The sequence below is a fragment of the Nonomuraea sp. NPDC050536 genome (genome assembly GCF_044457685.1).
Classification (GTDB): Bacteria; Actinomycetota; Actinomycetes; order Streptosporangiales; family Streptosporangiaceae; genus Nonomuraea.
The window spans coordinates 57337-172679 of record NZ_JBITHD010000008.1; the positions used below are offsets into that span (position 1 = coordinate 57337).

General features: G+C 69.2%; 100 protein-coding genes, 1 tRNA gene and 3 pseudogenes (1 of these 104 running past the window's edge). 47 read left to right on the forward strand and 57 right to left on the reverse strand.

Annotated features, from left to right (window positions below):
- The first annotated feature begins 318 nt into the window (after positions 1-318).
- A complete protein-coding gene (locus ACIBHX_RS23310) occupies positions 319-453 on the forward strand; it encodes a hypothetical protein (RefSeq protein WP_397069582.1) in 135 nt (44 codons plus the stop codon).
- Positions 454-499: 46 nt separating this feature from the next.
- Here ACIBHX_RS23310 and ACIBHX_RS23315 read toward each other — a convergent pair.
- The 4 genes and pseudogenes from ACIBHX_RS23315 to ACIBHX_RS23330 all read right to left on the reverse strand — a co-directional run.
- Positions 500-583, reverse strand: a pseudogene (locus ACIBHX_RS23315) (hypothetical protein); the annotation flags it as partial.
- Positions 584-655: 72 nt separating this feature from the next.
- Positions 656-1057 carry a hypothetical protein gene (locus ACIBHX_RS23320; RefSeq protein WP_397069297.1) on the reverse strand — a complete coding sequence of 134 codons (402 nt, stop codon included), beginning with the start codon at positions 1055-1057 and terminating at the stop codon, positions 656-658.
- A 26-nt stretch (positions 1058-1083) separates the two neighbouring features.
- Positions 1084-1362: a hypothetical protein gene (locus ACIBHX_RS23325; protein ID WP_397069298.1), complete on the reverse strand. Its 279-nt coding sequence runs from the start codon at positions 1360-1362 to the stop codon at positions 1084-1086.
- Complete coding sequence (locus ACIBHX_RS23330; RefSeq protein WP_397069299.1) at positions 1359-1910, reverse strand: TetR family transcriptional regulator; 552 nt, start codon at positions 1908-1910, stop codon at positions 1359-1361. Before ACIBHX_RS23330 ends, ACIBHX_RS23325 begins: the two co-directional genes overlap by 4 nt.
- 91 nt (positions 1911-2001) lie before the next feature.
- Between ACIBHX_RS23330 and ACIBHX_RS23335 the strand changes: the two genes are divergently transcribed.
- Positions 2002-3150 (forward strand): FAD-dependent oxidoreductase, encoded by a 1149-nt coding sequence (locus tag ACIBHX_RS23335; protein WP_397069300.1) that lies wholly within the window; start codon positions 2002-2004, stop codon positions 3148-3150.
- Positions 3147-4007 carry an alpha/beta fold hydrolase gene (locus tag ACIBHX_RS23340; protein WP_397069301.1) on the forward strand — a complete coding sequence of 287 codons (861 nt, stop codon included), beginning with the start codon at positions 3147-3149 and terminating at the stop codon, positions 4005-4007. Before ACIBHX_RS23335 ends, ACIBHX_RS23340 begins: the two co-directional genes overlap by 4 nt.
- Before the next feature lie 272 nt (positions 4008-4279).
- Here ACIBHX_RS23340 and ACIBHX_RS23345 read toward each other — a convergent pair whose 3' ends face one another.
- Positions 4280-4564: a hypothetical protein gene (locus tag ACIBHX_RS23345; RefSeq protein WP_397069302.1), complete on the reverse strand. Its 285-nt coding sequence runs from the start codon at positions 4562-4564 to the stop codon at positions 4280-4282.
- 100 nt (positions 4565-4664) lie between these two features.
- The gene (locus ACIBHX_RS23350) at positions 4665-5753 is read right to left on the reverse strand and encodes an acyl-CoA dehydrogenase family protein (protein ID WP_397069303.1); all 1089 of its coding nucleotides are present in this window, start codon (positions 5751-5753) and stop codon (positions 4665-4667) included.
- 46 nt (positions 5754-5799) lie between these two features.
- Between ACIBHX_RS23350 and ACIBHX_RS23355 the strand changes: the two genes are divergently transcribed.
- Positions 5800-6999 (forward strand): CaiB/BaiF CoA transferase family protein, encoded by a 1200-nt coding sequence (locus ACIBHX_RS23355; protein WP_397069304.1) that lies wholly within the window; start codon positions 5800-5802, stop codon positions 6997-6999.
- Here ACIBHX_RS23355 and ACIBHX_RS23360 read toward each other — a convergent pair.
- The 5 genes from ACIBHX_RS23360 to ACIBHX_RS23380 form a co-directional block, all read right to left on the reverse strand.
- Positions 6953-7354, reverse strand: a complete 402-nt coding sequence (locus ACIBHX_RS23360) for an alpha/beta fold hydrolase (protein WP_397069305.1) — start codon at positions 7352-7354, stop codon at positions 6953-6955. The two genes, ACIBHX_RS23355 and ACIBHX_RS23360, sit on opposite strands and share 47 nt — an antisense overlap.
- Before the next feature lie 58 nt (positions 7355-7412).
- Positions 7413-8630, reverse strand: coding sequence for an acyl-CoA dehydrogenase family protein (locus ACIBHX_RS23365; RefSeq protein ID WP_397069306.1), 1218 nt, complete (start codon positions 8628-8630; stop codon positions 7413-7415).
- Positions 8627-9265 (reverse strand): TetR/AcrR family transcriptional regulator, encoded by a 639-nt coding sequence (locus tag ACIBHX_RS23370; protein ID WP_397069307.1) that lies wholly within the window; start codon positions 9263-9265, stop codon positions 8627-8629. Before ACIBHX_RS23370 ends, ACIBHX_RS23365 begins: the two co-directional genes overlap by 4 nt.
- A gap of 26 nt (positions 9266-9291) precedes the next feature.
- Positions 9292-10038, reverse strand: coding sequence for an enoyl-CoA hydratase/isomerase family protein (locus tag ACIBHX_RS23375; RefSeq protein WP_397069308.1), 747 nt, complete (start codon positions 10036-10038; stop codon positions 9292-9294).
- A 222-nt stretch (positions 10039-10260) separates the two neighbouring features.
- Positions 10261-11709, reverse strand: coding sequence for an MFS transporter (locus ACIBHX_RS23380; RefSeq protein WP_397069309.1), 1449 nt, complete (start codon positions 11707-11709; stop codon positions 10261-10263).
- A gap of 54 nt (positions 11710-11763) precedes the next feature.
- On the opposite strand from ACIBHX_RS23380, the gene ACIBHX_RS23385 reads away from it, so the two are divergent.
- The 6 genes from ACIBHX_RS23385 (at position 11764) to ACIBHX_RS23410 (ending at position 18563) form a co-directional block, all read left to right on the forward strand.
- Positions 11764-12531: a TetR/AcrR family transcriptional regulator gene (locus ACIBHX_RS23385; RefSeq protein ID WP_397069310.1), complete on the forward strand. Its 768-nt coding sequence runs from the start codon at positions 11764-11766 to the stop codon at positions 12529-12531.
- A gap of 669 nt (positions 12532-13200) precedes the next feature.
- A complete protein-coding gene (locus tag ACIBHX_RS23390; RefSeq protein ID WP_397069311.1) occupies positions 13201-14031 on the forward strand; it encodes an SDR family oxidoreductase in 831 nt (276 codons plus the stop codon).
- A 107-nt stretch (positions 14032-14138) separates the two neighbouring features.
- Positions 14139-15863, forward strand: a complete 1725-nt coding sequence (locus ACIBHX_RS23395) for an amidohydrolase family protein (protein ID WP_397069312.1) — start codon at positions 14139-14141, stop codon at positions 15861-15863.
- The gene (locus tag ACIBHX_RS23400) at positions 15860-16006 is read left to right on the forward strand and encodes a hypothetical protein (protein ID WP_397069313.1); all 147 of its coding nucleotides are present in this window, start codon (positions 15860-15862) and stop codon (positions 16004-16006) included. Before ACIBHX_RS23395 ends, ACIBHX_RS23400 begins: the two co-directional genes overlap by 4 nt.
- Positions 16003-17481, forward strand: coding sequence for an AMP-binding protein (locus tag ACIBHX_RS23405; RefSeq protein WP_397069314.1), 1479 nt, complete (start codon positions 16003-16005; stop codon positions 17479-17481). Before ACIBHX_RS23400 ends, ACIBHX_RS23405 begins: the two co-directional genes overlap by 4 nt.
- A gap of 80 nt (positions 17482-17561) precedes the next feature.
- Positions 17562-18563 (forward strand): MFS transporter, encoded by a 1002-nt coding sequence (locus tag ACIBHX_RS23410; RefSeq protein WP_397069315.1) that lies wholly within the window; start codon positions 17562-17564, stop codon positions 18561-18563.
- Between the two features lie 89 nt (positions 18564-18652).
- Here ACIBHX_RS23410 and ACIBHX_RS23415 read toward each other — a convergent pair whose 3' ends face one another.
- Positions 18653-19702 (reverse strand): LacI family DNA-binding transcriptional regulator, encoded by a 1050-nt coding sequence (locus ACIBHX_RS23415; RefSeq protein WP_397069316.1) that lies wholly within the window; start codon positions 19700-19702, stop codon positions 18653-18655.
- Positions 19703-19951: 249 nt separating this feature from the next.
- Here ACIBHX_RS23415 and ACIBHX_RS23420 point away from each other — a divergent pair.
- The 3 genes and pseudogenes from ACIBHX_RS23420 to ACIBHX_RS23430 form a co-directional block, all read left to right on the forward strand.
- Positions 19952-20110, forward strand: a pseudogene (locus ACIBHX_RS23420) (sugar phosphate isomerase/epimerase); the annotation flags it as partial.
- Positions 20111-20272: 162 nt separating this feature from the next.
- Positions 20273-20866, forward strand: coding sequence for a ThuA domain-containing protein (locus ACIBHX_RS23425; protein ID WP_397069574.1), 594 nt, complete (start codon positions 20273-20275; stop codon positions 20864-20866).
- Positions 20851-21972 carry a Gfo/Idh/MocA family protein gene (locus ACIBHX_RS23430; RefSeq protein ID WP_397069317.1) on the forward strand — a complete coding sequence of 374 codons (1122 nt, stop codon included), beginning with the start codon at positions 20851-20853 and terminating at the stop codon, positions 21970-21972. Before ACIBHX_RS23425 ends, ACIBHX_RS23430 begins: the two co-directional genes overlap by 16 nt.
- A gap of 82 nt (positions 21973-22054) precedes the next feature.
- Here the strand turns inward: ACIBHX_RS23430 and ACIBHX_RS23435 are convergent, their stop codons facing one another.
- Positions 22055-22702, reverse strand: a complete 648-nt coding sequence (locus tag ACIBHX_RS23435; protein ID WP_397069575.1) for an SDR family NAD(P)-dependent oxidoreductase — start codon at positions 22700-22702, stop codon at positions 22055-22057.
- A gap of 118 nt (positions 22703-22820) precedes the next feature.
- Here ACIBHX_RS23435 and ACIBHX_RS23440 point away from each other — a divergent pair, with 118 nt between their 5' ends.
- A complete protein-coding gene (locus ACIBHX_RS23440) occupies positions 22821-23690 on the forward strand; it encodes an AraC family transcriptional regulator (RefSeq protein WP_397069318.1) in 870 nt (289 codons plus the stop codon).
- Between the two features lie 3 nt (positions 23691-23693).
- On the opposite strand, the gene ACIBHX_RS23445 is transcribed toward ACIBHX_RS23440, so the two are convergent.
- The 3 genes from ACIBHX_RS23445 to ACIBHX_RS23455 all read right to left on the reverse strand — a co-directional run bounded on the left by ACIBHX_RS23445 (position 23694) and on the right by ACIBHX_RS23455 (position 26764).
- Positions 23694-24518, reverse strand: coding sequence for a carbohydrate ABC transporter permease (locus ACIBHX_RS23445; RefSeq protein ID WP_397069319.1), 825 nt, complete (start codon positions 24516-24518; stop codon positions 23694-23696).
- Complete coding sequence (locus ACIBHX_RS23450; RefSeq protein WP_397069320.1) at positions 24515-25327, reverse strand: carbohydrate ABC transporter permease; 813 nt, start codon at positions 25325-25327, stop codon at positions 24515-24517. The genes ACIBHX_RS23445 and ACIBHX_RS23450 overlap by 4 nt, the downstream gene beginning before the upstream one ends.
- Positions 25328-25453: 126 nt before the next feature.
- Positions 25454-26764, reverse strand: coding sequence for an ABC transporter substrate-binding protein (locus ACIBHX_RS23455; protein WP_397069321.1), 1311 nt, complete (start codon positions 26762-26764; stop codon positions 25454-25456).
- Between the two features lie 111 nt (positions 26765-26875).
- On the opposite strand from ACIBHX_RS23455, the gene ACIBHX_RS23460 reads away from it, so the two are divergent.
- Positions 26876-27148, forward strand: a complete 273-nt coding sequence (locus ACIBHX_RS23460; protein ID WP_397069322.1) for a hypothetical protein — start codon at positions 26876-26878, stop codon at positions 27146-27148.
- A 227-nt stretch (positions 27149-27375) separates the two neighbouring features.
- On the opposite strand, the gene ACIBHX_RS23465 is transcribed toward ACIBHX_RS23460, so the two are convergent.
- The gene (locus tag ACIBHX_RS23465) at positions 27376-28296 is read right to left on the reverse strand and encodes an alpha/beta fold hydrolase (protein ID WP_397069323.1); all 921 of its coding nucleotides are present in this window, start codon (positions 28294-28296) and stop codon (positions 27376-27378) included.
- A gap of 47 nt (positions 28297-28343) precedes the next feature.
- On the opposite strand from ACIBHX_RS23465, the gene ACIBHX_RS23470 reads away from it, so the two are divergent.
- Entirely contained in the window at positions 28344-28919 is a 576-nt protein-coding gene (locus ACIBHX_RS23470) for a TetR/AcrR family transcriptional regulator (RefSeq protein WP_397069324.1), read from the forward strand.
- Between the two features lie 79 nt (positions 28920-28998).
- Here the strand turns inward: ACIBHX_RS23470 and ACIBHX_RS23475 are convergent, their stop codons facing one another.
- The 7 genes from ACIBHX_RS23475 to ACIBHX_RS23505 are packed head-to-tail and all read right to left on the reverse strand — an operon-like array spanning position 28999 to position 37021.
- Positions 28999-30591, reverse strand: a complete 1593-nt coding sequence (locus tag ACIBHX_RS23475; RefSeq protein ID WP_397069325.1) for an AMP-binding protein — start codon at positions 30589-30591, stop codon at positions 28999-29001.
- Between the two features lies 1 nt (position 30592).
- Complete coding sequence (locus ACIBHX_RS23480; protein ID WP_397069326.1) at positions 30593-31930, reverse strand: carboxylesterase/lipase family protein; 1338 nt, start codon at positions 31928-31930, stop codon at positions 30593-30595.
- The gene (locus ACIBHX_RS23485; protein ID WP_397069327.1) at positions 31924-33219 is read right to left on the reverse strand and encodes a M28 family peptidase; all 1296 of its coding nucleotides are present in this window, start codon (positions 33217-33219) and stop codon (positions 31924-31926) included. The genes ACIBHX_RS23480 and ACIBHX_RS23485 overlap by 7 nt, the downstream gene beginning before the upstream one ends.
- Positions 33216-34025 carry a carbohydrate ABC transporter permease gene (locus tag ACIBHX_RS23490; protein ID WP_397069328.1) on the reverse strand — a complete coding sequence of 270 codons (810 nt, stop codon included), beginning with the start codon at positions 34023-34025 and terminating at the stop codon, positions 33216-33218. The genes ACIBHX_RS23485 and ACIBHX_RS23490 overlap by 4 nt, the downstream gene beginning before the upstream one ends.
- Positions 34022-34903, reverse strand: a complete 882-nt coding sequence (locus tag ACIBHX_RS23495) for a carbohydrate ABC transporter permease (protein ID WP_397069329.1) — start codon at positions 34901-34903, stop codon at positions 34022-34024. The genes ACIBHX_RS23490 and ACIBHX_RS23495 overlap by 4 nt, the downstream gene beginning before the upstream one ends.
- Positions 34900-36153: an ABC transporter substrate-binding protein gene (locus tag ACIBHX_RS23500; RefSeq protein ID WP_397069330.1), complete on the reverse strand. Its 1254-nt coding sequence runs from the start codon at positions 36151-36153 to the stop codon at positions 34900-34902. The genes ACIBHX_RS23495 and ACIBHX_RS23500 overlap by 4 nt, the downstream gene beginning before the upstream one ends.
- Positions 36154-36163: 10 nt before the next feature.
- On the reverse strand, positions 36164-37021 hold the full coding sequence (locus ACIBHX_RS23505; RefSeq protein WP_397069331.1) for an alpha/beta hydrolase: 858 nt from the start codon (positions 37019-37021) through the stop codon (positions 36164-36166).
- A gap of 180 nt (positions 37022-37201) precedes the next feature.
- Between ACIBHX_RS23505 and ACIBHX_RS23510 the strand changes: the two genes are divergently transcribed.
- On the forward strand, positions 37202-37774 hold the full coding sequence (locus tag ACIBHX_RS23510; protein WP_397069332.1) for a TetR/AcrR family transcriptional regulator: 573 nt from the start codon (positions 37202-37204) through the stop codon (positions 37772-37774).
- Here ACIBHX_RS23510 and ACIBHX_RS23515 read toward each other — a convergent pair.
- The 3 genes from ACIBHX_RS23515 to ACIBHX_RS23525 form a co-directional block, all read right to left on the reverse strand.
- The gene (locus ACIBHX_RS23515; RefSeq protein ID WP_397069333.1) at positions 37744-39618 is read right to left on the reverse strand and encodes a hypothetical protein; all 1875 of its coding nucleotides are present in this window, start codon (positions 39616-39618) and stop codon (positions 37744-37746) included. The two genes, ACIBHX_RS23510 and ACIBHX_RS23515, sit on opposite strands and share 31 nt — an antisense overlap.
- Positions 39619-39638: 20 nt before the next feature.
- Positions 39639-41219, reverse strand: coding sequence for a hypothetical protein (locus tag ACIBHX_RS23520; protein ID WP_397069334.1), 1581 nt, complete (start codon positions 41217-41219; stop codon positions 39639-39641).
- Positions 41220-41290: 71 nt separating this feature from the next.
- Positions 41291-42301, reverse strand: a complete 1011-nt coding sequence (locus ACIBHX_RS23525; RefSeq protein WP_397069335.1) for a LacI family DNA-binding transcriptional regulator — start codon at positions 42299-42301, stop codon at positions 41291-41293.
- A gap of 154 nt (positions 42302-42455) precedes the next feature.
- On the opposite strand from ACIBHX_RS23525, the gene ACIBHX_RS23530 reads away from it, so the two are divergent.
- The 6 genes and pseudogenes from ACIBHX_RS23530 to ACIBHX_RS23555 form a co-directional block, all read left to right on the forward strand.
- Positions 42456-43733: an ABC transporter substrate-binding protein gene (locus tag ACIBHX_RS23530; protein WP_397069336.1), complete on the forward strand. Its 1278-nt coding sequence runs from the start codon at positions 42456-42458 to the stop codon at positions 43731-43733.
- Positions 43733-44581, forward strand: a complete 849-nt coding sequence (locus tag ACIBHX_RS23535) for a carbohydrate ABC transporter permease (protein WP_397069337.1) — start codon at positions 43733-43735, stop codon at positions 44579-44581. Before ACIBHX_RS23530 ends, ACIBHX_RS23535 begins: the two co-directional genes overlap by 1 nt.
- Entirely contained in the window at positions 44578-45396 is an 819-nt protein-coding gene (locus ACIBHX_RS23540; RefSeq protein ID WP_397069338.1) for a carbohydrate ABC transporter permease, read from the forward strand. The genes ACIBHX_RS23535 and ACIBHX_RS23540 overlap by 4 nt, the downstream gene beginning before the upstream one ends.
- Positions 45393-46382, forward strand: coding sequence for a serine hydrolase domain-containing protein (locus ACIBHX_RS23545; RefSeq protein WP_397069339.1), 990 nt, complete (start codon positions 45393-45395; stop codon positions 46380-46382). The genes ACIBHX_RS23540 and ACIBHX_RS23545 overlap by 4 nt, the downstream gene beginning before the upstream one ends.
- Complete coding sequence (locus ACIBHX_RS23550) at positions 46379-48982, forward strand: family 78 glycoside hydrolase catalytic domain (protein WP_397069340.1); 2604 nt, start codon at positions 46379-46381, stop codon at positions 48980-48982. Before ACIBHX_RS23545 ends, ACIBHX_RS23550 begins: the two co-directional genes overlap by 4 nt.
- A 50-nt stretch (positions 48983-49032) precedes the next feature.
- Positions 49033-49119, forward strand: a pseudogene (locus ACIBHX_RS23555) (hypothetical protein); the annotation flags it as partial.
- Between the two features lie 55 nt (positions 49120-49174).
- Here ACIBHX_RS23555 and ACIBHX_RS23560 read toward each other — a convergent pair.
- From ACIBHX_RS23560 to ACIBHX_RS23570, 3 genes are all read right to left on the reverse strand, one after another.
- The gene (locus tag ACIBHX_RS23560) at positions 49175-50437 is read right to left on the reverse strand and encodes an alpha/beta hydrolase (RefSeq protein ID WP_397069341.1); all 1263 of its coding nucleotides are present in this window, start codon (positions 50435-50437) and stop codon (positions 49175-49177) included.
- Between the two features lie 79 nt (positions 50438-50516).
- Positions 50517-51170 (reverse strand): response regulator, encoded by a 654-nt coding sequence (locus ACIBHX_RS23565; protein ID WP_397069342.1) that lies wholly within the window; start codon positions 51168-51170, stop codon positions 50517-50519.
- Positions 51167-53056: an ATP-binding protein gene (locus ACIBHX_RS23570; RefSeq protein ID WP_397069343.1), complete on the reverse strand. Its 1890-nt coding sequence runs from the start codon at positions 53054-53056 to the stop codon at positions 51167-51169. Before ACIBHX_RS23570 ends, ACIBHX_RS23565 begins: the two co-directional genes overlap by 4 nt.
- A gap of 45 nt (positions 53057-53101) precedes the next feature.
- On the opposite strand from ACIBHX_RS23570, the gene ACIBHX_RS23575 reads away from it, so the two are divergent.
- On the forward strand, positions 53102-53680 hold the full coding sequence (locus ACIBHX_RS23575) for a S41 family peptidase (protein ID WP_397069344.1): 579 nt from the start codon (positions 53102-53104) through the stop codon (positions 53678-53680).
- Between the two features lie 118 nt (positions 53681-53798).
- Positions 53799-54836: an amidohydrolase family protein gene (locus ACIBHX_RS23580; RefSeq protein WP_397069345.1), complete on the forward strand. Its 1038-nt coding sequence runs from the start codon at positions 53799-53801 to the stop codon at positions 54834-54836.
- Positions 54837-54892: 56 nt separating this feature from the next.
- On the opposite strand, the gene ACIBHX_RS23585 is transcribed toward ACIBHX_RS23580, so the two are convergent.
- Both ACIBHX_RS23585 and ACIBHX_RS23590 read right to left on the reverse strand, forming a co-directional pair.
- Complete coding sequence (locus ACIBHX_RS23585; RefSeq protein WP_397069346.1) at positions 54893-55345, reverse strand: VOC family protein; 453 nt, start codon at positions 55343-55345, stop codon at positions 54893-54895.
- Positions 55342-56754, reverse strand: a complete 1413-nt coding sequence (locus ACIBHX_RS23590) for a diaminopimelate decarboxylase family protein (protein ID WP_397069347.1) — start codon at positions 56752-56754, stop codon at positions 55342-55344. The genes ACIBHX_RS23585 and ACIBHX_RS23590 overlap by 4 nt, the downstream gene beginning before the upstream one ends.
- Positions 56755-56893: 139 nt before the next feature.
- On the opposite strand from ACIBHX_RS23590, the gene ACIBHX_RS23595 reads away from it, so the two are divergent.
- On the forward strand, positions 56894-57928 hold the full coding sequence (locus ACIBHX_RS23595) for an Lrp/AsnC family transcriptional regulator (RefSeq protein WP_397069348.1): 1035 nt from the start codon (positions 56894-56896) through the stop codon (positions 57926-57928).
- Here the strand turns inward: ACIBHX_RS23595 and ACIBHX_RS23600 are convergent.
- The 3 genes from ACIBHX_RS23600 to ACIBHX_RS23610 are packed head-to-tail and all read right to left on the reverse strand — an operon-like array spanning position 57919 to position 60970.
- Entirely contained in the window at positions 57919-58941 is a 1023-nt protein-coding gene (locus ACIBHX_RS23600) for a MaoC family dehydratase (RefSeq protein ID WP_397069349.1), read from the reverse strand. The two genes, ACIBHX_RS23595 and ACIBHX_RS23600, sit on opposite strands and share 10 nt — an antisense overlap.
- Positions 58938-59771 (reverse strand): HpcH/HpaI aldolase/citrate lyase family protein, encoded by an 834-nt coding sequence (locus ACIBHX_RS23605; protein WP_397069350.1) that lies wholly within the window; start codon positions 59769-59771, stop codon positions 58938-58940. The genes ACIBHX_RS23600 and ACIBHX_RS23605 overlap by 4 nt, the downstream gene beginning before the upstream one ends.
- Entirely contained in the window at positions 59768-60970 is a 1203-nt protein-coding gene (locus tag ACIBHX_RS23610; RefSeq protein ID WP_397069351.1) for a CaiB/BaiF CoA transferase family protein, read from the reverse strand. Before ACIBHX_RS23610 ends, ACIBHX_RS23605 begins: the two co-directional genes overlap by 4 nt.
- 102 nt (positions 60971-61072) lie before the next feature.
- On the opposite strand from ACIBHX_RS23610, the gene ACIBHX_RS23615 reads away from it, so the two are divergent.
- Both ACIBHX_RS23615 and ACIBHX_RS23620 read left to right on the forward strand, forming a co-directional pair.
- Entirely contained in the window at positions 61073-62233 is a 1161-nt protein-coding gene (locus tag ACIBHX_RS23615; protein WP_397069352.1) for an acyl-CoA dehydrogenase family protein, read from the forward strand.
- 436 nt (positions 62234-62669) lie between these two features.
- Positions 62670-63578: an NADP-dependent oxidoreductase gene (locus tag ACIBHX_RS23620; protein WP_397069353.1), complete on the forward strand. Its 909-nt coding sequence runs from the start codon at positions 62670-62672 to the stop codon at positions 63576-63578.
- A 198-nt stretch (positions 63579-63776) separates the two neighbouring features.
- Here ACIBHX_RS23620 and ACIBHX_RS23625 read toward each other — a convergent pair whose 3' ends face one another.
- On the reverse strand, positions 63777-64442 hold the full coding sequence (locus tag ACIBHX_RS23625; protein WP_397069354.1) for a DUF4097 family beta strand repeat-containing protein: 666 nt from the start codon (positions 64440-64442) through the stop codon (positions 63777-63779).
- A gap of 396 nt (positions 64443-64838) precedes the next feature.
- Here ACIBHX_RS23625 and ACIBHX_RS23630 point away from each other — a divergent pair, with 396 nt between their 5' ends.
- The 5 genes from ACIBHX_RS23630 (at position 64839) to ACIBHX_RS23650 (ending at position 69901) form a co-directional block, all read left to right on the forward strand.
- A complete protein-coding gene (locus ACIBHX_RS23630) occupies positions 64839-65342 on the forward strand; it encodes a hypothetical protein (RefSeq protein WP_397069355.1) in 504 nt (167 codons plus the stop codon).
- 277 nt (positions 65343-65619) lie between these two features.
- A complete protein-coding gene (ligA, locus tag ACIBHX_RS23635) occupies positions 65620-67677 on the forward strand; it encodes an NAD-dependent DNA ligase LigA (protein WP_397069356.1) in 2058 nt (685 codons plus the stop codon).
- Between the two features lie 231 nt (positions 67678-67908).
- Positions 67909-68445, forward strand: coding sequence for a transposase (locus tag ACIBHX_RS23640; protein ID WP_397069576.1), 537 nt, complete (start codon positions 67909-67911; stop codon positions 68443-68445).
- 249 nt (positions 68446-68694) lie between these two features.
- Positions 68695-69303 carry a PepSY domain-containing protein gene (locus ACIBHX_RS23645; RefSeq protein WP_397069357.1) on the forward strand — a complete coding sequence of 203 codons (609 nt, stop codon included), beginning with the start codon at positions 68695-68697 and terminating at the stop codon, positions 69301-69303.
- A gap of 232 nt (positions 69304-69535) precedes the next feature.
- Positions 69536-69901 carry a DUF2809 domain-containing protein gene (locus ACIBHX_RS23650; protein WP_184759231.1) on the forward strand — a complete coding sequence of 122 codons (366 nt, stop codon included), beginning with the start codon at positions 69536-69538 and terminating at the stop codon, positions 69899-69901.
- Here ACIBHX_RS23650 and ACIBHX_RS23655 read toward each other — a convergent pair.
- The 11 genes from ACIBHX_RS23655 to ACIBHX_RS23705 form a co-directional block, all read right to left on the reverse strand.
- Complete coding sequence (locus ACIBHX_RS23655; RefSeq protein WP_397069358.1) at positions 69889-70164, reverse strand: hypothetical protein; 276 nt, start codon at positions 70162-70164, stop codon at positions 69889-69891. The genes ACIBHX_RS23650 and ACIBHX_RS23655 overlap by 13 nt on opposite strands.
- Before the next feature lie 490 nt (positions 70165-70654).
- Positions 70655-70728: transfer RNA gene (locus tag ACIBHX_RS23660), tRNA-Met, on the reverse strand.
- Between the two features lie 324 nt (positions 70729-71052).
- Entirely contained in the window at positions 71053-72072 is a 1020-nt protein-coding gene (locus ACIBHX_RS23665; RefSeq protein WP_397069359.1) for an N-acetylglucosamine kinase, read from the reverse strand.
- Entirely contained in the window at positions 72057-73319 is a 1263-nt protein-coding gene (locus ACIBHX_RS23670) for a 6-phospho-beta-glucosidase (RefSeq protein ID WP_397069360.1), read from the reverse strand. The genes ACIBHX_RS23665 and ACIBHX_RS23670 overlap by 16 nt, the downstream gene beginning before the upstream one ends.
- Complete coding sequence (locus ACIBHX_RS23675; protein WP_397069361.1) at positions 73316-74212, reverse strand: carbohydrate ABC transporter permease; 897 nt, start codon at positions 74210-74212, stop codon at positions 73316-73318. Before ACIBHX_RS23675 ends, ACIBHX_RS23670 begins: the two co-directional genes overlap by 4 nt.
- A complete protein-coding gene (locus tag ACIBHX_RS23680) occupies positions 74212-75186 on the reverse strand; it encodes a carbohydrate ABC transporter permease (protein ID WP_397069362.1) in 975 nt (324 codons plus the stop codon). Before ACIBHX_RS23680 ends, ACIBHX_RS23675 begins: the two co-directional genes overlap by 1 nt.
- A gap of 6 nt (positions 75187-75192) precedes the next feature.
- Positions 75193-76386: an extracellular solute-binding protein gene (locus ACIBHX_RS23685; protein WP_397069363.1), complete on the reverse strand. Its 1194-nt coding sequence runs from the start codon at positions 76384-76386 to the stop codon at positions 75193-75195.
- 197 nt (positions 76387-76583) lie between these two features.
- On the reverse strand, positions 76584-77741 hold the full coding sequence (locus ACIBHX_RS23690) for an ROK family protein (RefSeq protein WP_397069364.1): 1158 nt from the start codon (positions 77739-77741) through the stop codon (positions 76584-76586).
- A 323-nt stretch (positions 77742-78064) separates the two neighbouring features.
- Entirely contained in the window at positions 78065-78211 is a 147-nt protein-coding gene (locus ACIBHX_RS23695) for a hypothetical protein (RefSeq protein WP_397069365.1), read from the reverse strand.
- A gap of 240 nt (positions 78212-78451) precedes the next feature.
- Positions 78452-79669 (reverse strand): MFS transporter, encoded by a 1218-nt coding sequence (locus ACIBHX_RS23700; protein ID WP_397069366.1) that lies wholly within the window; start codon positions 79667-79669, stop codon positions 78452-78454.
- A gap of 596 nt (positions 79670-80265) precedes the next feature.
- Positions 80266-81225 carry a winged helix-turn-helix domain-containing protein gene (locus tag ACIBHX_RS23705; RefSeq protein WP_397069367.1) on the reverse strand — a complete coding sequence of 320 codons (960 nt, stop codon included), beginning with the start codon at positions 81223-81225 and terminating at the stop codon, positions 80266-80268.
- A gap of 444 nt (positions 81226-81669) precedes the next feature.
- Here ACIBHX_RS23705 and ACIBHX_RS23710 point away from each other — a divergent pair, with 444 nt between their 5' ends.
- Positions 81670-82428 carry an ABC transporter ATP-binding protein gene (locus tag ACIBHX_RS23710; protein ID WP_397069368.1) on the forward strand — a complete coding sequence of 253 codons (759 nt, stop codon included), beginning with the start codon at positions 81670-81672 and terminating at the stop codon, positions 82426-82428.
- Positions 82380-83267 carry an FtsX-like permease family protein gene (locus tag ACIBHX_RS23715; RefSeq protein WP_397069369.1) on the forward strand — a complete coding sequence of 296 codons (888 nt, stop codon included), beginning with the start codon at positions 82380-82382 and terminating at the stop codon, positions 83265-83267. Before ACIBHX_RS23710 ends, ACIBHX_RS23715 begins: the two co-directional genes overlap by 49 nt.
- Before the next feature lie 73 nt (positions 83268-83340).
- On the opposite strand, the gene ACIBHX_RS23720 is transcribed toward ACIBHX_RS23715, so the two are convergent.
- Positions 83341-83664: a putative quinol monooxygenase gene (locus tag ACIBHX_RS23720; RefSeq protein WP_397069370.1), complete on the reverse strand. Its 324-nt coding sequence runs from the start codon at positions 83662-83664 to the stop codon at positions 83341-83343.
- Between the two features lie 320 nt (positions 83665-83984).
- On the opposite strand from ACIBHX_RS23720, the gene ACIBHX_RS23725 reads away from it, so the two are divergent.
- A complete protein-coding gene (locus ACIBHX_RS23725; protein WP_397069371.1) occupies positions 83985-84563 on the forward strand; it encodes a helix-turn-helix domain-containing protein in 579 nt (192 codons plus the stop codon).
- A gap of 158 nt (positions 84564-84721) precedes the next feature.
- On the opposite strand, the gene ACIBHX_RS23730 is transcribed toward ACIBHX_RS23725, so the two are convergent.
- Positions 84722-85189 (reverse strand): cupin domain-containing protein, encoded by a 468-nt coding sequence (locus tag ACIBHX_RS23730; RefSeq protein ID WP_397069372.1) that lies wholly within the window; start codon positions 85187-85189, stop codon positions 84722-84724.
- Positions 85190-85347: 158 nt separating this feature from the next.
- Between ACIBHX_RS23730 and ACIBHX_RS23735 the strand changes: the two genes are divergently transcribed.
- Positions 85348-85530 carry a hypothetical protein gene (locus tag ACIBHX_RS23735; protein WP_397069373.1) on the forward strand — a complete coding sequence of 61 codons (183 nt, stop codon included), beginning with the start codon at positions 85348-85350 and terminating at the stop codon, positions 85528-85530.
- A 61-nt stretch (positions 85531-85591) separates the two neighbouring features.
- Here the strand turns inward: ACIBHX_RS23735 and ACIBHX_RS23740 are convergent, their stop codons facing one another.
- The 4 genes from ACIBHX_RS23740 to ACIBHX_RS23755 form a co-directional block, all read right to left on the reverse strand.
- Positions 85592-97621 (reverse strand): LysM peptidoglycan-binding domain-containing protein, encoded by a 12030-nt coding sequence (locus ACIBHX_RS23740; protein ID WP_397069374.1) that lies wholly within the window; start codon positions 97619-97621, stop codon positions 85592-85594.
- Entirely contained in the window at positions 97618-101124 is a 3507-nt protein-coding gene (locus tag ACIBHX_RS23745; RefSeq protein ID WP_397069375.1) for a hypothetical protein, read from the reverse strand. Before ACIBHX_RS23745 ends, ACIBHX_RS23740 begins: the two co-directional genes overlap by 4 nt.
- Positions 101125-101180: 56 nt before the next feature.
- Entirely contained in the window at positions 101181-101882 is a 702-nt protein-coding gene (locus tag ACIBHX_RS23750; protein WP_397069376.1) for a hypothetical protein, read from the reverse strand.
- A 420-nt stretch (positions 101883-102302) separates the two neighbouring features.
- On the reverse strand, positions 102303-102590 hold the full coding sequence (locus tag ACIBHX_RS23755; protein WP_397069377.1) for a hypothetical protein: 288 nt from the start codon (positions 102588-102590) through the stop codon (positions 102303-102305).
- A gap of 294 nt (positions 102591-102884) precedes the next feature.
- Here ACIBHX_RS23755 and ACIBHX_RS23760 point away from each other — a divergent pair, with 294 nt between their 5' ends.
- From ACIBHX_RS23760 to ACIBHX_RS23770, 3 genes are all read left to right on the forward strand, one after another.
- Positions 102885-103763: a potassium channel family protein gene (locus tag ACIBHX_RS23760; RefSeq protein WP_397069378.1), complete on the forward strand. Its 879-nt coding sequence runs from the start codon at positions 102885-102887 to the stop codon at positions 103761-103763.
- 185 nt (positions 103764-103948) lie between these two features.
- Positions 103949-104713, forward strand: coding sequence for a phytanoyl-CoA dioxygenase family protein (locus tag ACIBHX_RS23765; protein WP_397069379.1), 765 nt, complete (start codon positions 103949-103951; stop codon positions 104711-104713).
- Positions 104710-105615 (forward strand): AraC family transcriptional regulator, encoded by a 906-nt coding sequence (locus ACIBHX_RS23770; RefSeq protein ID WP_397069380.1) that lies wholly within the window; start codon positions 104710-104712, stop codon positions 105613-105615. The genes ACIBHX_RS23765 and ACIBHX_RS23770 overlap by 4 nt, the downstream gene beginning before the upstream one ends.
- Here the strand turns inward: ACIBHX_RS23770 and ACIBHX_RS23775 are convergent.
- Positions 105610-105945, reverse strand: a complete 336-nt coding sequence (locus ACIBHX_RS23775) for a winged helix-turn-helix transcriptional regulator (protein WP_397069381.1) — start codon at positions 105943-105945, stop codon at positions 105610-105612. The two genes, ACIBHX_RS23770 and ACIBHX_RS23775, sit on opposite strands and share 6 nt — an antisense overlap.
- Positions 105946-106409: 464 nt before the next feature.
- On the opposite strand from ACIBHX_RS23775, the gene ACIBHX_RS23780 reads away from it, so the two are divergent.
- The 3 genes from ACIBHX_RS23780 to ACIBHX_RS23790 all read left to right on the forward strand — a co-directional run bounded on the left by ACIBHX_RS23780 (position 106410) and on the right by ACIBHX_RS23790 (position 108236).
- Positions 106410-107249: a PhzF family phenazine biosynthesis protein gene (locus tag ACIBHX_RS23780; RefSeq protein WP_397069382.1), complete on the forward strand. Its 840-nt coding sequence runs from the start codon at positions 106410-106412 to the stop codon at positions 107247-107249.
- A gap of 101 nt (positions 107250-107350) precedes the next feature.
- The gene (locus tag ACIBHX_RS23785; protein WP_397069383.1) at positions 107351-107857 is read left to right on the forward strand and encodes a hypothetical protein; all 507 of its coding nucleotides are present in this window, start codon (positions 107351-107353) and stop codon (positions 107855-107857) included.
- Positions 107858-107879: 22 nt separating this feature from the next.
- Complete coding sequence (locus tag ACIBHX_RS23790; protein ID WP_397069384.1) at positions 107880-108236, forward strand: FGGY family carbohydrate kinase; 357 nt, start codon at positions 107880-107882, stop codon at positions 108234-108236.
- Positions 108237-108245: 9 nt separating this feature from the next.
- Here ACIBHX_RS23790 and ACIBHX_RS23795 read toward each other — a convergent pair whose 3' ends face one another.
- Positions 108246-108863 carry a TetR/AcrR family transcriptional regulator gene (locus ACIBHX_RS23795; protein WP_397069385.1) on the reverse strand — a complete coding sequence of 206 codons (618 nt, stop codon included), beginning with the start codon at positions 108861-108863 and terminating at the stop codon, positions 108246-108248.
- Between the two features lie 132 nt (positions 108864-108995).
- Between ACIBHX_RS23795 and ACIBHX_RS23800 the strand changes: the two genes are divergently transcribed.
- From ACIBHX_RS23800 to ACIBHX_RS23815, 4 genes are all read left to right on the forward strand, one after another.
- Positions 108996-112151, forward strand: a complete 3156-nt coding sequence (locus ACIBHX_RS23800; RefSeq protein ID WP_397069387.1) for a bifunctional cytochrome P450/NADPH--P450 reductase — start codon at positions 108996-108998, stop codon at positions 112149-112151.
- A 141-nt stretch (positions 112152-112292) separates the two neighbouring features.
- Positions 112293-112745: a hypothetical protein gene (locus ACIBHX_RS23805; RefSeq protein ID WP_397069388.1), complete on the forward strand. Its 453-nt coding sequence runs from the start codon at positions 112293-112295 to the stop codon at positions 112743-112745.
- 75 nt (positions 112746-112820) lie between these two features.
- Positions 112821-113195 carry a hypothetical protein gene (locus ACIBHX_RS23810; RefSeq protein ID WP_397069389.1) on the forward strand — a complete coding sequence of 125 codons (375 nt, stop codon included), beginning with the start codon at positions 112821-112823 and terminating at the stop codon, positions 113193-113195.
- Positions 113192-114028 (forward strand): hypothetical protein, encoded by an 837-nt coding sequence (locus ACIBHX_RS23815; protein ID WP_397069390.1) that lies wholly within the window; start codon positions 113192-113194, stop codon positions 114026-114028. Before ACIBHX_RS23810 ends, ACIBHX_RS23815 begins: the two co-directional genes overlap by 4 nt.
- 240 nt (positions 114029-114268) lie before the next feature.
- Here the strand turns inward: ACIBHX_RS23815 and ACIBHX_RS23820 are convergent, their stop codons facing one another.
- Positions 114269-115267 (reverse strand): M48 family metalloprotease, encoded by a 999-nt coding sequence (locus ACIBHX_RS23820; RefSeq protein ID WP_397069392.1) that lies wholly within the window; start codon positions 115265-115267, stop codon positions 114269-114271.
- 3 nt (positions 115268-115270) lie between these two features.
- A protein-coding gene (locus tag ACIBHX_RS23825; RefSeq protein ID WP_397069393.1) for a BlaI/MecI/CopY family transcriptional regulator crosses the window boundary here: on the reverse strand, positions 115271-115343 show its 3' end. It continues 440 nt past the right edge of the window; the window shows 73 of its 513 coding nt (coding positions 441-513); its start codon lies off the right edge, out of view — the gene reads right to left on this strand; it ends in the stop codon at positions 115271-115273.

Consider the following 115343-nt stretch of genomic DNA (forward strand, 5'->3'; position numbering starts at 1 on the left):
GCGATGGCGGTTTCCGCAGCGAATCCAATGGCAGACCAGCGTTGCATGGATGACCTCTTTCTTTCTGCTGTCGGACTTATGATCTGTGGCCCTGTTCTGCATCCGGGGCGCGCCCCGGACTGGGACCGCCTCCAACCGGGTAGACGCCAGCAGGTCCGCGAATTGGGCGGTGTCTGCACGCCCAATTCGCCGGGCCGGCTGCAGCACGCGGCCGCCACCGTGCCCGCGCGGGAAGAGGGGACCGGCACGTGACGTACGTGACCGTCGAAGGTGGCGAGCTCGACCACAGCCAGGCCAGCGCGGGGAGGTGCACGCCTGATGATGCAGCTGCGCCTCATGGGCGACGACGCCGACCGCGTCCGCGAGGTCACCAACCTGGCCTTGGCCGCGCTGCGTGGCCACCCCGCGCTGCAGCTTGGAGACCGTTTGCCGGCATCGGGTGCGCGACGGTGACCAGGTCCTCGCCGCCGCGAATGAGCTGGGTGACGAAGGTGTGGCGGCCGATGTGGGCGGTAGTGGGGTCCTCCAGTCCGGCGGCCTCGGCTATGGCCGTGAAGATCGCTGAGGCACCGCGCGGCGACAAGCCGCCGCCGCGGCGGTTGAGGAACAGGGCATGCTGGGCGGTGGCATGCTTCCAGGTACGGCGTTCGTCCAGTCAGTCGATCAGCGGCTGGCGCAGCTGCGGGTGGATGGGCACCTCGCGGACCTTGCCGCCCTTGCCGTAGACGACCAGCACGCCCTTGCGGGCCGAGAGGTGCGCGTCCGGCACGTCCAGGGCGACGGAGTCGCCGATGCGCAGCCCGGCGTAGAACGGCAGCAGGGCCAGGGCGCGGTCGCGGGCGTGCGGCCAGTCCTCGATGGCGCGCAGCCAGCGGATCTGGGCAGGGCCGTTCATCGCCTTCGAGGCGGTCTTGGGGATATCCTCGCGGGCGATGTCGGCCTTGCCCAGGCCGCGCCGGACGTAGAAGTCGTCCAGGGCGGCCAGGGCGTTGTTGACGTAACGGACCGACCGTTTGGGGTCGGCCTCGCGCAGCAGGTAGCGGCGGTAGTCGCGCACGGCCCAATCGCGGGCGCGGGCGCCTGTCAGCGGGTCGCCGCCGATGGTGGCGGGCCGCTCGGCCAGCAGGCCAGGTACATCCGCACCCGGGAGGCGTAGGTGCGGCGGGTGTCGGCCGCCAGCGGCACCTCCTCCAGCCAGGTGGTGTACTCGGCGAGGAGCTGTTCGTAGACAGCGGGCAGCGGAGTGGGGCGGGAACGTCGCCTGCGCCCGTCTCCATGTTCTCGGAAGTTGCTGCCGGGGGTTGTGACCCGGCCGGAGCCGGATTCTCGGAAGTCTTCGGCCATGGCAGACAGCAACGTCACGACGACAGAGATCCTCTGACGCCAGTGATGATCAATTCGAGGCCGTCATAGAAGGCCCGATCCCGGTGTTCTCTGGGCCAGCCGTCGACGCCGGTTTTGCGGGCCTGTTCCTCGATCGTGTAACCGTTGGCGTAAGCCATGACGGTGTCCACGGCGACGGCGGCCGTGCCGGCGGGGACACCCGCGGCGGTCAGGGCGGCGATGAGGTGCTGGAAGGCGGCGACGGCCTCGTCGCCCGGGTACTGGAAGCCGGACAGGAGGCGGGCGCCGTCGCGGTGGGCCAGCATGACCTCGCGCATGCCGGAGGCCACGCCGCGCAACAGCTCGTCCCAGGGGGCGTCGGGGAGCGGGGCGATGTCGCCCGCCGGGCTGACCAGGTGCGCGACCATGGCGTCCAGTAGGGCCTGTTTGCTTGGGTAGTGCCGGTACAGGGCGCTCGCCCGCACCCCGAGCCGGCTCGCCAGGAGCCGCATGGTGAGAGCGTCCAGGCCTACCTCGTCGAGCAGCTCGATCGCCGCCTGCAGCACTTGGGCGCGTCGCTGCCCCATCGTGTCCTCCATATCCGGGGTTGACAGTACTGCTCCATCTACGTGAACAATGTACACGTGAACGTTGTTCACTTCGAGATGGAGGATCACGATGACACGTGTTCTGGTGATCGGGGCAGGGCTCGGCGGGCTGACGCTCGCGCACGCCCTCGTCCGTGCGGGCCTCGACGTAGGCGTGTACGAGGCCGACGACGGCACCGGCGAGCGGGCCCAGGGCTACCGGATCGGACTCGCGCCGCCGGCGATGGAGGCGTTGCGCGCTAGCCTGCCGCAGCGGCTGTACGAGCTGGTCGAAGCCACCAGCGGTAGCCTTACCGGGCCGGGTTTGCTGTTCGACGAGCGGCTCACGCTGCTCAGCAGCGACCTGCCAGGACCGGAGGAGGCCAGGGCGCTCGACCGGCAGGTGCTGCGGCAGATCCTGCTCGGCGATCTGGGCGACCGGGTCGCCTTCGGCAAACGGCTGAAGCGTTTCGTCGAAGGGGCGGATGGGACGGTCACCGCGCTGTTCGCCGACGGCACGCAGGCCACGGGTGACGTGCTGGTCGGTGCCGACGGCGGAAACTCCGCGGTGCGGCGCCAGTTGGTGCCCGAGGTCAAGCTCATTGATGCCGACCTGTGCGGGGCGATGGGCCGCACCCCCGCCGCCGACCGCTTCCTGGAGCTCGTGCCGGGGCGCGGCACGATGGTCAAGGGCCCCGAGATCACGCTGATGCTGGGACGGATGCAGTTCGACAGGGAGCCCTGCGAAGCCGCCGCCGAACTCGTTCCCGGCCTGCCCATGCCCTTCAGGGAGAGTTATGTGAGGTGGGTGCTGCTCGTGCCACCGGAGCATCCGGCGGCTACCACGCCGGGCCGACAGGACGCCCGCGAGCTGGTGCTGGAGCTCATCGACGGCTGGCATCCCGACCTGCGGGACCTGGTGCGCAGCGCCGACATGAGCGGCGTGGGCCGCTCCAAGATCTATGACCGGCCGATGCCGCCGTGGCCGGTGGGCCGCGTCACGCTGCTGGGTGACGCCGCGCACCTGACGCTGGCCAGCGGCGGCAACGGAGCCAATACCGCGATGCAGGACGCCATACGGCTGAGCGCGGGACTGACTGAGGCCGATCAGGGCCGGCGGGACCTGATCTCGGCTCTGCGGGAATACCAGCACGACCTGCTGGAACGCGGGAACGCGGCAGTGGAGGTCGGCAAGCAGGCTCTGCACAAGTTCGTCCCGGCCGGGGGCGAGGCGCGATGAAGGATGCGCCGCGCACCGTACACGAGCAGGTTCGTTCGGCCGACGGAACCACGATCGGCTACCGCCGCCGTGGCCGCGGACCCGGGCTGATCCTCGTCCACGGCGGGATGCAGGCGTCGCAGCACTTCACGAAGCTCGCCGCCGCCCTGTCGACCGGATTCACCGTCTATGTGCCCGACCGGCGCGGACGTGGGCGCAGCGGCCCTCACGGCGCCGACTTCAGCGTCCTGCGGGAGGTCGAAGACCTGCAGGCGCTCATCACGGCGACCGGCGCGTCGCAGATCTTCGGTCTAAGCACCGGTGCGCTCGTCGTCCTGCGCACGGCTCTGAGCACGCCCACCCTTGACCGGGTCGCCCTGTATGAGCCCCCACTGTCGATCGACGGCTCGGCGCCGATGGACTGGGTGCCGCGCTTCGACCACGAGATCGCCGCGGGAAGGAGCGCATCAGCGCTGGTCACCGCACTGAAGGGGCTGGACGCCGAACCGTCGCTGTTCAGCAGGATCCCCCGCTTCGCCCTCGTGCCGCTCCTGGCGATCGGCGCGCGGTTGCAGGGCGATGGGCCCGCCGATGAGGTGCCGGTCAAAGCGCTCATCCCAACGCAGCACTTCGACATGCAGGTGGTCAGGGAAATGGCCGACACGCTCATGGACTACGCGGCGCTCGATGCGCGAGTGCTGCTCCTCGGCGGTACGAAGAGCGCGGCATACTTGGGCCTCGCCCTTCGGAAACTCGCCGAGGTGCTCCCGCATGCGCGAAGCATCGCCCTGCCGGGAGTCGGGCATTCGGGGCCGGAGGACGACGGAGCCCCGCTCGTCGTGGCCCAGGCGCTGCGTGATTTCTTCGGCGCACAATGACGGGCAGGGGCCGTCAACGGCACTCGCGTACCTCAAACGATGCGCTACCCCTATTCGTCGGCGGCGCTGGGATCACGGAGCTCGCGAAGCCCACCGCCCTGGTCGGGACGGTGGAACGGGTAGAAGGCGTGGAAGTTGATGTGCTCCCAGATCAACGGGGACAGCCGGGCCCGGATCTCCGGTCCGATCGATAGTTGCCCGTTGCGACCAGCACGCCGGCCTGGCTGATGTCCAGATCGGGGCGCCGCGCCTCCGACCGCGACAGGTCGGCATTACGTCGAAGTACCCGGTGTGGCCGTTGACCTCCAGCAGCAGCTCGGGATAGTCGATGCGCGCAGCATCCCCAGCACCGCGTCGTGCACCGCCTGGTAGCCGTCCGGCAGCGGCAGCGCATCCAGCTTCGCCAGGTTCAACCGGCCGCCGTTGACCGTGACGGCCGGGTTGGCCGCGACCTGCTTGTAGGCGGCGTCCAGGTCCTCGGCGAGATCCTGCAGATGCCAGGTCGGGCCGTCTCCAGGCCGAGCGCGGTCAGGATGCTGTCGCGGTGCACGCGCCACACCGGCTGCGGGATCAGCTTGCCGCGCGGATCGCCTGTACCTATGAGAATTCCGTGACGGCGGCGTTCCTCAAGGCCACGGAGAACCGTCGTCCTGTGTGTCAGCCGAGAAGCTGAGTGGCGACGAGTTCGCGATGGTAATCGGGAGAGCCGAACATGGCTTGGGTGGATTGGGCGCGGCGAAAATAGAGGTGGGCGTCGTGTTCCCAGGTGAAGCCGATGCCTCCGTGGATCTGGATAGTGTCCGCCACGACCTGGAGGTAGACCTCCGAGCACAGCGCCTTGGCCAGGCTGGCGACCGTCAGCAGCTCATCCGCCTCCTGGTCGGCCGCCTGGGCGGCGTGGTAGACCGCCGACCGGGCCCGTTCGATCGACAGCAGCATGTCGGCACACCGGTGCTTGATGGCCTGGAAGCTGCCGATCGGGCGGCCGAACTGCATACGCAGCTTGGCGTACTCGACGCTCATGTCCAGGCAGCGCTGGGCGCCGCCGACCTGCTCCGCCGCCAGGGCGATGATCGCCAACCGCAGGGCGGACTCCATCGCCGCCCGGGCCGGCCCGAGACGGCGGGCTGGCACCCCGTCGAAGGACAGGGCGGCCTGCTTGCGGGTCAGATCGATGGTCTGCAAGGGTCTGCGGATCAGCCCGGGGGCGTCGGCGGCGACGGCGAACAGGCTCGGACCCGACTCTTCCGCGGCCACCACCAGCAGCAGGTCGGCCGTGTGCCCATCGAGGACGTAGGTCTTGTGGCCGGTCAGGGCCCAGATGTCCCCGTCGGGGACGGCCACGGTTCGTAGGCCGTCCACGCTCCAGCCTCGGTCGTCCTCGGCCAGCGCTACCGTCGCGACGGTGGTCCCGTCGGCGATACCCGGCAGGAGCTCCTCAGCACCGACCGCGAGTGCGGCTCGCGCCGCCAGCACGGCCGAGCCCAGGTAGGGCGCGCACAGCAGCGCGCGGCCCATCTCCTCCAGCGTGACCACCAGTTCAGCGGCCCCGCATCCGGCACCGCCAAACCGCTCGGGAATCGCCAGGCCCTGGAGCCCGAGCTGGCCCGCCATGGTGGCCCACACCCGCGGGTCGTAGCCGCTCTCGGTCTCCATCAGGCGGCGGACCTCGGCGGTCGGCGAGGAGTCCCGGAGGAATCGCCGCACTTCCGCACCGAGCTGCCGTTGCTCATCAGTGAAGATCACTTGGAGCAGCCTTCCCATAAGGTCATTTACCGCGAATAATATCGACATGGTTGTCGAAAATCCAGGTTCCTTGGAGGGCATCCGCGTGCTGGACCTGACTTCCGTGGTCATGGGTCCGCTCGCGACCGCGATCCTGGGCGACCTCGGCGCGGACGTGATCACGGTCGAGAGCCGGCGCGGCGACATCAATCGCTTCATGGGTGCCGGACCGCATCCGCACCTTTCGGGCGTCTCGCTGAACCTGCTGCGCAACAAGCGCAACCTTGACCTCGATCTCAAGAGCGAGACAGGACGGGAGGTCCTGCTCCGGCTCGCCGCGACCTGCGACGTCTTCGTCACCAACATCCGGCCGGGCGCGCTGGCCCGGCTCGGCGCGGCGTATTCCGACATCGCGCTGGTACGCCCGGACGTCATCTACTGCCAGGCGCATGGGTGGCCGTCGGACAGCGACCGAGCCGACGAGCCCGCCTACGACGACATCATCCAGGCCGCGAGCGGGCTTGCCGATCTGGCCGTGCGCGCGGGCGGCGAGGCGCCCGGGCTCATGCCCACGATCGTCGCCGACAAGGTGTCCGGCCTCACGATCGTCTACGCCGTGCTCGCCGCGCTGTTCCACCGGGAGCGCACCGGTCAGGGCCAGCGGATCGAGGTCCCGATGGTGGACGTGGTCTCCGCCTTCCTCCTGGTCGAGCATGGCGCGGGCGCCATTCCCCAGCCGCCGGCGGCGCCGCCCGGATACAAGCGGATCCTCACGCCGGAACGGCGCCCGCAGCGAACCCGGGACGGGTGGATCAACGTGCTGCCCTACGACCGCGAGCACTACGACACTCTGTTCACCGTGGGCGGCCGCCCCGACCTGGTCGGCGATCCGCGCTACGCGACCGGGCGTGACCGCATCGCCAACTCCGATTTCCTGTACGGCCGGCTCCGGGAGATCATCGCGGATCGGACGACCGCCGAGTGGCTGGAGATCTGCAACCGGCACAGCATCCCCGCGGCCGCGATCGGCCGGTTGGAGGACCTGGTCGACGCGCTGCCCGAGGCCGAGCATCCGGTGGCGGGTCGGTACAAGGTGATCCCGCCGCCGATCCGGTTCGGCCGGACCCCCGCCTCGGTCCGCCGTCCCGCGCCGCTGATCGGCGAGCACAACCGGGAGGTGCTCGCCGAGATCGGATTCACCGACGAGGAGATCACGAAGCTCACTGAGCAGGGAGTGCTGCGAGAAGGCCGGCGACGGCACGGTTGAACAGCTCGGGCCGGTCGATGTTGGCCTCGTGCCCGGCACCCGGGATGACCACCTTGACCGCTCCGGGGATCTTGCCCGCCATGTAGTCCGCGGCGGCCAGGAACGGCGTGTCGTCCGCGCCGACCACGATCAAGGTGGGCACCTTGACATCAGGAAGGGAGCGGATGACGCGGTCGTCGCGCTGGGGCAGGATCCCCCGTGCGGCCAGCGCCAGGCCGCGCTGTTCGACCGTGCGCGCCTGCTTGTCCGCATAGCCGTTCCAGCGCTTGCGAGATGTCCCAGGTGATGACCCGCCGATCGGCTCCGAGCGCCGCCAGGTTGCCTGTCCACATCGCCGAGGAGGATCCGTATCCATGAGTGAGCAGCAGGGGCGGCATGGCGGTAGCCGTACCGTGGACCCGAGTAGTTGATCTTCATCGGGCGTTCCACCTGATCTCGCGGAAGGGGACGTCCCGATCCACGACGGGCTCTTTGGGCAGGCCCAGGACCCGTTCCCCGATGATGGTGCGCTGGATCTCGTCGGTCCCGCCTGCCAGCGAGGCGGCGGGAACCGACAGGAAGACCTCCGCGATCGTCCCGCCGAGCGGGGCGTCCGACCCGGCCAGCATGCCGGACGGGCCCGCGATCAGGGCGTGTACCCGTGCGGCGGCCCGGGCGATGTCGCTGCTCGCCAGCTTGGCCAGGGATCCTTCCGGGCCGGGAGGGCGCCCGGCGGCGCGCGCGGCCGCGGCCCGCTGCGAGGTCCAGCGGGCCGTCCAGACCAGGGTGATCAGCTTGACGATCTCCTGCCGGACGACCGGGTCGGTGTGCCGGCCACTCGCGATCGCCCGCTCGATCACCAGGTCGGGACGGCCGGCCCGTTGCGGGTACCACCGGTACGGCTCCATCGCCCGAGCCGACTCCTCGGCCGCCTCACGCCGGCAGCGACCGGCGTCCGGACCGGCGACGGCCCTGCGGCCCAGGTCGACCATCCTGCGCTCGTGCGCGAGGGTCGTGAGGGCCACCGTCCACCCATCGTTCACCGCCCCGACCACGTTGGCGGCACGCACCCGGGCCTCCTCGAAGAACACCTCGTTGAAGGACGCGTGGCCGTTCATCTGCCGCAGTGGACGGACCTCGACCCCGGCTTGGCGCATCGGAAGCACGAAGTAGGTCAGGCCGCGATGCTTGGGAGCGTCCCAGTCGGTCCGCGCGAGCAGCATGCCGTAGTCGGCGTGATGGGCGGAGGTGTTCCAGACCTTCTGACCGCTGATCACCCAGGTGTCGCCGTCAAGGTGCGCCCGGGTCCGCAGTCCGGCCAGGTCGGAGCCCGAGCCGGGCTCGCTGAACAGTTGGCACCAGTGGATCTCGCCGGTGAGCGTGGGCCGGACGAAACGCCGCTTCAAGTCGTCCGAGCCGTGGGCGAGGATGGTCGGGGCGGCAAGGTGCATGCCCAGGCCGTCCGCCGGTCCGACCGCGCCGATCCGACGGAACTCTTCGGTGACCTCCTGCGCCGCGGCGGGCGGCAGACCGCGACCGCACCACTCGCGCGGCCACGTCGGCGCGCCCCATCCGGAATCCGCCAGGCGCTCTCGCCACTCGCGAAGGCTCAGCTCGGGATCCCAGTTCTCGTGAAGCCACTCTCTGATCATTCCGGCTCCTTCAATCCGACGGCACGTGCCCAGATGCCGGTGAGGGTCCGCGCGGCGGTCTCGTCGTCGTAGCCGTCGCCGCCCGCGAACCACCAGTACGCGAAGTTCGACAGCATCGACACCAGCGCGCCGGCCGTGGTGTGCGCGTCGATCTCCGGGTCGGCCACTCCGGACTCCTGCCAGCGGCGGATGGTCCGGGCGACCCGCTCGACGTGCCGCTGCCGCCCGGCGAGGCGGATCCGGTGGACGTCCGGATCCATGGTCGACAGCTGTTCCAGTAGCGCCCAGAACGCGCTGTTGGCTCGGTAGAGCTCGAGGTAGCGGCGGTTGGACCGGTCGAGCGCCACCACGGTGGGCAGCCCGCGGTCGGCGGGGTCCGGCGCCACCGCCGCGTCCAGTTGGCGACTCACCTCCTGCGCCAGGGAGCGGAACACGTCCTGTTTGGACGAGAAATAGGTGTAGAAGCTGCCATGAGCGACCCCGGCCTCGGCGGCGATGTCGGCGACCCGGGTGTCGAGGTAGCCGTCGCGCTCGAACACCCGCCGCGCGGCCTCGAGCAGTTCCGCGCGGGCGCGCTGCCCTTTCGGCGTGACGCGCTCCTCGTGACCGGCGCGCCGCGCCGCGCCGGTGCCCACGGGTGTCCACCCACCTCGGGTCCGCTTCATTGTCCCGTGAAGGCCGGTGTACGGCGTTCGACCATCGCCCGGACGCCTTCGGCGAAGTCGCCGGTGCGCATGAGCCGGGCCTGTTCGGCGGCTTCGTGCTCGACGGCGCCCCGAACCCGGTCGGCCAGGTCGCCCCGCATCGTCTCGCGGATCGCCCGTACGGCCAGGGGCGCCGACTCGGCGATCTCGGTGGCCAGGGCGTGCGCGTGCGCTCTGAGCTCGGCGGGGTCCACGAGACGATCGCACAGTCCCATCGCGGCCGCTTCGGAGCCGTCGATCCGGCGTCCGGTATACAGCAACTCCAGCGCGCGCTGCGGCCCGATGATCCTCGGCAGGGTCTCGGTCAGCCCGAACCCGTGGTGGAATCCCAGCCGGGCGAAGTTCGCGGAGAGCCTCGCCTGCGGACTCGCCACCCGGAAGTCGGCCGAGCACGCCAACCCCAGGCCCCCGCCGATGGCTGCCCCCTGCACCGCGGCCACCACCGGAATCCCGGCCTCGAACAGCCGCACGGCTTCCTGGTAGAGGCTCGTCACACCGCCGGTCGGCCTGCTGAAGTCCGCTCCCGCGCAGAAGTTCTTGCCCTCCGAGCACAGGACGATCGCCCGGCACTCTCCGCCCGCGTCCAGTTCGTGATAGATGTCCGCCAACGCCCGCACCAACTCGAGATCGAAGTAGTTGTGCGGTCCCCGGCAGATCTCCACCGTCGCCACCCGGCCCTTGAGGCCTACCGACACGTCAGACATGCATCCTCCAGGATCGACATGCATGTCGAGAATAATCCCCCAGCCTTCCGCCGTCCATGCCATCACGCCCGAGTACGCGCAAGCCGTAAAAGATCTTGATCGACACGTACTGACAGTGCGTGTGCCGAATATTCCTTCGGAGGAGACCACTTGAGCCCGTTTTCAAGGTCTTCCTGGCTACGGCGGGCCGTACGGCGGATGGTGATCGCGGGGCGTGAAGGGTCAGTGGCCTGCTTGCTGGGCGTGTTTGGGGAGGAGCCCGACCAGGAGCAGGGTGGCCAGGTAGAGGACGGCGGCGAGTGCGGTGATGAGTTCACCGGCGTCGAAGAAGTTGCTGTGGCCGGCTTGGGCGAAGAAGGCGGTGCCGAGGGTGGCGGCGCCAGTGGCGTTGGCGAACTGTTGGACGGCGTTGAGCATGCCTGATCCGGTGCCGACTTCGTCGGTGGTGGCATCGCCGAGGACGTAGTCGAAGATGGGGATGAACACCAGGCCGGAGCCGAAGCCGGTGATCAGCAGGGCGGGTGCGAGGGTCCAGGAGGTCAGGGTGTCCTGGGTGTGGGCGATGGTCCAGCCCAGTGTGATCAGGCCGGCGGCGGCGATGCCGAGGCCGAGTTGCAGGGTGGCGCGGCCGAGCCGCTCGGCGAGGAAGGCGCCGGCGAGGCCGACGGCGATGGCGCTGCCCAGGGCCCAGGGGATCAGAGTGAGGCCGGTGTGCAGGGGTGTCCAGCGCGCGCCGAGTTGGAGCATCACGTTGAGGGCGAGCTGGAATCCGGTGAGTGCGGCGTAGAAGCCACAGACGATGACCAGGCCGACGACGAAGCTGCGCTTGTGCAGCAGCGACGGGGCGATCACCGGGTGGGCGCTGCGGCGTTCGGAGACGGCGAACAGCGCGAGCACCGGGATCGAGGCGGCCATCATGGCGTAGGTCCAGATCGGCCAGCCGAGTTCGCGACCCTGGACCAGGGGGATGATCAGCAGGGCCGAGGCCAGGGTGAGCAGTCCGACACCGCGCAGGTCCAGGCGGGCGGTGGTGTCCTCGCCGGCGTGGCGGGGCAGCAAACAGGAGCCAAGGATCCAGGCGGCCACGCCGATCGGCACGTTGATCAGGAAGATCGAGCGCCACTGGCCGCCGAACAGGTCCAGGTGCAGCAGCCAGCCCGCCACAATGGGGCCGGCCACCGTGGCCAGGCCCATGATCGGGCCGAACGGGATGAGGGCCCGGCGCAGGTGCTCGGGCGAGAAGACGATCTTCACCAACGCGAAGCCCTGCGGGATCATCACCGACCCGCACACACCCTGCAGCACGCGGGCACCGATCAGGAAGGCGACACCGGGCGCGAGACCGCAGGCCAGTGAGGACAGGGTGAACCCGGCCATGCCGGCCAGGAACAGGCGACGGCGGCCGACCAGGTCACCCAGCCGGCCGGAGGTCACCAGGCCGAGGGCGAACGCCGCGGTATAGGCGGCCAGCACCCACTGCACGGTGGTGTCGCCGCCGCCCAACTCGGCCCGGATCGAGGGTCCGGCAAGGTTGGCGATGGTCGAGTCCAGCACGTCCATCACGTCGGCGATGACCACCACCACGAGCACGAGCCAGGCCCGCCGTAGCGGCAGGACCGGAGACTGCGCGGGAGGCGGCCCCGCGTTTGAAGAACTTTGTTCAGTCGTCATGAACTAAGTTCTACTCAACGAACGTAGTTCATGTCAAAGGATAGGATGAGAGGTATGGCCCAAGATCCGAAAGCACGCCGGGCAGCTCGGCACCTACAGTCCGGCGCCGCCCCGGCCCACCCCGCGCCGCGCCGCGAGCCCCTCACCGTCGACCGCATCATCGATGCAGCGCTGCACGTGGTGGCAACCCAGGGCTATGACGCGTTGACGATCCGCGCCATCACCGGCGAGCTCGGCACCAGCCCGTCCTCGCTGTACGCGCACGTGGTCAACAAGGCCGACATCGACGACCTGATCATCGGACGGCTCAGCTCCGAACTCGTGCTGCCTGAACCTGACCCGGACCGCTGGCGGGACCAGCTCCTGCAGGTGTACACCCAGATCCGCGACCAATACCTGCGCTATCCCGGCATCTCCCGCGCGGCGCTGGCCACCGTCCCCACCAACCTGGAGACCCTGCGGGTGAGCGAGGCGATCCTGGCGATCCTGCTCGCCGGCGGAGTGGAGCCCCAGACCGCGGCCTGGGCCATGGACGCCCTGTCTCTCTACGTCGCCGCCTACGCCCTGGAGATCTCCCTGGTCCACGCGCGAAAGACCGGCCAGAGCGAGGAGTGGGTCCTCAGCCGCGACGAACTCCTGCACCGCCTCACCACTCTGCCCGCCGACCAGTTCCCCCACATCAGAAGCCACGCCGCCGAACTGACCTCCGGCAGCGGACACCTACGGTTCGACTTCACCCTCAACCTGATGCTCGACAGCCTCACCCGACAGCCACCGGAACGCACCGAGCAGACAGAGAGTCACTGCCCAGCGCGACCGTGACTCCGGGTCGATAGCGGTGCCGATTAATCATCCGGGCAGGTCGATCACGTCTGCGGATATCGAGGCGGGTGATCCCGGTTTGGATGGTGTCCGGCTCAGTTCGGTGTGGTCGGTGTTGGTGGTAGAACATCTCGAACTCACTCAGGGCATGAGGAGTTCTCCCGGGCCAGCCGCAACACCAGGGCGCGGATGGATCGTACGGTGCGCGGGCGTCCTCGCCGTCGGGTGCGCTGGCCGCCGCGTGACGGCGTCTCAGCAGGTCGCTATGCCAGCGCATGATGGTGTCCGGGCGGGACCAGCAACGTGAGGTGTCGAAGCCTGTCCCTCGACAGATGACGCAGCAGTCCTGAGAGCAGAAACCGGTCATCCGGCGCGAACACCGGCTTGGCCACCTGCCGCCGCAAGACCATCAACTGATGCCGAAGCACCAGAATCTCAGTCTCTCACCGACCGGCCGTCCCGGCACCCGCAGGGACTGCACTGATACCAAGCGCTTGCTCGTTATGGCCGTACGGGCTTAGGGTCGAGGAGATGTCCATGCTGAACGTCCTCTGGCCGGGCTCGCCCGGGCTCGTTTCGCCGGGATGATGCTCGCCGACCACGGCGCCGAATCCGGTCGGGCGATCCGGTTGGCTCCACCGTCGACGAACCGTTGTGGAGGGAGCAGCCATGAACCTCGAAGGCCAGGGAGTGCTCGTCACCGGCGGTGGCAGTGGCATCGGGCTGGGCGTCGCCAAGCGCCTTGCCGCCTCGGGCGCCGCCGTGACAATCTGCGGCCGCACGGAGGGTCGGCTGGCCGCCGCCTGCGCGGAGATCGGCAAGGCGAGCTATGTGGTGGCCGATGTGGCTGACGAGGAGCAGATGGCAGCGGCCGTACGACGGGCCTGGGAGTACGCGGACGGCCGTCTGGACGGGGTGGTCGCCTCGGCGGGCGGCTCCGGCTGGCTGGGCCCGATCACCCAACTGCCGATCGAGGAGTGGCAGAAGGTCATCGCGACGAACCTGACCGGCACCATGCTGGCGCTCAAGCACTCCGCTGCGCTGATGGCCGCGGCGGGCGGCGGCTCGTTCGTGGCGATCTCCTCGATCGCCGCCTCCAACACCCACCGCTGGTTCGGCCCATACGGCGTTGCCAAGGCGGGCATCGACCACCTGTGCATGCTGGCCGCCGACGAACTCGGCCCCAGCGGCGTCCGGGTGAACGCGATCCGTCCTGGCCTGATCCGCACCGAGATGGTGTCGATCATCACCGATGCGGAGAACCCGGTCCTGGCCGACTACCGGGCCTGCACCCCGCTGCCCAGGGTGGGCGAGGTGGCGGACGTGGCCGCGCTGGCGGCCTTCCTCCTATCGCAAGAGGCCTCGTGGATCACCGGTCAGGTCATCAACGTGGACGGCGGCCACTCGCTGCGCCGCGGCCCCGACTTCTCCCCCTGGCTCGAACCCGCCTACGGCCGCGACGGTCTGAGAGGGGTGACACCTACCCAGACCCCATCCTGATGGGTCAGGTGCCAGCACCGGACGCATCAGGAAATATCGACATGACCGCCAAATCGACGGGGCGTGCGATGCGGCGGTTCCGTGACGCTCTCCTACCGGAGCTGACCATGCACGATCTTGTCATTCGCGCCGCCACCGTCGTCGACGGCACCGGCGCTCCGCCGTACACCGCCGACGTCGCCGTCACAGACGGCCGCATCACCGAGGTCGCCCGCCGGAACGACGCGGACCGGCCGGGGCGAGCCCGGCGCATCATCGAGGCGGACGGGCTGCTGCTCACGCCCGGCTTCGTCGACCTGCACACGCACTATGACGGTCAGGCCACCTGGGACCCACTGCTCGGTCCCTCATGCTGGCATGGCGTCACCAGCGTGGTCATGGGCAACTGCGGCGTCGGCTTCGCCCCCGCCAGGCCTGACCGGCGCGAGTGGCTGATCGGCCTCATGGAGGGCGTCGAGGACATTCCCGGCACCGCACTCTCCGAGGGGATCGCCTGGGAGTGGGAGAGCTTCCCTGAGTTCCTCGACGCGCTGGAGCGGCATCCGCACGTCCTCGACATCGGCACACAGGTGCCGCACGGCGCGCTGCGCGCGTACGTGATGGGCGAGCGCGGCGCGCGCAACGAGCCCGCCTCGCCCGACGATGTCGCCAGGATGAAGCATCTGGTCAAGGAGGGGATCGAGGCCGGCGCGCTGGGATTCTCGACGAGCAGGACGCTGGCCCACACGGCGATCGACGGCGAGCCGGTGCCGGGCACGTTCGCGGCAGAGGACGAGCTGTTCGGCATCGGCGAGGCGCTGCGCGAGCTCGGCAGGGGCGTCTACGAGATCGCACCTGCCGGAGCCGCGGGCGAGGACGTCAACGCGCCGATGAGGGAGGTGTCCTGGATGAGCAGGCTGGCCGAGGCTATCGACCGGCCGGTGACCTTCGCACTGCTGCAGATCGACTCGGTGCCCGACCTGTGGCGTGAGCTGCTGAGCGAATCGGCCAAGGTGGCGCGGCTGCACCCGCAGGTGGCCTGCCGGCCGTTCGGGATGCTGATCGGCCTGGAGGCGCTGCACGCCTTCGCCGACCGCCCTTCATACCAGAAACTCTCCACGTTGCCGCGCCGCGAACGTGTCCACCGCATGCGCGACCCCCAGCTCAAGCACCGCATCCTCCACGAGGTCCCGAAAGAGGAGGACATGCTCGCGGCCCTCTGCCGCGGCTTCACCGACCGCCTCTATCCGCTGAATCGAGAAGATCCGGACTACGAGCCGCACCCCAGCACCTCCGTCAAGGCCCAAGCCGAGCGCCAGGGCCGAGAGCCGCTCGAACTGCTGTACGACCTCATGCTGGAGGACGACGGCCAGGCGATCTTCCTTCTGCCGATACTCAACTACGCCAACGGCGACCTAGATCCCCAGCGCGAGATGCTGCTGCACCCGCATGCCGTACTCGGGCTCGGCGACGGCGGCGCGCACTGCGGCTTCATCTGCGACGCCTCCATGCCCACCACGATGCTCTCCCACTGGGCGCGCGACCGCTCGCGCGGTGCGCGGCTGCCACTAGAGCACGTCGTCAAGCTGATGTCGCGCGACACCGCCCGGCTGTACGGCCTGCACGACCGCGGCGTGATCTCCCCCGGCATGAAGGCCGACCTGAACCTCATCGACTTCCAGCGGGTCGGCAACCACCGCCCGCAAATGGTGCACGACCTGCCCGCGGGCGGACGCAGGCTCATCCAGCGGGCCGACGGCTACGTCGCCACCTTCGTCAGCGGCATCCAGACCTTCTCTCACGGTGAGCACACCGGGGCACTGCCCGGCCGGCTGATCAGGGGCGGAGAATGAGCGGACTGTTCAGGACCGCGGAAGCGGCGATCGCGGACAGGAAGGCCTCGGCCGCATGGGCCGACGCGGAGAGGCCGCGGCCTACGCGCAACTCGTTCATGCGCGGCATCACCTTCTTCCTGATCGCCCTGGAGGCGCGGTGATCAACCTCGCGGACGTCTTCGAATGCGCCGCGGACGCAGTGCCCGACCGGCTCGCGCTGGTCGCGGGCGAGGTCCGGCTGACCTACCGCGAGCTGGACGAGCGCGCCAACCGGGTGGCGCACTGGCTCCAAGCTCTAGGGGTACGGCCGGGCGAGCACGTGGGCATCCTGTCCTGGAACCGCGCGGAATGGCTGGAGAGCATGATCGGCTGCTTCAAGGCCCGGGTGGCGCCGGTCAACGTCAACTACCGCTATGTCGAGCGGGAGCTGGCCCATCTGCTCCGCGACGCCGATTGCGTGGCGCTGCTGGGCGAGGCCGACCTGCTGGCCAGGGCACCCTTCCACGGTCCCATGCTGGCCTTCGGCGAGCCGTACGAGCGGGCGCTGGCGGACGTGCCGGGCGGCAGGGACTTCCAGCCGCGGTCGGGGGACGACCCGTACATCCTCTACACCGGCGGAACGACCGGGCTGCCCAAGGGCGTGTTGTGGCGTTCGGAGGACATCTACCTCGCAGCGATGAGTGTCTACTCGGGGCCCGTCGAGGATGTTTCGGAGCTGCGCTTCGGACCCGAGGGGCTGCGCTTCCAGGTGCACGCGCCGCTGATGCATGGCAACGGGCAGTGGAGCAGCTGGATCTGCCTGTCGGCGGGCGGCACGGTGATCCTTTGGACGGGGCGGCACTTCGATCCGTGCGCGGTGCTGGAGCTGGCCGAGCGCGAGCGGTCGCAGGTGCTGTCGCTCGCAGGGGACGGCATGGCCAGGCCGGTCGCCGACGAGTTGGGGCGCCGGCCGTACAAGCTGGAGGTCTTCTCGGTGGGGTCGGGCGGCGCCCCGCTGTCGGCGACGACGCGAGAGAGGATCCGCGCGGCGCTGCCCGACGCGATGATCGTCGACAACTACGGCGGGTCGGAGACGGGCGCAGTAGGGGCTGCCGCCGAGGAGGAGCGGCCCAGGTTCGCGCTAGGCCCGGGCTTCGCTGTGCTCGGCCCCGATCACCTGCCGGTACAGCCCGGCGACCAGGGCGTGCTGGCCAGATCAGGAAACATCCCGCTCTGCTATTACAAGGATCCGGTGAAGACGGCGAGCACCTTCGTCACAGGGCCGGATGGAACCCGCTGGGCGCTGCAGGGCGACCAAGCGATCCTGCACGACGACGGCACCGCGCTCATGCTCGGCCGAGGCTCAATGGTGATCAACACTGGTGGGGAGAAGGTGTTCCCCGAGGAGGTGGAGATCGCCGTGCGCAGCCACCCGCACGTTTACGACGCGCTGGTGATCGGCACGCCGGATCCGCAGTTCGGCCAGCGGGTGACAGCAGTGGTCGCAGGCGAAGTGACGCTGGAAGAGTTGGCCGAGCACTGCCGCGGGCGGCTCGCAGGATACAAGATCCCGCGAGTACTGCGGATCGTGCCCGAGATCAAGCGGACGCCCGTGGGCAAGCTCGACTACATGTGGGCGCGGACGCTGTTCGCGTAGTCCTCAGCGAAGCGGGGCCGCTGCTCTTCCGCAGAACCCAAGGACCGATGAATGGATCATGGTGTGCGCAGGGTTGGCGCATGCGAGCACGCACGGAGCATGGCGGGGTCCTACGGGCGCTCGTGGTGCTGACGTTGGGGATCGCGCTCCGGTGGGTGCCGACGGCAGCCGGTCTGTTCGCGGGAACCGTGCTGATCGGGGCGGGCATCGCCGTGGGCAACGTGCTGCTGCCGAGCCTCATAAAGCGCGATTTCCCCACCAAGGTGGGACTGCTGACCAGCGCCTACGCCACGGTGATGGGCGGTGTCGCCGCAGTGGCGTCCGGGGTGGCGGTGCCGATCAGCGAGGTCGCCCCCGGTGGTTGGTATACCGCGTTGGGGTGCTGGGTCTTGTTCGCGCTGGTGGCTGTGCTGCTGTGGCTTCCTCAGCTGCGGGCTCCGCGGCGTGCCGCACAGGCGATTGGCGGCCACCGGTTGCCGTGGGGTTCCGGGCTGGCGTGGGCGGTCACGGCGTTCATGGGATTGCAGTCGCTGGGCTTCTATGTCGTCGTGACGTGGTTGCCTCAGGTTTTCCAGGACAACGGCATGAGTGCGGCTACCGCGGGATGGCTGCTGTTCCTGTTCCAGGCGGTCGCGGTGCTGACCAGCCTGGCGGTGCCCGGCGCGATGCGGTGGGCGCGTAACCAGCGCGCGCTGGCGACGATCTGCTCGGCAGTCATGCTCCTCGGCTACCTTGGACTCTTCGTGGCGCCGGGATTGGCGTTGCTGTGGAGTGTTGTCCTCGGGTTGGGCGGCGGAGCCTGCCTCGTGCTCGCGTTGGCCTTCATCAGCCTGCGCGCCCAGGACGCGAGCGTAGCGGGCGCGTTGTCGGCGATGGCGCAGTCGATCGGTTACCTGCTGGCCGCCGTCGGGCCGGTGGCTTTCGGGCTGCTGCACACGGTGAGTTCCGGCTGGCAAGCACCGATCATGTTGATGTGCGTGGCCGCGGCCGGCCAGACGATCGTCGCAATGGTGGCAGGCGGGGGCACGGTGCGCTCAGCCGCCGGCCAGGTGCCTGATCGCGTCCCCTCGCCCGGGCACTGATCCATCCGGGCAGGGAAACTGGGTGCGCCATGAACTCGCGGGCAGGGCGTTGTCAGAGCCTGGCGAGCAGCTTCGAGCCGAGAGTGCCGCTACGGCACACGCCGTGATCGCTGAGGCGGAGACGTGCTCCCACGCTCGATCAGCCGGGTTTCGAGTTCGACGCGGGGGGTTTGGACCGCTTCACCGGCGATGAGCCGCAGGAGCGTGCCGGCGGCCAGCTCGGCCATCTCACGCACGGGTTGGCGGACCGTGGTGAGTGCCGGGCTGAGCCAGCGTGCTTCCGGAAGGTCGTCGAACCCGATGACGCTGAGATCGTGCGGGATCCGCAGTCCTCGTTCGGCGGCGACGTCGAAGACGCCGAGGGCCATGTGATCGGAGCAGGCGAAGACGGCTGTCGGAGCGTTCGGGAGATCCAGCAACTCCACCACGGCCGCGGCCGCTTCGGTGCGGCCCCAGTTCCCGTAACGCACCAGCTCAGTGCCGTCCCCGAGGCCGTGGACCGCGAGGGCCGACCGGAATCCATCCAGGCGGGCCTGGCTGTAGTGGTGATGCGGTACGCCTCCGATGGCGGCGATGCGAGTATGTCCCAAGGCGATGAGATGCTCCGCGGCCTGTCGGCCGCCGGTCCAGTTGGTCGCGCCCACCGTGGGGATCCCGGTGGACAGCGGCCGGTGCGGGTCCAGGGCGACGAGGTGGATGCCGGCCTCAGTCAGCCGGCGATACTGCGCGGTCGTCGGTGTGACGAGCGCGAGCACTGCTCCCTTGCTGCCCCGATCGATCAGACGCTGCACCCAGTCACGGCCGTCCGGTTCGGCTCCTCGCGCAACCACGACGACCACATCGTGACCCGTCTTCGCCAGGGCGCGCTCGATCCCGGAGAGCATGACGTTCGCCCAGGTGCCCTCGACGCCGGACACGACCAGGTCGATGAGGTTGTTCGGGCTGGAGGCGTTTCCCGAGTCCGTCAGCGCGTATCCGGCTTGCCTGAGACGTGCCGCGACAGACTCGCGGACTGCGGGCGAGACGTCACTTCGGCCGTTCAACACCTTCGACACGACGGGAACGGGCACGTCGGCGGCTCGGGCGATCTGGGTGAGGGTCGGCGATCCCGGCGGTCTGCGCCATGCGCGCTGCGTCATGCATCAAGCATGCGAGACCACCATTATGTTGCGCAACTTTTGATCCTGGCGGCCTGATAGAAGCTGGCTCTATGGTGATTGTGCTTGGAATCTGACTATCAATGTTGCGCAAGATTCGTTAAGAGACAATGCCGAACAACCTTCGAATCGGCCTCGTCGGTCACGGCTTCATGGGGCGGGTGCACTCGCCGGCATGGCAAGTCGGCGACCGGGCGGTCGATCTGTCGCTCGTGCCCGAGCTGACCGTCATCGCCGGTGTGGCATTGTCTGGCGATGTTCCCGCCGGTGTCGGCCGAGGTCATCGAGCGCCGATATGCCGAGTTCGCGGAACGGTTCAACCCCATCCTCGACGTCTTCGACTCGGTCGGCGTGCACTGCGCCCACGAGGTCCATCCCAGCGAGATCGCCCGCGAGCCCTGCACGCGATCACCACCGCCCGGCCTTCGGCCTGAAACGCCGCCTTCAGCCAGAGCAAGGCGAACTGAGAGGGAGACCATGCCGAAGTCGCAGAAACGAGCGCTCGTCGTCCGCGGCGGGTGGGACGGCCACGTACCCGCCGAAGCCACCGAGATGTTCATCCCGTTCCTGGCGGAACACGGATACGACGTCGTCGTGTCCGACGACCTCGACGTCTACACCGACACCGCGCTCATGTCGCAGACCGACGTGATCCTTCAGTGCTGGACGATGGGCTCGCTCGACCAGGATCAGGTGAAGGGGCTGCGCACCGCGGTCGAGTCCGGTGTCGGACTGGCCGGATGGCATGGTGGCGTGGTCGACTCCTTCCGCCAGTCGGCGGACTATCTCCAACTCGTGGGTGCCCAGTTCGCGGCTCATCCCGGGGGCATCCACGAGTACGCCATCGACGTGGTGGCCGCCCGAGGCGACCACGATATCGTCAGGGACCTGCCCACGACGATCACCGTCGAGGACGAGCAGTACTGGGTGCTGTGCGACCCCTGCAACGAGGTTCTGGCCACGACGACAGTGCCGGTTCGCGACGGCGACCCGTGGAGTGCGCCGATCACCTTCCCCGCCGTCTGGACCCGCAGATGGGGAACAGGCCGGATCTTCGTCTGCACCCCCGGCCACCACCTTCCCACCCTCGAGATGCCCCACATCCGCACCATCATCGAAAGGGGTTTGCTGTGGGCGAGCCGTTGAACGTAGGCCTGGTCGGCGCCGGGAACATCAGCAGCCAGTACCTGCGCACGCTCGGCGCTGTCAGCAACCTGCGGATTGTCGCGGTGTGCGACGCCGACCGGCAACGCGCCAGGGACGCGGCGGCGATGGCGCCCGGATCCAGATCGACCACGCTGGACGAACTGCTGGCCGCCGGCGACGTCGACGTCGTTCTGAACCTGACGCCGCCCGCAGCCCACGCCGAGGTCGCGCTGGCGGCGATCGCCGCCGGCAAGCATGTGTACGGGGAGAAGCCGCTCGCCACCAGCACGGCCGACGCCGCGGCAGTCGTCGAGGCGGGGAAGCGGGCCGGGCTGCGTGTCGGGGGCGCGCCGGACACCGTTCTCGGAACCGGCATCCAGACCGCCCGCAAGGCCGTCGAGGACGGTGTGATCGGTAGGCCGACCTCGGCAACAGCGGTCATGGGGGTCTTCGGCCACGAGACATGGCACCCCAACCCCGAGTTCTACTACCTGCCCGGCGGCGGGCCCCTGCTCGACATGGGTCCGTACTATCTGTCCGCCCTCATCCACCTGCTCGGTCCGGTGAAGTCCGTCATGGGCGCCGGCAGCCGGCCGCGTCCCCTCCGGACGATCGCCAGCGGTACGCGCGCGGGAACGACGTTCACAACAAGCGTCGACACGCACATCACCGGCATCCTCGAACACGAGAGCGGGGCGTTGACGACGTTGATCATGAGCTTCGACGTGCTGGCCACGCAGGCGTCGAGCATCGAGGTCCACGGCACCGCGGGATCCCTCGTCGTCCCGGACCCGAACCTCTTCGACGGCGACTGCAAGGTGCGGAACCCCGGGGACAGCGCCTGGCGGGTGCTCGCGCCGTCCGCCGGGTTCGTCGGGTCGAGCCGAGGATACGGTCTGGCCGAAATGGCCGAGGCGATCGGTGAAGGCCGATCCCACCGTGCCTCCGCTGAGCTGGCGTACCACGTCCTCGACTGCTCGCACAGCTTGCTGGAGGCGGCGAACAAGCGCACGACGCTCGATGTGAGCAGCCGATGCGAAGTGCCGCCGCTCGTGCCGCTCAACGATGAGGCGTTCGGAAGGGCGTCGAGCCGCCGGCTCGGATGACTCCGGGCAGGAACTCGGTCCGCCCGTGGGTGCCGGAGGCACTGCGGGCCTCGCAGCTCGGGCGCCGCGGACCGGTCCTCGGTCAGCTCCCGAACCGGCCGCGCAGTCCTTCTGTGACCTCCCACAGCCGCCCGGCCACGGCCGTGTCGTACGACTCCGGTGACGAGGAGATCGGCGTGAACCGGTTGTAGTAGCCGCCGTTCCGCACGTCCTTCTCGGCCGCCAGCGCCGCCACCGGGGCCGCCCCGTGCTCGGCGGAGGCCGACAACGCGCCCATGAGTGCCACCTGCACGCGGGGGAACTCCCGCCCGAGGTTGGTGCGGACCATGCCCGGATGCAGCGCGACGACCGTCAGCTCGGGATGGCGGCGGTGCAGCTCGTAACCGAACATCAGGTTGGCCAGCTTGGTCCGGCTGTAGGCCATGAAGGGGTCGTAGCCACGCTCGCTTTGCAGGTCGCCGAAGTCGACGCGTACCGGCCCGCCGCCGCGCAAGGGCGCCCTGTGCCCCTCGGAGTTGACGTTGACCACCCGCCCGTCGCCGCGCCTGAGCAGCGGCAGCAGCGCCCCGGTGACCGACCAGGGCGCGAGGTGGTGCACGGCGAAGTTGAGCTCGAACCCCTCGTCGCTCGTACGGCGGTCGGGCAGCATCACCCCGGCGTTGTTCACCAGCGTGTCGACGGTCTTGACCGAAGCGGCCACCTCCTTGGCGACCCGCTCGACCCGCGCCAGCCCGCCCGTCCAGGCAGCTCAAGCGGCGTGCGTGCTCGTGAACCGCCCCAGGTTTCGTGGAGGCCGCACCGTTCACGGCGATGGGGCTAACCTGCTGCTATTTGCGGGAAGGGGACCCATGGATTCTTCACGGCATCCTGTTGGACCTGTCGACTGGGTGAAAGGTCAGGAGCACTGGGATCACTGGTGGCGCTACCTCACCCCCACCTCCGTCCACCACCGGCTTGGTCTCGCCTGCCTGGCGGTAGGGATGCAGAATGGGCGGCTCCCCACGGTCGGTCCCCGCACGCTGGACCATTATGTCGCGGTGATCGTGGTATCAGGTGCGGGCTGGTTCTCCTCCGGGGGACGACCACCGGTGGACGTCGTTGCCCCGTGCCTGCTCTGGCTGTCACCGGGCGTGGAACACCATTACGGACCCTACGAGCCGGGCTGGTCGGAATGCTTCGCCGACTTCACGGGACCGTCTGTGGCCCCCTACATCGAGCTGGGCTTCCTCAACCCGGACGAGCCCGTTGTGCCGCTCACCTCGGCCGAGCCGGCCCGGGTGGTCATTCGCAAGATGATCACAGCACTCGGCCGGCCAGAACCGCACGCGGAGGTGGCGGCGGCGGCCGGCGTGCACGAACTGCTGGTCGTGCTCCAGCGCGGCCAAGTCGTCAGCCGGGACAGCGGCCCGGTCCTTGAAGCGCTGTCCCGTGACGCGTGCCAGCCGTGGCCCATGCTCGAGCACGCCAAACGGCTCGGGATGAGCCTTACCGAGCTGCGCGAGTTGGTCAAGCGCAGTGCGGGTTGCAGCCCCAAGGATTACGTGCTGACGATCCGGCTGAACCTCGCCAAGGAACTGCTGGCGACGACCGACCTGCCGGTGGCCGCGGTGGCCCGGCGCGTCGGCTACGACGATCCGGCCTACTTCACCCGGCTGTTCACACGCCGGGTCGGTACATCGCCAAGAACGTTCCGGGAGCATCAGTCACGGACTCACTGATGGTCACTTGATGCTGCCTGCCGCCAGGTCTGCCTTCCAGAACCGCTGCAACGACAGGAACGCCAGCACGACGGGGATGAGGGACAACAATGCTCCCGTGACGACCGCGTCGCGCAGGAACCCGGTCCTGATGCCGTGCCACCTCACCAGTCCGAGCGTGAGGGGCCACAGCTCCTGGTCGTTCAGCAGCATCATCGGCAGGAAGAAGTTATTCCAGATCGCGACGAACTGGAACAGGAACAGGGTCACCATCGCGGGGGCCATGAGTCGCAGCCCGACGGTGAAGAAGAGCCGAGTCTCGCCCGCGCCGTCCACCCGGCCGGCGTCCAGCAGTTCGTCCGGGACGGCGACCTGGGCGTATGCGCGCGCGAGATAGACACCGAACGGGCTGACCATGCTCGGCAGCAGCATTCCCCAAGCCGTGTTGATCAGGCCTGTCCTGCTCTCAAGCAGGTAGATCGGGATGGTCAGCAGCGGGAGTGGCAGCAGTACCGCGGCCATGATCACCCCGAACAGCAGGTTCCGGCCCCGGAAGGGGTACTTGGCCAGCGCGTATCCAGCCATGGCGGCCAGCAGCATCGCCCCGAAAGCGCCGCCGCCCGCGTACAGCAGGGTGTTGAGCATCCAGCGCGGGAACAGCCCGCCGTCCTGTGACATCACCCGGGCGAGGTTGTCGCCCAGGTTCAGCCCACTGAACCAGAGCGGGTTGGTGCTGAACAGGTCGGCGCTGGACTTGCTCGCCGACACCACCAGCCACCAGATCGGCAGCAACATGTAGGCGGCCACCACGAACAGGAACGAGGTGACAAGAATGCGGGCGCGGGTCACGGGCGTGCTCCTCGGGCGGTGAGCCACGCGGAAAGGCGTAGGAACAGCAGGGACAGCCCGCCGGCGACCAGCGCGAGCACGATCGAGATCGCCGAGCCGAGCCCGTAGTCGTTGTGGTCGAGCGCGACCTGTAGCGACCACATCAGCGGGGTGAAGTCCTTTGACACCGCCGGGGTGACATCGCTGAGGATCATCGGCTCGTTGAACAGCTGAAGCGTTCCGATGATCGAGAACACGCCGGTGAGCACGAGCGACGGCCGGACCATAGGGATCTTGATGGACCAGGCGATCTTCCAAGGGGACGCGCCGTCGAGCGCCGCCGCCTCGTAGAGTTCCGAGGGGATCGCCTTGAGCGCCGAGTAGATGACGAGCATGTTGAAGCCGGTCCAGGTCCAGGTGACGATGTTCCCCATGGACCAGAGCACGGTGCCGTCGCCGAGCAGGTCGATGCCGATGACCTCGGGGTTGTAGAGGAACGCCCAGACGATCGCGGCGATCACCCCGGGCACCGCGTACGGCAGGAAGTAGACCACCCGGAAGAACCTCTTGAACCGGGCCGCTTTCCCGTCCAGGAGCAGCGCCAGGGCGAGCGCGAGCCCGAGCATGATCGGGACCTGGACCATGCCGAAGAGCAGGAGTCTGCCGACCCCTGTCAGGAACGTTCCATCCTGGAAGACCTTGGTGTAGTTGCCGAGACCGGCGAAGACCCGTTCGGGTGAGCCGAACCCGAGCCCGGACCGTTTGACCGCGTGCAGGCTCTCGTTGATCGCATAGCCGACCGGAGCGAGAAAGAAAACGATAAAGAGCACACAGAACGGGATGAGCAGGGGCGCTGCTGCCCGGCCCGGTGAGTTCCATCGCGACCGGGCGCGAGACCGCACCCCACTGGTTCGCGCATTCCGGGCTACGGAGGTGACTGCCATCAAGCTGCCTTCCTACTCGGTGACGCTGAGGCCCTTGTCCTTGATGGAGGCCACGGCCTTGGCCTGGACCGCCTTCAGCGCGTCCAGCAGGGTGCCGCCCTTGGTGACGACCTTGCCGACTTCGGTGTTGAAGGCGTCGTTGACCGCGGGAGTGGTCGGACCCCAGGCGAACGTCGGAGAAACCGTCGTGGCCGCCTTGGCGAAAGTCTGGAAGACCGGCTGGTCGCCATAGAACGGACGCCCCTTGGCGATCGACGGCAGCGAGGCGCCGTCGGCGGTCGTCGGGAACAGGCCGCCGTTGACGACCAAGTCGTCGAAGGCGCCCCGATCGGTCGACATCCAGGTCGCAAACTCGACCGCTTCCTTCGGGTTCTTGCAGCCCTTCAAGACCGCGTTGGGGGACCCACCGACGTTGCCGGTAGCGGTCTGGCCGGCCACCCAGTCAGGCATCGGCGCCACCGCCCACTTGCCCTTGGTCTTGGGCACCGAATCTTCCAGCACCTTGGTCATCCAGACCGCGCCGACCAGGGAGGCGACCTCGCCGTCGCTCATCGCCTTGAACCACGGGTCGGACCAGGCCGACTTCACATCGACCAGTTTCTTGTCCAGCAGGCCCTGCCAGTAGTTCGCCACCTTGGTGGTCGCCTCGTCGGTGATCGACACCTTCCAGGAATCGCCGCTGGTGGAGAACCAGGACGCGCCAGCCTGCCAGGCCAGGCCGCTGAACCCGTACATGTCGTCGGGGTTGAAGGAGGTGATGTAGGCCTTCGGGTCGGCGTCGTGCAGCTTCTGAGCGGCTGCCGCGAACTCCTCCCATGTGGTCGGAACGGCGATCTTGTGCTTCTCGAAGACGTCCTTGCGGTAGAACAGGCCCATGGGTCCGGAGTCCACTGGAATGCCGACCTGGCGGCCGCCGAAGGTCACGGAGTTGAGCGCCCACGGCTGGAACTTCGCGGCCGACTCCTTGGCGTACGGAGTGATGTCCTCGAGCGCACCCTCGACCAGGAAACTGGCGAGCGTCTCCGCGCCGACCTGGGCCAGGCAGGGGGCGTTGCCGGCCTTCACCGCGCTCAGCATCTTCTGGTAGCCGCCCTTGCCTCCGGGCTCCACCTGCGTGAACTTGATCTGGATGTTCGGGTGGCCGGAATTCCAAGCCGCCGCGGCCTTGTCATAGCCGGGCGCCCACCCCCACCACTCGACGGTCACCGGACCCTTCGCCGCGGGCTGCTGGGCCGGTTCCTGCCTCTCGCTGTCGCCGCAGCCGGCCAGCGCTCCGCTCAGGAGCACGCCGGTAAGGCCAAGAGCGAGCGACGCCTTGCGCATAGTCGATCATCCTTTCGATCCCTCAGAGAGTTCCGTAACCGTCCCGTGCCACGGGTTGAGATTCCATGGACTATCGCTCGGGGGCTGTTGCATTTTGCTCGCCGGACGTCCATGGCCCGAGCAGGCCCTCGGGTATTCGATGGCAGCAAGCTGTCCGGCCAGACCAGCGATCTGACCAAGGTCCAGATCAACGGCACCGAGTACACCCCTGCCGTCACCACCACTCCCGGCACCGACTGGGTGGACTACGCCATGCGGGTCACAGAGCTCGACATGACGCCCAGCACACAGACCCGCCCGGGGGTGTGCTCGATCACAGCCAGAATGTATTGCCGCTGCCCGTTGAGGGTGACGGCCTCGATGAAATGCCAGGTGCGAGCGTGACGCTGCTTCAACAGATCCCGGTGCCAGCGCAGGATGGTGTCCGGGCGGACGAGGAACTGCAGTCGACGTAGGACCTCACGAGGCAGAGATGCCAAGAGCACAGCGAGGAAGGCTCGGTCCTCGGGAGCGAACCTCACCCTCGTGCCGATGCCTGGCGGAACCGCAACACCGACAACCCCCGCCTACGCAGGATCGTCAACAGGGCGAACGTGGCCTGATGCGGCGCTCTAGGTCGCCTCGACCTTGGCCAGGAAGGCGTTGACAGTGGTTTCGATGCGCTCGGGGAATTCGCCGTTGATGGCGTGCGATGCCTCCGGCCAGAGTTCGACGATGCCGTGCCGGAGCAGGCGGCGTGCCCGTGCCGCGGCCTTGGAGGGAGCGTGGATGATGCTGCGGCCACCGAGGATCACCAGGGTGGGCAGATCGATCCCGGCGATCTGCTCGTCGGTGGGGTAGGTGGGCCGGGGAAGGCTGGTGGTGAAGTCGCGCATGCCGGAGGCGATCAGCGCGGCGACAGGGTCGTCTTCGGAGGCGTCGGCGCCAGCGGAGATCCAGCTCAACAGGCGCCGCCGGACGGCCTTGGGCATGGGGAGCACCGACCCCAGAGAGACGACGACGACCTTCCAGGTGATCCCACCGAAGGTAGCGGCCGGTTCGAGCAGGACGAGCGAGCGAACTCCGGCCGGCCGGTGAACGGCGAGATTGAGCGCGGACCAGCCGCCGATCGACAGACCCAGCACGTGAAGCGCCTGTTCGGGCAGGCCGTCGATCAGCGACGCGAGCCAGGCCGCCTGGTCTTCGGAGGAGGTCAACTGGCAGGTCTGCACCGACAGGCCTGCCTCTCCGATGAGGTCTATCGCGTACACCGGGCGGCTTTTCGCCAGGCCGGCCAGGTTGGCTTCCCACATGGGCGCAGCCGCTGCGCGACCGGGCAGAAGCAACAGCGGCACCCCGTCGGCGGGCCCGAACCGGTAGACGCGAACGGTGCCGAAGTCGGTCGACACATTCAGCGTCGCGCTCGGCGCGGGCAGGCCTGCCATCGCGCGGTCGTAAGCCTGCCGATATCTGGTGTAGGCGGCGGCGTCGCGGAAGTGGCCGAGCCGTCCTGCCTTGAATGCCGCCCCGATGTTCGGTGTGATGGTGTCCATGGCAACCTCCTATACGATCGTATTGTAAAGGCTCCGCAGGAGGGACGATGCCGAAGCACGTGGATCACGATGCGCGTCGTGAAGAGATCGCCAGGGCCGCGCTTCGGCTGTGCGTGCGTGAGGGCCTGGCATCGGTGACCATCGGACGCGTCGCGACGGAAGCCGCGATCTCCAAAGGGCTGGTCCAGTACTACTTCCCCACCAAGGAAGCGCTGTTGCAGCTCGCCGCGACCATGCAACGGCGCGACATCGAGAGCGCCGTCGCGGCAGCCGTACACCCGGATGAGCCACCACGTGCGGCGCTGCGTCAGGTCCTTCTGGCACTGGTGAATCTCGGCACTGAACAGATCCTGGCAGGCCACGCATTTCTCGCTTCCGCCGCTGCGGACCCCCAGATTCACCAGCTCTACCGAGAGGGGTCGTCCGCTGCGACCGCCGCTGTCGCGCGACTTGTCACCGAGGCTTGCGGTTCAGCTGTCGCCGCCGAGGCGGAGGCGCGCATCCTGCTCGGCGTGGCAGGAGCACTCGCCGACGCGCGCATGCTGGGCGAGATCAGCCCCAGTGAGGCCATCGCGGTACTCGATCTGCAGTTGAGCCGTCTCATCGCGGGTTCGGCGAGCTGAACTTTTCCTCGAAGGCCCGCTCTCCGTCTCCAGGCACCTCCCGGAGTGAGATCCAGGATGTTCCAGCCTCACAACCAGCTCACTGGTCGAGCCCGAGCAGATGTACGCCCTCCTCGCGCATCTCGACCTTGCGGATCTTGCCGGTGACCGTCATCGGGAACCCGTCGACGACGTGGACGTGGCGCGGGATCTTGTAGTGGGCGAGCTTGCCGGCGCAGAACTCCCTGACGGCCTCGGCGGTCAGGGGTGTGCCGCCCTGGCGGATGACGACCCAGGCCATGAGCTCCTCGCCGTACTTCTCGTCGGGCACGCCGATGACCTGCACGTCGGCGATGTCCGGGTGGCGGTAGAGGAACTCCTCGATCTCGCGCGGGTAGATGTTCTCGCCGCCCCTGATGACCATGTCCTTGATCCGGCCGACCACGTTGACGTATCCGTCGGCGTCCATGGTGGCCAGATCGCCGGTGTGCATCCAGCGGGCGTCGTCGATGGCCTCGGCCGTGCGCTCCGGATCGTTCCAGTAGCCGAGCATCACCGAGTAGCCGCGTGTGCAAAGCTCGCCGGGCTCGCCGCGCGGCACGGTCTGCCCGGTCTCCGGGTGCGTGATCTTGACTTCGACGTGCGGCATCACCTGTCCGACGGTCTCGGTGCGGCGCTCCAGGCTGTCGTCGGACCTGGTCATGGTGGAGACGGGCGAGGTCTCGGTCATGCCGTAGCAGATAGCGACCTCGGCCATGTTCATCTCGGTGACGACGCGCTTCATCACCTCGACAGGGCAGGGCGAGCCCGCCATGATGCCGGTGCGCAGGCTGGACAGGTCGTACTGCCCTGCGAGGGTGAGCTCGGCGATGAACATGGTCGGCACGCCGTACAGAGAGGTGCATCGTTCCTGCTGGACGGCCCGCAGCGTCGCCTCAGGGTCGAAGCCGGGCGCGGGGATGACCACGCACGCCCCGTGCGAGGTGGCGCCCAGGTTGCCCATCACCATGCCGAAGCAGTGGTAGAAGGGCACCGGCAGGCAGACCCGGTCGGCCTCGGTGTAGTGGATGAGCTCGCCGACGAAGAAGCCGTTGTTGAGGATGTTGTGGTGCGACAGCGTGGCGCCCTTGGGGAAGCCGGTGGTGCCCGAGGTGTACTGGATGTTGATCGCGTCGTCGGCGCTCAGCGACGCCATGCGCTCGCGCAGCCGCTCCTCGGGGGCGGTCAGCGCCAGCAGCCGGTCCCAGCCGGGGTCGCCGAGGTAGACGACGTCGGCGAACCCGATCTCCTCGACCATCGCGCGGTAGTCACTGCCCTTGTGCGTGAGCGCGCTGATGAGCAGGCGCAGGCCCGACTGCCTGACGACGTAGTCGAGCTCGTGGCCGCGGTAGGCGGGGTTGACGTTGACCAGGATCGCGCCGATCTTCGCGGTGGCGTACTGGACGATCATCCATTCGGCGCAGTTGGGCGCCCAGATACCGATCCGGTCGCCCTTGGCGATGCCGGAGGCGAGGAGAGCGAGGGCCAGCCGGTTCACCTCAGCGTCGAGCTCGGCGTAGGTCCAGCGACGACCGGAGGGCACGTCGACGAGTGCCTCGCGGTCGCCGAAGCGCCGCACGGTCCGCTCGAAGTTGTCGCCGATGGTCTCGCCGAGCAGCGGGGTCGGCGCCACCGCGCTCGAGTAGGACCACATGTCACAAACCTCCATCGAAGATCATGGTGTGCCCGAGTGGCCAGCCGGGATCGCCGGTGCGGGCGAAGCGCACCCAGGCGGCGTGCATCGCGTCGGCCACGGCCTGCGGCGCGCCTGGCCCTGCGGTGCGTTCGACGCCGGGCGCGTCGAGCACGTCGAAGACGAAGGGCAGGTCGAGGTTGTGCACCGCGCCCACGCGTCCGCCGCCGACCGGGCTCTCGACGGGCGACTCCCACCGGAACTCGTAGGCGTGGGCGGGCCTGGCCTCGCGGATCCAGCGCGTCTCGCGGGTGAACAGGTGCTCGGTGTAGGCGCGTCCGATGCGCTCGGCGGGCGTGAGACCGGGCTCGTCGACCCGGACGCCCAGATGATCGAGCAACGCCTGCGCGGAGGCCTCGTCCACGTCGGCGGCCAGACGGCGGACGAATACGTCGGCCTCCTGCGAGGTGCACCCGACCAGCAGCGGAACGTCCCCACGCAAGGCGGCGAGCGGGATCGAAGGGATCAGGTCGCCGTCGACGACCGGCTTGATCGGCACCGACTCGTTCAGCCCGCCCGAGTCGCCGGTCAGCGGCGGCGGCTGCTCGGCCACGAGTTCCGCAGGGGACAGCCGGGCGAAGGCGGACCTGGTCGGCTCGATCTCCAGCCGGGCGGCGAGCGCCTTGGCGTAGTCACGCGCCTGCTGCTCGGTGGCGACCAGGGTGGCCGAGCCGCTCATCACGATCGCGCGCCGGAACAGCCCTCGGGCGCGGGGCATCGTCAGCAGAGTGGCCACGGCGGCGCCGCCCGCCGACTGCCCGGCGATCGTCACGTTGCCGGGGTCGCCGCCGAAGGCCGCGATGTTGTCGCGTACCCATTCCAGCGCGGCCAGCCAGTCGAGCACGCCCCGGTTGAGCGGGGCGTCCTCCAGGGCCAGGAAGCCCTCGAAGCCGAGCCGGTAGTTGGCCGCCACGCAGACCACGCCGTCGCGGGCGAAGCGGGTGCCCTGGTGCCAGGCCGCACCGTTGCCGCCGATGGAGAACCCGCCGCCGTGGATCCAGACCAGCACGGGCAGCCGGGTCTCGCCGGTCGAGGGGGTGCGCACGTCGAGGTTGAGGCAGTCCTCGCCGACCGCGAAAACGTCGGGCGCGTACAGGCCGATGTCCTCGCCTGTCGCCTGCGGGGCCGCAGGACCGTGCGTGACGGCGGGCCGTACGCCGTCCCACGCCGGCGGCGGGACAGGCTCGCGGAAGCGGTGCTCGCCGAAGGGCGCGGCGGCGTACGGCACGCCGAGAAAGGCGAGCACGCCCTCCTCGACCTTGCCCTCGACCAGCCCGGCAGTGGTTCGCACGGTCACCATCCGGCTGTCCCTTCGACGATCCGGATCGCCGCCCTGGTGAGCGGTACGAGGCTGTCCGAGTGCACCTTGTCGAGGGTGTCGGCCGAGTCGAACAGGTACATGGGAGCCGACAGGAAGTGCACGAGCGGCACCCCCTCCGGGTGGAAGAAGGCCCCGTCGGTGGGCGGCATCGGGGAGAACACGTCAGGCGGCAGCACGAACGAGCGCCTCAGGTCCTCGGCGACGAGAGCCTCCGTTACGAGGCTCGCAAGACCAGGTGTGGTGAACCACCAGCCGGGTTCCGGATCCTCGGTGGGCACCAGTTCGCCGTCCACGACCACGCACCGCCGGGCTGCGTGCTCCAGGTGGAGCTGGAGGACGACGTCGCCGAGCAGGGCGCGGTTCTCCTCGATGAAGGCCCGGGTGCCCGCTGCGTGCGCCATGTGACCTGCGGTCAGCAGGAAGAGCAGGTTGTGCGGCCGGTCCCGCTCGGGCACGCTCGCCCAGTACTGGGCGGCGGCCAGCACCAGCGCGATCCCCGAGGCGTCCTCGACGGCCGAGGCCCAGGGCGCGTCGTGGTGCGAGCCGATGATCACCCACTGGCTGGAGCGGCCGGGGAGCGTGCCGATCACGTTGTGCGAGACGGCCGGGCCCGTCTCCGACTCGACGGTGAGCGTTCCCGTGCAGGGGCCCTCGTCGACCAGGTCGAGCACCCGCCGCGAGTCGCCGCCCGACAGCCAGACGGCCGGGAGGTCTCGGTGCACGGCGTCGTAGGGCACGTAGTAGTCGCGTGTCTCCCACGGAACCCCGGTCAGCGCCCCCGCGAAGGCGGCGGCACCGCCGTCCATGACGCCCTGGATGACGTCGAGGTAGTCGAGCTGGAACGGCAGCGTCTGGACCAGCTCGTCGAAGACGCCCTCGGGGTCGTGCACGGCCGTCGCCAGGTCCCTGAGGTAGGACTGCGGCAGCTCGGTGAAGGTGTACTCGGGCACGACGATCGCACCCGGCACGACCTCGCGGCTGACCGGCGCGCTCACGATCGCCTTCGGCGTGGTGTACGGCAGGGCGGACGCCGCCACCCGCACAACTCTCGACGGGTCGGCATCCAGGCGCACTACCAGGGCCGCCGTCAGCGGCCGCCAGACGGGCAGCTCGACCGGCGCCAGCCGTACGTCGTGGAGCCCGAACTCGGTGAAGCGCTCGGCGGCCCACGCGGCGGTCCAGTCGTCGGCCGGATAGCCGGGACGCCTGATGCCCCGCGAGGTGACCGTCTCGATCCACTCCATCATCCGCGCGGTGTCGGGGATCATCGTTTCAGCCCTCCGAAGGTGAGCCCCGCCACGTAGTAGCGCTGCAGCGCCACCATCAGGATGAACGGTGGCACGGCGGTGACCAGGGCCGCGGTGGTGGTCAGGTGATAGTTGAAGCCGACCTCGCTCTGGAAGTTGGCCAGCCCTACCGGCAACGGCCACAGCTCCTGCTCGTTGGCCACGATCAGCGGCCACAGCAGGTTGTCCCACTGTGCCAGGAAATGCACGAGGAACAGGGTGACGAGCGCGGGCTTGAGCAGCGGCACGGCGATGCGCGCGAAGATGCGGGACTCCCCCGCGCCGTCGACCCGCGCGGCCAGCAGCAGCTCCTTCGGGATGCCCAAGGCGAACTGCCGCACCAGGAAGACGCCGAACGCGCTGATCATGCCGGGCACCATCATGCCCTGGAAGGTGTTGACCCAGCCGAGCCCCTTCACGATGAGGAAGACGGGGATGACCAGGACCATCGGGGTGAGCGCGAGTGTGCCGATCACCAGCGCGAACAGGACGCGGCGGCCGGGGAAGGACAGCTGGGCCATCGCGTATCCGGCGGCGGCCGAGAAGATCACGTCCAGGACGCCGGTACCGACGCACAGGATGAGGCTGTTGCGGAGGTAGGTGGGCAGGTTGCCCTCGCCGAACAGCAGCCTGATGTTCTCGGGCAAGTGGAAGCCGTTGAAGACCAGCCCGCGCAGGTCGGTGTCGTCGGGCGCTGAGGCGACGACGAGCATGGCGTAGACCGGCAGCAGCATGAATCCGACCGCGACGATCAGCCAGACGGTGCGCAGGATGCTTCCCGCTCTCATTCGTCGCCTCCCTTCAGGAACCCGAACTGCAGCGCCGAGACGATCACCATGGCGACGAGCAGCACCATGCCCATCGCGGCGGCGTAGCCCATGTGCTCGTAAGGGAAGGCGTTGGCCCAGATGTAGTACGGCAGGACCTGGGTGGCGTCGGCGGGCCCGCCGCCGGTGAGCAGGAAGGCGGGCACGAACGCCTGCATCGCTCCGGCCACCGAGATGACCAGGACGAACAGCAGGGTCCTGCGCAGCAACGGGAGCGTGATCCGGGTGAACGTGGTCACCGCCCCTGAGCCGTCGATGGCGGCGGCCTCGTACACCTCGCCGGGCAGCGCCTGCAGCCCGGCGGTCAGGATGATCACGAACAGCCCCATGCTCTTCCAGACGACCATCACGACCAAGGCCCAGATGGCCAGGTCGGAGCTGGTCAGCCAGGACTGCGGATCGATCCCGACCAGGCCGAGAAGGGTGTTGGCCAGGCCGCGGTCGGAGTAGATGATCACCCAGACCATGGACGTGGCGACGAGCGGCATCACGGCCGGAATCATGACGAGCGCTCTGAGCCCGCGGTTGAGCCGTCCCGGCTTGCTCAGCGGCACGGCCACCAGCAGCGCCAGCACGATCGTCGGGACGACCGTGCAGACCGTGTAGACGACGGTGATCCACGCTGAGTTGAGGAAGCCGGGGTCGGCGAACATGCGCTCGTAGTTGGCGAGGCCGATCCAGTTGGGCGTCCCTGCCATCTCGTAGTCGGTGAAGCTGAGATAGATGGTGGCCAGGAACGGGACGAGCCAGAACACGACGAAGAAGACGGCCACCGGGAGGGTCAGCGCCACGCCCGCCGTGGCCTGGGGCCGGGCTCTGACGCTGCCGAGCACGCTCACAGGGCCAGTCGCACGGTGGAGTCGAAGGTCGCCGCGGCCTGGGCGGGGGTCGACTTGCCGTGGGCGACGGAGTCGACGGCGCCGGCCGCGGCCTTGGCCAGTTCGAGGGTGCCGGGGATGATCGGGCCGAAGTCGACGTGCGGGAGACTGTCGGCGACGATCTTCATGATCTCGGACTTGCCGCGCGGCCCTGCGTCGCGCCAGCCCTTTGTCGGGATGATGATGCCGTTGTCGAGGTTGGCGGCCACTGACGGGGCGCCCTGCAGGTAGTTGACGAGGTGCCAGGCGGTGAACTGGTTGGGCGAGTCCTTGGCCACGCCCCAGCCCCAGGTGTAGGCGGGAACAACGGGCGGGCCGCCGGCCCAGGTGGGCATGGGCGCGACGCCGTACTGCTTGCCGAAGGTGAGCTTGGCCTTGCCCAGCTTCTCCAGGGCGGGGCCGAGGAAGGCGCCGCTGACGACCATGGCGGCCTCGCCGGAGTAGAACAGGCCGAGCGCGCCCAGCGGGTTGGAGAGCTTGGGGTTGCCGATCCCCGACATGTACGTCAGGGCGTTGAGGCCCTGCTCGGTGGCCAGCGACGCCTTCGCGCCGCCCGCTGCGACGAGCTCGCCGCCCTTGCCCTGGACAAGGGCGGTCAGCGTCATGAGGGCCCACTGCGGGTCGCCGTAGAGCCACTGCATGCCGACCCGCCTGCGATCCTCGGAGGTGAGTTTCGCGCTGTACTCGGCGACCTCCTCCCAGGTCGCCGGCGGCTTGTCGGGGTCGAGTCCGGCCTCCTTGAACCGGTCCTTGCGGTAGTAGAGCATGCAGGGGTTGAAGTCGATGGGCACGCCGTACGGCACGCCCTGGTAGGTGAGCGGGGTGGTCGTGCCCGGCTCGTAGTTCTGCAGCGAGAGCGCCTTGGTGTCGACGGGCGCGAGCCGCTTCTTCTTGGCGTGCGCGGGGAAGCTCCAGTGGCCGATCTTGAAGACGTCGGGCGGGGCGCCGCCGCTGAAAGCGGTCAGCAGTTTGGCGTCGAGCTGGCCCACGGGCAGGTAGAGCAGCCGCACGTCGACCTGGAAGTCGGCCATGTAGCGGTGCACGAGCTGCTGGAACTGCGGGCCGGTGTCCTGCGAGCCGTGGAGCCAGACGTTGACCGTGCCCTGCGGCCTGCCGTCCGCGGTCTGCTGCCGGGTCTGGTCCTTGCCGCATCCGGCGAGCAGGGTGAGCGCGCCGGCGGCGAGTAACCCACGCCGCGTCAGATCCGCCATGGTGGTTCTCCTAGGTGAGGTTCTTGAGGGCCTGGTTCTGCCAGGCCGTGTTGGTGGGCAGCTCGGCAGTGCTGCCGGCGAACGCCCCGCGGGCCTGGGTGTCGGCCTGCAGGCGGTACCTCAGCCAGGCGGTCACATAGCCGAGGAAGCCCCCACCGGTGTTCTGGATGTCGTTGTGCCCCGCACCTTTGAGCAGCGCCCTGCCCGCTCCGGCGGTGGCCTGGTCGTAGTAGCCCTGCACGGTCGCGGCCGAGGAGATCAGCCAGTCGTCCGCTCCGCTGAGGAAGAGCACCGGGCAGGTCAGGTCGGCGACGGAGAACTCGTCTCCTGGGCTGGCCATCCACTGCGCGGGCACGGCGATCGGCACGACGGTCTTGATCAGCCCGGCGGAGTCGTTGGCCGCGTTGATGGAGCCGCCCGCGCCCTGGGAGTGGCCGACGGCGGCGACCTGGGCGGTGTTCAGCTTGCCGTGGAAGACGCTGGCGGGGTCGGTGTTGAGGCTGATGAGGTGCTGGGCGGCGGCGAGGATCTCGGCGCCGGTGCCCGTGGTCGTGTCGGTGGAGGCGACCACCGCGAAGCCCCACGAGGCGAGGTGGTTGAGCAGTCCCGGATAGTTGTCGGGGGTGGCCCACGAGCCGTTGCCCCATGTGACGATCGGGTGGGTGACGCCGCCCGAGCCCAGGGTCGAAGGGTAGTAGAGCCGGTGGCCGCCCGAGGTGCCGGTGGCGACCGGCCACGGACCCGTTGCCTTGTAGATCGTCTCGATGGTGGAGGCGGCGTTGGCCGCGGTGGTCCACGACAGGAATCCGGCCGACATGAGGCCGAGCGCCCCTGCCCGTAACACCTGGCGGCGGGTGAAGTTCTCCATGGTCACCTCGTAGGCTATTTGGAGACGTGAACGTCTCCTAAGAGAGGGAAGTACGATCGGTGAGCGATGTCAAGACGTGAACAGAAGGAAGTTCCAGCGGCCCGGCCACTCCCCAGGGGGCGACACGGACTCTCCCCCGACACGGTGCGCAACTCCCAGCGAGAGCGCCTCGTGGAGGCCATGCTGAGGCTCGTCGCGAGGCGTGGATACGCCGCCACGAGCGTGCCGGACGTGATCGCCGCCGCGCGGGTCTCGCGCAACGCCTTCTACGCCCAGTTCGCCGACAAGGAGGCGTGCTTCCTCGCCGGATGCGAGCGCGACCTGCCTGAGATGATCGACTCGATCTACACGGCCGCGTCGGGGGCGGGCGACCGCTGGAGCGAGGCGCTCTGGCTGGGAATGGCCGCCTACCTGCGGTGGTGGCAGGAGCGCCCGGAGTACGCGCAGGCGTACTTCGTGGAGTTGCCGAGGGCGGGCGATCGGGCCGTCGAGCATCGTGAAGCCGCCTATCGGCCCTTCCTCGACATGCTCGGGGCCCTGGCCGCTCGGGCCAGGCTGGAGGATCCCTCGCTGCCGCCGCTGCGTGCCGCGGTACCCCGCCTGGTTGTCTACGGGACCACCGAGTTCATCGCCTCGGAGGTACGTGATGGCCGCGTCGCCACGCTGACGTCGTCGGCCGACGACCTCTACCACTACACGGTCGCCCTGCTCGCCGGCCCCGATCACGGCATCGCGACCACCCCTTCCGCCTGAACCAGCCAGCCTTCGGGGAAGCACTCCTCCGCCGCCATGTGGGCGACGGCGGCCAGCAGGCCGCCGTTGCCCGGCAGATAGAGGGGCAGCAGGCCGGGCCACTGGTGGTTGTGGCCGCTGGCCAGGTAGGTGTTCTTCGGGACGTCCATCAGCAGCGCGTCCACGGCGGTGTCAGGCTCGCCGAGCCTGGCCGCGCACATGGCGAGCATCGGATAGTCCCAGCCCCAGGTGCTCTCCAGGTCCCAGTCGGCGAGCACGTCGTGCAGGGTGGCCCGCATGGTCTCGGGGTCGATCAGCGGGGTGGGCGGCACGAACCCGAGCGCGCCGGTCATCGAGGGGTGGTCGGTCCTGATCGTGTACGGTTCCACGCCGATGGCCGCGTAGACGCCGTCGCGCACCAGCGGCCGGGCCAGGTCGTGCAGGACCCGCGCCCACTCCGGGTCGGGGTCGAGGCCGAGCAGGCCCCGCCACCGCTGGGCCGTCTCCAGCCCCCACCACCAGTAGGCCAGCTCGAACGCTGGATCGCGCACCAACCGCCTGGACTCGTAGTAGGACTCCTGCGCGGGGACCAGCGGCGGCCCCAGATGCCCGCCGCCCGCGAAGGAGGCCATGAACTCGGCCGTCTCGAACACCAGGTCCCGGTAGTCCTCCAGCGCCCCCGGGCGGACCCGGCGGAGCAGCTCGGCGAAGTAGATCAGGTGCGGCTGCTGCCAGATGATGAAGGCGCCGATCTCGCTCGGGCTCTCCCTGCCCTCAGGACCCACCTGCTTGGGCCAGCGGGCGCCGCGGTAACCCTGCCGTCTCGCCGTCTCTTGCGCTCGCGGCAGGATCGAGCGGTACCAGGGCAGGCTCCGCTCGAGCAGCTCGGGCCTGCCCCACAGGGCGAAGTGGGCGGCGTGCCACCAGTGCATCTCCAGGTGGAACTTGCCGCTCCAGGAGTTGACGGCCAGCCCGGTCTCCTGCGGCGGGGTGGAGCCCGCGCAGTTGACCGCGGTGAGGTACTGCGAGAGCACGACCCGGCGTTCGAGCTCGGGCGCTCTCGGGTCGGTGCTGCCGTCGAAGCTCACCGCTCCCCCGCTCGTCCAGAACCGCTCCCAGTGGGCGGCGGCAGCCGTACTGACCTGGGAGAAGGACGGGAGCGCGGCGCCGACGGGGTGGCGGGCGAACTCGACGACGAGCTCCAGCTCGTCGCCCGGGATCAGGTACACGTGACCGCCGGGCGACGTGAGCCGCGCCGACCCCGCCCACTCGGCGGCCACGTGGTATCGGTCCGCGTCCAGGACGCGGGTGAAGTCGCAGCGCGAGCCGTACTGAGCGTGCGTGGTGGTGTGTCTGTCAGGTTTGTCCCAGTCGGCGGTGGTGTGCCAGCCGTCGCTGGCGTAGGGGAAGGCGATCCTGATCCCCGCGCCGCCCACGACGCGGACGGCCAGCAGGTCCCGCTCGGGGTGACAGACGGTCTCCACCTCGTACGGCAGGCCGCCCAGCTCGAAGGAGCTGGACAGCATGCCGGTCCACAGGTCCAGGGTCTGCGCCGACCTGCCGAGCGGGGCGGATTCGTCGACGTCGAGGCCGATCCGGCCCAGATGCAGGCGATGCGGGTTCACGTGCAGCCAGCCGCCCGCCTCGGTGGCCGGATACAGGTCCGGATAACCGACGCCGTCGTAGTCGGTGAGCGCGTCCTCCAGCACGTGGCCCTCGGGGTTGGGCATGGTGTGCCAGCCCCACTGCGCCTGCGTGCCCAGCGGCGCGAAGGTCTGCAGCCCGGTGGCGTCGGCGGTGAAGGCGAACTCCCCGTTGCCGACGGTGAGCGGGCACCCGGCGTCGGCGATGGTGTGCCGACGCACGAGCGCCTTCCTGTCTATCTTCACGCGCACCCCGGCGTGCCGGAGGCGCGCTGCTGACGCATCGCGGTCACGTCGCCCGCGACGGCCGACTGGGCCATCGGCCCGAGGTCGAGCACGACGTCGGTGAAGGCGAGCGACGCCTTGCGCATCACCGACAGGTCGATCGCCTCGGTGCCGAACTGCGGCGAGAACAGCGTCTTGGGCGCGGCGATCGGCGAGATCACCGGCAGCAGGTGCTGGTTGTACGGCGTGCCCTCGCCACCGAAGCCGCAGTGGTGCGGCACCGTGGCGAGGTCGGCTGCCGACAGGCCCTTGAGTATCGCGGTGCGCTTCACACCCCAGTACTCGATGTGGCCCTTGACCAGCTCGCGCAGCGGCGTGCTCTCGCTGACCGGGACCATCAGCAGCTCGGTGAGGTTGGGGCTGGCCACGAGTTGCTTGCCCGGCAGGCCGTTCGGCCTGGCGACCGCGTCGTAGCGCTTGGCGCCCAGGTGCTCGAGCACGACGACGGAGGAGACCCCGCCCTGGTCGTACTCGCTGTCGAGCTGGGCGGCGAGCTGACCCGCGCCGCCCTCACGGACGTCGGGGCCGGTCAGGTGCTGGTAGAGGTGGCCGGTCACGAACGCGAACTGCACGGTGCGCGGGCGGCACTCCACCGGGAGCGACGCCAGGTAGCGGGCCATCTCGATCATGGTGAGCGGGCCGTTGTCCCACACCGGGCTCATGCCGTCGGTGTGGCTCTCCACGACGATCTTCTGGGCGCTCCCGCCGGGAAGCGTCGCGAGCAGGGTGCGGGTCGTCGTCGGCGTCCAGGCGGCGTTCACGGTCAGCGCGGCCTGGACCGGCTGACCGGCGGCCAGCGCGTCCTTGATCTGCTTGCCCTGGTCGGCGCCGACGTACGCGCCTGGCACGCCGTACGGCAGGCCCTCGTAGGGCGCGTACATGCCCTTGATCTGGGCGTGCGGGAGCTGGCTGACCTCGATCACGCCCACCGCGCCCGCGACGGCGGCCGCCTTGAGGTCGGCGTCGGCCGCGGCAGGGGACTCCATCGAGTCCGAGCCGAGCGGGTTGATCGTGTGGTCCGGGTCGTACATCGAGTAGCCGAGGCCGAGCGGATAGAACAGCAGGTTGGGCACGTTGGTCCAGGGCAGGTCCCTGACCACGATCTTCCCGGCGGCGTTGGCCGCGGTGATGTTCGTCCCGGCGGCCAGGTGGACCAGCGGCGCCGTGACGCCTGCCGCGCCGGTGGAGGAGGAGAACGGCACGGGGGCCGCGACCTGCACCGCCGTACCGCCGAAAGTAAGGGTGGTGCCGAGGCTGTCCCAGCGGTCGATGGCGTAGGGCAGGGAGGAGAGCTGGAGGCCGGAGATGGCCGCCATCTCGTCCTCCAGCCAGTCGACGTAGTCGGCGTGCGCGGTCGAGCCTGTCGGCCTGGGGCCGAACGCCTGCTGCTGCCCGGCCAGGGTGCTCAGGCGGCCCTCGGAGGCGAACGCGGCGGGATCGACCCTGACAGGGCAGGTCGCGGCCGCTGTCTGGGCGGCCGCCGGTTGCGCGGGTGTGACCAGAGGGAGGAGAAGGGCGAGGAGGACGAGACGTCTCACGTGGGGGGGTCCTTCCGTCGAATCGTTTTAATCTCTGGTCCGCGACAGTCCCCCGACGTGCGGCCGGTTCCTCAGGGGCGAGGCGGTCCTGTGGTTCCGCGGACGATCAGCGTGGGCGACACCGACGACGTCACCGAACGCGTGCGTCCCTCGATGCGTTCGACGAGCAGCTGCGCGGCGGTCGCCCCGATCACGTGCCCGTCCTGGTCGACGCTGGTGAGCGAGATGCGCTTGAGCGAGGCGATGCCGATGTTGTCGTATCCAGCGACGGAGAGGTCCTCCGGCACCGACAGGCCCGCCTCGTCGGCGGCGCGCAGCACGCCGAGCGCCGCGATGTCCGCTCCGGCGAAGATCGCGGTGGGCCGATCGTCGCGCGCGAGCAGTTCCCGCGCGCCCTCGAAGCCGCCCTCCTCGGTGAAGGAGGTGGCCACCACGTCGTCGGCGAGTCCGTGGGCGCGCATCGCCTGGCGGTAGCCTTCGGCGCGCACCGTGTGCGGCAGTCCCTGGGCGCGGGCCCGCTCCAGGTGGGTAATGTGCGCGATCCGGGTGTGCCCGAGCCCGACCAGGTGGTCGACCACGAGCCGCGCCCCCATCACGTCGTCGTCGACGACGGCGTCGTAGGCCGCGGCGCCGCCGTGCCTGCCCACCACGACGACCGGGGTGGCCGTCGCGATGGCGGCGAGTTCGGCGTCCGTCATGACCGGCGAGATCAGGATGAGCCCGTCCATGCTCCGGTCGATCATGGCGTCGGTCATCCTGGCCTGCGTCTTGGGCTCGATCCCGCCAGGTCCGAGCAGCACCTGGTACTCGGTGTCGCCCAGCCGGCCGGTGACGCCCTCGATGATGTCGGGGAAGAACGGGTTGCGGGTGTCGGAGAGCATGACGCCGAGGGTGTAGGTGCGTCCGCGCAGGGCGCGGGCCGCGGCGTGCGGGCGGTAGCCCAGCTCGTCGATGGCCTGCGCCACCTTGGCCTGCATCTCCGCGCTCACGCCGTAGGCCCCGCGAACCACCTTGGACACGGCGGCCGTGGAAACCCCGGCCCGCCTGGCCACATCGGCGATCGTCACCCGTCCGCTCGTCACACGCCGTCCTTCTGGGTTCTCGTAGAACGAACTACACGCTTTGCTGAGAGCAGAGGCTAGCCGCCACCGCTCCTCAGGTCCAGACCTTGACGGGCGTTTCTACCATGCCGTAGAACGTTCTACACAATTCTCCCACATGAACAGGAGCACGGGCGTGAGAGCACCATCCCGTCTGCTCGGCGCGGCGATCGGCGCCGCCCTCGCCCTGTCCCTCTCCGGCTGCGGGTCGTCCGCCCCGGCGGGGACCGGTCAGGTGAAACTGACCCTCTGGCACAACAGCGCGGACCCGGCGCCGCTGCTGGAGATGTACAAGAAGTTCGAGAAGCAGTCCGGCCACAAGATCGAGCTCGTGTCGATCCCGTCCGACGGCTTCGAGGACACCACCCAGACCAAGTGGGCCACCGGCGAGCGCCCGGACATCCTGGAGTACCACGCGACGGTGAGCGGCCTGCTCGCCCTCAACCCGGCCGAGAACCTGCGCGACCTGACGGGCGAGGCGTACATCGCCAGGTCCGGCGACCTCTACAAGAGCGCCGGGTCCGTCAACGGCAAGGTCTACGCCGCCATCACCGGCTTCCCCCAGGTCTTCGGCCTCTACTACAACAAGAAGCTGCTGCCCGAGCCGCCCAAGAGCTTCGCCGACCTGTCCAAGGCGTGCGCCACGCTCAAATCCTCGGGTGTGACGCCGATCTTCGAGGCCGGCGGGTCGATCTGGCCGGTGCAGATCCTGCCCATCCTCTACCTGGCGAGCGCCAACCAGTCCAACGCGTACGGCAAGGCCATCGCGAGCCACAGCGCCACGCTGGCCGACGCGGGCTCGCCCTTCGTCTCCGGCCTGAGCGCCTACGCCAAGCTGAAGGCCGACGGCTGCTTCAACAAGGACATCGTCACCGCCAAGTTCGAGGACTCCATGAAGGCCCTGGTGACCGGCAAGGCCGCCATGGTCGCCCAGCACTCCGACATGCTCCCTGCCCTCCTCGCGGCCGCGGGCGGCGACCAGAAGATCCTCGACGAGTCCGTCGGCTTCGTCGGCCTGTCGAGCGACAAGCCGCTCGTGACCTACGCGCCCGGCCCGATCGGCACGTTCTACCTGCCCAAGACCGGTGACGCGGCGCGGGAGAAGGCCTCGCTCGACTTCGTGCGCTTCATGACGGGCCCGGCCTACGCCGAGTACATCACCGCGTCCAAGACCTTCCCCGTGTTCAAGGACGTGCCCGACCCGCAGGGCGTCTCGTCCGTGCTGCGGGACGTCAAGAAGGCGTACGACACCGGCGCGGTCATCGCCTTCAACTCCGACATCCCCGGCATGGGCGGGCTGGCCCAGCTCATGTCCGAGCTGATCGCCGGGCAGAAGGATCCGCAGCAGGCGGCGACCCAGCTACAGGGCCAGGTCGGGCAGGCGGCCAAGGCGGCAGGGCTGCCCGGATGGTGATGCGGAACAGGGCGGCCTGGCTGCCGTGGGCACTGCCCGCGATCGTGCTGGTCACGGTCTTCTTCGTCGCCCCGTTCCTGCTCAACGTCCGGTTCGCGTTCTCCTCCTGGACGAGCTTCCGGGCCGAGATCACCTGGAACGGGCTGGAGAACGTCCACACGCTGATCGACCAGGACCTGCTGGCCAACGCGGTCACCGTGACCGTGCTGTACGCGATCCTGTGCATGGCGATCCAGAACACGGTCAGCCTCTCGCTGGCCCTGGCCCTCCAGCGGACCAGCCGGATCAACACCGTCTTCCGCTCGGCGTTCTTCCTGCCGACGCTCATCTCGCCGCTGGCCGCCGGATACATCTGGCGCGGGCTGCTCGCCCCCGACGGGGCGGTCAACTCCTTCCTCGGCGTCTATTGGGCGTGGCTCGGCGAACCGTCCACCGCGCTGGTGGTGGTCGCGTTCATCGACGCGTGGAAGTGGAGCGGGCTGATCACCCTCGTCTACATCGCGGGCCTCAACTCCATCCCGCAGTCACTGCTGGAGTCGGCGATCGTCGACGGGGCCGGGCCGTGGACCCGGTTCCGGCGGGTGGTGTTCCCGCTGCTCGCCCCGGCGCTGACCTTCAACGTGGCGGTCACGCTGGTCGGCGCGCTGAGCGCGTACGACGTGATCGCCGCCACCACCGGCGGCGGGCCCGGCGACCACACGCGGGCCCTGAACGTGGTGATGCGCCAGCAGTGGGGGCAGGGCTTCTTCGGCTCCGCCAGCGCGCTGGGGTTCACCGTGACGCTGCTGGTGATCGCCACCGCCGTGCCCCTCGTGTGGTGGCTGCGGCGCAGGGAGGTGACGGGATGAGAGCGGTCCTCAAGTACACGGCGCTGACGCTCTTCGCGATCCCGTGGCTGCTCGTGCCCATCTGGCTCGTGGTCGTCAACTCGTTCAAACCCGCGGGCGAGGCCGCCGAGCTGGGCCTCGGCCTGCCCAGGACGTGGGCGATCGCCGAGAACTACGGCATCGTGCTCGACCGGGGCGGCTACCTGATGGGGCTGGTCAACAGCCTCAAGGTGACCGTGCCGATCGTGGTGGCCGTGGTGTTCCTCGGCGCGGCGGCGGCGTGGGCGTTCGGGCGCAGCCGGTCGCGGTGGCTGCAGACGGCCTACTTCGTGACGGGGCTGTCGATCCTGCTGCCGCCGTCGATCATCCCGACCGTCTACCTGCTGCGCGCCCTGTCGCTGGACGGCGGCTCGCTCGGCTACGTGCTGACGATGACCGGCTGCCGCCTGGGCATCGTGATCTTCCTGGCGACCGGATTCGTCCGGGCGTTCCCCCGCGACCTGGAGGACGCCGCCGCCATCGACGGCGCCTCCCGCCAGCAGGTCTTCGTCCGCATCCTGCTGCCTTTGTTGCGCCCTGTGCTGTTCGTCGGCAGCGTGATCCTGATCATCAACGTCTGGAACGACTTCTTCTTCGCCCTCTTCCTGCTCCAGGGCAGCGCGAACGCCACGCTGCCGCTGAGCCTGTTCCAGTTCGCCTCCGGCACCTTGCAGAGCCTGAACTGGAACCTCGTCTTCGCCCACGTCCTGCTCACCACGCTGCCCCTGGTGGTGGTGTACGTCGTCGCGCAGAAGCGCGTTTTGGCCGGCCTTACGGAAGGTGCTCTCAAGGGATGACCACTCACGACATCGCGCTCGACTGGGTCAGGCGCGAGATCAAGGAGGGGCGGCTGCCGTGCGCGGTGTTCGGCGCCGCCACCTCCGACGGGATCCAGGTGCTGGAGGCATTCGGCGAGCACGACGGCCGCGAGACCAGGCCCCAGGACCACTTCGCGCTGTTCTCGGTGACCAAACCGCTGGTGGGGCTGGCCGCCCTGCGCCAGGTCGAGCGGGGGCTGCTGTCGCTGCGCCGCCCGCTGCGGGACGTACTGCCGAACTTCGCGCGGCCCGACGTGACGCTCTGGCACCTGCTCACCCACACCAGCGGCATCGCCGAGCAGACGCTCACGCCCGACAACCTGCTTGAGCACCTCGTCACCGCGCCATCGATGTTCGAGGCAGGCACCCTCAGCCAGTACTCCAACCTGGCCTTCGCCGGGATCGCGGAGATGGTCCGCGACGTCGCAGGCCGCGACGTGGCCGACGTGATCGACTCCGACCTGAACACGCTGGTGCCGGGCGGCGGGCAGATCACGTTCGACCCGGCGTGCGACGCGGCCGAGGTCCACGGCACCGACCTGCTCGGGCCTGGCTTCGACTTCGATGCGTTCGTACGGCTCCGCCACCCGGCAGGGGCGCTGTTCTCCCGCGCCGAAGACCTCCTGGCGCTGGGCGGCGCTCTGCTGCGCGGCGACCGCGAGCTGATCCACCCGACCACCCTGGCCGCCATGACGACCCCGCAGACGACGGGCCTGGTCAAGCTGCAGCCCGACCCGGTCAACGCCGGGCAGGACTGGGGCCTCACCTGGAACCTGCGCCACTCGGCTCCCGGGCTGCTCGACCGGCGGCTGTACGGGCACGGCGGCGCCTCGGGGTGCCAGTGGTGGATGTACCCGGAGCAGGACGCGTGCTTCGTGCTGCTGATCAACGTGATGGCGCCGAGCCTGTCCGGCGTGGACGTCGACGGTCTGCACAACGCCTTCACCACCGGGCTCGATGCGTGAACCGGGATTCGGGGGTGCAGGTCTCCGGCGCTCAGGCGCCCTTCATCCGTACGGCCCCGCCGGGTGCACAGGCGGGCCTGACGTGCGGTCTGCCGGATCCGGTGGGCGTGGACGAGCCGTCGCCCCGGCTGTCGTGGGACGCCCGGCTGCCGTCGGAGGCCAGTGTGGTGGTGTCCGCGGGCGTCCATGAGGTGTGGCGGTCGTCCGTGCCCGCCGGCTCGTACGTCGTGGACGTGCCCGGTGAGCGGCTGGATCGGCTCACGCCGTACACGTGGCGGGTGGAAGGGGTGGCGAGCGGCGCGTTCACCACGGGCCTGCGCGGAGAGTGGGACGCCCCATGGCTGGCGGGAGAGCCGCAGGCGGCGGTGAGCCTGCGCGGGTCGTTCACGTGGCGTCCCGCTCCCGGGCGCGCCTGGCTGGCGGCCACCGCGCTGGGCGTCTACCGGGCGCTGCTCAACGGGGTACGGCTGGGCGAGGAGGAGCTGGCCCCAGGCTGGACCGACTACGGCCACCGCACGCGCTACCGGCTGCTGGAGCTCACGGAGCTGCTCCTGCCCGGCGAGAACGAGCTGGAGCTGTGGCTCGCTCCCGGCTGGTACGCGGGTCACGTCGCCGGCGGAGGCCCGCGCCGCTACGGCGACCGGCCCGCCGCCAGCGCCCAGGTGCTCGTGCGGGACGACGACGGGGTCCGCCGCGTGTTCGCCACGGACGCGGCCTGGACCCGGCGGGATCTTGGCCGCCCGCGCGCCGACCTGGTGATGGGCGAGACCGTCCAGGCCCCTTCCCGGCAGGTCGGGCCCGCCGAGACGACGGCCGCCTCGGAGATCCTGGTGGAGGCCGACCCCGCTCCCCCGGTGCGGGTGATCGGCACGGTGCCCGCCGTGTCCGTGACCGAACCCGCGCCGGGCGTCCAGGTTGCCGACTTCGGGCGGAACGTCGTCGGGCGCGTACGGATGCGCGTCGACGCGCCGGGCCCCGTACAGATCGTGGTGCGGCACGGGGAGGAGCTGACCGCGACCGGACGGCTCTACACCGACAACCTGCGCACCGCGGACCAGCATGACGAGTTCGCTCTCGGCCCCGGCTCGCATGTCGTGGAGCCCGCGTTCACCCTGCACGGGTTCCGCTACGCGGAGGTCACCGGCTGGCCGGGCGCGCTGACGCCGGACGACCTGGAGGCGGTGCTGCTGTCCTCCGCGCTCGCCGTCACCGGCTCGCTGACCGTGAGCGATCCCGCGGTACGACAACTCGTGGCCAACATTGCCGCGTCGGCGGACGGCAACCTGGTGAGCGTGCCAACCGACTGCCCGCAGCGCGATGAGCGGACCGGCTGGACGGCCGATATCTCGGTGTTCGGCTCGACGCTCAGCTTCCTGCGGCACACGCAGGCGTTCCTGTCCGGCTGGGTGACGACGCTGATCGACGGGCAGCGGGCCGACGGCGCGGTCCCGCATGTCGCGCCGGTCCTGCCCGAGTACGGATACGACTCCCCCGTATGGTCCGACGCGCTGGTCGAGGTGCCGTGGCTGCTGTGGCGGCGCTACGGCGACGACCGCACGCTGCGCCGCGCGTACGACCCGATGCGGCGGTGGGCCGGCTACTGCCTGGCCCAGGCAGAGGGCGGCATCAGACCGGGCAGGGCCCTGGGCGACTGGCTGGCCCCTGGCACGGTCGAGACGCCCAAGAGCCTCATCGCCACCGCCGCCCTCGCCCGCAGCCTCCGCCTGGTCGCACTCGTGGCCGACGTGCTCGGCGAGCCGCACGCGCCGGAGTACGGCGAGGCGTTCACCCGCGTGTCGGGCGCCTTCCAGCGGGCCTTCCTCAGCGGGCCGAGGCTGCACACCGAGACACAGACCGGCTACGCCGTCGCCCTCGCCTGGGACCTGGTCCCGCCCGAGGACCGGGCCGCATCGGCGCAGGCGCTGGCCGAGCTGGTCCGCGCCGACGGGCACCGGCTCATGACGGGCTTCGTCGGCACCCCCCTGCTGCTGCCCGTCCTGTCGGAGACCGGCCACCACGACCTGGCGTGCCGGATCTTCAACCAAGAGGGCTATCCGTCCTGGCGCTACCAGCTCCGCGCCGGGGCGACGACCATGTGGGAGCGCTGGGACGCCTGGCACCACCGGCACGGCCTGCAGACGCCGGCCATGAACTCCTTCAACCACTACGCCTACGGCTGCGTGGGCGACTGGCTGTTCCGGCACGTGGCGGGCCTGGGCGACGACCCGCGCGGGACGGGTGGCGGCTTCGGCGAGCTGCTGCTGCGTCCCGGCCCCGTCCCGCTGCTGCGCCAGGCGCACGCCCGCTACGAGAGCGCGTCGGGGACGGTCGAGTCGGGCTGGCGGGCCGGGCCCGACGGGGTCCAGTTCACGTTCGCCGTCCCGGAGGGCGTGACCGCCCGCGCGGTACTGCCCGTGCGCGGCGCGTGGGACGGGATGACCGTCAACGGCACCTTCCTCATGGGCCTCAGCGAGCAGCTGCCGACTACCAGACTGGCCGACGGGGGCTGCGCCCTGAACCTGCCGCCGGGCCGCTGGTCGTTCACGGCCCCTGCGGCGGCCACGGCCCACCTACTCCAGGAGTGGGACGACCTGGGTTAGTGAGCTGGACGTGAGGCTTGCGGCCGCGGCGAACGGAACGGCTGCTGGCGGTGGGCCGTACGAACCATGAGATCTGTGCTGAGCTGTATCTGTCTCTGGGCACCGTCAAGACCCGCCTGGCCAGTATCAAGGGCAAGCTGGGCGTCCGTATTGGGACACCGGCATCGTCCGGGACCGCGGTACGGCGAGCGGTCAGGAGCCGTGAGCAGGGTCGGTTGTACCGGTGTAAGCGGGGACGGGTAGGCGGCGGTCGAGGAGGAAGGCGCGGATCAGGCTCCGGTAGAGATCAGGGCGACCGTTGGCGATCGAGTGACCGGCGCCGGGGATGTACACCAGCGTGGAGTTCGGCAAGGTCCGCCGGTAATCGTAAGTGACGTCCCACTTCAGGTAGTCGCACTGCCCGCGCATGATGAGCACCGGCACCCGGACGCCGCGCAGCTTCGGCCGCGGATCGGCGACGGCGGCCGCGTCCTCGGAGGTGACCTGGTTGCTGTAGAAGCCGGGCGGGTTCCCGTGCACGGGAGCAGGCTCCGCGCCCTGGCAACCGGTGGCATCCTTGCCCAGGAGCAGCAGCGCGCGCATCCGGGCGTCGGCCTCCGAGTCAGGCACCATGGCACGCGCGGCCGCCGGATTGATCCCCAGCAGCAGTGACTGGACCAGCATCCGTGGATCGCTGGTCAGGGCATCAGCCCGGGCCTGAAGGTCGGCGGGCAGGTGGTCCCACGGGCTTCCGATGCCGCCGGGGAAGGCGGGCTCCCAGATGGCGCCCGGCGAGGTGAGCACGGCCTTGGCGACCCGATCGGGGTGGGCGGCGAGGAAGGCGGCCGAGAGCGTGCCGCCCCACGACCTCCCGACCAGGATGAGTTTCTGGGCACCGAGGGTCTGACGGATCGCCTCCAGATCGGCCACATGGCGGGCGACCGTATACCCTCCAGGATCGGCCAGCCGGGTGGAACGACCGGCACCGAGCTGATCGTAGGCATAGACGTCGAACCCGGCGGCAGCCAGTTCTTGGCTGCCTTCCGGCAGGCCCTCCCCCGGTGTCCCAGGCCCGCCATGCAGGAAGATCACGGGTGGGTGGCCCGCCGTACCGGATCCCGCGAGCTTGACATAGGCGATGCGGGAGCCTGTCGGCAGCTGCCAGAAGGCGACCCCGGCGGGAGCCGGGGCAGGCGGCGGGGCGGGAAAGGGGCTGAACACCAACAGCCCGGCGAGGGCGGCGAGCGCGATTGTGTTCATCACCACATAGGGGACGAGCAGCCGCGGAATCCCGAGCCACTGGAGCGCGGGCCGCCCGAGCAGCCAGCTGACGGCCACGACGCCGAGCAGCCCGGCTCCCGCGAACAGTGGCACGCTGTCCGTAACAGCCGCCACCAGGAAGAACATGAGCGCCCCGGCCACCGTCGCGGTGATCTCGGCGCCAATCAGCAGGATCGCCCCTGACACACGTTTCATATGGGACAACGTTAGGAAGGCGGTCGCGACCTTTCCTCATGCCGCCGACTGATCTGCTCCCCCGCCGCGTGGCGGGGTGTCAGCCGATCCGCGGGCGGATGAGGCCGGACTCGTAGGCGTAGATGGTCGCGTGCAGCCGGTCGCGCACGCCGAGCTTGGCCAGGATCACCGCCACATGATCCTTGACGGTGGCGGGACTGATGCCCAGCGCGGCAGCGATCTCGGCGTTGGACAGCCCTCTCGCGAGGTGTCCGAACACCTCGATCTCGCGCGGTGTGAGCCCGTCGTATCGTGCCGGAGGCCCAGGGGCGGCCGTCGAGGCGAAGCGTTCGAGCAGCCGCCGCGTGATCACCGGGTCGAGCAGCGCGTCGCCGCGCGCGATCACGCGCACCGCGTCGACGACTCGCGCGGGTTCGGAGTCCTTGAGCAGGAACCCGGACGCGCCCGCGCGCAACGCTGCGAACACGTACTCTTCCAGCCCGAAGGTTGTCAGCACGACGATCCTGGTGTACGGCATGCCCGCGGTGATCCGGGCGGTGGCGGCGAGCCCATCGAGCCCGGGCATCCTGATGTCCATGAGCACCACGTCTGGCCGCAGCTCCGCGACGAGCGCCACCGCGGACTCCCCGTCGGCGGCCTGGGCGACCACCTCCAGGTCGGGTTCGGCGGCCAGCACGGCCGCGATCCCGGCCCTGACCACAGCCTGGTCGTCGGCGACGATCACCCTGATCATGTGGGCAACCATACGCGCACATCGCCGCCGGCTTCGGCCGTCAGGGCTCCGCCGTACGCGTCGGCCAAAGTGCGCAACCGTCGCTTGGAGTGCCGGCCCGCCGAACCCTCGACGACGACTCCCCCGGGGAGATACGACACGGTGATCCGCTCCCCCGCCATCTCCTCGACGGTCCTGAAGACGCCTACCTCCAGCTCCGGCGCCAGCCCGTCCGGGTCGCCAACGTGGCACACACCCGCCCGGCGCCGCGCGGCGAGCACCTCCAAGCCGGCGAGCGTCGGCGGCGGACCGTCGGCTCCGACGGGTTGGCGCAGCTCGCCGAGCAACCGCCGGAACGTGTCGAGCCCGGCGCGCGCCGCCGTGAGAACCGCCCCGAGATCGCCCTTCTCAGCCGCCGCGACGACAGCGTCCGCGTGCCGGACCGCGGTACGGCGCAGCCCGGCCACGACCCGCTCCCGCTCGCCACGCGCCACGTCCGCCAGCTGGCCGGCGAGCAGGTCGCGCTCGGTCACCTCCGCCGCGCGTCGCCGCGCCCTCACCCTGGCAACCAGCACGCCCGCCGCCCACGCCGGTGCCGACAGGATCGTTACGGCCGCTCCGAGCACCGCCCACACGGCTGTCCGGTCGCCGACGATGCCCGGTCCCAGCGCCAGCGCGAGCCCGCCCACCAGGCCCACGGCGAGGATCGCGAGTACGCCCTTGCGTCTGGGATGGTAGGCGCCGAACGCGTACAGCTGGGCGAGCTCCACCCACCAGCCCCAGAGGAACAGGTCACCCGCGGGTGTCGGAGTCCAGCCCGCCATCGCCACGGGGTAGATCGAGAGCATCGCGGCGAGGCTCCACGCGGGCCGCCGCACCCGCCACCACAGGGGTAGGGCGTGCAGCAGGAACAGGAGTCCGAGCACGAGAAACTTCCGCGGTGCCGGGGTGTCTCCCGGCAGCAGGCCGGCCCCGATGGAAAGGGCGATCGCCAGCCCGACCAGCGCCGCATCCCACGCCCTCCGTCCGCGCCACCACGTCCCTCGGAACGGGATCATCCCAGCAGGTGCCGGGAAGTCGGCCCGGACCGTCCATCCGCTGGAGTTCGGGCCAGCCTCGAGCGTGCCGCCGCAGGTCGCCACGGTCGTGGCCAGCCCGGCCAGGCCGTGTCCCGTGCCCAGGTCGCCGTGTTTCTGCTCGCCTCCACTGTCACTCACCTCGATGGTCAGGTGACCGGATTCGCCCAGGACGGCGATCTCGATCTGGGCTCCACTCGCGTACCGCGCCGCGTTGGTGAGGCCCTCGCGAACCACGCGGTAGGCGGCGGCCGCGACCTCCGGAGACGTGGAGGTCGCCGTCCTGCGGTAGCACACGGGCTCGGACCAATCGGCGACCAGGGTGTCGATCGCCACCAGATCGGAGACTGTGGCCTCCGCGCCTGCCAGCTCCGCGCGGGAAAGGCGGGCGGCCTCCTCGGCGTGGCGCAAGGCGGATTCCCGCAGCGCGGGATCAGCCAGGTGCAGCGCGGATGCCGCGGCCACAGCGATGCCGGTGAGGCGATGCGCGGCGGTGTCGTGCAACTCGGCGGCCATCCTGAGGCGTACCGCATCCGCCGTGGCGTCACGCGCCTCCGAGCGAGCCGCCCGGTGCGCGGCCAGGGCGTCCTGTCGCGTTCGGGCACGTCTCCGTGCGCGCCCGAACGCCCAGACGACCGCCGCCACCCCACCGGACAGCAACGCCGCGCCCGCTACTGCTGGGAGCGACCATCCGTGGATTGCCGCGACGACCGTCGCCGCTGCCACCAGGCCTGCCGCCACTGTGATCGTGACCCCGGCCGTGTGCCGTACGGCCGCGCCGTACAGCAGGCCGGTGCCGATGAGCAGGCACCACAGCAGAACCGAGGTCACGACGCCAGGCTAGCTGGACAGCGGCCCGGCACCCAGGACACCACGGTGGCGTTCGGTGCCCGCACCAAGGCCTACATCCAGCGCCGTGACCTGCACGGGGCGGGGCGCGACTACGCCGCCGGTCAGCTCACCTACGCCGACCTGCCGAACGGGCTCGGCTACCTGCGGGTCGCCGGGTTCTACGGTTACACCGACGGCAAGGACTTCCACTACCCTGCCGATCGACGGGCACTCACAAAGGCACTCGACGCCATCATCACCCCGGAACGCGCCCCTCGTGGCCTGATCATCGACGTGCGGTTCAACCCCGGCGGCTTCGACGCGCTCGCCCTGCAGCTAGCCTCCCGGCTGACGGACAAGCCGTACGTCGCCTATCGCAAGCGCGCCCGCAACGACCCACATGACCCGACGCGCTTCACCTCACCTCAACCGATCACCGTCACCCCCACGCGGGCTCACCGCTATACCGGACCGATCGCGCTGCTCACGTCCGGGACGACCAACAGCGCGGGCGAGACCTTCACCCAGGCCCTGATGGAACGGCCGGGCGAAGTGACTCGAATCGGACAGGACACCCAGGGAGTCTTCTCCGACGTGATGGAGTCAACCGGCATCTATCAATGAAAACGCCGCCCACGTACTGAAGATATTATCGATGTTAACCAATTTGAGTTGACGTCGCTAATAGCGGTGATAACATAGCTGCCCTTCCATCGGAACCACCAGCGCAAGGAGCGTCACCATGTCCGACCGTCTGCGGATCATCGGAGTAGAAGAGACCGTCGTCGTACCCGCCGTCTACGAGGCGTATCAGCGGGCCGGATCGCCGCAGATCCCCGCCCGCGGCTTCGGCGACAGCCCCATCGCCAAGAACCTGCACGAGGCCGGTGAGCAGCGGCTGGCCCACATGGACGACCAGGGCATCGACGTCGCCGTACTGTCCCTGTCGTCGCCGGGTGTACAGGACCTGCCGCAGGCCGACGCGATCACGGTGGCCCGCGAGGCCAACGACCAGCTCGCTGAGATCGTCGCCTGGCGCCCCGACCGTTTCCAGGCGTTCGCCGCGATCCCCACCCAGTCGCCTGCCGCGGCCGCGGCCGAGCTGGAGCGCGCTGTGGGCGAGCTGGCCTTCCCCGGCGCCATGCTGTACGGCCGCACCGGGGACAAACTGGCCGACCACCCGGACAATGACGAGCTGTACGCCACCGCCGAGCGGCTCGGTGTGCCGCTGCACTTCCACCCGCAGATGCCGATCCAGCCGGTGATCGACGCCTACTACTCCGACATCGGTCCCATCGGCACGCCGCTGGCCGGAGCGGCGATCGGCTGGTACTACGACCTGGGCGTGCAGTACCTCCGCATGATCTTCTCGGGTGTCTTCGACCGGTTCCCCGATCTGCAGGTGATCGCCGGGCATTGGGGCGAGGTCGTCATGTTCTACCTCGACCACACCGGATTCTTCGCCCAGGCCGGCGGCCTTCAGCGGCCGCTTGCGGACTACTTCAAGCAGAACTTCTGGGTCGCGGGCAGCGGCACCAACAGCCCCCGCTACCTGCGCTGGGCCGCCGAGGTCATGGGCACCGACCGGATGCTGTACTCCACTGACTACCCTTTCACCTACGGCTTCCGCCCCGGCGGCTTCCCCTATGTCGACACCAGCAACGGCGCCGCCCGCTCCTTCCTGGAGGACGCGCCCTTCACCGACGAGCAGAAGGCCGACATCGCCCACCGCAACTGGGAACGCCTCACCGCCCGCGCGGCCGAGCGCCCGGCGGCCTGAACAACCGACCGGCCGAAGCGCCACCGCGCACTCCCGACCGGCCCCCCGCGCCGGTCCTACCTCCGTGCGGCGAACTGGATCAGTTCGACCACGTGGCGGTCGGGATCGAGCACGTACACGAGCCGCGCCCCGTCCCAGTGCCCGTGCCCTGACACCGTGACCGGCTCCCCGGTCAGCGGGTGGATCCCGGCCTCGGCCAGGCGTGCGAGCAGCCCGTCCAGGTCCTGGACGACCAGGGCGACGTGCCCGCCTCCCGCGCTGCTGACCGGCGGCGCGACCGACGGTGCGCTCTTGGGCCTGAGGTACTCCAGCAGTTCGATCATCTGCCCCCGGCCCGCGTCGAGCATGGCGAAGGCGAGCCAGGCGTCCTCGATGCCCGCGGCGCGGGCCTGTGCCTCGCCCTGCTCGAGCAGCGGCATGCCGAGCAGATCGTGGTAGAACGCGAGCGAGAGCGTCAGGTCGGCGCAGGTGAGCCCCATGTGGTCGAGTACGGGCGTGGTGCTGGTCATCGGGCGACTCCGGTGAAGGTGTGGTGGAGGTGGTCGGGCAGGGTGTCGCGGGCGAGAAGGTCCTCGATGCGCTCGGCCCGCCGTACCAGGTGGGCCTGCGTGCCGTTCACCAGCACGGTCGCGGGGCGGGGCAGCAGGTTGAGGTTGCTCGCGTTCGCGTCGTTGTAGGCGCCGGTGAAGCAGAAGGCCAGCAGGTCGCCCGCGCTCATGGCGGGCAGCGTGGCGGTGCGCGCGAGCACGTCGGACATGCAGGAGCGGCCGACGACCCGGACGTCGACCGCGGTCTCGCTCTCCGGCAGCCGCACGGGGATCACCGGCGGGCGGCCGGCCTGGTCGGCGATCTCGGCAAGGAACAGCTGCGAGGTGTCCGTCTCGTACCAGGTGAAGGGGAAGGGCTGGGTCTGGCGCTTCACGTTGAGCAGGGTCGCCACGTGGATGCCGCACGGCCCGAACAGCGCGCGGCCCGGCTCGACCTCCAAGGTACGGCCCTTGACGCCGATGCCGCCCTCCGCCAGGCCCTTGGCCAGGTTCTCGCAGACGACCTCGGCGTAGCGCTCGATCGAGGGCGGGACAGGGGGGACGAAGCTCGGGTTCGCCCGGCCGAACCCGTCGATTTGCGGCGCGAATCCGCCGCCGATGTCGATGGTGTCCGGCGTCCAGCCGCCCCACAGCTCCGACACCTCGGCGGTCAGCTCGCCGAACCGCCTGCTGAACCCGCCGATGACCGACAGGTCGGTGGTGTAGCGGCCCATGTGCATCATCACGCCGGTGACCCGCAGTTCCGGCGCGGACAGCGCGCGACCGGCCTCGGCCAGGTCGTCGTAGGGGACGCCCGACTTGTAGGTGCCGTAGATGTCGGCGATCGGGACGCCGAAGGACTCCATGCGGGCGTCGGTCTCGTAGTAGGGCCGCAGCCTGATCCGCAGGTCGGCCTGCTTGCCGACGGCGCGGGCCGCGGCCACCGAGAGTTCGATCTCCCGTACGTCGTCGATGGTGATGCGGGCGCCGAGCGCCACGGCGCGCTCGATCGTGGCGCGGTCCTTGCCGGTGCCGTTGAGCGAGATCAGAGCGGGGTCGATCCCGGCACGGACCGCGACCTCCAGCTCGCCCGGGCCGACCAGGTCGGCGCCCATGCCCTCCTGCGCGAGCACCCGCTGGAGTGCGAGCACGGGGTTGGCCTTGACCGCGGGCAGCACCGAGACCGGACCCTGGGGCCAAGCCCGCTCGAACGCGGCGCGGATGCGGCGCGCCTGGCGCCGCAGGGTGGACTCGGACAGCACGAACAGCGGTGCGGAGAACCGCTCGATCAGGGCGTCCACCCGCACGTCCTCGATCAGCAGGCGGCCGGACTCGCGGCGGAGCATGCCGTCCGACAGCGCCACCGCATCGGCGTCATAGGATTCGCTCATGGATGGCAAAGTAGTTGATTGAATGGCTTTGCACAACTGTTCTTCATAGTTGAGACCGTCAATCGTTAATATTTCCGCTGCCGCGATCGGGTCGGGGGGTCGCGTGGCGGACAGGCGACGGTCATGCTTCCATTGCGGGGTGACCGATGCCCTCCACGACAGCCGCGAAGCGCAGGATTCGCCCGCGCTGGACGAGATCGACCGGCGGATCATCGCCGAGCTGCAGGACGACGGCAGGCGGACCTACGGGCGCATCGCCGAGGCGGTCGGGCTCACCGAGGCGCCGACCCGGCAGCGGGTGGCCCGCCTGACCAGGTCCGGGCTGATCGAGATCGTGGCCATCACCAACCCCGGCGCCTTCGGCTTCCGGCTGCGGGTCGCGGTCGGCCTGCGCTGCGAGGGCGACCTCGACGCCATCGCGGCCGCGATCAGCGAGGTGGACGAGGTCGACTGGCTGGTCGCCACCGCGGGCCGCTACGACCTGATGGCCGAGCTCCGCTGCGTGGACGAGCAGCACCTGTACGGCCTGCTCGCCGAGCGCATCCGCGCGGTCCGAGGGGTGCGCGACGTCGAGACCCTCCTGTATCTCAACCTGTTCAAGGCCTCCTACTCCTGGCCCCCCGGCTCGGGCAGGCGGGTGCCGGACGAGCCTGCCGGCGCCCGGCGATGCCCTCCGGTCCTGCCCGCGCTGACCGGCAGCGGCGAGGAGGTGACTCTGGACGCGACCGACCGGCGCATCGTCGCCGAACTGCAGGAGGACGGGCGTCGGACCTACGGCCGGATCGCCGAGGCGGTGGGGCTCAGCCTCGCGCCGACCAGGCAGCGGGTGGCACGCCTGATCGACACTGGCGTCATCAAGATCGCGGCCATCATCAATCCGAGGAAGGTGGGCTTCCTGCACCGCGCCGCCATCGGCCTGCGCTGCGAGGGCGACCTCGACGTGATCGCCGCGGCGATCACGCAGGTCGACGAGGTCGAGTGGCTGATGGCCACCGCGGGCGGCTTCGACCTGATGGCGGAGGTCAGCCACCTCGACGCCGAGCACCTGCACCGGCTAGTGACCGACCGCATCCGCACGGTGCCCGGCGTGCGCGGGGTCGAGATCCTGCTCTTCCTGTCCATCTTCAAGGTCAGGTATCCGTGGCCGCCGGGGATGACACGGGTCTACCCGTAGCCGGCGGGGCCGTAGGGGCCGTCAGCGTCTCTGCGGTGCACCAGCAGGGAGCGCCGGAACGACAGCACCGGTTCGCCGCGCTGGTTCACCGCCCGTGTGGCGACCGACAGGACCCCCTCGGCGGGACGCGATCTCGACGGGCGGGCGTCGAGGATCTCCGACTCGGCTCGTACGGTGTCACCCGCGCGCACCGGGGTCGGCAGCTCGATGTCGTACCAGCCGAGGTTCGCCACCACCCGCCCGAAGGTGCGCGTCGACGCGGTCGTGGCGGCGGCGAGCACGAACATCTCGGTGACCAGGGGCGGATCTTCGTGGTAGCCGGGTGCGAACTCCATCGACCTGCGGGCCTGCCCGATCGCCTCCTCGTGGAGAAAGGTGTATCCGGGGTGGTGCGCGAACCGCTCGCCCGGCCGGCAGTCCTCGAAGAACAGGCCGTACCGTTCCCGCAGATCGCCGTCGACCAGGTCGTAGGCCGCGAACCTCGGTTCGGCCACCGGCGGTCCGCCGGGATCGGCGTCCGGCCCCCGTCCCCGGCGGTAGATCTCCGCGCGGTAGCTCAGGTCGATCACCTCGGCGCCGGACGCGTTCAGCCCACGCGTGCGCACCCATACGACGCCGGCGTCCGGATCGCCGCCGGGGTCCACCGCGAGGATCTCCGACTCGGCGTACAAGGTGTCGCCGCCGAACACCGGCGCCCGCAGGCCGATCTCGTCGAACCCCGGCAGCCTGCGCCGCCGGGCGAACGTCTTGGCGCACAGGCCGATCACTCGTTGCGCGGTGAGCGTGCTGACCATCAGCGGTCTGCCCCACGCGGTGTGCCCGGCGTAGGCGGCGTCGAAGTGCAGCATCGCGGAGTTCATCGTGTCCAGCGCGTGCTCGGTGTTGTCCTGCTGGGACAAGGTGACTCCCGGCCGGTGCCGGAAGCGCTGTCCCACGGCGAAATCCTCGAAGTCGAGCCCGAACCGCTCGGCGTACCTGCCGGGAGAGAGCAGGTAGTACGCGGAGAACGTCATGCGCCACCTCGCGCGCGTTCGATGACGAGCCGGGCGCGGCGCACCTGGGCGGCGTCCACCATCGATCCGCGAAAGCGGACCACCCCGCCGTCCTCAGCCGCCCGCAGCACCGCGTGCGCGTCCGCGACCTGCCGCGCCGTCGGCGTGAACGCCTGCCTGACGCCGTCCACCTGCTTGGGGTGGATCGCGAACTTGCCGGTGAAGCCCAGCGCGCGGGCGCGGCGGCACTCCTCGGCGAGCACGGTGGCGGAGTCCAGGTCGAAGCAGGGCATGTCGAGTGCGCGGATGCCGGCCGCCGCCGCGGCCCAGATCAGGCGAGCCCGCGCGGGCAGCATCGGCTCCCAGTCCGGCTCGGCGTCCAGCGCCGCGGCCAGGTCGGCGCCACCGAAACCGAGGGCGACCACGTGCGGGTCGGCGGCGGCGATCTCCGCGGCGTGTTCGAGCCCCGCGCCGGACTCGATGCCGCACACCAGCTCACCAGGCCAGTCCCGGCCGCCGAGCACCTGAGCGCACAGCCGCGCCTCGGCCGCCGACTCGACCTTCGGCAGGACGACGAAGTCCGGCGACCCGGCCGGACCCTCGAGCAGGGCCGCGAGATCACGGATTCCGTCGGGTGTGGTCAGCGCGTTGACCCGCACCCCGATCGGCAGAACCTGGGCGGATTCGACCGCGCGGACGGCGGCTTCGCGGGCGGCCGGCTTGTTCGCGGGGGCGACCGAGTCCTCCAGGTCGATCACCACCGCGTCGGCCCCCGCGGCCTGTGCGCGTACGATCCGGTCGGGCCGGTCGCCGGGCACGAAAAGGATCACCTGAGCTGGGTCGATGCTCATATCACGCCCAGTGCGCGTAGTTCGTCCAGGTCGGCGGCCGTTCTGCCCAGTGCGGTGAGCACCTCGTCGGTGTGCTCGCCGAGGGTGGGCGCGCAGGTGGGCGGTCGTGCCGGGCCGTCCGTCCTGATCGGGGCGGCGAGCATCCGCAGCGCGGTGCCCGTGCCCACGTCGATCCGCTCGACCCGGTCGCCGTCCAGGACCATGGGGCTGTCCATGGCCTCGGGCAGCGTCAGGATAGGCGCGGCGGGCACCGCGTCGCCGAACAGCGCCAGCCACTCGGCCGTGGTGTGCCTGGACAGTTCCCCGTCGAGCAGGCCGGTCAGCTCGTCCCTGGCCGCCAGCCGGTCGGCGAACGTACGGAACCTCGGTTCCTCGCCCCACTCGGGACGCCCGATCCGCGCGCACAGCAGCGGCCAGAACTTCTCCTTGTTGCACATCAGGTAGATCCAGCCGTCCGCGGTGCGGTAGCTCTGGCACGGAGTGAGGGACGGATGCGCCGAGCGGGGCAGCCGGGACGTGCGCAGCCCGCCGTTCAGGTACCAGTGCGCCGGGTAGTTGAGGCTGAACAGCGCCACGTCGAACAGGCTGACGTCCACGTCGCCCCCCAGGCCCGTGGCCCGCGCCCGCAGGATGCCGCTGACCGTGGCGAGGGCGAGCACCACGCCGCCGGTCAGGTCGATCATGGAGATACCCATCCGGGACGGCGGGCCGTCCGGCTCACCGGTCAGGTCGAAGTATCCCAGCTCCGCCTGCATCAGGTAGTCGTAACCCGGCCTCGCCGCCCGCTCGCCCGTGCGGCCGTAGCCGGTGAGGTGCCCGCACACGATCCGTGGGTTGGCCGCGCGCAGCCGGTCGAAGGTGAGGCCCAGCCGTCCGGGTACGTCGCCGCGCAGGTTGCTGACCACTGCGTCGGCGCCGGCGGCCAGCTCGGACAGGATCTGCCTGCCCCTGTCGTGCGACAGGTTCAGGGTGAGGCTCTTCTTGCCGCCGTTGAGTCCCTGGAAGAACACGCTGCGCGCGGTCTCCGGCAGGTCATCGCGGAACAGCGGGCCCACCGACCGGGACACGTCGCCGTCGCCCGGCTGCTCGATCTTGACGACCTCGGCGCCGAGGTGCCCGAGCAGCTGCGTGCCGAACGGCGCCGCGCCGTACTGCTCGACCGCGAGCACCCGCACCCCGCTGAGCAAGTTGGTGCGCATCTCCCTCCAATCAGTTGAGTGATCACCTTCGAGTGATTGTTTTCAGAAGTATCTGGCGCGAATGCTACACATAATCGTCGTCAAGTCCTACAGTCTCCAGCTATGGACTTTCAGCTCACCGATGATCAACAGGCCATCCGGCGCGCCGTCCGCGACGTCTGCGCCCGCTTCCCCGGCCAGTACTGGCGCGAACTGGAGGCGAACGGCGAGTACCCGGCGGAGTTCGTCAGCGTCATGACCGAGCTCGGCTGGCTGGCCACGCTCATCCCCGAGGAGTACGGCGGCGGCGGACTCGGCGTCACCGAGGCCGGGATCATCCTGGAGGAGATCCACCGGTCGGGCGGGCACGCGGGCGCCTGTCACGCCCAGATGTACACGATGGGCACCGTGCTACGGCACGGCAGCGAGGAGCAGAAGAAGCGCTACCTGCCGGAGATCGCCGCAGGCCGGCTACGTCTGCAGGCGTTCGGGGTGACCGAGCCCGACGCGGGCTCCGACACCACCAAGATCACGACCAGGGCGGTGCGCGACGGCGACCACTACGTCATCAACGGGCAGAAGGTCTTCACGTCCAGGATCGCCTACTCGGACCTGATGCTGCTGCTGGCCCGCACGACCCCCGCGACCGAGGTGACACGGAAGACCGACGGCCTGTCGGTCTTCCTGGTGGACCTGCGGGAGGCCGGGCCGAGCGTGACGTGGCAGCGTATTCCGGTGATGTCCGCCCACCACACCTACCAGGTGTTCATCGACGACCTGCGGGTGCCAGCGGAGAACCTGATCGGCGGGGAGGGACGCGGCTTCCCCTGCATCCTCGACGGGATGAACGCCGAACGTGTCCTGGTGGCGTCAGAGGCCCTCGGCGACGGCCACTTCCTGGTCGAACGGGCCGTGGCCTACGCCTCGAAGCGGGAGGTCTTCGACCGCCCGGTCGGCGCCAACCAGGGCGTCCAGTTCCCTCTTGCCCAGGCCCACGCCCAGTTGGCGGCCGCCTCGCTCATGCGCTTCCACGCGGCCGACCTGTTCGACCGAGGCCGGCCGTGCGGGGCCGAGGCCAACACCGCAAAGCTCCTGGCCTCGCAGGCGTCCTGGTCGGCGGCCAACGCGGCCATGACCGCCTTCGGCGGCAACGGCTTCGCCGTCGAGTTCGACGTGGAACGCAAGTTTCGCGAGGCCAAGCTCCTGGAGATCGCCCCGGTCAGCAACAACCTCGTCCTGTCCTACCTCGGCCACCGCGTACTCGGCCTGCCACGCTCATACTGAGAGCCCCGCCGTCCACGGAAATGCCCGAAACACTGGGATTACTCATCTGACAACCGCCAGGGTGGGAGAAGCCCCCGCACTATCGCGCCATGGCCCGCTACATCACGTCCTACCTGCAGCACAGTCCTGAAGACCCGCAGGTGATCGCCGCAGCTACTGCCGAATTCCCCATGCCACCCGCGGTTGACGTTGCCCTCCAGCGCAGGCGAACCGCTCCCCCACCAAAGGAAACCACCTCCCGGGCACTCGCGCCCTCCCACAGGTAGGCCGTCTTTCAGGCGCAGTGCGGTTTGGTCGCACGAACCCGCGTGGGGGGGACCGTCAGTCCTAGGTAGACCGCTCCGTTCCTGAGACGTCGAAGGTGAAGGCAGGATCGAGATGTGGCCATCCAGGGCCTGTTCGAGCGAGGAAGAGCGGTGATCACGCGGTGAAGGCGGTGCGGTTCCATGAGTACGGCGGGATCGATGTCCTGCGGGTGGAAGAGGTTGAGCGTCCCGTGCCTGGCCCGGGGCAGGTGCTGGTCGAGGTTCGCGCGGCTGGGATCCAGCCTGGCGAGGTGATGATCCGGGAGGGTGCGCGGCACGGGCGCTGGCCGGCGACGTTCCCCTCGGGACAGGGCAGCGATCTTGCCGGTGTCGTGGTGGAGGCCGGTCCGCAGGTGCGCGGGGTCGCGGTGGGCGACGAGGTCCTCGGGTTCACCCACAACAGGGCGAGCCACTCGGAGTTCGTCGTGGTCGACGACGTGGATCTGATCCTGCGGCCGGAGGGGCTGTCCTGGGAGGTGGCCGGGTCGTTGTACGTGGCCGGCACGACCGCGTACGCCACCGTGTTCGCGGTCGATCCCGCACCGGGCGACACGGTCGTGGTGTCCGGTGCGGCGGGCGGCGTGGGGTCACTTGCCGTGCAGCTCGCGCGGCGGCGCGGCGCCGCAGTGATCGGGCTGGCGAGCGAGTCGAACCACGCCTGGTTGAAGGATCGCGGTGTCGTCCCGGTCGCGTACGGGGAGGGTGTGGCCGAGCGGATCCGGCAGGCCTGCGGCGGGAAGGTCGACGCGTTCATCGACACGTTCGGGGACGGCTACGTGGAGCTGGCAGTGGAGTTGGGTGTGCGGCCCGAGCGGATCAACACGATCCGCGACTGGCAGGCCGCGGCCAAGGTCGGTGCGCGGACCTATGGAGAGGGCGCGGCGGCGTGCGCGGTCGTGGTCGGCGAGGTGGCCCGGCTCGCCGCGCGTGGAGAGCTTGAGGTGCCGATCGCCCGCGTCTACCCGCTGGAGCGGGTGCGGGAGGCGTTCCGCGAGTTGGAACGGGGGCACACCCACGGCAAGATCGTGCTCCGGCCCTAGCCGGGCAAGGCACAGCCCGGTGCGCCGGCGACCGGCACCGCATCGTGAGCGAGCCGGAGCCAGCATGTCCACGCTTCTCTTCGCGGATTAGGGCCACTACACGCGTTACCGGTGGTCACGCTCAGCTACCTTTCCTCCGGTCGCACGTGCCCTTCGCCGGAGCTTCAGGAGTTCCGGGCCTCCTTTGGAGGCTGCGGGTCACAGGCTGCGGGCGGTGATGTCACCGCTGGAGGTGGTGGCGTGGATGTCGAGTTCGGCGGTGCCGTCGTTCTTGAGGGCGTTGGTGATACGGCCGTAGCTGGTGCCGGCGTCCAGCGAAGCCGAGACTCCGCCGGCAGCGACAATCGAGATGTCGCCAGACTGAGTGCCGAGCACCACCTTGCCACCCATGGCCTCAGCGATCCGGATGTCGCCCCGTGCCGCGCTGATCTGCGCGGGACCGCCCAGCCGACCGACCTCGACGTCACCGTCAGTCACGGTGAGACGCAGGCTCGCGACCTCGTCGATCTTGATCAGGCGGTACGCGCCTTCGAAAGCGACGTCGCCGAGGCGGCCGACGGTCCGCAGTTCAGCGCTGGCCGTCTTCGCCTCAACCTGAGAACCGGCAGGCAGCTGGACCGTCACGTCGATGGCTCCAGACGGGCCCAGGTACTGGTTCTTCGCCACCGCGGTCTCGATCCGCAGGACACCGTCGGCGTACTCGACCGTGGTCTGCTCGGCCGCCTTCACATCCCGGCTCTTCGAGGCGTTCGTCGGCCGGACCTCGACCGTGGTGTCGGCCCGGTCCGCGGCGATGAACTGGACGCGTCCCGCGGGGATGTCCAGGACGACGGAGATCGGGGCGGAGGTGTCGAACTTCTGCATGATGTGCTCCTTGTGCTGTGTTCTTTCGATATCCACCATCTCCAACCGCTCTGATACCGGGCTGTCGCCATCCTGACGCCGCCGCTGACATGGCCCGGAACTCCCACAGCCACGGCGAGCCGCCACCTAGTAGCCGGTCACGCATTGGGGAGGAAGAAGCCTAGGACGACCGTCCCGACAACAGTTTGCGGGACGGCCTTCCTATGTCCGCGCACGTTCCTCAGTGACAGGCGTCCCGACATCCATCCCGAAAATCGTGGCCGCCTCTCCCCGGCACTGACCACCGCCCAAGAACGACGAAGCCCAGCAGATCGCATGGATCGCCCAGCACGCTGCGGCGTACCCTCGACGCAAGCCGGACGATCTCCGGATCCCTCCGAGGGCTGGGGAGCCTCGATGACCGGGAAGCTCGCCATCATGGCTCTGCTCGCTCTCGCCGTTTCCGCGTGCACCATCGAGACGGGTGGTCCATCCGAGCTGTATCGCCCCCGGCCCTCAGCCACGTCGACGCCCTCAGTCGATCCAGCCGCCGTGATGAGGACCCTCGAGCCTCATGCCGGGCCGGTCGGCACCATCACGCTGAAACCAGGCCAATGCATAACCTTCCAAGGCGGGAAAGCCAAAAGGGAATCGCAGACAATCCCGACAGTGGTGCCGGCGGATGTGCTGTGCAACCAGGATGCAGCACTGATCATCGGGCCGGGCTTGTGGCTTGATCGCGCCTCACTTGAAGATAACCGGCCTGCATGCCGCCGCGAGGACCTTGTCCAAGGCGGACCGGGCGCGCTAGCGGCCGATGTCTACACCTGCATCAAGATCCAGTCCGCCATGCTGATGATCTACGCCCGCCATCGTGACTGGGGTGGGATCGCACTCACGTACCGAGCGCTGAAGCGCTGAGAGCAAGCAGACCATCTCCACGCGAGGCGGAACTCATCGGTCGTGTACCCGGAATCCGAGAGTCAAGTCTTGAGGGCTGAGGCGGCAGTCTCACCCATACGCATCCTGCGACACGCCACCGCAACCAGCCGTCACCCGACATACCCGCTTTTGAAGACACGGCTAAGGCTGCTTAGGTTCACTGCTGCCAAACGCTCACGATGAGGGAGTGATTTCCCCAGCTCAGCCCGCAAGTGAGAGATCCAAAACTGTCGGTGCTGAGCGGCATGATGGGGGCATGACGACACCCCCGATCACGGCCATCACCGATGGTGCGGCCTACGCCGAGGCTGTGCAACTTGCCCAGGACGCCGCCGCGGCCTACTACGCCGACGGCACCTCGGTATTGGACGACGACGCCTACGACCGGCTGGTGCGCGGCATCGCCGCGTACGAGCTGGACCATCCCGACAAGGTGCTGGCGACCTCGCCCACGGGCAAGGTGGCGGGGGGTGCGGTGGTCGGCGACGTTCCCCATCTGGTGCCGATGCTGAGCCTGGACAACGTCTTCGGTGCCGACCAGCTGATCGCCTGGGCGGCCTTGCTCGAGCGCAGGCTCGGCCACCCGGTCACGGCCTGGAGCGTGGAGCCGAAGCTGGACGGTCTGGCGATCTCGGCCCGTTACCGGTACGGCCGCCTGGTCCAGCTCGTCACCCGCGGCGACGGTACGGCCGGCGAGGACGTGTCGCACGCCATCGGCACCGTTGTCGGTTTGCCCGCCCGGCTGGCCGAGGCGGTGACGGTCGAGCTGCGCGGCGAGGTCATGATGACCACGGCGCAGTTCGAGCAGGCTTGCGCCAAGCGGCAGGCGCACGACGGCACCACGTTCGCCAACCCGCGCAGCGCTGCGGCGGGCACGTTGCGCGCGCAGGACCGCCCGTACACGTGTGAGCTGACCTTCTTCGGCTACGGTGCGCTGCCCGCGCCCGATGATGCCTCCGAGGCGGCGACACGCCTGCGTGCCATGCCGCACAGCCTGGTGATGGCCTGGGTCGCCGGGCAGGGCGTGCAGACGACGGCACAGACCCCGGTCGCCGGGATTGTCGCCGTGGCCCTGCCGCAGGTGCAGGAGCGCGTCGAGCAGATCGCCGCCGCGCGGGCCGAGCTGCCGTTCGGCATCGACGGCATCGTCATCAAGTGCGACCTGGCCGAGGATCAGGCGGCGGCCGGGGCCGGCTCGCGCGCACCGCGCTGGGCGATCGCCTACAAGCTGCCCGCCGTCGAAAAGATCACCAAGCTGCTGGCGGTCGAGTGGAACACCGGCCGTACCGGGATCATCGCCCCGCGGGCGGTGCTGGAGCCGGTGCGGCTGGACGGGGCGATCGTCACCTATGCCACGTTGCACAACGCCTCCGACATCGCCCGGCGCGGGCTGATGCTCGGCGACAGCGTGGTCGTCTACAAGGCCGGCGACGTCATCCCGCGGGTGGAGGCGCCGGTTGTGCACCTGCGCACCGGTGACGAGCAGCCGATCGAGATCCCGGCGGTCTGCCCCTCGTGCGGCGATCAGATCGACGCCTCGCAGGAACGGTGGCGGTGCGTGCGCGGGCGCGCGTGCCGGGCGATCGCCTCGATCACCTACGCCGCGGGGCGCGACCAGCTCGACATCGAGGGGCTGGCGGAAAGCCGTATCCAGCAGATGCTGGACGCCGGTCTGATCGGAGACTTCGCCGACCTGTTCTTCCTGACCCGTGACCAGTTGCTCGGTCTGGAGCGCATGGGCGAGGTCAGCAGCGACAACCTGCTCGCCGCCCTCGAGCGCGCCAAGAATCAGCCGCTCAGCCGGGTCTTCTGCGCCCTCGGCGTGCGCGGCACCGGCCGGAGCATGAGCCGTCGCATCGCCCGCCACTTCGGCGACATGGACGCCATCCGCGCCGCGGAAGTCGAAGCGATGCAGCAGGTCGAGGGCATCGGCGCGGAGAAGGCGCCGGTCGTGGTCGCCGAGCTCGCCGAGCTCGGACCCCTGATCGACAAGCTCGTCGCGGCCGGGGTCAACATGACCGAACCAGGAGCAGCCACCGCGGCTGAGCCGCGGGAGACGGCCGGACTACCGCTGACAGGTATGTCGGTTGTCGTGACCGGCGCCATGAGCGGACGGCTGGAGGCCTTGTCCCGCAACCAGATGAACGAGCTGATCGAACGCGCCGGCGGCACGGCGTCCTCGAGCGTGTCGGCCAAGACCTCCCTCCTGGTGGCGGGAGAGAAGGCCGGCTCCAAACGAGCGAAGGCCGAGTCGCTTGGAGTACAGATCGCCAGCCCGGAAGAGTTCGCCGACCTGGTAGCCGCCCTCCTGTGACCGCAGATCCACCCGGCAATCCCTGCTCCGTCCGAACGGCTGTGGCAGGCGGGCACGCTGACGTCTTGGCCGAAGAGATCAGACGGTAGGACCGCGGCCGTGTTCAGAACGTCGTTGTGCGGGCGTCATATGCCGGTCGGGTGACGCCGAGCCGCATGATCATCTGGGGGTGTTCGCCGGAGCAGAGTTCCTGCCGGACGGCGACCACCGCCTCGGCAGCCAGCCCTGCTGCTGGACGCCGCCCACGCCCAGCTTCGTGGCGCGCCGATCGTGGTGGTGTGTGACAACGACCGCCATCACCTGTCGCGCCCGATGCGCGCCGCGATCGAGGCCCGTCCCTGGCTGACGGCTTTCCAGTTGCCCGCCTACGCCCCGGAATTGAACCCGGCCGAGGGGGTGAGGCCGGTCCTCAAACGCGGCCTGGCCAACCTCGCTACCCACGACACCGACCAGCTCGCCGCGATGGTCAAGACCAAGCTCATCCAGTGCGACCGCGTCGCCGGAGCGCGCGCAAACGGCAAAGACTGGTGGTTCAGCCAGAAGCACAAGGCGTTCGGTGGCAACGTGCAGTTCCTGTCCGCGCCGGATGGCACCCCGCTGTGGGTCTCCAAGGTCGAACCGGGGTCCGTCCTGGACATCACCGCGGCCCGGCTCCATGCCCTGCCCGCCTTGTACAAGGCGGCCGCGGCCTTCCCACCCTCGCGGACAAGAGCTACAGAACCTCACCGGCTAGCCCGTTCTTCCCAGGGCTCGGCGGACGAGGGCTAGCGCGCCACGCGGTAGCGGAGGAAGACCGCTCGTAGCCCACCACGATCATTCACCCGAACGAGAACGCGACATCGTCGCATAGCAGGGCGTGACATCTGAACCGCCAACATCGGAGTAGGCCCCATCGTTTTCGATCAAACCTCTCGAGCTCGACTTTGTGGCCCAGACACCCCGATGGATGATGGTCCCCGGACCGAATTGCCCGACTTCCGGGCGTGGCTTTGTCAAGCCCCGGGCAGCGTCACCGGTATGAATGGTGGAAAACGAACGGCCATCATCAGTGCCCTATTCGCTGGCGCGGCCCTGCTCGCGGCCGCGGGCTGCGGGAGCGCCGACACTCAGTCCAGCGCCAGGAAGGCAGCGCCCGCGCGCGACGCCATCGCCGCCCTGACGACATCGCCGAGCGACCCCGGCCAGGAATCCGGCGACACGGCGGACCTCGAGAAGGCGGGCGCCGCGGCCATGAACGCCGTCCAGGGCTCCACGATCCTCTCGGTCCAGGCGGAGAACGACGGCAAGGTCTGGGAGATCCAGTTGGCCGGGCCCGACGGCACAGAGCATGTGCTGGAAGTGGACACGGCAGGAAAGGCCCTCTCGGAACCCCGGGTCAAGGACACCAGCTCAGCCGAGAAGGCCAGGGTCGTTGGCCTGGTCAAGGACGCCAAGCAAACCTTCAAGGACGCGGTGAAGAAGGTGTCCGCCGCGGTGCCGCAGGGCGAGATCACCCACATAAGCCTGGACAGGTACAACGACAACAACGCCCTGGTCTGGGACGCCGACGTCATCGGCCCCGGCGAGACCTGGCACGGGGTCAAGGTCAACGCCGAGGACGGCACCGTGACCAAGACCGGGAGCTGAGCTCGCGTTCGCTGCTGACCGGCCTGGATGGTCGGCCAGCAGAGCCTCGTGGTCGGGAACGGCGTCAGGCCTTGGCGATCTTAAGGATCGCGATGAGCGGCGAAGGGTCACGAAACGAGGGCCCCGCCCACTCGAAGGACGCTGTTGGCGAATTGATCAAAAAGGAAGCGGCCCACGAGCTCTATGATCAGGTTCGTCCTGATCGTTGAGATTCGGAGAAGATGTCAATCTCATGCGCCGTGCCATGGTCCTTCTGGGTGGCGTCGCCCTCGCCGTCGGCGCGTTCGCCCTCTTCTACCGGGGCCCGGGACAACCGTTCATCCGCGGTTACGTGAGTGACGTCGGCGCCACCATGCTGGTCTACGCGTTCTTGGGGCTGCTGTGGCGCACCACCGCCGCACGCCGCACCCTGGCCACGGCCGCGATCGCCGCCGCCGTCGAGTTCTACCAAATAGTCGGCATGACCCCGCCGGGCATCGGCGGTGTCCTGGTCGGCGCGTTCCCCGACCCATGGGACCTGGTCGCCTATGCCATCGGTGTGGTCGCGGCTCTGGCCTGGGAACGCCGATTGGTCCGATCCGGTGATCAGACCGGCTGACTCTCGGACTCCACCCCACCGGCACGCTGACGGTACGGATGCCCCACAGCGGCGAGGTCATCGGGTTCGTCCTGCGCGGCGGCCAGCCGTTGCAAGGCAGGACGAGGTCCGGCCCATATAAGCCCGAAAAACACATTCACCAGGTGTTGCCACTGGCGAGGAGCCTGATGGGCGGCGCGCGGCGGACACGGGTTGATGTACCGGATAAGGACGGTTATCCGGTACATGGCCGTCGCCAAGGTGTCGGCGACCTGCGGGTTCACCGGAACGATCGCCGCGCGACTCGGGTGCTTATCCGGTACATCAGCAACCCAGCAAGATCGAATGTGGGTTTTGGGCTTATGTGGGCCGGACCCCGCATAGGTACGAAACCCTCAATTCGCCAACAGCGTCTCGAAGGTGGACGGGGCCCTTCTGCGTTGACTTCCGTCACCTCGAACAAGGCTGTGGCTCGTGGTGTTCACGGGGCACAGGTGTTCGGTCCGCAAGTAGGAGCGATCAGCCTAGGCACTGCAAGGTCCGCTGCCAGCCTCGACGGCTCGCGCGATCTGCACGATAAGGCCGCCCCCTCAGTTCACCGCCATACGCCACAGCATCCCCATCGCCGTCCTTGGGACAACGCATGAGAGAAGACCTACGGCGTTGGAATCTCGCCCAAATTGAGCGGATTTCGAGGCATCTCTGACGACATCCGCCAGCCGTACAACGCGAAAAGGCACCCACTCTCCCGAAGGAGAGTGGGTGCCATCTTTGTAGCGGGGGCAGGATTTGAACCTACGACCTCTGGGTTATGAGCCCAGCGAGCTACCGAACTGCTCCACCCCGCGTCGCAGACATAAGACTATCGGAACATCGAAGTGCGAAGAACATCGGCGATCCTTTCACGGGTGCTGCTGACGGCCTTCGGGCTGGGCAGCGTCCGGGACTGCACAAGTCCTCCTCCAGCGGGGTGCGTACGGGAGGAGGACTTGTGCAGTCCCGGCGTAGCAGGCAGGTGCAGTGATGGAGCGCCTGCGCCGGTTGCCCTGTGCGTGGCGTGGTCGTTCCCTGATCGGTGAAGGGCGTAGAGATTGTCGCTAGGGCGGCCCAGCCGGGCGGACCTGCGGGTCAAGGGCGCATATGTACGCGGCACATGCAGGCACGAACGGCGGTCATGTGGTGGTGCTCGGTTCGCCTGCGGTGCCGGTGCGGTAGCTGGCGCGTAGGTGGTGCTCCGCGTCGGCGCTCGCGCCAAGTTCGTCCAGGCCGAGCAACGCGGCGCCGACGGCTGGGGGCACGTCGACCACGCGAGGCGTTGCCTTCGGGGCTGTGCGGGCGCAGCCGGTGTGGATGCGGTCGAGCAGGTACGGGTCACTGCTGGCGAGGACGCCGCCCCCGAGCACGATGTCGACGGGGACTTCCAGGAGGTCGAGCCGGCGCAGCGCCGCCGACACGAGCAGGACCACCTCGTCGGCGAGCCGATCGACCACCTTCCTGGCCACGGTGTCACCGTGCCCCGCGGTCGCCAGCAGCAGGGGATTGAGCTCCTGGAGCCGGGTTCTACCGACGTCGCCGAAGTGGAGTTGCTCGACGAGTTCGGCCACCGAGGACACCCCGAAGTGGGCGGTGACGAGGGGGCGCAACGCGGTGTCGGGGCCGCGGCCGTCTTCGGCCCGCACCGCCCGCCACAGCGTCTCGTCGCCCAGGAACAGGCCGCCGCCCCAGTCACCGGACAGCCGGCCGATCGCCGGGAACCGCAGGGTCCTACCGTCGGGTGCGACACCGACGCAGTTGATGCCCGCCCCGCAGACCACCGCTACCCCATGCCCGCGCGGGGTGCCGGCGCGCAGCAGGGCGAAGGTGTCGTTGTCGACGGTGATCCCTTCGGACCAGCCCAGCTCCTCCAGCGCCTGTGTCAGCGCCTGTTGCTCCCGACCGAAGTCGACTCCGGCGAGGTACGCCGCCGTGTGGCGGACGTAAGGCGCCCGGGCAGCTGGATCGAACTGACGCACCGCCTGCTGGACCAGCGCGTCGAGAGCGGCGGCGCTGGCGGCGACACCCACCCGCTGCGCCGACACCCCCGGGCCGCGCACTTGGGACAAAACCGTGCCGTCGGTCGTGACCAGGAGGACGTCGGTCTTGGAGTTGCCGCCGTCGAGCGCCAGCACCGCGTCGATCACGCCGCCGCCCACGGCAGGAGGTCACGGTTGACCGAGACCAGCCGGTCGGCCAGAGTCTCCGCCTGGTCGATCTGTCCGATGAGCGGATGCGCCATCAGTGCGTCGAACACTCGGTCCCGCCCTCCGTGCAGCGCCGCCTCCAGCGCCAGACTCTCGTACGCGGTGACGTGCGCCACGAGTCCGGCGATCATCGGCGGCAGCGGGGCCACCGGCAGCGGTGCGGGACCCGCGTCGGTGATCCGCGCAGGGACCTCCACCACGGCGTCGGCAGGCAGGAACGGCAGGGTGGAGCCGTTGCGGGTGTTGACCACCTGCACATCTCCCCGGCCGGTCAGGATGGACGCCACGAGCTGGACGGCCGCCTCCGAGTAGTAGGCGCCACCCCGTTGCTCCAGCAGCGCCGGCTTGGTGACCAGGACAGGATCACGGTACAGCTCGAGGAGACTGTTCTCGAGCCCGGCCACGGTCTCGGCCCGTGACGGGCGGGCCTGCTGCTCGGTCACGATCGCGTCGTGACGGTAGTAGTACTTCAGGTAGTAGGACGGCACCGCGCCGAGCCTGCGCATCACCGCGGCGGGCAGCCCGACGTGCTCGGCGAGCCGGTCGGCGTGGTCGGCCAGCAGGCGCGGCAGCACGTCCACACCGTCGACCCGTACCGCACGCACCCAGGTCAGATGGTTCAGCCCGACGTGTTCAAGGGCGACCCTGTCAGGGGCGACGCCGAGCTGCCCGGCAACCCAGCGCTGGAAGGTGATGGCGACGTTGCAGAGCCCCACCGCGCGGTGACCGGCGTCGAGCAGCGCCCGGGTGACGATGCCGACCGGGTTGGTGAAGTCGACGATCCAGGTCTTCTCGCCGGCGATCCGCCGCACCCGTTCGGCCACGTCGAGGATGACCGGCACCGTGCGCAGCGCCTTGGCAAGGCCTCCCGCGCCCGTGGTCTCCTGGCCGACGCAACCGCACTCCAGCGGCACCGTCTCGTCGGTCGCGCGGGCGCGCTGTCCGCCGACGCGCAACTGGAGCAGTACGGCTGCCGCCCCGTCGGCACCGGCCTCCAGATCGGCGGTGAGGCTCAGCTTGGCCGGGTGACCGGCTTGATCGAGGAGGCGGCGGGCGAACCCGCCTACGACCTCAAGGCGGTCGAGGTCGGGGTCGACCAGCGCGATCTCCTCGATATCGAGCGCGGCGTGACGATCGGCGATCCCGCTGACCAGCTCCGGGGTGTAGGTGGAGCCGCCCCCGACGACGGTGAGTTTCAACCTTTGACTCCTGTGAAGGTGATCCCTCGGACGAAGGACTTCTGCGCGAACACGAAAAGGAGGATGACGGGCAGCATGACCACCACTGTCGCGGCCATGGTCAGGTTCCACTGCACCTGGTGCGCACCCCGGAACGAGGCCAACGCCAGCGACAGCGTCCACCGGTCCGGGTTCTCCCCGGCGTACAGGAGAGGGCCGAAGTAGTCGTTCCAGGTGTACATGAAACAGAACAGGGAGACGGCGGCGATGCCGGGCCGGGTCATCGGAAGCAGCACGCGAAGCAGCGTGCGCAGATCGCCGCAGCCGTCCACCCGGGCGGCGTCGAGATACGACTGCGGCACCGTGAGGAAGAACTGCCGCAGCAGGAAGATGCTGAACGCGTCGACCAGAAAGTACGGCAGGATCAGCGGCCACAGGGTGCCGGTGAGGTGGAGGCGGGCCCACAGGATGTACAGCGGGACGGACAGCACCTGCGGCGGGATCATCATGGCGGAGATCACCACCAGGAACACCGCCTGGCGGCCCCGCCACCGCATCCGAGCCAGCGCGTAGGCCGCCGGCACACTCGACAGCAGCATCCCGGCCGTGGCCAGCAGCGAATACAGCACGCTGTTGCCCAGATACGCCAGCAGCGGCGCGGTGTGGAACACCTCCGCGAAGTTCTCCGGATGCCAGGAACGCGGCCACAGGCCGGCCGTCAGCGCCTGCTGGTCGGACATGAACGCGGTGAGCGCGACGAAGGCCAACGGCAGGACGAACATCACCCCGATCGCCAGCGCGATGCTGTGCACCGCGATCCAGCGCAGGACGCCGCGTCGCTTCGGCCGACGCCGCGCTGATCGGCGCGGGGATGCGCGGCCGGAGTCGACACTGCGGGCTGTGAGGGTGGCCATCAGTTCGCCTCCTCGACATGGGACGCGCGGCGCAGACGCTGTACGAAAAGCACCGTGAACAGCGTCGAGACGACGAACAGGACGACCGACATCGCTGACGCGTAGCCCATGTTGTAGTAGTGGAATCCCTGCTGGTAGAGCCAGACGGGGAAGGTCAGTGTGGAGTTGTCCGGATAGCCGATGACCCGCTGGCTCCCGGCGATGTCGGCCGACCCGGAGGCCACCGACGCGGCCACCACGGCCTGGGTGAAGTACTGCAGCCCGAGGATGATGGAGTTGATCACCCCGAAGACGAGCACGGGCGCGATCGAGGGCAGGGTGATGTGCCAGAACCGCCTGACGGGCCCGGCGCCGTCCAGCCCGGCCGCCTCGTAGAGCTCGGCGGGCACGTCGAGCATCCCCGCCAGCAAGATGATGATCAGCTCGCCTGAGACCCACAAGGTGAGCAGGGTCAGCGCGGGCTTGGCCCACGCGGGGTCGCTGAACCACAGCGGACCGGAGATCCCGAACCAGCCCAGCATGGTGTTCACCGGCCCGGTGCCCGGATTGAACAGGAAGGTGAAGGCCAGGGTGGCCGCCACCGGCGGGGCCAGCGCGGGCAGATAGACCAGGGTCCTGAACAGCCCGGCGCCGCTTCTGACGCGGGCCAGCACGGCCGCGACGCCGGTGGAGAAGACCAGGCGGAGCACGGTGATGACGACGACCAGCCACACCGTGTTGTACGCCGCCTTCCTGGCCAGCGGATCGTCCGCCAGCAGGTGGACGTAGTTGCGCAGCCCGACCCACACCTCGTCGTTGAGCAGGTCGTAACGGGTGAAGGAGTAGTAGACCAGGGCGCCGAGCGGGTAGGCGAAGAACAGCGCCAACCCGGCCAGCGCGGGCGCCATGAAGACCAGCGGCCGTATCCAGTGTCCCGGCCGGGGCCGGATCCGCCTGACGAAGGCGGACCCGACCACCTGCGGTGTGACGGTCATCGCTGCTCAGCTGCCGAGTTTGGCGTCGGCGTCGACCTGCGCGCCCGTCTTCGCCAGGCCCGCCTTCAGGTCGGGGACACCGCCGCCCTGGTAGGCGCTGGCGAAGTCCTCGGTGGTCTTGAGATAGGCGCCGCCGTTGGAGCTCGCCGGGTTCGTGGCCAGGTTGGGGCTGGCGAAGATGTCGAGGAAGGTCTTGAAGTGGGCGTCTTGCTGCAACGCCGGGTCGTTGAGCGCGGGAATCGTGGAAGGTACGTTCTTGAGGCCATGGGCCAGCTCCTGCAGGGGCGCGGGATCCGTCGTCAAGTACTTGACCAGCTCCCAGGCTGCGCCGGCGTTCTTGGCGCCCTTCGGGATCCCGATGATCGTGCCTGTGGTGTAGCCGCCCCCGTACAGCTCCGGCTTGTTGTCCGCGACCGGGAACGGAGCCGTGGCGTACTCCAGCGTGGGCGCCTCGGCCGCGATGAAGGCGGTGCGGAACTCACCGTCCATCATCATGGCGATCTGGCTCTTCTCGAAGGCGTGGTCCGGCGAGTACTCCTGACCGAGGCCGGCGGTGAACTTCGCCAGTTTGTCCTTGCCGTAGAAGTCGGTGAACTTCTTGGCCCATTCCAGCATCGCCTGCCATTGAGGGTCGGTGCCGAGGGCCGACTTCCCGTCCTGGGCCGTCCACTGGGCGCCCCAGCTCGCCGCCCACATCTGCACGTGGTTGGCGTAGAAGCCGATCGTGGGCACGAAGCCGGCGACCTTGATGGAGCCGTCGGGGTTGAAGACCGTCAGCTTCTTGGCGTACTCGAACAGCTGCGACATCGTCTTCGGCGGCCCGTCGAGGCCGGCCTTGGCGAACATCGCCTTGTTGTAGTAGAGGCCGTACACGTCGGCGAGCAGCGGCATCGCGCACCGGGTGCCCTTGAACTCGGTGTAAGCGCGGGTGGCGGTGGGAAGCAGGTTCAGGTCCAGCTTGTCGCGCGCGATGTAGGACTTGAGGTCCTGCCAGGCGCCGCTGGAACAGAACTGGCCGATGTTGTCGGTGGAGAAGGAGATGGCGACGTCCGGGGGGTTTCCCCCTCTGATCGCCTGGGCGACCTTGTCGTCGTCCTGGCTCCCCTGGTTGTTGACGGTGATGTTGGGGTGTTTGGCGTGGAATCCGTCCAGCGCCTTCTGGAGCACGCCCAGCTCGCGACCGCTGAACTTGCTCCACACGGACAGGGATACCTTCTCGTCGGCACTCGGAGCAGCGGCCGTACCCGACGACCCTGTATCTACCGCCCCGCACGCACTTGCCAGCAGCGCGAATGCCACACACGCCGCCGCGACACCGATTCGTCGCATCGAAACCCTCCAAGGGGGGTGAACTGCTGACCCGCCGCCATGGCCAGGTCAAGGGTTGGAGGCTGCCGTCAGGAGGGGATGGCAAACACCTCTTCGCGCGCTCCGGCCAAGGCCAGCCGCAGCGCGCCCGAACGGACCGGGTTTCCGGTCACCAGGCTTGGTCGAATCGCCGGCCGGGGAAGGACGAGCTCGCCCAACTCCTCGGCGACCAGGTCGCACAGGAGGCTGCCGCCGGCTCGGCCGATATCGCCCGTGAGGACCACCAACTCGGGATCGACCACCGACACCACGCCCGCCACGGCCAGCGCCACCCGGCGGGCCAGGTCACGGAGGAAGGCCGAGCGCGCGACCTGGTCAGCGCCGGCATCCTCCGCGAGAAGCTTCTCCAGATCATCTCCGGCCAGGCCGTGCGCGCGAGCCAGCGCCATCACCGCCCTGGTGCCGAGCACGTCCCCGACCCGCTGGACGCCGGTCACGCCGGCCTGCGGGCAGGGCATCCAATCGATCTCGCCCGCGCCGCCGGAGGCGCCCCGCAGGAGCCGCCCCCCGGAGACCACCGCGGCGCCGATGCCCCGGCCGATCCAGATCAGCACGAAGTCGTCGACCCCGACCGCCCTCCCGACCGCCATCTCGTCGAGAGCGACCAGGTTCACGTCGTTCTCGACCGCCACCGAGGTGCCGAGCGATCCGGAGAGCCGGTCCAGGACGTCGAAGCCCTGCCACGCCGGCAGATGCGGCGCGAAGCCCAGGTGCCCGGTGCGCTTGTCGACCGAACCCGGCAGCCCCACCACCACCCGGTGCAGTTGCTCGATGCCCAGGCCGACCTCGCCGGCCGCGGTGGAGACCGCACGGCGCAGATCCTCCACACCGAGGTCAGTTTCCTCGCCGGGACGGTATCGGTACTCTGCGACGATCTCCCCGCAGATATCGGACACCGCGATGTCCAGCACCTGCGGGGTGAGGTCGACGGCCGCCACATGGGCGAGCGCGCCGTTGACCGCCCAGAGCTGCGCGCGCGGCCCCTTTCCGCCCTCCCGGAATCCGGCACGCAGCACGTGGCCGCTCTCCTCGAGCCGGAGCAGCAGGTCGGCCGTCGCCGGTTTCGACAACCCGATCTGTGTTTCCAGCTCCAGCCGGGTCAGTGGCCCTCGGTCGAGCAGGGCCAGCAGCGCCGCGCGGTCGTTGATCCGGCGTAGCAGCTGAGGGCTTCCGGCGCGCTGTTCCACCAGGCCTCCCTACTGTCTGGGAACTTTCCAGACGATTGACGAGGAATGTACCTCATGCCCATCGCCCCACGTCAAGGGTGTTCGGCACAGAAACCGGTAGAAGATCACGAGACATTGCGCCCGCCGAAATCTCATCCACTCAGGTCAAGCGGCTTGAGGATCTCCCAGACGGTGGAGGGCGCGACCTTGATACCGAGGGTTGTCACTCGCCGGTAACCACGAGGGGTTCTCCCGGACCAGCCGCAGAATGAGCGTGCGGATGGAGCGCACGGGGGGCGGGCGCCAAGGCCGCTACTTCTGACAGGTGCGAGCGTGACACCGCTTCAGCACATCGCGGGTGCCAGCGCAGACCGGTGTCCGGACGCACGAGGAGCCGCGATCTCGGTATCCTTGTCCCGATCCCCCATCGGCAGCAACCGCAGCGCGGCAAAGGCGTTCGTGACGATCAGATATGCCAGGCCGAAGAGCACAAGTGATCATCCTGCCGCGATCGGCCCCCTTCAAGAGCCGAGGCGGGTGCCGGCCAGGAGGACCCGGACATGCCCGATGACCTGCGCGGATGACATTGTCGGCGGCACAGAGCGGGGCAAGATGCAGGCCGCAGGCGAAACCGAGGACGAACACGAGCTTGGAGGGTAGATGACCAGGCCAACCGCCCTGCACGACTTCTGGCACCCCACACGCCACCGCCGGACCTGAGCTGATGAGATCTACGTACCCATAGGGCCTCCAGCCGTCAGGTCCCGGCGCTGCTGGATGGTGACGATCCAGATGCCCGCCAGTGCGGTCATGACGCCAACGCCCAGGTTGAGCACGCCGTACGACAGGAGTCCGACGACCGCGCCGGCGATGATCGTGGCGGTGGCGCCGCATACGTTCATCAACAGGTCCGACAGCCCCTGGACGGCCGGTCGGCGGTCGATCGGGACCAACTCGGTGACCAGGGCGGATCCGGCCACGAGACCGCACGACCAGCCGAGGCCGAGGATCACGAGGGCCATGGTGACCTGCCAGACGTGGTGGCCGGCCGTACCCGCGAGGACGGCGGCGCTGAGCTGCAGGGCCATGCCCAGGATCAGCACGGGTATCTTGCCCGCCTTGTCGGCGAGCCAGCCCACCACGGGCGACAGGACGTACATGCCGGCGATGTGCAGGCTGATCACCAGGCCGATGATGTCCAGGGTCGAGCCGTCGTGGTGGAGTTTGACCGGGGTCATCGACATGACCGACACCATGGCCGTGTGGCTCACCGCGATCATGACGAGCGCGCGGCGGGCCATCGGGGTGGTGCGCAACGTCTGCCAGGCGGTCCTGATCGTACGGTCGCCCTTCAGGGCGCTGCCCTTGTCGCCATGCAACTGCCGGGCCAGCGTGTACGGGTCGGGCCGTAGTAAGACGAGGATGACCACCAGCGCCAGGGTGAAGGCAACCGCCGCGAACGCGAACGGCCCCGCCTTCTCCACCAGCCCGAGCCGCACGCCGATCTGGTCGGCGGACTCGACCAGGTTGGGGCCCGCGACGGAGCCGATCGTGGCGGCCCAAACGACCAGGGAGAGGTGCCTGGCCGCATGTCCCTTCGGCGACAGATCCGTCGCCGAGTAGCGCGCCGCCAGGCCGCCCGCGCTGCCGCCGCCCACCAGAACCAGACCGGCCAGCAGAAGGGGCCACATGCGCTGGCTGATCGCGACCACCGAGATCGCGCAGCCGGTCAGCGCGGCCACGTACGCCAGTGTCAGTCCCGCCCGCCGCCCGCCCCAGCCGGATGCCCTGGCGGTGGGCAGGGCCAGCAGAGCGGCGCCGAGGACGGTGGCGGTCCCGGCGAAGCCGCTGATCACCGTGGAGCCCGACAGCTCGTCGACCACGACCGAGCTGAGCGCGAGCCCGACGGCAACCCCCACGCCGCCGATGATCTGGACCGCAGACAGCACGCCCAGGGTGCGGCGCTGGATCGAGCGAACGCGATCAGTCGGCGTAGTGGGAGAAGTTCGAGTTCGCAACGACGGCCACCTTCGAGGAGGGGTGACGATTTGGCGCGCCGACCGCCTCTGCGGGCGGCGCCGGCGGCTCGGCCTTCTGCTGGTGGGGCCGCGTATGCGGATTGATGTGTATTCGGTTGAGGGCTCCGCTTGATCGTCACTCGTCGTGGTCGCCAAACGCGTGGGACGCCTGGTCGGGGGTCTGAAGTCTCTTCCTGGCCACGCCGGTCTTCGCGAGGGCGCCTATGAAACCGCGCAATGTCGGACCGGCGACCACGGCGCCGAAGGCAGCGATCGTGGAGACCACGACGGCGGCCGATGTTCTGCGGGCGAGAGATAGGAGGTGCACAGGAACCGGACCTCTCTGGTCAGCGGGCGCAGCGAGCAGGTCCGATCATGGAAGGCGCGGCGCCGGAAGCCAAGAGATTCGACCACGTTCGATGCGATATATCGCATACCTCCCCTTTCGCACCCCCTCTCGGATCGAGGCATGCCACGCCTTGTCGACTGACCGCGGTCGTACACGCTTGGCACTCCCGGCCAGTGGTTCAGCGTCGTTGGTAACGGACCTCGAGCGATTGACGGGTGCGCTGGAGGAGGCCGGCGCGGTACAGGATCTGCAGGTGATAGGAGACGGTCGAGGGGCTGAGGTGCAGCCGGCGGGCGACTTCGCTGGTGGTGCTCGGCCGGCCGAGCTCGGCCAGGATGCGGCTCCGGGTGTCGCCGATCAGTTCGCCGGTCAGCGAAGCGGGAGCACCGGTGGCCGCCGGATAGATGATCACTGGGACACGGGGGTCCGGCGCCTCCCCGAACTCGTCGGCGCAGATGCTCACCCGGCGAGTGAACGGGCTTGGGACGAAGACCACGGTGTCGGCGTCGATCTTCAGATCGCGGGTAGGAGCGACGAGCGGCAGGTCGAGACCGCCGTCGCGCCAGTACAGGCTCGGGCCGAGCCGGTCGACGGCGCTGATCGCGCCGTGCCTGGCCATGGTGGTGCCGCGAGCGTCCATGTCGCCGTACAGGTCGGCCTCCAGCCGTGGCCACCGCTGCGCCAGGACTTCCCGCCAGAACCTGTCGAGCTGGTCGGCCGCACGGCGCGCAAGCCGGTCCTCCCCCTGCCGGAGCGCCTCATGCAGTAGCCGGGCGCCCCGGTCGGCGCGCAGCGGATCCCAGGAGCGGCCGCCGAGCGCGCCGATCACCTCGTATCGGACCCGCTCGGCCGGGGCGGTGGCGACCTGGTGCAGTTCCGCATCCAGGGCTGAATCGAAGGTGAGCGGTACCGGCCGCACGAAATCAGGCGCGTACCCGCCCGGCCCGCCGCCGCCCAACACCGCGAGCAATTCGAGCCCGTGCTCGCGCAGCGCTTCCCTGGCCTGGCCCCGCCACGCGACCTCGACCGACCGCGGGTCGTACACCAGTGCGTGCAGCAGGTTGGCCGCCACCATGAGCGGCGACACCGCAAGCCGCGCCCGCCCCAGCCCTTCCGGGCCCAACTCGATCCGGATCACGCCGCCCCCCATGATCGTCGTCGAAGCTCATCGAATCACTCCGACGCGTGCGCTGTCAGCCCCCAAGATCCAGATGCGCGGACCCCAGGGCGCCGCTGACTCCTTGGACTGGCGAGCGGCTTCGCCGTTCTGACGGCGCCCGCCCTGCCTCAGGCTGCCTGCGAACCGTCGGAGCCATCAAGACCGCCAAAGAATGGTGGAACGGACACACCATCGGCGTGTTCTAACAGGGGTACAACCAGCCCTCTTGGAGAGGACCAGCCACACCCGCCTGCCGCATTTACGCCATGCAGTCCTGCAACTCCGCACTGTAAGTAGCAGAGCTGGCAGTCACACCGAGCAGGAGACCCAGATGAGATGTCAGGGCGCGTGCGGGGAGCCTCAGGGGCCGGTCGGGGAGATACCGGATGGGCGAGACACACGCGTTCCGGCACGCTGCTGATCATGAGTGATCATGCGGTTTGCCTTGAGGAAGTGACCAGGACATACGGAAGAGGCGCTACCGAAGTGGCTGCGCTCCGGCAGGTCAGCTTCGCCTTCCCGCGTGGCAGTTTCACCGCCGTGATGGGCCCGTCGGGGTCAGGTAAGAGCACACTGCTGCAGTGCGCGTCGGGATTGGACCGGCCGGATTCGGGGGCGGTTCGCATCGGCGGGCAGGACATCGCCCGCTTCGGTGAAAACGAACTGGCGGTGCTGCGCCGCGATCGGGTCGGCGTCATCTTCCAGGCATTCAACCTGGTGCCGTCGCTGACCGCCTGGCAGAACGTGATCCTGCCCAGCAGACTGGCCAGACGGCGACCCGACCCGTCCCACGTGCGCGAACTGCTGCACCGGGTCGGCCTGGCCGGACGGGAAGGGCATCGCCCGGCGCAGCTGTCCGGTGGCCAGCAGCAGCGGGTGGCGATCGCCCGCGCCCTGCTCGGCAGGCCGCAGGTGCTGTTCGCCGACGAGCCGACAGGGGCGCTGGACCGCCGCACTGGGCACGAGGTGCTGGCGCTGCTGCGGGAGGCGGCCGACGCGTTCGGCCAGACGGTGGTCATGGTCACGCACGATCCAGAGGCGGCGGCCCGGGCCCACACCGTGCTGTTCCTGACCGACGGGCAGATCGTCGACGTCCTGGACAGGCCCTCGGCCGGGCGCCGGGAGGCGTCCCGGTGGAGGTCACGCCGGGGCCGTTCATCGTGGCGCTGGTGGTCGGGCTAGCGGTGACGCTGCTGGCGGCCCGGGTCGCGGCGCGTAAGGCGGTAGGCGTGGGCCCCCTGGAGGTGCTGCGGGACAGCGCGGCGCAGCGGCGACTGCTGTCCTGGCCCAGGGCCGTCGCCGGAGGGGTGGCGCTGGCCGGCGGCGCCGTGCTGATCTGGCTCGTGCCGCAGCTCAAGCCGACGGACGCGGCGCCGACGGCGCTGGGGGCGACGATGGCGCTCTGCGTGGCCGCGTCCGCGCTGGGCCCCGTCGCGGTGCGTGGGATGGGCTGGCTGCTCGGAGCCGTGGCGGCCCGGCTTGATCCGGGAGCTGGGATGCTGGCCAGGTCCTCGCTGGTCGCTCAGCCGCGCCGGGCGATGTCGGCGGCGTCTCCAGTGATGTTGACCGTGGCGCTGGCGTGCACCTTCTTGTTCGCCGTGGCGACCACCGATGCGGCGGCGGGTGTGACCCGTACCGGGCCGTCGGTGTGGGCAGCCCCGATCTTGGTGGGACCGGCGGTGGCTTACACCGTGATCTCGGTGCTCAACGCGACGGCCATGACGATGGCCGAGCGGACCGAAGAATTCCGGCTGCTGCGCACAGTGGGGACCAAGCCGCGGCAGCTCGCGAGAGCGGTGTGCTGGGAGACGTTGATCGTGACGTGCATCGGTACGCTGCTCGGAACGGGCATCGCCGCCGCTTCGCTCACCATGCTCGGCAAGACCGTAACCGGCGAGCCGTGGTTCGCCTACTCTCTGCCGCAGTACGCCGGGCTGGTGCTGGTCTGCGCGGTGAGCGGCCTGGCGGGAGGACTGGCCGCCACCCGGCGGACACGGCGCGGAGCCCTTCTGCCCGACTGAACTTGAAGGTGTGACGTCGCCATGACGGGTCCGCTGCCTGGCGCCGTCTCAGGGCGGGGGCTCTTCTTCCTCGTCACTCAGCCGTTCGGCCGTGAACGTAGACGGCATGGCCGTAGCAGCCTTCGGGCTGCTTGGCCAGGAGTGGAGGAAGGCGCTGGGTCACCGTTGCGACCGCTTCGGACCGGGTGGTGGCGTCGTGTGCTTCCTTATCGGTCCACAACTGTGTCATCCAAATCGTGTCCGGGTCCTCAGGAGCTGTGTTGATGCTGTAGGTCAGCAAGCCGCTGTCATCACCGCCACCGCGGAACCCTTCATGAAGCAAGGCGATCAGCTCGTCGCGCCGCCCAGGCAGTGCGGTCATTCGTCCGTAGACGCTGAACATATTCGCACTGGACATGCATTCGTCCTTTCGCTCGGAAACTGTCCGCGCCCAACCTACTTCTCCCCTGCATCCTCATACTGGCCGTCTCGTGTTGAAGGAGGACACGTAGCTACAGACGTTAGTTTGCGGGACGTGGCCAGATCGTGAAGGGAATGCCTCCCCGGCCGTTGCGACAGCCAGCGGAGTTTGCTGCCGAGCACGCGTGCCGGTGGCTCGCCTGGCCGGTTGAAACTGTCTGGGGGTGGGGACGCGGGTCGACGTCATAGACCTGGAGGTTGAGCGCGGCACTCCGGACGCAAGATGTGCACGGCCTTGCTCGACAAAGGTGTACGCCGGTGTGCCCAGCCAGCGCCGGCACCGCCGCCGGTATCGACCTGTGCCTGCACCTGGCCCGCGCCGACCACGGCGCCGCCTACGCCGCGCACGTCGCCCGGCACATGGTCATGCCCCCGCACCGCGAGGGCGGGCAACTGCAGTACAGCACCGCGCCCCTCGCCGACCGCCAGCCGGAATCTCTGGCCCCCATCCTTGACTGGGCCGCCGAACGGCTGCACGAACCCCTCACCGTCGACGACCTCGCCTCACAGGCCAAGATTTCGCCGCGGACACTCGCCCGCAGGTTCGCCGACCAACTCGGCGTCAGCCCCGGCCGATGGCTGCTCCAGCAGCGCGTCGCAGCGGCCCAGGCCCTTTTGGAGGAGGAGACGGAGCTCCCCGTGGAGACGATCGCGGTCCGGGTCGGCCTGTCCTCGGCCGCCAACCTCCGCAGGCGCTTCCACGCCATGGTACGCACCACACCAGCGGCCTACCGGCGCTCCTTCGGCCGCCACGAACACGGGGTGTCGGTAAGGCTCGCACCACCAGGTACGCGCGATTGCGTTGCCGTAGATCAGAACCTTGGCCGGATCGTGTGACGTCGAACTCCAGTGTCAGCGCTGGTCGGGCAGGCGGCGGCCAGCCAGCGCGGTGCTTCCTCCATCAGCGCTCCCTACCTGCGGCGGGAGGCGGTCATGGCCTGCGCGAGCATTGCCCGGTCGGCGGCTACCTTCCCGGGATCAGCGCCCGGCACCGGCTAGAACGAGCTGGTGCGGTGGCGGGCGCGGAACTCCGCCAGGAGCTCGTCGGTCACTTCCGCGCCGGCCGCCACAGCCGCATGCACCTCACGGAAGTAACCCTCGTAACCAGCCGGCGTATAAAGGCACAGGGCATGAACCGACTCGGTACCGGCATTGCGGAAGCCGTGCGGGGTTCCACGCTCCGCAGCGAGCAGATGCCCGGGACCGACCGTCACCTCCCCATCGCCGTGGTGCAGGGTCAGATCGCCCCGCAGGACATAGAAATACTCATCGTGCCCGTGATGCACATGCGGACGAGCACCCACCACACCCCCCGCCAGAGTGAACTCCTCAAACGCGAAACGGCCGCCGGTATGCTCGCCCGTCAACCGGAAGAAGTGCGCCACTCCCGCCACGTCGATCAGCTCGCCGTCCTCGGGGCGGCGCAGCAACGGGCGCGGTCCCGGCATCTGGTTGTCGATCACCTCAGTATTATCGGGTGTTCCAGCGAGCTCGGCGCGATCGCCCCCCACGGCGGAGACGTGTAGCGCGTCAAAACTCGCCGATAGGGTCTGATCTGGGGTTTCCACCCGTCGACCTAGGCAGCTCGGCGGTACTCGTTGATCGCTCCTTCGAGGACCTTGTGGCGTTCGATCCGGCCTTGCATCGGCGCCACATGCTCACCACGAGCTTGATGCGGTCGATGCGCGTTGTAGTGATCGAGACATTCGTTCAGGCGCAGGTGACGATCACCGGCGAACACCTCGCCGAGGCCGACCCGCCGGTCGGGCGGCTGCTCATGCCCAGGAGATGCGCTGCGTTTTGACGCCGTGACACCGAGGATGTGTACACGCCGCGGGCTGGGCCCTCTCCCCTGGGACCGCCGGTCAACGGGTGGGCAGGGGCGGTACCACGTTCGTGACGGCCAAGGTGAGGTTCCGCAGGCGTAGCAGTGGCATGGGGTGGCGGGTGAGGTTCGACAGGATCGTGAGATCGAACCGCAGCGTGCCGTCGGCGCTGTTCGGTGGCGCGTCTGTGAACCAGGAGAACAGGGCCGCGGTCCAGTTGAGAATCATCTGTTTCAACGCGTGGTCAGGAGCGTCGCCGGCCACGACCACGCTCAGCGGGGCCTGGAGGAAGATCGGCAGCTCGATCGCCTCCAGGATCGGATTCAACCGATAGGTGTAAACAGCCTCGACCTGGATCGTCACCGTTTCGACCCCCTCCGGCAGATCGTCGAACAGCGCGGCGAACAGGGCGCTGAGGTGCTGGTCGAGCGTGCGATCTGGTCCGCCGGGGCCGATCTGGGCGATGTCGACCAGTGTTGCGGAGTCGATGGTCGGCAGCAGGGGATCTGTGAAACTGATGTCGGGGGTCGTGTAGACGAACGGCTCGGCCGATGGCGGCCGGTCCGGCAGAATCCGCTCGTTACGGGTGATCCAGACACTCGACCAGGCATCCTGCCGCTCGAGGATGTCGAGGTCGGGCACGACCACGGTGCGGCCGGGGACCTTCTGGCCGTCGACCTGGGAAAGATACTGCTTGGTCTTCGGGTCGACGTAGTAGTAGCTGAATGAGGGGACGGCGTCGGCTGGCTCTTTCGGGACGTACCTGCGCGGCTCGTACCGGTCGGGAGCGACGAGGACCACCGGTGTTCCCATGCCGTCCGGCACCGCGCCGATGATCGTGACGAGCAGGGCCGTGACCGTCTCTCCCGGGTCGTCGGGGTCGGGCAAGTCGATGGAGCCCTCCTCGACCTGGAACGAGTAGGTCAGGTCGGCTTGCCCAGCGAAGGGCCGAACCGGCGGGTCGAGGATCAAGGCGAACCCGGATGAGGAGGTGACGCGCGTCAGCAGGTCCGTGAAGGAGGTGAGGGCGACGTCGGCGTCATGGATGATCTGTTCGTCTTCGGTGGTGGCGTCGATTCCCGCCAGGATGGTGTCGAGGTCGGCCCGCACCTGCGGGTAGATGGTCACGAACTCGGCCAGGGCGGGGAACCAGTCAGCCACCGAGTCGGCCGCCTCCGTCTGGGCGACGTTGAACTCGACCTGGCCGTACACCTTGTCCTGCACGTAGTGGAAAGGCAGCGACCAGGTGAAAGCGTATGTCCACTTGGTGAGCTCGGAGAGGTCCTGTGAGGTCGGATCGTCCGGAGTGCCGTTCTGGCTCACCATGGTGGGGCTGGCCGGGAAGGACCGCAGCACGAGCGGCACCGGGAAGGCCCCGAGTGGCCGGGTCAGCGGATGGGTGTCGCCAGGTACGACGAAACTCAGCCAGCTCGACGCAAGGTAGCCGTTGATCCCGTGTGGCTGAGCTATCTGGTGTTCGATCATGCTGGCGTTCCAGGCCAGGTCGAGGTCGATGGAGCCCACTATGGCCCCGTGTTCGCTGACGGTCTCGGGGGCCATGAGGAGGAACGGCAGTGCGGCGTCCTTCGCGGTCGTGAGCGGAAGCTTGGGCGAGGTGAGGGTGATCTCGCCGCGCTGCTCGCCTTCGGCCATCCTGTCGACGACGTCGCCGAACAGCCGTGGCGCCGTGGTCGCCAGCGGATCCTTGATGTCCGCGTCGACGGCGGCGGTGAACTGGATGCCGGCCCTCGTGCTGTAGGCGTTGGACAGCCGGGAGAGCAGGTACTGGTAGAACTCGCCCTGTACGGCGGTCGGGTCAGGTGTCTGGCCCGCGTAGAGCGGGATCATCCATGTGCTCACCGCGGTGGCCAGGAGCTTCTTCTGGTCGAGGATCTCCTGGAGGTGGTCGGTGCCGCCGGTCCTGGCCGTCACGATCCGCATGGCCGAGGTGAACTCGGGGGCGAGCGTGTCGTCGACGGTCGCGAGGAGCATGCGGCCCCAGACGTCCATGTCGATGTCGACGAAGTCGAGGTGGCGGGAGGGCGTCGTGGAGATGCCCTGGCCCGTGGTGTAGTCGTAGATCGCGACGCCGGTCCGGGTCTGGAGCCGGTTGGAGATGGGGCGGGGCGCGAACAGGTCGGGGTCGCCCACGTCGGTGACGGTGTAGGAGATGGCTTCGCCGGTTCCGGTACCGACGCGTACCGCCCACAGGGTCGCGCCGTCGCGCGAGGTGGACGCCTGAGCCCGGTCGACGCCGACGGCCACCTTCAGCAGGTGCGAGCCCGGCACCGAGAGGGCGGTCTCGAAGTCCTGCGCGAACGCCGTCAGCCCGAGGGCGTCTCCGCCCGAGCCGAGCGGGGAGGACATGGGGGCGACCTTCGTGGTGGCCGACCGGATGCCGGGCATGGTCTCCAGGCCGCCGAGCACGGCGCCGCCGGTGCGGCGCAGCGTCAGTTCGACCGAGAGTTCGTAGACCTGGGACGGGTTCAGGTCGTCCGCCGCCAGGGGCCAGGAGATCGTGTGCGGGGACGGCGGCACGGGCACGTCGGTGGCACCGGCCGCCCGGCTCCGGAGGAAGGCGTAGACGGCGCCGGCATCCGTGAAGAGCCAGCCGAGCAGCGCCATCCACTGCGTGCTGTCGACGTCGACGGGCTTGTCGAGAAGCGAGGTGGTTACCGTGGCCGCCATGCCGTTGCGATCGGTGAGCTGGTAGTAGAGCGCGCTGTAGACGCTCAGGTCCCTGGCCGCCGCGTCCGTCAGGGACGACGAGTGGTCGCCCTGCTCGTCGGGGAAGCGGAAGGTGGCCGTGCCCGTGTAGGAAGGCTGCGCTGAGTCGCCGGACCGCACGCCGAGCACGTTCGACACCCCGAGCCGGTAGCCGAGGTCGGACAGGGGACGGTCGGTCGTCAGGGTGACGGTACGGCCGTCGCCGCCGAGGGCGACCGAGGCGATGCTGACACCGCCGTCGAGGCGGTAGTTGTCCACCCGGGTGGCCGAGGCGGGATCGAGGGCGTCGGTGAAGGTCGCTCGTACGGTGTTCGCGTCGGTCGCCGTCGCGGAGATCAGGCCGCGGTAACGGCTCGGATCGAAGCTCAGCCGGAGGTCGAGTCGCGGCGCGTCGGACGGGCCCGTGACCCGCCAGGCCGACGAGACCGACGGCCACTGGCTGAGCCCGATCAGGGCGTCGGTGTAGCCGACCCGGATGGGCGGTTGGTTGACGGGTCCGTCGCCGCTGACCGGTGGCGTGGTGAGCGTGGTGACCAGGGTGTTGCCGTAGTGGTCCTGCCAGGAGAAGTCGACCTGGAGGATCGAGCCGAGGCCGCGGTAGGGGTCGCCTTCTGCCGGCGGCAGGCCCGCCGCCGCCTTGGCTGGGGCGATGGCGAAGCCCGGATACGGCAAGGACTGGTGGTACTCCCAACGTTCGCTGATCGGGGCGACCCGCACCTTGTCGTGATTGGGCTGGGAGTCGGTGGGCGGTGGCGTGGGCCCGGCGGGCAATCCCATGTTGCTGGCGGAGAAGTACACGTTCTTGGCAACCCGGTAGCCCAGCAGGCTGAAGGTGTTGAGCAGGAACAGCTTCGCGTAGTCGCCGCCCGGTTTGACCGGCACCTCATCCGGTTTATCCCGGGTGGCCGTGAGTGCGGCGACGCCGGCTTGAACGGTGGCGTCGCGCACCGTCGGCCCACCCGCGACCGTGATCTGCTGCTCGTCGGCGAACAGCCCCGTGACGTCGGCATTGTGGGCGGCCAGGGCGGCGAGCTCCTCACCGTAGAAGGCGGCGATGTCGTCGAGGGTCGCGGTGTGCGGGCTGCTGCCCGCGGTGACCCGCATGGTGGGCAGGTCGACCGCGGCTGGGAAGGGCAGCGGGTCGGGCAGGCCACCGGTCCAGCGGGGGTTCGCCGCCTCCAGGCTGGCGAGGTCGGGGAGGTCGAAGTCGGCGACGATCGTGGCGAGGGGGATGCCGCCGGGCGGAGCCTGGAACACACCCTCACTGATCAGCAGGCGGACGCCGGTGCGCAGTCGAAGCTTCCGGTTGTCGACGGCCAGATCGGCCACGTCGGAGTACGTGCGCTCGGAGAGGAGAGCGAGCGACAGGTCGGCCGTCGCGGTGACGGGTGCCTCCATGGGGGCGGCCTCCGCGAACACGACGGACCGCGAGGTGTCGATGCTGTCACCGGTGACGACGGCGGTCATGTAGTCGGCGACCCGGTCGCCGGCGGCTTCGGTCAAGGGCTTCGCGTACAGCACGATCAGCGAGACCTTCGCCTCACCGCGGTCGTTGAAGATCCGCTCGGGCAGGCCCCGGCCGCTCCCGCCGTCGTAGTAGTAGAGGTAGAAGCCGCCGGTGCGGGTGATGCTCGCCTCCCACAGCAGCCGCACGAAGGCCGACGGGGTGTTCAGCAGCCCGCCGGGGGCGGCGATCTCCGCGCCGGTAAGGGGCGCAGCTGTCGGCGGCCTCGTCTCGGTCGAGAGGTTCACCTGGGAGATGCCCATCCTGACGCCGGTCGGCGCGTCGCTCTGCACACCGCTGGGCGCGGCCGTGGTGGCATCGGGCGGATAGGCCAGCAGGAGCTGGGCGAACGCGCCGTCGTCGGCGCCGATCTCCTCGACGATCCGCTCGAGCAGCACCACGTCGGCACCACCGGCGCCGACGATCTCGTAGGTGGTGGCGGTGGCCGGGCTCGTCGCGACGAGCGGCACCCGCTTGACGGTGAACTCGACGACCGTGGCCCAGCCGTGCGAATCCACCGCCGACGTGGTCGTGCCACCGGTGGCCTCGTCGTAGGTGGCCGCCCGTACGGCGAAGCGCGGCGTCATCCCCCGACGGGGGTCGGGCAGGTTCACGAGCGCGTCGGGCAGCGTCCAGATGCGCAGCGCCTGTACCCGGTCCCCGCTCGGGGGCGGGCCGTAGGGCAGGGTGACGCTGGTCGGCGCCTGCCAGACGGCCACGGTGGTGAGGGGGTAGGTGGCCAGGTGCCGCTCGTACATGGGGTCGGCGCCGAGGGAGGTGAGCCCGATGTCGAACGGCCTCGCCGTGCAGGTGGTCACCAGGTCGCTGAGGCGGGTCGCGTCGGACGACCCCGGCTTGATCTTGATCGACAGCGTTTCGGCCCCGCCGGCGAAGGTCAGCCACGTGGGGCGGCCGTCGCGTCGGAAGGTGACGGTGAAAGGGCCGCCGGCGTCGTCGACCAGGGGGACGTCGATCTGCTGACCGGTCAGGGCGTAGAGGCCTGCCTCCGGAGGCAGGGTGAGCTTGCCGTCTACGACGTCGACCCAGATTCCCTTGGCCTTCGGTGTGATGCCGGTGGTCGGCAGGCGGGTGCCGTGCATGGCGTAGCGGCCGGCCATCCGGGAGAGCTGGCGGATGGCCAGGGTGCGCTGAGTCTCGGCGATGATCTCGTCCACCCGATACTGCGCCAGGTGCGGCACGTCGATCCACGGGGCCGGGCGGCTGTCGGCGTCGACCGTGGCGAACAGGTCGGAGACGACGCCGTTCGCCTCGGCCATCCCGAGCACCTCGACGGGGATCGCGAAACGGCGGGCCACCGAGGTGAGTGTCTCGTTCGCGCCGGTTTCGTAGCCGAACGGCGGCAGGACGACGAGGGCCACGTCGGCCAGCAGCCGCGGCTGGGTCAGCACGCCGCTGTTCTCCAGCAGGTCGGTCACGCTGACGGCGAAGTGCATGGCCACGTCGGCCAGGGTGTCGTTCGCCTGGACGGTGTACTGCCTGTCGCCGTAGCCGATCTTCTCTCCGATGCGCAGCACCGGGCGGCCGGCGTTCTGCAGCGCCAGAGCGGTGCCGGTGAACCCGGGTGAGCCGCCGGAGGAGTAGGCGGGCAGCGCGGCGATGCCGGCGAACGTGCTGTCGGTTCTGGCCTGGTAGGTGACGAGCGGTGCCGTCAGCGAGGCCCCGTCCGTGAAGAGGGTGCGGTCGGTCAGCAGGCCGGTGGCGCCGCTGAGCAGCTCGGCGAGGCGCGCGCCGAAGTGGCGGGCCACCCTGATGAGCGTGCTGCCCGACGGGAGCTCGTAGCCCGTGCCCTTGTAGGTGATCGTCGCACCGGTCCGCAGGAGCCCGTCGGCACCGGCGTTGGCCGTGGCCAGGTCGGTGGGGCTGACGGCCGACTGCAGGGGACCTTCCGACACGCTCTGGAACGAGTCGGTGCCGCTCACCGCGAGCTGCGCGCCGATGGTCAGACGACGGCCGGCCTTCAGCGGGTGCGCCGGGTTGGCTGCGAAGAGCCCGGGAACCGAGATGCGGTCCTCGCCGGTGAGCTTCCCGGTGGCGTTCACGTCCGCGACTATCCCGGCCGGTGAGGTTCCGTCGATCACGTACTTGAAGTCGCGCAGCGACTCCAGGGCCGCCTGCACCATCTGGCGGGCCAGCAGCAGGAAGTAGTCCGACTGAACCCACTCGGCCATCGACAGCGTGCGGCCCTGCGTCAGCCGCGCGGTGGCGGCCCTCTCGTTGCCGACCTGCACGGCGAGCTGGTCGAAGTACGCGCGCAGGTCGGTCAGTGTGGTGTCGCTGAGCTCGTTGTAGGCGGCCAGCACGTAGTCGTAGCCCGGATAGGACGAGCCGTAAGCGGGTGCCGTCAGCCGGAGGGCGGGGGGCATCGGGAACGCGGTGGCGCTCGCCTTCCCGGCGACACTTCCGTCGGGAACAGCGGCGGTGAAGGTGAACTGACGGCCGAGGAAGGAGTCGACGTCGTCGGGCGTGATGGGCAACGGTGCGCCGTCGGTGCTGACGAGTACCTCTTCAAGGAGGTGGGCCAGATCAGCCTGCGTGACCACGAGCCGGTCGACCTGCTCGGGCGTCAGGTCGTCGGTCTGGCCGGCGGCGACGACCCAGCGCAGCACCATCTTGGCCAGCAGCTCGAAAGGCGTGTCCGTGGCGGCGGCGGTCGCCGCCACCACCTCGGACACCGTGCCCTCGTTCTCGGGCACCGTGTCGATGAGCAGCAGGAACACCTGGCATGGCAGCTGCTTGGCAGGGGCCTGCGTCTTGTCGCGTTCGTCGTGGGCGACGGTGATGCCCGGCGCCAGCCAGCCGGTCAGGGCGGCGGCACCGGAGGGTGACGGCTGCAGGCGCCGCCAGCGGTCCGGGTCGGCCGCGGCAGCGATCAGTTCGGGCCGGGGCGCGCGCCGGTGTCCGAGGCGGCGGTCGGCGGGCCCCGCGAGCCGATGTCCAGTGGCGGGCGCCGTGACCCACGGCGGGGTGCCCGCGTTGTCGATGGTGAACGTTTCCTTCAGCCGCATCGAGAAGCTGAAGGAGATCTTGATGGAGAACAGCCCGAGGTCGATCGCGATCGACACCGACACGTCGACCGCCACGATCACCGAGATCGCCATGGACACGTATGACTCGTAGCTGAGCTGGAGCAGCAGCTTCAGCGTCACGTTCACGTCGGCCTTCACGACGGCGAAGTCGACCCTGCCGTAGAGCCGGCCGACGATGCCGAACGTGCCCCGCAACCAGAAGTAGTAAAGGTCCTGGATCTGCGCGGGGTCCTGCGTGGCCTTGGCGGGCAGGTAGGGGTTGAACTTGCCGAGCACGCCTTCGGTGATGCCGACCGCCGTGACGCTGAAGCCGGCCTGCAGTACGCCGTACTCGATCGACTTGCCGAAACCGATCCGCATCCCGAACCCGAAGACGAACACGGGGTTGAACGTGCCGTTGAGCGCCTTCGGCACCTTGTCGGTGGTGGCGCTCGACAGCTTGCCGAAGTAGAAGCCGGCCGAGCCCTGCACGGGGATGCCGGGGGCGATGATCCCCTCGATGGTGAAGGATCGGGAGAAGTCCGTGTTCCACGGGAACCCGACGTCGACCTGGAAGTCGCCGTTGGTGTACACGGCGAGGCCGAATACCGGCAGCGTGATCGAGTAGGCCCCGATGCTCAGGTGCCGCATGGCGTCGGGCAGCGTGATTTCGGCCTGGTAGACACCCACGGTGTCGCTCACCTGGCGGTACATGATCTGGAAGTCGAGGCCCTTGAGCACCTTGGCCGCGTCGCCCGCCAGGGCGACGCGCAGCGCGTACAGGTAGGGGTCGTTGAAGACCAACTGACTCGTCACCAGGTAGCCGACGGCGTCGGCCGTCGGGGATGCGGTGCTCTCGCCGAACCGCAGGATTCCGAGGTCGGCCCCGATGATCCAGCCCACGGCCGGGTCGAACGTGACGTCGGGGATCTTGCCGGGTTCGGGGTCCTTGAGCTTGGCCATCAGCTCGACGGCCTTCTGCACCGTGGTCGCCGAGGTGAGTCCCTGGATGGTCACGTGCTGGCCGAGGGCCAGCAGTCGCAGGTCGAGGTACTTGTTGCCGGAGCCCGGTGCGGCCGGAGCGGTGCCCGGTTGGCTGGCGTCCCACGGCCCGAGCGTGCCGGTGTCGCCGTTCGCGCCCTCGCCGACGTTCCACGGGAACGAGCCGACGAGGGTTACGGCGACCTTCTGGGCGGCCTGTGAGTTGTAGGCGACGCTGATCTTGTCGATGCGGGCGAAGCCGAGTTCGATCGGTCCGACGTCGACGTTGAAGGCGACCTTGTCCCGGCTCGAATTGGTCTTGTTGAAGGTGTAGGTGAGTGACAGGCCGCTCAGCGGGATCGAGTTCAGGACGCTCCACGGTGCTTCGAGCGCGAACTTGGAACCGGTCGCCCACGACACCATGGTCTCGACCATGCTGCCGACGGTCGTGTTCTTGGTGAACGTCAGCGTGGCGACCCAGTCGCCCTGTTCGCCGGGGCCTTCGACGGTGCCCTGGAGCCCACCCCACACGATGCCGTAGCTCTGCTTCGACGGGCAGTAGTCGAAGAAGACCTTCACGTCGATGTCCTGCCACGTCCACTCGGTCTCCAGCCGGGTGAACCACCCGGTGCCCTCGCAGCCGCCGGCGGCCTGGTCGAGCGGCACCGTCGAGCCCGACATGCCGGGGAGGGCGGCCAGCGACGCGGCGGTCCCGGCGTTGTAGCCGAGGGTGAGCGAGGCGGACGCCTTGAGCCCGGAGATGAACGGCACCTCCCAGGGCTCGGCCGTCCGCCCGGTGAACACCCACGAACCCTTGTCGACCGCCACGGTGAGGCCGAGTCCCGTGATCCCGTAGTCCTGCTCGATGTGCCATGACGGTGGCAGGAACTGGTTGGCCAGGGCGGAGAGGCTCACGACCGAGTCGGGCGCCTGGACGACGGCGAACGTCCAGCCCGCGCCGGTGGCGTAGGACGCGGTCAGTTCAAGCGGTACGGCGGACTCGCCCGAGCCGACGGTGACGTACCCGTTCAGCGAGCCCGTGACCATGCGGGAGAACCGGCTGGCGCCGAACTGGATCCCGTCGATCGAGAAGATCTGCCGCCCGGCTACCACGACGGGCCAGTCGATGTTCAGCGCGCACGACACGCTGTAGTCGCCGGTCCCCGGCGTGAACGAGCTCTGGAACTCGGTGACGGCCGGTTCCGACGGCGGGCGCAGTGCGACGCCTGGAGCGAAGGCGTTGATGATGTCGCTGATCCGCAGCACGCCGGACACCAGGCTGCCGGTCAGCACCAGTTCGGGCCCGGTAGCGCCGAGCATGATCGTCCCGGCGTCGTCGCCGGTGCCGAGGGTGAAGGTGCCCCGCACCGTCCAGTCGACCCGCCGCTCCTTCAGGTCGGCGGGTTCCTGCACGACCACGTCGACGGACACGTTCTCGACCTGGACGTCACCGACCAGCTTGAAACCGGCGCTCGTGCCGAAGCGGAAACCGATGGTCTCGACCTGGCCGGCCTTCGTGTCGTAGACCAGATTGGCGTTCTGAAGCCCGAAGCCGGCCAGGCCGTCGAACGGCGCGGGAAGCTCCCGCACCAGGTCAACACCGCCGGCGAGCTGGTAGAAGCGGGCGATGCCGGGGTAGGGCGGGGCGAAGGCACCGGCCAGCTGCCACTTGCCCTCTACCACCGGGAGCTGGAAGGCCAGCTCCACGTCGACGCCTTCGAGAGTGCCGCCGACCGACCCGGCGGGCGCGGCGCCGCTGTCGATGACGCACAGTTCCACGAACGGTGAGCTGAAGCCGATCCAGGGGATCTCGTCGAGCGCCCAGCGTTGGTCGTGGGTGTAGCGGCCGTTGGCGATCACGACGCCCTCGGGGGCCGTGAATCTGATCTTCGCGCTCAGCGGCACACCGAGGAACGACGTGGCTCCGGTGGTCACGATGGCGGTCAGGGTGCCGTCCGTGTATTCGGGGGTGATGGTCGAGCCGGTGAGGACGAGTCCCGGATCGGCGCCGAGGAAGCCGGTGTAGAGGTCGTGGATCCCACCCCGGGAGAGGGCGCCCGGCGCGACACGCAGGGTGCCGTCGACGGTGTTGTCCTGGAGTGCGGCAAGGAGGGTCTCCAGAACCGAGGGCGCGGCGAGGTCTCTCAGCTCGGCCTGCTGCGCGGCATGCAGGATGTACTGCATGAACCCGGCGCCGACCCTGAGCTTGTCATTGTTCGCGATGCGGTAGAACGCGCGGACGGAGGCGAAGTACTCGTGGAGTGGGCCGTCTGCGGGTTCGGCGTTGTAGGTGCGCACGAGGGCACCGGCCTTTGCGGGCGGGTTCTCGGCGGCGACCGGGCTCCACTCCGCCACCGGGAGGGTGAGCTGGTTCGCGGCGTCCTGGACCTTGCGGGGCAGCCGGGGCAGGACGACCACCGGCACGCCGGGCTCGTTGACGTGGACGGTCTCCCACGCCTCGTATCCGATGATCGTGGTCGGATACTGGATGCCGTAGCTGGCCGGCCGTGCGACGTGGAAGTACGGGTTGCCGATGTTCAGCGCGACGGTCGCCGTGCTCTGCCCCTCGAAGACGGGCGGCCACTTGCTGGCCTGCATCGACCACGTGAACAGGGGTTCGGGGATCTTGCCGAGGTGCACGAACAGCACCCGGTCCGTGCCGCCGGTGAGCCAGGGCAGTACCCGCTTGACCACGTCCAGAGAGTCTCCCCACACGAGGCGGATCCGGTCGGTGGCCTTGATCGACTCCAGCCATGCGGCCCGGAACCGCTGCCCTTTCAGGTAGTTGCGGTACTGCGCCTTCTCCCGGTCCGTGAGTGGCCGGTCGCCGAGTGGTCCACCACGGTCCAGCTCCAGCAGACCCTTGTATATCTGCTCGGATTCGGTCAGGCCGCCTCTGATGAGGCCGACCAACCCGGTCTTGTCCGAGTCGGTGCCGAAGACGTCGCAGGACAGCACCACGATCGACCTGGCGTTCGGGGCGGATCCGCCGTCAGGGGTGCGCTGGGAGGCCAGCACCGCCGTGAGCACCTCGAACATCCGCTCGTAGGCGGGCTTGGACAGCTCCATGTTGCCGCTCGACCGGATGCTGTACACCGGGCACACACCCCACTGCGCGTCGGCGGGGGTGAGTGCGCGCACGACGGCCGCCTGGGCCGAGTAGGCGCCGCCGGCGTAGAGGCGCCAGTCCGGCTCCGGCACCGGTGTCCGTATGTAGTAGGCCCGTTGCCTGAAGCTGTCGTACCCGAGGACGCGCTGTTTCGTCAGCGTGACGAACGGCCGGGTTGTGTCGGAGAACTGGATCTGGTCCGGGGCGCCCCAGAGGTACGGCTGGAGCCGCAGGAAGTACCGGGCGCCCACCCTCGCGGCGAAGTTCGGCGAGCGGATGTGCCCTCTCTCGTCGATGTCGTCGGCGCCACCGGTGAAACCGAGGTTGACGGGCGCCGGCTGGAGCCCCTCTCGCCACTCGATGAGCTTGACCTCGGCACTGTCGACCGTGCCTTGCGTGCCGCCGTGGACCTCCGGCAGGAGGCGGTGGAGCTTGGGCAGGGTGGGATCGCGTCGGTCTCCGGGGTGGTAGTACACCTCGATGGTCCCCGCATAGCCGAAGCCCTTGGCCGGGTCGACGGGTGCGGCGAGCTGGCGCAGGATGCCGATGGTCGAGGCCTGGTGGCCCGATCCCGGCGCAAAGTCGACCCACATCCGGATGACGGGGTTCTTCGCACGGTCATTGAGGTAGGCGCGGAAGGCCGTCAGGGACTCTGCCTGGCGGAAGTCCCAGTGGGGGTTGAAGTAGCGGTAGAGACTGTTGTAGAGCGCGCTGAAGTTCATGCCCCGCTGCCTTTCTTGCGGTACATCGCATACCAGCCGAGCCCCGACGATGAGCCGCCGGTGGCGGGGTTGCCGTACAGGTAGAACAAGGTCGAGCCGGGCGGGATGGTGAACAGCCCGAGCAACTTGAGGCCGATCTCGGTGAAGAGCAGCAGGAAGCCGTTCTTGTCCCGGTCGTACTTCAGCCAGATCTGCCCGAGCGACAGCTTCAGCACGGTCTGCAGACTGATCAACTTGGCGCCCCCTCCGGTCCCCGGCAGCCGCAGGCCGATCGCGGCCCGGTAGGCGCCGGCCGTGCCGCTGGGCTCGGGTGCCCACGCCGTCACGAGATGGGAGACGAGCCCGGTCTTGCCGGCCAGGTTGCCGGGGGTTCCCATGGTCAGCTGATAGTCGATGCCCCACCAGGGGCCGCCGTCGACGCCCGTGAGGCGTGCGTCGGTGACAGCGGAGGCGTAACCGCTCTTCGATGGCGGGGTGCCGGCGCCTCCGGACACGAGTCCCTGCAGGTCGAGGGCGTACTGCTGGAACAGGCTGCCGGGCCGGGGCGTGCTCGTCGAGAGGTCGAAGCGGATCTCGCTCGCGTCGAACGTGAGCTGAGCGGAGGCCGGGTCGTCGGGTGGGAAGCCCATGGCGATGCCGAGGTTCGAGAACGCCAGTCCGCGGCGCAGCTGCTCGCCCTGCACCGTGGGGTCGCTACCGAATGAGAAGACGTCGAAGTCGAACGTCACAGGCGTCTTCCCATCGGTCGCGGTGCCTTGGACGACCTTGAAGTCGACGAATCCGGAGAGCCCGAACCAGGAGGAGACCTTGCCGCCCTGCTGCGTCCCAGTGCTGCGGGTGGACATCACGGCATCGGTGATCTCGACCTTGCTCACGACGTCGTGGGTGAAGTAGAAGGTCGTGTCGGTCGTGCTCGACAGGCTGTACACCGGCCGGCCGTTGTTGGTCTGCAGCGAGCCGTGGAGCACGATGGCGGCGTAGGGGTTTCCGCTCGCGCCCATGTGGTCCACGGGCATGCCGAACCAGGTCGTGGTCGTCAGTTGCGCGTAGCTGGTGAACGTGCGCACGGCCGTGTTGCTGAACAGCACCTTCAACGACAGGAGCCGGAACTCGTACTCCGCGTCACCGGCCGGAGGCACCGGCTGCGCGGGCTTGCCGACGTCGGGCGTGGTGAAAGCCGGGTCGACGTAGTCGATCAGCCCGAACATCGAGCTGGCACCGTCGAGCCGCGGCCCCGGCGGGACGCCGTCCGCACCGTGTTCGTTGGTCATGGGAGAGATCTCTATGCCCAGGTGGTGGGCGTTGAAGCGGTCCATGTCGGTGATGCCGGCCGTGATACCGGCCAGGTCGTCGGGCACCTTGGAGATGTCCATGCGCAGCACCAGGACGCCGGTCCAGTTCTCGTCCGTGGCGATGGCATTGAACCGGGCCAGGTCGTCGCCGCCGGAGCGCCGGGCGGCGTCGAAGTAGTCCTGGAGCCACTGCGACAGGACCACCAGCTCGGCGGAGACAGCAGACGACGCCGGGTTCGGCCCGGGATCGGCGGGAGAGGCGAACTCCTCCTTCTGGGTCCACCGCTCCGGATTCGACAGGAGGCTGCCTGCGATGTCAGCGGCATCGTAGAGCTTGCCCTTGCGACCCTTCACGATGAGCACATTGCGATAGTCGCCGTAGCTGTTGCGGGTGCCGACGCCCGCAGCCAGTCTCCAACCACCTATCTCGACGGTGTTGAGAAAGCTGGGGGTGGTGCCGGAGCAGGTGCCCTCCCCACTGCCCGCCGGGCCGATCTGGTCGGCGTTGGCCACCACGAGGAAGAGCTGACCGGTCTGGAACGCCTGTTGAAGCGCGGGGGTGGGGTTGCAGAAGCACAGGGCGAGGGCCGGGTTGAGGGTCTGGCCGAGCAGGATGCGTGTCCAGCGCCCGCCCTCGACCGTTGCCAGCAGCCCGCTCGGCGTGGTTGTGGTGTACGGTTCCCCGTCCGCGGCGCCGTTCCCTGCCTGGCGCCGGGAAGGTCGCCCATGGTCGGCGCCGATCAGCCGCCGCCTGGTGGGGCCGATGATCTGACGCTCGAAGTCAGCCGTGTCGGACGGCGAGAACCAGCGGCCGGGCTGCCCATACGTGGTCTGCGGGAGCCCGGCGTACGGCGCGAGGGGCACGGAGACGCCGTCCGGGAGCAGGTTCGCCGGACCCTTCCAGCCCATCAGCTGCGTGCCCTGATTCCAGATCGGGTTGTCCCAGCCGTAGAGCGCGGCCCCCTTGGGCTGAGCCACGTAGGGAATCGGGGTCGCCGGGTCACCGGAAACGACCGTGGCCCACGACGTGGTGTAGGTGGCATCGAGCAACGGCGCCGCCGTGTCCACCGGGGCGGCCACCGGCGACACCTGCTGGAACGGATAGCGGGGCGCGTATGCGGGCTGGTATGGGGTGAACCTGATGCGGTCGCCTGGCCAGGCGTTCCGCCTAGGCCTGAAGGTGATGACCTCGGTGCCGTGCAGCCCGCACAGGAGGTCGGCCGACTGGGGTTCCTCGGCGGTGGTGAGCACGAAGTCACCCATGGGGGCGAGCTGGAGTTCTTGGTCGGTGTCGGAGGTCGGTACCCCGCCGGTGAACACCAGGGCGGCGGGGTACGGCTCCGCTGCGCCGACCACCGGCACGAAAGTCACGCCAGTGCCACGACCGGTGCGGTACAGCGAGACGAGCGTGGTCGCGGAGCCGTCGGCGTTGCGCCCGGTGAAAGCCAGCACGGACCGGATCGCGTAGGAGTCGCCGTCGTTCGCGCGGTTCGCCGGGTTGCTCGGGTCGATGGTCACGTCGAAGCCGAGGGCGTCGGGCGGAGTTCTCGCGGCCAAGGGCAGCCATTGGTAGGCGGCCGGCTGCGGCCCGCCTGTCACCGGGTAGAGAAACTGGAACCCCCACGACGAGGCGTCGTGCAGTGACGGGCGGGTGAGGAAGATTCGGAAGGCGAGTGTGCCCAACATGGCCCCGTCGAGGGAGAGGACGGCCGACGCCGCGGGGGGCGCGGCGGTTGGGGCGCGTTCTCCGTCGAAGGAGACCACGCCACGGACCGTCACGCTCGTTTCACCCAGCGCCAGGGTCGATCCGTTGGCCACGGTCAGTCGCACCCCGGGCAGGATCGGTGCCACAAGCCCCGTTTGTACTGCCGTCCCCGCCTCGTCCATGCCGAGCAGCGGTGCGTTGTCGCCGTCGAGCGGCGGGTGCTGCCACGCGAGAGGCTCGTTGAGCCAGATGAACCCCCTGGCCGGCCCTGAGGAGACAACCCGGCTCAGGATCGCGGAGACGAACGTCCCCGCAGTCCGTTCGCTGATGTCGGGGTCGGCCGCCGTATAGACGAAGTTCCCGAGCAGCGTGGTATCCGACCATGCCTCCGCGAGGGTGATGGTGTCCTTCTTCGTGCCGGTCGGCAGGACCAGCAGGAGCCGGCCCGGACCGGCGGGTGAGGCGAACAACTGGTCATTGTCGAACTGCTTGAGAAACGTGGTCATCGGTGGCCCCCTCAAAGCTCGGGCGGGCCCTCGCCCGCCCGAGCCTCATCTGCTGGTCAGCCTCGGCCCTGGGTGAAGGTCAGCGAGGAAGCGAGCACCTTCTGGTTCCTGCTCGACGGGTCGGAGGACCAGCCTGAGGTGAAGAAGCCGATGGTGTAGGTGAGCCCGACGCCGATCGAGACGTCGTTGAACGCGGCGGTCCCGAAGTTGGAGTCGATCGTCACCGGGGTGACCCAATTCGGCGGCTTCGTGTACGAGGCCACCTCGCCGCGCCACAGCCCCATCCACGCCAGATTGGTCTCGGCGAGGTAGCCGGCCAGGCAGTCGAACTGCACGGCGACGGACGTAGGGCCGACGAACTTGAGGGTCATGAAGTCGTGCTCCAACTGCGGCGGGTCATCCGGGCTGGGCACGAACGCCGAAGCGACCACATTGCGGGCCTTCTGCGCATCGGTCTTCATAGGGCCGACCGACAGGCCGATGATGTAGGAGTTGTCCTGCACGTTCAAGCCGGTGAAGCTCATGCTCCCGTGCTGTTGGGAACCGATCGGCTGGGTCTTTGCGGTGTTGTCCCACGGGATCTGGTCCTTGTCTTGCCAGATGGCTACGACGCAGCCGGCGTCGGCGGGCCTGGTCCCCGGCATCATGTCGTAGGTAAGGCCGATCGTGTCGGCTGTCACATAGTCGACCAGGAGGCTCGTGACCCGCTGGTCGCTCTTGGTGATCTGGTTGATGAGGTTGTTCTCGACGGTGGTCATGATTCTCCCTGGGTGAATGCGCCTTCAGCACGCGGCCAAAGGATTCGGTGATCTGGTGATCCGGCCGCCGACCGTGCCCTGCTGCCGGGTTGTGGCGGGCGAACGGGCGGCAGGGGCGGTGCGATATGCGTCGGGCAGAGCAGGTCACGATGCCCGCTGAGCGGACAAGCGTTGAAGCGGGCAGCAAGCGTGGTCCTGGCGAGCGCTCTCCTTTTCCGATCTCATCCTCGATCTGCACAGAGTGCTCCCGAGAAGAGGGCGGCCGACTGATCGTGGAACGCCGGTGGTGGTCCTGCGATCAGGTGATCGCTCTTGTTGGAGTACCCGGCAACTTCGGGTTTCGACAGCGACGTGCCGTTTCACCAGCAGGTTTTGGCGTTCACTGCCCAAACGGAGATCATTTGAGTTGGTCGGATCGAGCTAGCGCAACGTGCCGACAATGTCTCGATCATTTCGGCGTGTTCCGGCCCGGACGGCTCGGCGCTGATCATCTACCTGCGGCTGGATGGCGGCGTCCTCGACGAGCCGGTGGAGCCGCTCGTACACCTCGTCCATGACCACCTCACCGATCTGCTCCCCGGTCCGCAGCGGCGTCTTGACCTGCTCGGAGATCCGCCACCATGTCGTCTCCCAGAGGTCGCCCCACTCCGGCCAGCCGCCCACGGCCTGGATCTCGCGGCTGACCCTGTCCTCCTGATGGCGTGTCATGGCGATGGTGGCAGCCATCGGGGAGTCAGCCCCCTCGGAGCCATCGGCGTTGAAGTTGTGGATCACGTTCCGGACCTGAGGTGACCTCGGTCATCTTCGCCACGGGCATGCCCTGCGCGGGCATAAGCACCACCCGGACAGCCTGGCTGCACCTCCGATACGGCGAGTCTGCGTTCACCAACGGTGCCTGCGGCCTAGGCTCCAAGCGCGGCCCGGCTCGGGCTGCAGATCACCCCGGCCTTGCTGCACGGGTCGCCCCGCCGCTCCACAGGACACTCACTGCGGGAGAGATGAATGGAGTGGTTGGTCTCGCTGCTCGGGGCCGCGCTCATCATGGCCGCCCTACGAGACCTGTTCCACACGCTCTGGCACCCCACCCGCCACGGAGGCCTGAGCCGACTCGTCATGGCTACGTTGTGGAAACTGGCCCGGCATCTCCGAGCGCGCAGGCGTGTAGTAGGGCTCGTCGGTCCGCTCGCCATGGTGGCGGTGGTCGGCATGTGGGCCGTCACCATCATCCTGGGCTGGGCCATCGTCTACTGGCCCCACATGCCGGAGGCGTTCGCATTCGCACCCGGTTCCGGACTGTCGCAGGAGCCGGAACTACTCGACTCCGTCTACCTGTCGCTCGTCATGGTCGCCACCCTCGGGCTCGGGGACATCGTGCCCGCCGAAGGCTGGCTCCGCGTGGCCTCGCCCCTGGAAGCTCTCATCGGCTTCGTCCTCCTGACGGCCACCGTCTCCTGGGTGCTGGAGATCTATCCGACGCTGGCCCGCCGCCGGGTGCTCGCTGTCCGGTTGGCGCTGCTGCACCGCTCGGACCCGTCCGTGCAGCAGCTCGACTGCGCTGCAGGTGCGTCATTGCTGGAAAGCCTGACCACCGAGGTGGTACGTGTCCGTATCGACTTCACCCAGTACGCCGAGGCCTACTACTTCCATGACGGTGAGGACCACTCGTCCCTGGCGGCCACGATCGGCTATGCCACTCACCTCGCCCAGCACGGGCAGGCAGCCCGACGGGCAGATGTGCGTCTGATGGCCATCCTGCTCGCTGGCGCGTTGGAAGACCTCGCCACCATCCTTGACCAGCGTTTCCTCCACACGAATGGAACACCCGCGGAGGTATTTGCTGCGTACGCAGCCGACCACGGTCGCGCCCTCACCGGGGCCTGAGCACCCTGCCCACCCCGCGCAACGACCTGGCCACGTCTCGATGGTGGACACCGTACTGACCATGACCGACGGGACGCTCAAGCATGTCTCGCATGTCCGTTCAGCGAACATCGCTGTCCGCCGTGAGCCTGTCGTGGCAGGCGCCGGATTCCTAATGTCGATGTCGTTCACGACAGGAGGACGCGATGACCGTGACCACGACCAATCTCCAAGCCCTCGCCGGCCACGCTGCCGAGCACGGGTACGTACTCGTGAAGGGCCTGCTGACCAGGGACGAGGCGGCGGAGTACCGCCGGGTCGCCCACGACCTGCTCCGGCGGCTGGACCGGGATGAGGACCCGACCTGGGGGGCGGCCGCCGAGATCGCGGCAGGCGCGCCGACCCGGCTGCAGCACCTGCACGACGCGCAGTTCTACGCCGCGGCGTTCTCCCGGTTGCTGGTGGATGAGCGGTTCACCGCGGTGGCCGCGGCCGTGCTCGGGGTGCCGAACGTGCAGCTGCACCACACCAAGCTGTTCGTGAAACCGCCGGAGAACGGCTCACCGTTCCCGCTGCACCAGGACTACCCGTTCTTCCCGCACACCCATCACCGGGTCGGCGCCGCGATCTTCCACCTGGACGACGCGCCGGAGCGCAAGGGCTGTGTCCGGGTCGTGCCGGGCAGCCATCTTCAGGGGCCGCTGGAGCACGACCCCGAGGGTAGCCATCACCTCACCGACGTACCGTTCGAGGCCGCGATGCCGCTGCCCGCGGAGGCGGGGGACGTGCTGTTCTTCTCGTACCTGACCGTGCACGGCTCGGGGGTGAACGTCAGTGACGAGGCCAGGACCACCTGGCTGGTACAGTTCCGCGACCCGGCCGACCCGCCTGCGGTCCGGACGCACGAGTGGTCGCGGGGGCAGGGCATGATGCTGGCGGGAGTGGACCCGACAGGCGGGAGACAGGCTTGAGCTTGGCGGACGTGGCCGGTGCCGGTCGGCTGCCCGAGCTGGCCGGCCTGCTGGACACCTGCCAGGTCGCAGGGTTCAGGGCCGACTTCGTCAGCTGGGGGTTCTACCCGAAGCTGGCCTGGCGCAACTACTGGCACCGGCACTCCTTCCACGAGATCTGCCTGGCCTACACCGGCGCGGGCCGGTTCAGCGTGGGCGGGGAGCACCATGAGGTCGGCACCGGTGACGTGTTCCTGGCCAGGCCGGGTGATGTGCACGAGATCGAGTCGAGCCAGACGGATCCGCTCGGCATCGCCTACTGGGGCTTCACCCTGCGGGGCGGTCAGGACGCGCCTGGTCCGGACGAGCGTGGCTGGTGGTCAGGCCTCACCGACGCCGCCGGTCCCGTGGTGTCGCGCCGTACCGGCTCACTGGCCGAGGTCGTCACCGCACTGGCTGGGTACGCCGACCCGGTGCGGTCCGGGTACGACGCCGGGCTGGCCGGGCTCGGCGCCGCGCTGGTGGTGGACACCGCGAGGGCGTTCGCGAGCGAGGACGACCTGCGGGTCGACCCGCCGCCCAGGGACCTGCCGTCCCGGGTGGTGGCGGCGATGCAGCGGCACCTCGCCGACAACCTGTGCCGGCCGGTGCGGGTCAGGGACGTGGCCGCCGCCGTCCACCTGTCCGAACGGCACGCGGAGCGGCTGTTCCGGGAGCAGACGGGCGCGTCTCTGATGGCGACCCTGCGCAGAATGCGGCTGGAGCTGGCCGCGGCCCTCCTGCTCGACCCGGGCCCCACGGTGACGGAGGTGGCCCGGGCATGCGGCTATCCCGACGTCCGCGCTTTCAGCACGGCTTTCCGCCGCCTCCACGGCCACTCCCCCCTCGAACACCGCACCCACATCGGAACCCTGCACCTATAGGGACGTTTCTCTGGCCCATTGGAGGCTCCAGGCGTTCAGGGGGGCGAGTGCCTTGACGAGGTCTTCGCCGAGGTGGGTGAGGTGGTAGCCGTCGTCGTGGAGGGTGAGTAGACGGGCGTCGACCAGTTCGCCGAGGCGGGTGCTGAGGACGCTGGAGGACATGCGCTCGCATCGGCGCTGCAGTTCGCGGAAGCCTGCGGGGGCCTGGCTCAGTTCCCACAGGATGCGCAGTGTCCAGCGGCGCCCGAGCAGGTCGAGCGCGGCCATGACCGGGCGGCCTGTCTCGGATCCCCGGACCGGCGCGCCCGGTCGAGGCGCTCTGGCTTCCATGTCCGCTCCTTGCGCTTTGCTTATCGAAGCAGCATAGTGGTTCGAAACTCGAAGCAGGAGTACGGCATGCCGCGCATCCAACCCCTCCACCCGCCCTACACGGCCCCTGTCGACCAGGCACTCCGCCGCTGGATGCCGCCCGGCGTGCCGTACGAGCCGCTCATGCTGTTCCGGGTGCTGCATCGCAGAACAACTCCGGGCAACCACCACCACCGACCCCGCTGCCAACGCCCCGTGGCTGCCACGCCATGCGGCGCTGCTCGACGCGGTCGACGAACTGCACGACACGGCGCAGCTCTCGCCGCTTGTCTGGAACGCCCTGCGCGTCCACTACGAGGACGCCCAGTTGCTCGAGTTCCTCGTACTGACCGGCTGGTACAGGACCATCAGCTACCTGGCGAACGGACTCCTCCTGGAAGAGGAATCCTGGGGGGCCGCGTTCCCGGCGCAAGAAGGAACTGCCGATGAGTGAGCGCGGCCTGCCTGTCGCGATCGTCCGCGCGTGCCTGCGCGACGGCAGCGGCGGCAGCCCCACCGCGGTCATGGACGAGGCGCCGTTGAGCGACGACGAGCGCCGACGGGTGCCGGTCCTGATGGGAACCTCGCACGCCGTCTTCGTCTCGGTTCACCACGGTCAGCCCGCCCTCCGCTTCTTCACCGCCGAGGGCGAACTGCCCGCGTGCGGCCACGGGACGGTCGCCGCCCTGGCCTTCCTCGCCGAGCGGGCCGGGGGCGAGGAGTACCGGGCGATCCTCCACGCGTCGGGACGCGCCTTCGCCGGCTGGTCCGTACGGGAGAATACCCAGGTCAACACCACCTTCGAAGCCGGGCCCGTCGACCTGCGCGAGCCGACCGCGATCGAGCGCGACCTCGTCCTGCCCGCACTCGGCATCACCTCGAACACCCCCGGTAGCCGCGTCGCCGCGGTGGGGCGGGCGCGGATGCTGGTTCCCGTCGCCACGCCATCCGCCCTCGCCGCCCTCGACCCAGACCTCGAACGGCTCCGTATCGCCTGTGACCGTCTCGGCTTCCTGGGCTGCTACGTCTACTCCGCGCCGACGCGCACCGGCCGGGTCCCGGCCCGCATGTTCGCCCCGTCGATCGGCGTCGCGGAAGACATCGCCAACGCCAACAGCACCGCCTGTCTGGCCGCTCATCTGGCCGGCCAGGGCATCACCCACCTCGCCGTCGACATGGGCGACTCCCTCGGCAGCCCCTCCAGGATCACCGCCACCGCACTGAACAGCGGGCTGATCCACCTGGGCGGCACCGCGGAGATCACCCGCATCGCCCATCTGCCATAGCGGCCATGTGCTGCACGACGGGCACGCCGCGCCTTATCTGCTGGACGATCACGAGATGAGGGCAAGAAGCGTTATCTTGTCGCGTCGCGCAGTACTCCAGGATGTTTCTGCGTGAACGTTACGATCTGGCGATGCGATCCTCCGCGTTGGTCGCCAGGTGGAGGGCTGCTCCATCCGGCCGGAGCTGGCCATGGGTCGTCGGTCAGATCGCCGGAGCGGGGCTCGCAGGCTCGCTGCTCGGCCCCTGCTTGTTTGTCGTCGCTGTCTTTGTTTTCGGGCTGGGCCCGATCGTCTTGGTCTTCGCCGCGCTCTTCGCGATGGTCGTGTTGTATGTCGTGGCACTCATGACACGAAAGGGGTCGTCGATGACGGCGACTCCGGGTGGCAGAACGATATGGGCAGGCGTGGTCTTGATTCTCGGGGTGATCGGCTGGGTTGCCGGGGCGTCCGCCCTCGGCAAGCTGGGACTATCCACGACGGACCCGCTGTGGTGGTCGTTGCTTAGCGCGATCCCGTTCGCCCTGGCGGCAGCGCTTTGTGCGGGAGGGTGGATCTCGCTCGTCTCGCTCACCTTGACCACGGCCCTGATCCTGACTGGCTGTTCCTAGGAATCCTGCTACTTAGCGAGCCGTGGCCTTCGAGCTGGGCTCCACGTCGCATCACCTGGCAGCGCGTCCCTGTCCCGACGGGCCTGTGCAGGATCCCGAGCGCCTCGCGGCAGCCGTACGGGAGGCCCTGGCCGAATGCGCCGCCGCGTGCGCTGACGGGCAGGTGCTCGCGATCGCGGTGAGTACGGCGATGCACGGCCTGCTCGCCCTCGACGCCGGGAAACGCCCGCTCACCCCGCTGCTGACCTGGGCCGACGATCGGGCGGCCGAGCAGGCCTGGTGGCTGCACACCTCGGGCCTGGGGCGTGCTCCCGACCTGGCGGCGGCTCCGACGATGTTCTCCCCCACCTGGCTCGTCGGCGAGCCGGTGGTGGTCTAAGCGGTACCGCTAAAGATCAGGTAGTGGCTTGGCGGCGATCGTGTGAGCCTCGCCCGCCTCGAGTCCGAGCATGAGCAGGAGCCGCTCTGCGAGATCGTCCCAGGCATCTTCGCCGACGGACTCGGGAGCGGTCAGGGACAGGTGCAGCAGGGCCAGTACGGATCCGACCGTGACGGCCAGGCCGACGTGCGGGGCAGTGGGAGTGAAGCGCCCGGTTTCAGCCCCCTCTGCGAGAATCCTCTGCACCCGTTCCGGAAGGCCGGCCCCGGAGCTGAAGTACGACAGACCGTACCGGTCGAGAACCCGGACGAGCTGGGAATCGGTCCTGATCAGCCGTACGGCGAAGCGGACAGACGTCGCGAACGCCTCGGCCGGGTCGTCGATCCCCCGCCGGAGCCGGTCGAGGATCTGGCCGACCTCTTCGAGGGCGTCGTCGATGGCGGCACGGAAGAGCTCGGCCTTGCTCGCGAAATGGTTGTAGAACGAGCCGAATCCGACGTCAGCGAGCTCGGTGATCTCCTGGATGCTCGCCTGTGGCGTGCCGTCGGCGTCCGCGAGCAGCGCGCGGGCAGCGACGAGAAGCCTGCCGCGGGTCTCCGCCTTGCGCCGCTCCAACCGCGAACTCATGAACACGAGTGTAGCGTCACAAAAGTGATTAAAGCATCAGCTTTAGGCAAGGTCGCAGGTTTCTGATGAAATCATCACATAGCCTGTGAGCATCCCTTCAAGTCAGGTGCACGAAACGCGAGGAGGCCTCTCATGGCCACACATGACGCGATCCCACAGCCAAAGCCTCACGCGCTGCTGGGAAACCTGCCCGACACGGACCAGGAGAACCCGATCCGGGGCTTCATGCGACTGGCCCGCGAGCATGGCCCGATCTTCAAGCTCGAACTGCTGGGCAACACCGTGATCCAGGTGAGCAGCCAGGAGCTCGTCACGGAGCTGTGTGACGAGAGCCGGTTCGAGAAGAAGCTGCACAGCTCTCTGGTCCAGGTGCGCGACTTCGCCGGCGATGGCCTGTTCACCGCCGAGACCGCGGAACGGAACTGGGAGAAGGCCCATCGCATCCTGATGCCCGCGTTCGGGCCCGCCGCGCTGCGCTCGATGTTCGACGGCATGGCCGACATCGCCGAGCAACTCCTGCTCAAGTGGGAGCGCCAGGGCGAGAGCCATGTGATCGACGTCGCGGACAACTGCACCCGGTTGACGCTCGACACGATCTCGCTGTGCGCCTTCAGCTACCGGTTCAACAGCTTCTACACCGACAAGATGCACCCGTTCGTCACCTCGATGGCGGACGCGCTCACCAAATCCGGGGAGCGCACCCGGCGGCTGCCGCTGCAGAACAGGCTGATGCTGCTGACCCGCCGGCAATACGAAGAGGACAAGAGCGTCATGTACGCGATCGCCGACGAGCTCATCGCCGAGCGGCGCCGCAACCCCTCACCGGAGGGCAGTCACGACATCCTCGACACGATGCTCCACGCCACTGATCCCGAGACCGGCGAACCGCTCGACGACGAGAACGTCCGCTACCAGATGGTCACCTTCCTCATCGCGGGTCACGAGACCACCAGCGGGTTGCTCACCTTCGCCCTGTACGAGCTGCTGCGCAACCCCGACGCGCTGGCCAAGGCCCATGAGGAAGTCGACCGCGTCCTCGGCGACCGGGCGCCGCGCTACGAGGACCTCGCCAGGCTGGGCTACCTCGACCAGGTGCTCAAGGAGACGCTCCGGCTGTGGCCGACCGCTCCCGCCTTCGCGGTGAGACCGCTGGAACCGGAGACCACCATCGGCGGGCGCTACCGGGTGACCCGAGATGACACCCTCCTGGTGCTGACCCCGATGCTGCACCGCGACCCAGCCGTTTGGGAGGACCCGGAGCGATTCGACCCGGACCGCTTCTCCTTCGACAACGCCCAGAAGCTGCCACCCGACGCGTGGAAGCCGTTCGGCAACGGCGTCCGCTCGTGCATCGGCCGTGGCTTCGCCCTGCAGGAGGCCCAGCTACTCCTGGCGATGCTGCTGCAGCGCTTCGACCTGTACGCGGCCGATCCGGACTACCAGCTGAAGATCCACCAGACGCTGACCATCAAGCCCGAGGGGTTCCGCATCCGCGTCCGCCGCAGGCCGGTCACGATCACCGCGAGGCCTGCCGTACAGCAGCCGGAGCGGCCACAGGCCGAGCCTGCCCTCCCCACCGCGAACGGCATCCCCTTCCGCGTCCTGTACGGCTCGAACGCCGGCACGTCCGAGGCGTTCGCGCAGCGCATCGCGGGCGACGCCCGCCGGCGCGGCTACACCGTGGAGCTCGGCATGCTCGACAGCGCCACCGGCGACCTGCGCCCCGAAGGCGCCGTGGTGATAGTCACCGCCTCCTACGAAGGGCTACCACCCGACAACGCCCGAAATTTCGTGACCTGGACGGAGAACCTGCCCTCGCTGGCCGGCGTGAAGTACGCGGTGTTCGGGTGCGGCAACAAGGACTGGGCCCGCACCTACCAGCGCATCCCCACCCTCATCGACGAACGCCTGGCCATCGCCGGAGCCCAGCGCCTGGTCGAACGCGGCGAAGCCAACGCCCGTGGCGACTTCTTCGGCGACTTCGACGACTGGTACGAACACTTCTGGGAGAAGATCAGCGCCGAGTTCGGCCAGACCCACGCGGACCCCGCGATCTCGTCCCAGCTGGAGGTCTCCTTCACCGGCGCCGTGCGCGACCCGTTGTTGCGCACCAACGACCTGCAGCTCGGCACGGTCGTCGCCAACCACGAGCTCGTCGACCTGTCCCAACCGAACGCCCGGTCCAAGCGCCACCTCGAGATCGCCCTGCCTGCCGGCGCCACCTACCGGACGGGCGACTACCTCGCGGTGCTGCCACTCAACCCTGCCGCGACGGTCGACCGAGTGCTGTCCCGGTTCGACCTCGCCTACGACGCGCAGGCCGTACTCACCGCCGCTGGACCGACGTTCCTGCCCACCGACCGGCCCATCGCCGTAGGCGAGCTACTGGCCGGTTACGTCGAACTCGCCCAGCCCGCCGGGCGACGCCAGATCGCGCAGCTGGCCGATGCCACCCCCTGCCCGCCGGAGAAGACGGCGCTGCTGAGGCTGATCGCCGACGACGAGACCTACACCGCCGAGGTGCTCGACCGCCGGGCCAGCCTGCTTGACCTACTGGAGCGCTTCCCCTCGGTGCAGCTGCCGTTCGCGACCTACCTACAGATGCTCACCCCGCTGACGCCGCGGCAGTACTCCATATCCTCCTCGCCGTTGTGGAGCGAGGATCACGTCACCCTGACCGTCGCCGTCCTGTCCGCACCCGCGCTGTCCGGATCCGGGATGTACGAGGGCGCCGCCTCGACGTACCTCGCGAGCGCTCGCCCCGGCGCCAAGGTGGCCGTCACCGTCCGCCCGTCCAACGTGGCCTTCCACCCGCCGGAGTCGCTGGCGACGCCGGTCGTCATGGTCTGCGCCGGCTCCGGCGTCGCACCGTTCCGCGGCTTCGTCCAGGATCGTGCCCTGCGCGCCGCGGCCGAGGGCGTCACTCCCGCGCCCACCCTGCTGTTCTTCGGTTGCGACGCCCGCGGCACCGACCTGTTGTACGCCGACGAGTACGCCCAGTGGGACTCGGTCGTGTCACTGCGGCCCGCCTTCTCCGAACAGCCGGAGGGCGAGGTCCGCTTCGTCCAGGACCGTCTGTGGGCCGACCGCGCTGACGTGATCGATCTCGTACGGCAGGGCGCCACGTTCTACGTCTGCGGCGACGGACGCCGGATGGCTCCGGCCGTCTACGACACGTGCCTGCGCATCTACCGCGAAGCCACCGGCGCCACCGCCCAACAGGCCGAAGCCTGGCTGGCCGACATGGAACGCAACCACAGCCGCTACGTCACCGACGTCTTCGCCTGAAACGCGTGCCGATCAATCATCCAGCCAGATCAAGCTACGTGCTGGCACTCCTTCAGTACACGCGCGCGTCGCTCGACAACGATGGACAGGCCTTGCGAAACCGAAGCGACAAGCTTGATCGCTTCTCGGCAGAATGCGGACATGTCCACCGAAGTAGGCGGGATGATCGAGTGCAGACCCTGGGCCTATCTCTGGGAAGGAGACGAGGAGCACAAGGAACGGCAAGCCGCCATCGATCTCTATCTCTTGAACATCGGCAACGCGTATGACGCACTCGCCTGCCTGTTCGGCGTCCGCAACTCCTTCGGGTTCCAGCCGCTGACCGAGGGGCGCGGCCTACCTGAGGACGCCTCCGACGGACTACGGGACGTGTTCAACGCTTCGGGCGGCCCAGAGGACGTATGGGGAACGACGTGGATCAGCTGGGCCGAACTGGCCACCGCCAACTGGGACGAAACCGACCGGTCCGGCACACTCAGCAGAAGTTCTGCCGCCGGCCCACAGACCCATTGGGCACCGGTTTGGGATGTGATGAGGACGCTTGCCGGGCTGCATGGCGCGGAACAAGTGCGGCTCGTCGTCTGGTTCGACTAGGCGCCGGACAGTCGTGCTCGCGCAGCCGGACCCGTTCGGTGTCGAATGTCGGTCTTGTGCGGTTGAATGCCAGCCGTGACTGTGCATGACTTGGCCGCCCGTTTCCCTGATGTTGCTGACCTGCGCCAACGCAGCAAGGCCATGGCAATGCTGGACGCCATCCTGACCGACGACTTCCCCTGCTTCCGCTACGACGCCCACTGGGGCGAGGGGCAGGAGATGGCGTCGATGAACAACGGCTCCGGGGATGGGTACTCAATCGTCTTCACTGCCGAGGGCTCCTACCAGGAGTACGCCGCCGAGTATTTCGAGGTCGATCTTCCGCTGGCGGCGATCGAACACCTCTACGCGCTGCGCCCGCTGACCGCCGAGATCGTCGCCCAGCTCAACCCCGCACGTGCGCTGGAGGATCTCCAGGAGGCCATCGACGAGATCGGCTACCCGCGGTGACCACGGACCTGACGGCTCTGGCGCGCAGCAGGCGCGTCGCCGACCGCGTCGCCGCGGCAGCCGATCCCGCTGCTGCGGCCGAGCTGGTCGTACGGCTCGCCTCCGACCCTTCGCCTGCAGTACGGCGGGCCGCGGCGACCTCCGGTTTCCCCGAGGTATTGGCGATGCTGGCCACCGATCCCGACCGCAAGACCCGCCAGGCGGTGGTCACCAACCCGGCCTGCCCGGCACCCATTCTCGCGGTCTTGATCCGTGACCCGCACTGGTCGGTGCGGTGGGAGGTGCCCGATCATCCCAACCTCGACAGCGAGGTCATCGATGCCATCCGCACCTCGCCGGATGCGTCCCTACGACAGCTGCTGGCCGAGCGTTCCGGCCTGGAGGTCGTGGTTCAGCGCAGCCTGCTGGCCGATCCGGCTCCGGCCGTGCGGGCGGCTCTGGCTCACCGTACCCAGGAGCCTGCCATCCTGGACGCCTTGGTCGGCGACCCCGATGCCGAGGTCAGAGCAGCGACCACGGATAACCCGCTGCTCACAGCCGAACAACGGCACCGCCTCGTCGGCGATCCCCGCGCTAACGTCCGTGCCGCGCTCACCATGAACACCCTCTTGTCGGAGGACGAGCTGGAACAGTTGGCCCGTGACCGTTCGGTCGTGGTCCGCTGGTGGCTGGCCACCTCTCCTGCGACCCCGGATCACGTCCGGGAGCGGCTGCTGTCCGATCCTGACGAGGGGGTCACCACACAGGCGGCAGCCATGCTCCACCAGCCGCAGACGGACAAGGCCTCCTATCGGCAGCATCTCGCGGCCCCGGTGCGCGGCTCGTGGCCCTGATGCGATAGCCGACCTTGCCAGGCACGGGTTATTGCAGTCCAGCGTGGTTGAGGAAGTCGTCGATCCAGCGCGCCGTCGTGCCGGCATACGCGAGCGGCCCGCTCGCTGTCATCCTGACCGGCGCCAACCGCAACGACGTCACCCAGCTCATCCCACTACTGCAGGCCATCCCCAAAGGTGCGCGGCAAGCGTGGCTCCCGCCAGCGGCCGGACGAGGTCATACAGGCGCGAAGCCGTATGTCAGCATCCACGAGGAGGATTTGGCACCGTACAGGCTGGGGGCATCGCGGCTTGGTCGAGGCGGTCGTCCAGTTGGTCCACTGCTGCCGACGCGCCCACGAGCGTGATCGTGGTCAGCAGAAGCAGTCCCACGGCGATTGCGCGGCGCGGGCGCGGGGCCGGTGCCAGTAGGGCGGCCGCGCGCTGGGCGACCTGCCCGTCGGTCGCCGCCAGGCTGACGGGTGAAACGCCAGTGGGCCCGTGGCCGGGGTCGTCGGTATCGCCCGCGACGCGAAGCGCGGCCGCCTTCGCGAGGGCCGCCCGGGCCAGAGCGCGGGCAACCAGGTGACGGCTGCCGACCTCGCGTGCCGCGGCCTCGTCGGCGGCACGCTCGACCGCGAACCACACCGCCTGGGCGGTGGGGCGCAGCAGGGGATTGGCCGCGGAGGCGAGCTGCGCCAGCTGGACGTATACGTGGTGCCGGCCGGACACGTGAGCCGCCTCGTGGGCGAACACGACACGGCGTTCGTCACCGTCGAGAGCGCTCAACAGGGCGGATGTCACGACGACACGCGCAGGGGACCCGGGCAGAGCAGGCAGAGTGTAGGCATCCGGTATGGCGTCAGGAACGATGACGACCCCGTCGGGTCCCGGCACCAGTCGGCGGGCCGTTCCTGCGGCTCTGACCAGGTCGCGAACGACCCGCACGGTCGTGTTCAGACCTGCGGCGAGCAGCACCGCGGCGCATATCCCGGCCACCGCCTCGGCCGCCACCGGCCACGGCTGCTCGTGGCCGAGTCGACCCACGGACCAGCTCCCGAGCAGCGCCACCTCCGGCACCTGCGCGAACGACAGGAACCCCAGCGTCGTCAGCACCGTCCCGGTGCCCAGGGCCACGACCACCATCGCGATCGGCACCAACCGGGCGGCGGCCCACGGCGGCAGGGTTCGCGCGATCCATGGACCGAGAAGGCCGAGCACGAGATTCGCCACCAGCGGTGACCACACCAGCCACGCCACCACTCACTCGCCAGCCTGCGCCGGGCGGTCGTCCGCTTCCTGGTTCGGCGTACGTTGGACAGCCCCGCCGGCTTGG

Bases quoted from the DNA above. Each gene is read 5' to 3' on its own strand.
- ACIBHX_RS23310 (WP_397069582.1), top strand. From the start codon at position 319: ATGATGCAGCTGCGCCTCATGGGCGACGACGCCGACCGCGTCCGCGAG.
- ACIBHX_RS23330 (WP_397069299.1), bottom strand. From the start codon at position 1,910: ATGGGGCAGCGACGCGCCCAAGTGCTGCAGGCGGCGATCGAGCTGCTC.
- ACIBHX_RS23335 (WP_397069300.1), top strand. From the start codon at position 2,002: ATGACACGTGTTCTGGTGATCGGGGCAGGGCTCGGCGGGCTGACGCTC.
- ACIBHX_RS23340 (WP_397069301.1), top strand. From the start codon at position 3,147: ATGAAGGATGCGCCGCGCACCGTACACGAGCAGGTTCGTTCGGCCGAC.
- ACIBHX_RS23355 (WP_397069304.1), top strand. From the start codon at position 5,800: ATGGTTGTCGAAAATCCAGGTTCCTTGGAGGGCATCCGCGTGCTGGAC.
- ACIBHX_RS23360 (WP_397069305.1), bottom strand. From the start codon at position 7,354: ATGGATACGGATCCTCCTCGGCGATGTGGACAGGCAACCTGGCGGCGC.
- ACIBHX_RS23365 (WP_397069306.1), bottom strand. From the start codon at position 8,630: ATGATCAGAGAGTGGCTTCACGAGAACTGGGATCCCGAGCTGAGCCTT.
- ACIBHX_RS23375 (WP_397069308.1), bottom strand. From the start codon at position 10,038: ATGTCTGACGTGTCGGTAGGCCTCAAGGGCCGGGTGGCGACGGTGGAG.
- ACIBHX_RS23380 (WP_397069309.1), bottom strand. From the start codon at position 11,709: ATGACGACTGAACAAAGTTCTTCAAACGCGGGGCCGCCTCCCGCGCAG.
- ACIBHX_RS23385 (WP_397069310.1), top strand. From the start codon at position 11,764: ATGGCCCAAGATCCGAAAGCACGCCGGGCAGCTCGGCACCTACAGTCC.
- ACIBHX_RS23390 (WP_397069311.1), top strand. From the start codon at position 13,201: ATGAACCTCGAAGGCCAGGGAGTGCTCGTCACCGGCGGTGGCAGTGGC.
- ACIBHX_RS23395 (WP_397069312.1), top strand. From the start codon at position 14,139: ATGCACGATCTTGTCATTCGCGCCGCCACCGTCGTCGACGGCACCGGC.
- ACIBHX_RS23400 (WP_397069313.1), top strand. From the start codon at position 15,860: ATGAGCGGACTGTTCAGGACCGCGGAAGCGGCGATCGCGGACAGGAAG.
- ACIBHX_RS23410 (WP_397069315.1), top strand. From the start codon at position 17,562: ATGCGAGCACGCACGGAGCATGGCGGGGTCCTACGGGCGCTCGTGGTG.
- ACIBHX_RS23415 (WP_397069316.1), bottom strand. From the start codon at position 19,702: ATGACGCAGCGCGCATGGCGCAGACCGCCGGGATCGCCGACCCTCACC.
- ACIBHX_RS23425 (WP_397069574.1), top strand. From the start codon at position 20,273: ATGTTCATCCCGTTCCTGGCGGAACACGGATACGACGTCGTCGTGTCC.
- ACIBHX_RS23440 (WP_397069318.1), top strand. From the start codon at position 22,821: ATGGATTCTTCACGGCATCCTGTTGGACCTGTCGACTGGGTGAAAGGT.
- ACIBHX_RS23455 (WP_397069321.1), bottom strand. From the start codon at position 26,764: ATGCGCAAGGCGTCGCTCGCTCTTGGCCTTACCGGCGTGCTCCTGAGC.
- ACIBHX_RS23460 (WP_397069322.1), top strand. From the start codon at position 26,876: ATGGCCCGAGCAGGCCCTCGGGTATTCGATGGCAGCAAGCTGTCCGGC.
- ACIBHX_RS23465 (WP_397069323.1), bottom strand. From the start codon at position 28,296: ATGGACACCATCACACCGAACATCGGGGCGGCATTCAAGGCAGGACGG.
- ACIBHX_RS23470 (WP_397069324.1), top strand. From the start codon at position 28,344: ATGCCGAAGCACGTGGATCACGATGCGCGTCGTGAAGAGATCGCCAGG.
- ACIBHX_RS23475 (WP_397069325.1), bottom strand. From the start codon at position 30,591: ATGTGGTCCTACTCGAGCGCGGTGGCGCCGACCCCGCTGCTCGGCGAG.
- ACIBHX_RS23480 (WP_397069326.1), bottom strand. From the start codon at position 31,930: ATGGTGACCGTGCGAACCACTGCCGGGCTGGTCGAGGGCAAGGTCGAG.
- ACIBHX_RS23485 (WP_397069327.1), bottom strand. From the start codon at position 33,219: ATGATCCCCGACACCGCGCGGATGATGGAGTGGATCGAGACGGTCACC.
- ACIBHX_RS23490 (WP_397069328.1), bottom strand. From the start codon at position 34,025: ATGAGAGCGGGAAGCATCCTGCGCACCGTCTGGCTGATCGTCGCGGTC.
- ACIBHX_RS23500 (WP_397069330.1), bottom strand. From the start codon at position 36,153: ATGGCGGATCTGACGCGGCGTGGGTTACTCGCCGCCGGCGCGCTCACC.
- ACIBHX_RS23505 (WP_397069331.1), bottom strand. From the start codon at position 37,021: ATGGAGAACTTCACCCGCCGCCAGGTGTTACGGGCAGGGGCGCTCGGC.
- ACIBHX_RS23510 (WP_397069332.1), top strand. From the start codon at position 37,202: ATGCTGAGGCTCGTCGCGAGGCGTGGATACGCCGCCACGAGCGTGCCG.
- ACIBHX_RS23535 (WP_397069337.1), top strand. From the start codon at position 43,733: ATGCGGAACAGGGCGGCCTGGCTGCCGTGGGCACTGCCCGCGATCGTG.
- ACIBHX_RS23540 (WP_397069338.1), top strand. From the start codon at position 44,578: ATGAGAGCGGTCCTCAAGTACACGGCGCTGACGCTCTTCGCGATCCCG.
- ACIBHX_RS23545 (WP_397069339.1), top strand. From the start codon at position 45,393: ATGACCACTCACGACATCGCGCTCGACTGGGTCAGGCGCGAGATCAAG.
- ACIBHX_RS23560 (WP_397069341.1), bottom strand. From the start codon at position 50,437: ATGAAACGTGTGTCAGGGGCGATCCTGCTGATTGGCGCCGAGATCACC.
- ACIBHX_RS23565 (WP_397069342.1), bottom strand. From the start codon at position 51,170: ATGATCAGGGTGATCGTCGCCGACGACCAGGCTGTGGTCAGGGCCGGG.
- ACIBHX_RS23580 (WP_397069345.1), top strand. From the start codon at position 53,799: ATGTCCGACCGTCTGCGGATCATCGGAGTAGAAGAGACCGTCGTCGTA.
- ACIBHX_RS23585 (WP_397069346.1), bottom strand. From the start codon at position 55,345: ATGACCAGCACCACGCCCGTACTCGACCACATGGGGCTCACCTGCGCC.
- ACIBHX_RS23590 (WP_397069347.1), bottom strand. From the start codon at position 56,754: ATGAGCGAATCCTATGACGCCGATGCGGTGGCGCTGTCGGACGGCATG.
- ACIBHX_RS23600 (WP_397069349.1), bottom strand. From the start codon at position 58,941: ATGACGTTCTCCGCGTACTACCTGCTCTCTCCCGGCAGGTACGCCGAG.
- ACIBHX_RS23605 (WP_397069350.1), bottom strand. From the start codon at position 59,771: ATGAGCATCGACCCAGCTCAGGTGATCCTTTTCGTGCCCGGCGACCGG.
- ACIBHX_RS23610 (WP_397069351.1), bottom strand. From the start codon at position 60,970: ATGCGCACCAACTTGCTCAGCGGGGTGCGGGTGCTCGCGGTCGAGCAG.
- ACIBHX_RS23615 (WP_397069352.1), top strand. From the start codon at position 61,073: ATGGACTTTCAGCTCACCGATGATCAACAGGCCATCCGGCGCGCCGTC.
- ACIBHX_RS23625 (WP_397069354.1), bottom strand. From the start codon at position 64,442: ATGCAGAAGTTCGACACCTCCGCCCCGATCTCCGTCGTCCTGGACATC.
- ACIBHX_RS23630 (WP_397069355.1), top strand. From the start codon at position 64,839: ATGACCGGGAAGCTCGCCATCATGGCTCTGCTCGCTCTCGCCGTTTCC.
- ligA (WP_397069356.1), top strand. From the start codon at position 65,620: ATGACGACACCCCCGATCACGGCCATCACCGATGGTGCGGCCTACGCC.
- ACIBHX_RS23645 (WP_397069357.1), top strand. From the start codon at position 68,695: ATGAATGGTGGAAAACGAACGGCCATCATCAGTGCCCTATTCGCTGGC.
- ACIBHX_RS23650 (WP_184759231.1), top strand. From the start codon at position 69,536: ATGCGCCGTGCCATGGTCCTTCTGGGTGGCGTCGCCCTCGCCGTCGGC.
- ACIBHX_RS23675 (WP_397069361.1), bottom strand. From the start codon at position 74,212: ATGGCCACCCTCACAGCCCGCAGTGTCGACTCCGGCCGCGCATCCCCG.
- ACIBHX_RS23680 (WP_397069362.1), bottom strand. From the start codon at position 75,186: ATGACCGTCACACCGCAGGTGGTCGGGTCCGCCTTCGTCAGGCGGATC.
- ACIBHX_RS23710 (WP_397069368.1), top strand. From the start codon at position 81,670: ATGAGTGATCATGCGGTTTGCCTTGAGGAAGTGACCAGGACATACGGA.
- ACIBHX_RS23720 (WP_397069370.1), bottom strand. From the start codon at position 83,664: ATGTCCAGTGCGAATATGTTCAGCGTCTACGGACGAATGACCGCACTG.
- ACIBHX_RS23740 (WP_397069374.1), bottom strand. From the start codon at position 97,621: ATGAACTTCAGCGCGCTCTACAACAGTCTCTACCGCTACTTCAACCCC.
- ACIBHX_RS23745 (WP_397069375.1), bottom strand. From the start codon at position 101,124: ATGACCACGTTTCTCAAGCAGTTCGACAATGACCAGTTGTTCGCCTCA.
- ACIBHX_RS23750 (WP_397069376.1), bottom strand. From the start codon at position 101,882: ATGACCACCGTCGAGAACAACCTCATCAACCAGATCACCAAGAGCGAC.
- ACIBHX_RS23755 (WP_397069377.1), bottom strand. From the start codon at position 102,590: ATGACACGCCATCAGGAGGACAGGGTCAGCCGCGAGATCCAGGCCGTG.
- ACIBHX_RS23760 (WP_397069378.1), top strand. From the start codon at position 102,885: ATGGAGTGGTTGGTCTCGCTGCTCGGGGCCGCGCTCATCATGGCCGCC.
- ACIBHX_RS23765 (WP_397069379.1), top strand. From the start codon at position 103,949: ATGACCGTGACCACGACCAATCTCCAAGCCCTCGCCGGCCACGCTGCC.
- ACIBHX_RS23775 (WP_397069381.1), bottom strand. From the start codon at position 105,945: ATGGAAGCCAGAGCGCCTCGACCGGGCGCGCCGGTCCGGGGATCCGAG.
- ACIBHX_RS23780 (WP_397069382.1), top strand. From the start codon at position 106,410: ATGAGTGAGCGCGGCCTGCCTGTCGCGATCGTCCGCGCGTGCCTGCGC.
- ACIBHX_RS23785 (WP_397069383.1), top strand. From the start codon at position 107,351: ATGTTTCTGCGTGAACGTTACGATCTGGCGATGCGATCCTCCGCGTTG.
- ACIBHX_RS23795 (WP_397069385.1), bottom strand. From the start codon at position 108,863: ATGAGTTCGCGGTTGGAGCGGCGCAAGGCGGAGACCCGCGGCAGGCTT.
- ACIBHX_RS23800 (WP_397069387.1), top strand. From the start codon at position 108,996: ATGGCCACACATGACGCGATCCCACAGCCAAAGCCTCACGCGCTGCTG.
- ACIBHX_RS23805 (WP_397069388.1), top strand. From the start codon at position 112,293: ATGTCCACCGAAGTAGGCGGGATGATCGAGTGCAGACCCTGGGCCTAT.